Origin of the sequence: Bradyrhizobium sp. SZCCHNR1053, assembly GCF_032381235.1 — a bacterium.
GTDB lineage: Bacteria > Pseudomonadota > Alphaproteobacteria > Rhizobiales > Xanthobacteraceae > Bradyrhizobium.
Window position 1 is genome coordinate 112,494 of the sequence record NZ_JAUHJM010000009.1, and the last position, 112,954, is coordinate 225,447.

The 112,954-nt window shown below is 65.5% G+C and carries 103 protein-coding genes and 1 tRNA gene (2 of these 104 only partly in view); 58 read left to right on the forward strand and 46 right to left on the reverse strand.

Annotation, left to right across the window (positions count from 1 at the left end; genetic code table 11):
* The 3 genes from QX051_RS20855 to QX051_RS20865 form a co-directional block, all read right to left on the reverse strand.
* On the reverse strand, positions 1-293 hold the start of the coding sequence (locus QX051_RS20855; protein WP_315777428.1) for an efflux RND transporter permease subunit. Its footprint begins 2,929 nt before the window's first position; 293 of the gene's 3,222 nt are visible here — the first part of the coding sequence; the start codon lies at positions 291-293; its stop codon lies beyond the left edge, outside the window.
* Positions 290-1,279, reverse strand: coding sequence for an efflux RND transporter periplasmic adaptor subunit (locus tag QX051_RS20860; protein WP_315777429.1), 990 nt, complete (start codon positions 1,277-1,279; stop codon positions 290-292). Before QX051_RS20860 ends, QX051_RS20855 begins: the two co-directional genes overlap by 4 nt.
* A 124-nt stretch (positions 1,280-1,403) precedes the next feature.
* Entirely contained in the window at positions 1,404-1,733 is a 330-nt protein-coding gene (locus tag QX051_RS20865; RefSeq protein ID WP_315739301.1) for a metalloregulator ArsR/SmtB family transcription factor, read from the reverse strand.
* Positions 1,734-1,829: 96 nt separating this feature from the next.
* Between QX051_RS20865 and QX051_RS20870 the strand changes: the two genes are divergently transcribed.
* The 5 genes from QX051_RS20870 to QX051_RS20890 all read left to right on the forward strand — a co-directional run bounded on the left by QX051_RS20870 (position 1,830) and on the right by QX051_RS20890 (position 5,708).
* Entirely contained in the window at positions 1,830-3,116 is a 1,287-nt protein-coding gene (locus tag QX051_RS20870; protein WP_315757833.1) for an FAD/NAD(P)-binding oxidoreductase, read from the forward strand.
* The gene (gene trxC, locus QX051_RS20875) at positions 3,113-3,553 is read left to right on the forward strand and encodes a thioredoxin TrxC (RefSeq protein ID WP_315739304.1); all 441 of its coding nucleotides are present in this window, start codon (positions 3,113-3,115) and stop codon (positions 3,551-3,553) included. Before QX051_RS20870 ends, trxC begins: the two co-directional genes overlap by 4 nt.
* Positions 3,554-3,614: 61 nt before the next feature.
* Complete coding sequence (locus QX051_RS20880; protein ID WP_315739305.1) at positions 3,615-3,818, forward strand: DUF2892 domain-containing protein; 204 nt, start codon at positions 3,615-3,617, stop codon at positions 3,816-3,818.
* 37 nt (positions 3,819-3,855) lie between these two features.
* Positions 3,856-5,301, forward strand: coding sequence for a cytochrome c oxidase accessory protein CcoG (ccoG, locus tag QX051_RS20885; protein WP_315777430.1), 1,446 nt, complete (start codon positions 3,856-3,858; stop codon positions 5,299-5,301).
* A gap of 194 nt (positions 5,302-5,495) precedes the next feature.
* A complete protein-coding gene (locus QX051_RS20890; RefSeq protein ID WP_315739307.1) occupies positions 5,496-5,708 on the forward strand; it encodes a hypothetical protein in 213 nt (70 codons plus the stop codon).
* Positions 5,709-5,780: 72 nt separating this feature from the next.
* Here QX051_RS20890 and QX051_RS20895 read toward each other — a convergent pair whose 3' ends face one another.
* The gene (locus tag QX051_RS20895) at positions 5,781-6,419 is read right to left on the reverse strand and encodes a TetR/AcrR family transcriptional regulator (RefSeq protein WP_315739308.1); all 639 of its coding nucleotides are present in this window, start codon (positions 6,417-6,419) and stop codon (positions 5,781-5,783) included.
* A 262-nt stretch (positions 6,420-6,681) separates the two neighbouring features.
* On the opposite strand from QX051_RS20895, the gene QX051_RS20900 reads away from it, so the two are divergent.
* The 8 genes from QX051_RS20900 to QX051_RS20935 are packed head-to-tail and all read left to right on the forward strand — an operon-like array spanning position 6,682 to position 15,067.
* Complete coding sequence (locus QX051_RS20900; RefSeq protein ID WP_315777509.1) at positions 6,682-7,542, forward strand: xanthine dehydrogenase family protein subunit M; 861 nt, start codon at positions 6,682-6,684, stop codon at positions 7,540-7,542.
* Positions 7,539-8,072: a (2Fe-2S)-binding protein gene (locus tag QX051_RS20905; protein ID WP_315777431.1), complete on the forward strand. Its 534-nt coding sequence runs from the start codon at positions 7,539-7,541 to the stop codon at positions 8,070-8,072. Before QX051_RS20900 ends, QX051_RS20905 begins: the two co-directional genes overlap by 4 nt.
* On the forward strand, positions 8,069-10,444 hold the full coding sequence (locus tag QX051_RS20910; protein ID WP_315777432.1) for a xanthine dehydrogenase family protein molybdopterin-binding subunit: 2,376 nt from the start codon (positions 8,069-8,071) through the stop codon (positions 10,442-10,444). Before QX051_RS20905 ends, QX051_RS20910 begins: the two co-directional genes overlap by 4 nt.
* A gap of 24 nt (positions 10,445-10,468) precedes the next feature.
* Entirely contained in the window at positions 10,469-11,719 is a 1,251-nt protein-coding gene (locus QX051_RS20915) for an ABC transporter substrate-binding protein (RefSeq protein WP_315777433.1), read from the forward strand.
* Positions 11,720-11,729: 10 nt separating this feature from the next.
* A complete protein-coding gene (locus QX051_RS20920; protein ID WP_315777434.1) occupies positions 11,730-12,602 on the forward strand; it encodes a branched-chain amino acid ABC transporter permease in 873 nt (290 codons plus the stop codon).
* Positions 12,602-13,603 carry a branched-chain amino acid ABC transporter permease gene (locus QX051_RS20925; protein WP_315777435.1) on the forward strand — a complete coding sequence of 334 codons (1,002 nt, stop codon included), beginning with the start codon at positions 12,602-12,604 and terminating at the stop codon, positions 13,601-13,603. The genes QX051_RS20920 and QX051_RS20925 overlap by 1 nt, the downstream gene beginning before the upstream one ends.
* Positions 13,600-14,355 carry an ABC transporter ATP-binding protein gene (locus QX051_RS20930; RefSeq protein WP_315777436.1) on the forward strand — a complete coding sequence of 252 codons (756 nt, stop codon included), beginning with the start codon at positions 13,600-13,602 and terminating at the stop codon, positions 14,353-14,355. The genes QX051_RS20925 and QX051_RS20930 overlap by 4 nt, the downstream gene beginning before the upstream one ends.
* Entirely contained in the window at positions 14,348-15,067 is a 720-nt protein-coding gene (locus QX051_RS20935) for an ABC transporter ATP-binding protein (RefSeq protein WP_315777437.1), read from the forward strand. Before QX051_RS20930 ends, QX051_RS20935 begins: the two co-directional genes overlap by 8 nt.
* 20 nt (positions 15,068-15,087) lie before the next feature.
* Here QX051_RS20935 and eutC read toward each other — a convergent pair whose 3' ends face one another.
* Positions 15,088-15,879, reverse strand: coding sequence for an ethanolamine ammonia-lyase subunit EutC (gene eutC, locus QX051_RS20940; RefSeq protein WP_315777438.1), 792 nt, complete (start codon positions 15,877-15,879; stop codon positions 15,088-15,090).
* Positions 15,879-17,264 (reverse strand): ethanolamine ammonia-lyase subunit EutB, encoded by a 1,386-nt coding sequence (locus QX051_RS20945; RefSeq protein WP_315770998.1) that lies wholly within the window; start codon positions 17,262-17,264, stop codon positions 15,879-15,881. The genes eutC and QX051_RS20945 overlap by 1 nt, the downstream gene beginning before the upstream one ends.
* Positions 17,265-17,524: 260 nt before the next feature.
* Between QX051_RS20945 and QX051_RS20950 the strand changes: the two genes are divergently transcribed.
* Together QX051_RS20950 and QX051_RS20955 are read left to right on the forward strand one after the other, a co-directional pair.
* Positions 17,525-17,869 (forward strand): Lin0512 family protein, encoded by a 345-nt coding sequence (locus tag QX051_RS20950; RefSeq protein WP_315757820.1) that lies wholly within the window; start codon positions 17,525-17,527, stop codon positions 17,867-17,869.
* 1,132 nt (positions 17,870-19,001) lie between these two features.
* On the forward strand, positions 19,002-20,006 hold the full coding sequence (locus QX051_RS20955; RefSeq protein ID WP_315777510.1) for a glycerophosphodiester phosphodiesterase family protein: 1,005 nt from the start codon (positions 19,002-19,004) through the stop codon (positions 20,004-20,006).
* 58 nt (positions 20,007-20,064) lie between these two features.
* Here QX051_RS20955 and QX051_RS20960 read toward each other — a convergent pair whose 3' ends face one another.
* Complete coding sequence (locus QX051_RS20960) at positions 20,065-21,405, reverse strand: TROVE domain-containing protein (RefSeq protein ID WP_315777439.1); 1,341 nt, start codon at positions 21,403-21,405, stop codon at positions 20,065-20,067.
* A 176-nt stretch (positions 21,406-21,581) separates the two neighbouring features.
* Positions 21,582-21,656 (reverse strand) — tRNA-OTHER (locus QX051_RS20965).
* A gap of 1,143 nt (positions 21,657-22,799) precedes the next feature.
* Here QX051_RS20965 and QX051_RS20970 point away from each other — a divergent pair.
* Together QX051_RS20970 and QX051_RS20975 are read left to right on the forward strand one after the other, a co-directional pair.
* The gene (locus QX051_RS20970; protein WP_315777440.1) at positions 22,800-23,879 is read left to right on the forward strand and encodes an Acg family FMN-binding oxidoreductase; all 1,080 of its coding nucleotides are present in this window, start codon (positions 22,800-22,802) and stop codon (positions 23,877-23,879) included.
* A 79-nt stretch (positions 23,880-23,958) separates the two neighbouring features.
* Positions 23,959-24,186, forward strand: a complete 228-nt coding sequence (locus QX051_RS20975; RefSeq protein ID WP_315739326.1) for a hypothetical protein — start codon at positions 23,959-23,961, stop codon at positions 24,184-24,186.
* A gap of 2 nt (positions 24,187-24,188) precedes the next feature.
* Here QX051_RS20975 and QX051_RS20980 read toward each other — a convergent pair whose 3' ends face one another.
* Complete coding sequence (locus QX051_RS20980) at positions 24,189-24,566, reverse strand: hypothetical protein (protein WP_315771009.1); 378 nt, start codon at positions 24,564-24,566, stop codon at positions 24,189-24,191.
* A 124-nt stretch (positions 24,567-24,690) separates the two neighbouring features.
* Here QX051_RS20980 and QX051_RS20985 point away from each other — a divergent pair, with 124 nt between their 5' ends.
* Complete coding sequence (locus QX051_RS20985; protein WP_315777441.1) at positions 24,691-25,395, forward strand: glutathione S-transferase family protein; 705 nt, start codon at positions 24,691-24,693, stop codon at positions 25,393-25,395.
* Positions 25,392-26,372, forward strand: coding sequence for an oxygenase MpaB family protein (locus QX051_RS20990; RefSeq protein ID WP_315777442.1), 981 nt, complete (start codon positions 25,392-25,394; stop codon positions 26,370-26,372). Before QX051_RS20985 ends, QX051_RS20990 begins: the two co-directional genes overlap by 4 nt.
* Positions 26,373-26,402: 30 nt before the next feature.
* On the opposite strand, the gene QX051_RS20995 is transcribed toward QX051_RS20990, so the two are convergent.
* Both QX051_RS20995 and QX051_RS21000 read right to left on the reverse strand, forming a co-directional pair.
* The gene (locus tag QX051_RS20995; protein ID WP_315777443.1) at positions 26,403-26,807 is read right to left on the reverse strand and encodes a hypothetical protein; all 405 of its coding nucleotides are present in this window, start codon (positions 26,805-26,807) and stop codon (positions 26,403-26,405) included.
* Complete coding sequence (locus tag QX051_RS21000) at positions 26,804-27,478, reverse strand: hypothetical protein (protein WP_315777444.1); 675 nt, start codon at positions 27,476-27,478, stop codon at positions 26,804-26,806. The genes QX051_RS20995 and QX051_RS21000 overlap by 4 nt, the downstream gene beginning before the upstream one ends.
* A gap of 113 nt (positions 27,479-27,591) precedes the next feature.
* Here QX051_RS21000 and QX051_RS21005 point away from each other — a divergent pair, with 113 nt between their 5' ends.
* On the forward strand, positions 27,592-28,182 hold the full coding sequence (locus QX051_RS21005; RefSeq protein WP_315777445.1) for a histidine phosphatase family protein: 591 nt from the start codon (positions 27,592-27,594) through the stop codon (positions 28,180-28,182).
* Between the two features lie 119 nt (positions 28,183-28,301).
* Complete coding sequence (locus QX051_RS21010; protein ID WP_315739333.1) at positions 28,302-31,601, forward strand: DEAD/DEAH box helicase; 3,300 nt, start codon at positions 28,302-28,304, stop codon at positions 31,599-31,601.
* A gap of 48 nt (positions 31,602-31,649) precedes the next feature.
* Here QX051_RS21010 and QX051_RS21015 read toward each other — a convergent pair whose 3' ends face one another.
* A complete protein-coding gene (locus QX051_RS21015) occupies positions 31,650-31,844 on the reverse strand; it encodes a hypothetical protein (protein ID WP_315712501.1) in 195 nt (64 codons plus the stop codon).
* 219 nt (positions 31,845-32,063) lie between these two features.
* Here QX051_RS21015 and QX051_RS21020 point away from each other — a divergent pair, with 219 nt between their 5' ends.
* The 10 genes from QX051_RS21020 (at position 32,064) to QX051_RS21065 (ending at position 41,812) form a co-directional block, all read left to right on the forward strand.
* Entirely contained in the window at positions 32,064-32,420 is a 357-nt protein-coding gene (locus tag QX051_RS21020) for an ArsC family reductase (protein ID WP_315777446.1), read from the forward strand.
* A 313-nt stretch (positions 32,421-32,733) separates the two neighbouring features.
* The gene (locus QX051_RS21025; protein WP_315739336.1) at positions 32,734-33,489 is read left to right on the forward strand and encodes an ABC transporter ATP-binding protein; all 756 of its coding nucleotides are present in this window, start codon (positions 32,734-32,736) and stop codon (positions 33,487-33,489) included.
* Positions 33,482-34,228: an ABC transporter ATP-binding protein gene (locus QX051_RS21030; protein ID WP_315739337.1), complete on the forward strand. Its 747-nt coding sequence runs from the start codon at positions 33,482-33,484 to the stop codon at positions 34,226-34,228. Before QX051_RS21025 ends, QX051_RS21030 begins: the two co-directional genes overlap by 8 nt.
* Before the next feature lie 92 nt (positions 34,229-34,320).
* On the forward strand, positions 34,321-35,544 hold the full coding sequence (locus QX051_RS21035; RefSeq protein ID WP_315777447.1) for an ABC transporter substrate-binding protein: 1,224 nt from the start codon (positions 34,321-34,323) through the stop codon (positions 35,542-35,544).
* A gap of 77 nt (positions 35,545-35,621) precedes the next feature.
* Positions 35,622-36,485, forward strand: a complete 864-nt coding sequence (locus QX051_RS21040; protein WP_315739340.1) for a branched-chain amino acid ABC transporter permease — start codon at positions 35,622-35,624, stop codon at positions 36,483-36,485.
* A gap of 1 nt (position 36,486) precedes the next feature.
* Positions 36,487-37,455 carry a branched-chain amino acid ABC transporter permease gene (locus QX051_RS21045; protein ID WP_315739341.1) on the forward strand — a complete coding sequence of 323 codons (969 nt, stop codon included), beginning with the start codon at positions 36,487-36,489 and terminating at the stop codon, positions 37,453-37,455.
* A 143-nt stretch (positions 37,456-37,598) separates the two neighbouring features.
* The gene (locus QX051_RS21050; protein WP_315739342.1) at positions 37,599-38,243 is read left to right on the forward strand and encodes a DUF47 domain-containing protein; all 645 of its coding nucleotides are present in this window, start codon (positions 37,599-37,601) and stop codon (positions 38,241-38,243) included.
* 14 nt (positions 38,244-38,257) lie between these two features.
* Complete coding sequence (locus QX051_RS21055; RefSeq protein ID WP_315739343.1) at positions 38,258-39,265, forward strand: anion permease; 1,008 nt, start codon at positions 38,258-38,260, stop codon at positions 39,263-39,265.
* Between the two features lie 141 nt (positions 39,266-39,406).
* Positions 39,407-41,026, forward strand: a complete 1,620-nt coding sequence (locus QX051_RS21060; protein WP_315777448.1) for a peptide chain release factor 3 — start codon at positions 39,407-39,409, stop codon at positions 41,024-41,026.
* Positions 41,027-41,278: 252 nt separating this feature from the next.
* Positions 41,279-41,812 carry a GDSL-type esterase/lipase family protein gene (locus QX051_RS21065; RefSeq protein ID WP_315777449.1) on the forward strand — a complete coding sequence of 178 codons (534 nt, stop codon included), beginning with the start codon at positions 41,279-41,281 and terminating at the stop codon, positions 41,810-41,812.
* Between the two features lie 42 nt (positions 41,813-41,854).
* On the opposite strand, the gene QX051_RS21070 is transcribed toward QX051_RS21065, so the two are convergent.
* The 3 genes from QX051_RS21070 to QX051_RS21080 all read right to left on the reverse strand — a co-directional run bounded on the left by QX051_RS21070 (position 41,855) and on the right by QX051_RS21080 (position 43,936).
* On the reverse strand, positions 41,855-42,262 hold the full coding sequence (locus QX051_RS21070) for a helix-turn-helix transcriptional regulator (RefSeq protein WP_315777450.1): 408 nt from the start codon (positions 42,260-42,262) through the stop codon (positions 41,855-41,857).
* Positions 42,259-43,125 carry a S1C family serine protease gene (locus QX051_RS21075; protein WP_315777451.1) on the reverse strand — a complete coding sequence of 289 codons (867 nt, stop codon included), beginning with the start codon at positions 43,123-43,125 and terminating at the stop codon, positions 42,259-42,261. The genes QX051_RS21070 and QX051_RS21075 overlap by 4 nt, the downstream gene beginning before the upstream one ends.
* Positions 43,126-43,207: 82 nt before the next feature.
* Positions 43,208-43,936 (reverse strand): aspartate/glutamate racemase family protein, encoded by a 729-nt coding sequence (locus QX051_RS21080; protein ID WP_315777452.1) that lies wholly within the window; start codon positions 43,934-43,936, stop codon positions 43,208-43,210.
* 163 nt (positions 43,937-44,099) lie between these two features.
* On the opposite strand from QX051_RS21080, the gene QX051_RS21085 reads away from it, so the two are divergent.
* The 9 genes from QX051_RS21085 to QX051_RS21125 all read left to right on the forward strand — a co-directional run bounded on the left by QX051_RS21085 (position 44,100) and on the right by QX051_RS21125 (position 53,673).
* The gene (locus QX051_RS21085; protein WP_315739352.1) at positions 44,100-44,696 is read left to right on the forward strand and encodes a hypothetical protein; all 597 of its coding nucleotides are present in this window, start codon (positions 44,100-44,102) and stop codon (positions 44,694-44,696) included.
* A 301-nt stretch (positions 44,697-44,997) separates the two neighbouring features.
* Complete coding sequence (locus QX051_RS21090) at positions 44,998-45,585, forward strand: NnrU family protein (RefSeq protein WP_315777453.1); 588 nt, start codon at positions 44,998-45,000, stop codon at positions 45,583-45,585.
* A 2-nt stretch (positions 45,586-45,587) separates the two neighbouring features.
* Positions 45,588-46,412: a 3-methyl-2-oxobutanoate hydroxymethyltransferase gene (gene panB, locus QX051_RS21095; RefSeq protein ID WP_315777454.1), complete on the forward strand. Its 825-nt coding sequence runs from the start codon at positions 45,588-45,590 to the stop codon at positions 46,410-46,412.
* 167 nt (positions 46,413-46,579) lie between these two features.
* A complete protein-coding gene (locus QX051_RS21100) occupies positions 46,580-48,172 on the forward strand; it encodes a class I adenylate-forming enzyme family protein (RefSeq protein WP_315777455.1) in 1,593 nt (530 codons plus the stop codon).
* 177 nt (positions 48,173-48,349) lie between these two features.
* Positions 48,350-49,003, forward strand: a complete 654-nt coding sequence (locus QX051_RS21105; protein ID WP_315777456.1) for a tetratricopeptide repeat protein — start codon at positions 48,350-48,352, stop codon at positions 49,001-49,003.
* Between the two features lie 46 nt (positions 49,004-49,049).
* Complete coding sequence (locus QX051_RS21110) at positions 49,050-49,580, forward strand: hypothetical protein (RefSeq protein WP_315777457.1); 531 nt, start codon at positions 49,050-49,052, stop codon at positions 49,578-49,580.
* Positions 49,581-49,662: 82 nt separating this feature from the next.
* The gene (der, locus tag QX051_RS21115; protein WP_315739359.1) at positions 49,663-51,033 is read left to right on the forward strand and encodes a ribosome biogenesis GTPase Der; all 1,371 of its coding nucleotides are present in this window, start codon (positions 49,663-49,665) and stop codon (positions 51,031-51,033) included.
* Between the two features lie 29 nt (positions 51,034-51,062).
* Positions 51,063-52,316, forward strand: a complete 1,254-nt coding sequence (locus QX051_RS21120) for a TCR/Tet family MFS transporter (protein ID WP_315777458.1) — start codon at positions 51,063-51,065, stop codon at positions 52,314-52,316.
* A gap of 136 nt (positions 52,317-52,452) precedes the next feature.
* The gene (locus tag QX051_RS21125) at positions 52,453-53,673 is read left to right on the forward strand and encodes a PLP-dependent aminotransferase family protein (RefSeq protein ID WP_315777459.1); all 1,221 of its coding nucleotides are present in this window, start codon (positions 52,453-52,455) and stop codon (positions 53,671-53,673) included.
* A gap of 99 nt (positions 53,674-53,772) precedes the next feature.
* Here the strand turns inward: QX051_RS21125 and QX051_RS21130 are convergent, their stop codons facing one another.
* The 3 genes from QX051_RS21130 to QX051_RS21140 all read right to left on the reverse strand — a co-directional run bounded on the left by QX051_RS21130 (position 53,773) and on the right by QX051_RS21140 (position 57,023).
* On the reverse strand, positions 53,773-54,999 hold the full coding sequence (locus tag QX051_RS21130; RefSeq protein ID WP_315777460.1) for an ABC transporter substrate-binding protein: 1,227 nt from the start codon (positions 54,997-54,999) through the stop codon (positions 53,773-53,775).
* A 144-nt stretch (positions 55,000-55,143) separates the two neighbouring features.
* The gene (locus QX051_RS21135) at positions 55,144-56,283 is read right to left on the reverse strand and encodes a hypothetical protein (RefSeq protein WP_315777461.1); all 1,140 of its coding nucleotides are present in this window, start codon (positions 56,281-56,283) and stop codon (positions 55,144-55,146) included.
* Between the two features lie 101 nt (positions 56,284-56,384).
* Entirely contained in the window at positions 56,385-57,023 is a 639-nt protein-coding gene (locus tag QX051_RS21140) for a TetR/AcrR family transcriptional regulator (protein ID WP_315739365.1), read from the reverse strand.
* Between the two features lie 161 nt (positions 57,024-57,184).
* On the opposite strand from QX051_RS21140, the gene QX051_RS21145 reads away from it, so the two are divergent.
* From QX051_RS21145 to QX051_RS21155, 3 genes are read left to right on the forward strand one after another with little or no spacing between them, the layout of a single operon-like run.
* The gene (locus QX051_RS21145) at positions 57,185-58,102 is read left to right on the forward strand and encodes a DUF3313 family protein (protein ID WP_315813217.1); all 918 of its coding nucleotides are present in this window, start codon (positions 57,185-57,187) and stop codon (positions 58,100-58,102) included.
* Positions 58,099-59,340: a patatin-like phospholipase family protein gene (locus QX051_RS21150; RefSeq protein ID WP_315777463.1), complete on the forward strand. Its 1,242-nt coding sequence runs from the start codon at positions 58,099-58,101 to the stop codon at positions 59,338-59,340. The genes QX051_RS21145 and QX051_RS21150 overlap by 4 nt, the downstream gene beginning before the upstream one ends.
* A 35-nt stretch (positions 59,341-59,375) precedes the next feature.
* A complete protein-coding gene (locus QX051_RS21155) occupies positions 59,376-59,693 on the forward strand; it encodes a hypothetical protein (protein ID WP_315739368.1) in 318 nt (105 codons plus the stop codon).
* Between the two features lie 61 nt (positions 59,694-59,754).
* Here the strand turns inward: QX051_RS21155 and QX051_RS21160 are convergent, their stop codons facing one another.
* The 5 genes from QX051_RS21160 to QX051_RS21180 form a co-directional block, all read right to left on the reverse strand.
* On the reverse strand, positions 59,755-60,498 hold the full coding sequence (locus QX051_RS21160) for an SDR family NAD(P)-dependent oxidoreductase (RefSeq protein ID WP_315777464.1): 744 nt from the start codon (positions 60,496-60,498) through the stop codon (positions 59,755-59,757).
* Positions 60,499-60,781: 283 nt separating this feature from the next.
* Positions 60,782-62,278, reverse strand: a complete 1,497-nt coding sequence (gene purF, locus QX051_RS21165; RefSeq protein WP_315739370.1) for an amidophosphoribosyltransferase — start codon at positions 62,276-62,278, stop codon at positions 60,782-60,784.
* Positions 62,279-62,337: 59 nt separating this feature from the next.
* On the reverse strand, positions 62,338-62,964 hold the full coding sequence (locus tag QX051_RS21170) for a CvpA family protein (RefSeq protein WP_315739453.1): 627 nt from the start codon (positions 62,962-62,964) through the stop codon (positions 62,338-62,340).
* A 173-nt stretch (positions 62,965-63,137) separates the two neighbouring features.
* Positions 63,138-64,628 carry a DNA repair protein RadA gene (radA, locus tag QX051_RS21175; RefSeq protein ID WP_315777465.1) on the reverse strand — a complete coding sequence of 497 codons (1,491 nt, stop codon included), beginning with the start codon at positions 64,626-64,628 and terminating at the stop codon, positions 63,138-63,140.
* A gap of 19 nt (positions 64,629-64,647) precedes the next feature.
* Positions 64,648-65,373, reverse strand: a complete 726-nt coding sequence (locus tag QX051_RS21180; RefSeq protein ID WP_315777466.1) for a sulfite exporter TauE/SafE family protein — start codon at positions 65,371-65,373, stop codon at positions 64,648-64,650.
* Positions 65,374-65,625: 252 nt separating this feature from the next.
* Between QX051_RS21180 and QX051_RS21185 the strand changes: the two genes are divergently transcribed.
* Positions 65,626-65,928, forward strand: a complete 303-nt coding sequence (locus QX051_RS21185; protein ID WP_315777467.1) for a hypothetical protein — start codon at positions 65,626-65,628, stop codon at positions 65,926-65,928.
* A 286-nt stretch (positions 65,929-66,214) separates the two neighbouring features.
* The gene (locus QX051_RS21190) at positions 66,215-66,997 is read left to right on the forward strand and encodes an LssY C-terminal domain-containing protein (protein WP_409998118.1); all 783 of its coding nucleotides are present in this window, start codon (positions 66,215-66,217) and stop codon (positions 66,995-66,997) included.
* Here the strand turns inward: QX051_RS21190 and QX051_RS21195 are convergent.
* The 5 genes from QX051_RS21195 to QX051_RS21215 all read right to left on the reverse strand — a co-directional run bounded on the left by QX051_RS21195 (position 66,994) and on the right by QX051_RS21215 (position 74,485).
* Positions 66,994-68,499 carry an MFS transporter gene (locus QX051_RS21195; RefSeq protein ID WP_315777469.1) on the reverse strand — a complete coding sequence of 502 codons (1,506 nt, stop codon included), beginning with the start codon at positions 68,497-68,499 and terminating at the stop codon, positions 66,994-66,996. The genes QX051_RS21190 and QX051_RS21195 overlap by 4 nt on opposite strands.
* Before the next feature lie 72 nt (positions 68,500-68,571).
* The gene (locus QX051_RS21200) at positions 68,572-70,380 is read right to left on the reverse strand and encodes an amidohydrolase (protein WP_315777470.1); all 1,809 of its coding nucleotides are present in this window, start codon (positions 70,378-70,380) and stop codon (positions 68,572-68,574) included.
* A 317-nt stretch (positions 70,381-70,697) separates the two neighbouring features.
* Positions 70,698-71,051 carry a hypothetical protein gene (locus tag QX051_RS21205; protein WP_315777471.1) on the reverse strand — a complete coding sequence of 118 codons (354 nt, stop codon included), beginning with the start codon at positions 71,049-71,051 and terminating at the stop codon, positions 70,698-70,700.
* Positions 71,052-71,124: 73 nt separating this feature from the next.
* Positions 71,125-72,621, reverse strand: coding sequence for an amidase (locus QX051_RS21210; RefSeq protein ID WP_315777472.1), 1,497 nt, complete (start codon positions 72,619-72,621; stop codon positions 71,125-71,127).
* Positions 72,622-72,700: 79 nt separating this feature from the next.
* Positions 72,701-74,485 (reverse strand): amidohydrolase, encoded by a 1,785-nt coding sequence (locus tag QX051_RS21215; protein WP_315777473.1) that lies wholly within the window; start codon positions 74,483-74,485, stop codon positions 72,701-72,703.
* A gap of 349 nt (positions 74,486-74,834) precedes the next feature.
* Between QX051_RS21215 and QX051_RS21220 the strand changes: the two genes are divergently transcribed.
* Complete coding sequence (locus QX051_RS21220; protein ID WP_315739380.1) at positions 74,835-75,128, forward strand: GlsB/YeaQ/YmgE family stress response membrane protein; 294 nt, start codon at positions 74,835-74,837, stop codon at positions 75,126-75,128.
* 245 nt (positions 75,129-75,373) lie between these two features.
* Here the strand turns inward: QX051_RS21220 and xth are convergent, their stop codons facing one another.
* A complete protein-coding gene (xth, locus tag QX051_RS21225; protein WP_315777474.1) occupies positions 75,374-76,144 on the reverse strand; it encodes an exodeoxyribonuclease III in 771 nt (256 codons plus the stop codon).
* A 29-nt stretch (positions 76,145-76,173) separates the two neighbouring features.
* On the opposite strand from xth, the gene QX051_RS21230 reads away from it, so the two are divergent.
* Entirely contained in the window at positions 76,174-76,407 is a 234-nt protein-coding gene (locus QX051_RS21230; protein ID WP_315777475.1) for a cysteine rich repeat-containing protein, read from the forward strand.
* 79 nt (positions 76,408-76,486) lie between these two features.
* On the opposite strand, the gene QX051_RS21235 is transcribed toward QX051_RS21230, so the two are convergent.
* Positions 76,487-77,314 (reverse strand): helix-turn-helix transcriptional regulator, encoded by an 828-nt coding sequence (locus tag QX051_RS21235; protein ID WP_315777476.1) that lies wholly within the window; start codon positions 77,312-77,314, stop codon positions 76,487-76,489.
* 91 nt (positions 77,315-77,405) lie between these two features.
* Between QX051_RS21235 and QX051_RS21240 the strand changes: the two genes are divergently transcribed.
* Entirely contained in the window at positions 77,406-78,296 is an 891-nt protein-coding gene (locus QX051_RS21240) for an SDR family oxidoreductase (protein ID WP_315777477.1), read from the forward strand.
* 336 nt (positions 78,297-78,632) lie between these two features.
* Here QX051_RS21240 and QX051_RS21245 read toward each other — a convergent pair whose 3' ends face one another.
* The 4 genes from QX051_RS21245 to QX051_RS21260 all read right to left on the reverse strand — a co-directional run bounded on the left by QX051_RS21245 (position 78,633) and on the right by QX051_RS21260 (position 88,172).
* Positions 78,633-82,502 carry a hypothetical protein gene (locus QX051_RS21245; RefSeq protein ID WP_315777478.1) on the reverse strand — a complete coding sequence of 1,290 codons (3,870 nt, stop codon included), beginning with the start codon at positions 82,500-82,502 and terminating at the stop codon, positions 78,633-78,635.
* A 1,030-nt stretch (positions 82,503-83,532) separates the two neighbouring features.
* Positions 83,533-84,726 (reverse strand): alanine racemase, encoded by a 1,194-nt coding sequence (alr, locus tag QX051_RS21250; RefSeq protein WP_315777479.1) that lies wholly within the window; start codon positions 84,724-84,726, stop codon positions 83,533-83,535.
* A 45-nt stretch (positions 84,727-84,771) separates the two neighbouring features.
* A complete protein-coding gene (locus QX051_RS21255) occupies positions 84,772-86,280 on the reverse strand; it encodes a replicative DNA helicase (protein WP_315755750.1) in 1,509 nt (502 codons plus the stop codon).
* A 641-nt stretch (positions 86,281-86,921) separates the two neighbouring features.
* Positions 86,922-88,172, reverse strand: coding sequence for a cyclopropane-fatty-acyl-phospholipid synthase family protein (locus QX051_RS21260; protein ID WP_315777480.1), 1,251 nt, complete (start codon positions 88,170-88,172; stop codon positions 86,922-86,924).
* Between the two features lie 422 nt (positions 88,173-88,594).
* On the opposite strand from QX051_RS21260, the gene QX051_RS21265 reads away from it, so the two are divergent.
* A complete protein-coding gene (locus tag QX051_RS21265; protein ID WP_315777481.1) occupies positions 88,595-89,380 on the forward strand; it encodes a hypothetical protein in 786 nt (261 codons plus the stop codon).
* Positions 89,381-89,449: 69 nt separating this feature from the next.
* On the opposite strand, the gene rplI is transcribed toward QX051_RS21265, so the two are convergent.
* The 4 genes from rplI to rpsF all read right to left on the reverse strand — a co-directional run bounded on the left by rplI (position 89,450) and on the right by rpsF (position 91,885).
* Positions 89,450-90,043 (reverse strand): 50S ribosomal protein L9, encoded by a 594-nt coding sequence (gene rplI / locus QX051_RS21270; protein ID WP_315739393.1) that lies wholly within the window; start codon positions 90,041-90,043, stop codon positions 89,450-89,452.
* A gap of 49 nt (positions 90,044-90,092) precedes the next feature.
* Complete coding sequence (locus QX051_RS21275; RefSeq protein ID WP_315739394.1) at positions 90,093-91,043, reverse strand: hypothetical protein; 951 nt, start codon at positions 91,041-91,043, stop codon at positions 90,093-90,095.
* A 132-nt stretch (positions 91,044-91,175) separates the two neighbouring features.
* A complete protein-coding gene (rpsR, locus tag QX051_RS21280; RefSeq protein WP_008963441.1) occupies positions 91,176-91,415 on the reverse strand; it encodes a 30S ribosomal protein S18 in 240 nt (79 codons plus the stop codon).
* Positions 91,416-91,420: 5 nt separating this feature from the next.
* Complete coding sequence (gene rpsF, locus QX051_RS21285; RefSeq protein WP_315739396.1) at positions 91,421-91,885, reverse strand: 30S ribosomal protein S6; 465 nt, start codon at positions 91,883-91,885, stop codon at positions 91,421-91,423.
* 371 nt (positions 91,886-92,256) lie between these two features.
* Between rpsF and fabD the strand changes: the two genes are divergently transcribed.
* The 7 genes from fabD (at position 92,257) to gmk (ending at position 99,383) form a co-directional block, all read left to right on the forward strand.
* Positions 92,257-93,216 (forward strand): ACP S-malonyltransferase, encoded by a 960-nt coding sequence (fabD, locus tag QX051_RS21290; protein WP_315777482.1) that lies wholly within the window; start codon positions 92,257-92,259, stop codon positions 93,214-93,216.
* A gap of 33 nt (positions 93,217-93,249) precedes the next feature.
* Positions 93,250-93,987, forward strand: coding sequence for a 3-oxoacyl-[acyl-carrier-protein] reductase (gene fabG / locus QX051_RS21295; protein WP_315739398.1), 738 nt, complete (start codon positions 93,250-93,252; stop codon positions 93,985-93,987).
* A gap of 436 nt (positions 93,988-94,423) precedes the next feature.
* Positions 94,424-94,663 carry an acyl carrier protein gene (locus QX051_RS21300; protein WP_006610957.1) on the forward strand — a complete coding sequence of 80 codons (240 nt, stop codon included), beginning with the start codon at positions 94,424-94,426 and terminating at the stop codon, positions 94,661-94,663.
* A 220-nt stretch (positions 94,664-94,883) separates the two neighbouring features.
* A complete protein-coding gene (gene fabF / locus QX051_RS21305; RefSeq protein WP_315739400.1) occupies positions 94,884-96,149 on the forward strand; it encodes a beta-ketoacyl-ACP synthase II in 1,266 nt (421 codons plus the stop codon).
* Positions 96,150-96,427: 278 nt separating this feature from the next.
* Positions 96,428-97,708, forward strand: a complete 1,281-nt coding sequence (gene mltG / locus QX051_RS21310; protein WP_315777483.1) for an endolytic transglycosylase MltG — start codon at positions 96,428-96,430, stop codon at positions 97,706-97,708.
* Positions 97,709-97,832: 124 nt separating this feature from the next.
* Positions 97,833-98,720, forward strand: coding sequence for a YicC/YloC family endoribonuclease (locus tag QX051_RS21315; RefSeq protein WP_315777484.1), 888 nt, complete (start codon positions 97,833-97,835; stop codon positions 98,718-98,720).
* A 3-nt stretch (positions 98,721-98,723) separates the two neighbouring features.
* Positions 98,724-99,383, forward strand: coding sequence for a guanylate kinase (gmk, locus tag QX051_RS21320; RefSeq protein WP_315739402.1), 660 nt, complete (start codon positions 98,724-98,726; stop codon positions 99,381-99,383).
* 8 nt (positions 99,384-99,391) lie between these two features.
* Here the strand turns inward: gmk and QX051_RS21325 are convergent, their stop codons facing one another.
* From QX051_RS21325 to lptF, 8 genes are all read right to left on the reverse strand, one after another.
* Positions 99,392-101,710 (reverse strand): hypothetical protein, encoded by a 2,319-nt coding sequence (locus tag QX051_RS21325; protein WP_315777485.1) that lies wholly within the window; start codon positions 101,708-101,710, stop codon positions 99,392-99,394.
* Between the two features lie 321 nt (positions 101,711-102,031).
* Positions 102,032-103,090, reverse strand: coding sequence for an alcohol dehydrogenase (locus QX051_RS21330; RefSeq protein ID WP_315777486.1), 1,059 nt, complete (start codon positions 103,088-103,090; stop codon positions 102,032-102,034).
* Positions 103,091-103,117: 27 nt separating this feature from the next.
* Positions 103,118-103,978, reverse strand: a complete 861-nt coding sequence (rsmA, locus tag QX051_RS21335; RefSeq protein WP_315777487.1) for a 16S rRNA (adenine(1518)-N(6)/adenine(1519)-N(6))-dimethyltransferase RsmA — start codon at positions 103,976-103,978, stop codon at positions 103,118-103,120.
* Positions 103,975-104,976, reverse strand: a complete 1,002-nt coding sequence (gene pdxA / locus QX051_RS21340; RefSeq protein ID WP_315777488.1) for a 4-hydroxythreonine-4-phosphate dehydrogenase PdxA — start codon at positions 104,974-104,976, stop codon at positions 103,975-103,977. The genes rsmA and pdxA overlap by 4 nt, the downstream gene beginning before the upstream one ends.
* Positions 104,976-105,914 carry a SurA N-terminal domain-containing protein gene (locus QX051_RS21345; protein ID WP_315777489.1) on the reverse strand — a complete coding sequence of 313 codons (939 nt, stop codon included), beginning with the start codon at positions 105,912-105,914 and terminating at the stop codon, positions 104,976-104,978. Before QX051_RS21345 ends, pdxA begins: the two co-directional genes overlap by 1 nt.
* A 104-nt stretch (positions 105,915-106,018) precedes the next feature.
* Complete coding sequence (locus QX051_RS21350) at positions 106,019-108,529, reverse strand: LPS-assembly protein LptD (RefSeq protein WP_315777490.1); 2,511 nt, start codon at positions 108,527-108,529, stop codon at positions 106,019-106,021.
* Positions 108,529-109,626 carry an LPS export ABC transporter permease LptG gene (lptG, locus tag QX051_RS21355; RefSeq protein WP_315739410.1) on the reverse strand — a complete coding sequence of 366 codons (1,098 nt, stop codon included), beginning with the start codon at positions 109,624-109,626 and terminating at the stop codon, positions 108,529-108,531. The genes QX051_RS21350 and lptG overlap by 1 nt, the downstream gene beginning before the upstream one ends.
* Positions 109,623-110,792, reverse strand: a complete 1,170-nt coding sequence (gene lptF, locus QX051_RS21360) for an LPS export ABC transporter permease LptF (RefSeq protein WP_315749956.1) — start codon at positions 110,790-110,792, stop codon at positions 109,623-109,625. The genes lptG and lptF overlap by 4 nt, the downstream gene beginning before the upstream one ends.
* Positions 110,793-111,131: 339 nt before the next feature.
* Between lptF and QX051_RS21365 the strand changes: the two genes are divergently transcribed.
* A complete protein-coding gene (locus tag QX051_RS21365) occupies positions 111,132-112,667 on the forward strand; it encodes a leucyl aminopeptidase (RefSeq protein WP_315777491.1) in 1,536 nt (511 codons plus the stop codon).
* 9 nt (positions 112,668-112,676) lie between these two features.
* Positions 112,677-112,954 carry the 5' portion of a DNA polymerase III subunit chi gene (locus QX051_RS21370; protein ID WP_315739413.1) on the forward strand. The gene runs 175 nt beyond the window's last position, so 278 of the gene's 453 nt are visible here — the first part of the coding sequence; its start codon is at positions 112,677-112,679; its stop codon lies beyond the right edge, outside the window.

Here is a 112,954-nt window from a genome sequence, read left to right on the forward strand (position 1 = left end):
GCGGTGACCATGACACGGTCGTCCTCGGTCTGGCTGTAGACGTGCTCGACGCCATCGATCGCCTTGACGATGGTCTCCAGCGGCTTGGTCACGAGCTCGACGCCGTCGGGCGCACGCAGGCCGTCGGCGTTGACCCGGATGTCGACCATCGGCACGCTGATCTGCGGCTCTTCCTCGCGCGGGATCACGACGACGGCGATGAGGCCGACCACGAGCGCCGCGAGCAGAAACAGCGGCGTCAGCGGCGAGGCGATGGTCGCCTGGGTAAGCTTGCCTGAGAGTCCGAGTTTCACGGCTGCACCAACTGGTCGCCGGCGCGCAGGCCGGACAGGATTTCAAGTCCATCGGGGAGATCGGCGCTCGGCAGAGCGCGGCCGCGCTGCACCGGAACGCTCACCTTCTGCGTCCCTTGCTGCAACTGGACATAATCGATGCCGAACCGTGTTGTGACGTAGCGCTGCGGGATCACGTAGGCATCGCGTTGGCCGCCGGAGATCCAGACCCGGAGCCGGTCGCCGACGAAATACTGGCCGAGACCGGAGACGATCGCGTCGGCCACGACACGGCCTTCCTCGATCTGCGGATAGACCAGGTCGATCACCCCCCATTTGTCGGCGCTGTCGCCGAACTCGGCACCGTCGACCCGGACCTTGTCGCCGGCCTTGAGAAAGAGAGCGTGGCGCTCGGGCACGCGCAGTCGCAGCTTGAAGTTCTGCTGCGCCACCGTGACCACGGGATCGCCGGGCAGAACCACAGATCCGACGGCAACCAGCTTCTTCAACACGCGGCCGTCATCGGGAGCCAGCACTTGGCCTTCGCTCATCTGCTGGTTGACCACGGCACGCTCGGCGGTCTTGGCCCGCAGCCCGTTTTCGGCGACGTTGAGCGCCGTGCGCGTCTCGTCGAGCTTGATGCGGGGCAGGGTGCCGCGCTCGACGAGGCCCTCGGTGCGCGTGAAGTCGATCTGCGCCTGGTTGGCTTGCGCCTGCAGCGCTTCGATCTGGGCGTCGAGCGATTTGATCTGCAGGGCCAGCTTTTCATCGCCGATCAAGGCGATGGGCTGGCCGCGCTTGACCGGGTCGCCTTCGCGCACCGAAAGCTGCACGATGGTGCCGCCGATGCGGCCGCGGGCAGGGACCACGCTGATGCTCTCCACCGTCGCGAACACCGCCTTCTCGTCGGCGACCTGCCGTGGCGCCACCGTCAGCGTCTCCGCAAGGGCCGGCGCCGCCTGCCACGCCATCGCGGCGACCAAGCTCAGGACCGATAATCTGCGCATCAGCCTATTCCTGTCTCTTCTATTGACCTAAATCGGGTAAAGCGAAACATCCGTGGGCGGTACAGACATCCCACCGGGATACGGGTTCCCACTTGATGCTAGTCAAGTCGGCGGGATCGCGCCGTCATAGTCTCGGCGCAGGTTTCGGCGGCCGCGTTGCGCAATAGACCTGATAGAGGGTCTTCAGGACCTCGCGAGCCGGCTCGCTGGTGATCGAATAGTAGATCGTCTGCCCCTCGCGCCGCGCGGTGACCAGGCCGTCCTTGCGCAGCAGTGCGAGGTGCTGCGAGACGGTCGAGTCACGCAGGCCGAGGAATGCAGCAAGCTCGCCGACAGACCGTTCGTTGTCGACCAGCTGGCAGATGATCAGGAGCCGGTGCCGGTTCGACAGTGCCTTCAAGAGGTCACTGGCCTGGTCGGCCGCCGCTTCCATGATGTCAGCATTAAATTTCATAGTTGCGTATATACAGATATTCGAATATATAGTCAAGGCCAGCTCGTGAGGTCGCGGCTGGCGAAACAATAACGAAGCAAGGCGATGGAGGACCCAATGGCGGATGTTGTCGTGATCGGAGCGGGGCTGAGCGGCTCCCTGATGGCTTATGAATTGTTGCCCCAGCTGAGAAAGGAGGATCGCGTGACCGTCATCTCGCAGGGGTCCTCCTATCATTTCGTGCCGTCCAACCCGTGGGTCGCCGTCGGTTGGCGCAAGCGCGACGAGATCGAGATCGATCTGGTCGACGTCATGCAGCGCAAGGGCATCCGGCTGTTGACGCAGGGCGCCAAGAGGGTGCACGCCGCCGAGAACCAGGTCGAGCTCACGGACGGCGCCATGGTGGCCTACGACTATCTCGTCGTCGCGACCGGTCCCGAACTCGCCTTCGATGAGATTCCAGGGCTCGGACCGGATGGACATACGCAGTCCGTGTGCCATGTCGACCACGCCGCCCATGCCAAGGCGGCATTCGACAGGCTGGCCGAGAAGCCTGGCCCGGTGATCGTCGGCGCGGTGCAGGGCGCATCCTGCTTCGGACCGGCCTACGAATTCCTGTTCATCCTGGAGACCGAGCTGCGCCGCCGCAAGCTGCGCGACCAGGTGCCGATGACCTTCGTGACATCCGAACCCTATATCGGTCATCTCGGCCTCGACGGTGTCGGTGACACCAAGGGCTTGCTGGAGAGCGAGATGCGCGAGAAGCACATCAAGTGGATCACCAGCGCGCGCGTCACCAAGGTCGAGGACGGCCGCATGTTCGTGGAGGAGATCGCCGACGACGGCTCCGTCCGCAAGACGCATGAGCTGCCGTTCGCCTATTCGATGATGCTGCCGGCATTCCGCGGCGTCGGCGCCGTCAGAGGCATCGACAAGCTGACCAATCCGCGCGGCTTCGTCGTCGTCGACAAGCATCAGCGCAATCCGACCTTCCCCAACGTGTTTGCCATCGGCGTCTGCGTTGCGATCCCGCCGATCGGGCCGACGCCGGTGCCGGTCGGGGTGCCCAAGACGGGTTTCATGATCGAATCGATGGTGACGGCGACGGCCTTGAACATCGGAGCGCTGCTGCGCGGCCAGGAGCCAAAAGCCGAGCCGACCTGGAACGCGATCTGTCTTGCCGATTTCGGCGATTCCGGCGTGGCCTTCCTGGCTCAGCCGCAGATCCCGCCGCGCAACGTCAACTGGTCGTCGAAGGGGGAGTGGGTGCACTACGCCAAGGTCGCCTTCGAGAAGTACTTCCTGCGCAAGATGAGGCGCGGGACGCCCGAGCCGTTCTACGAGAAGTTCCTGCTCGACCGGCTCAACATCGCCAAGATCAAGGAAGTCAGGACCGGGACATGAGCAACGGCTTGCAGATCGTGTGCGGCCATTGCGGGCAGATCAACCGTCTGCCCGCGGACCGGGCGCCGGCGCAGGGGAAATGCGGCAAGTGTCATACGCCGCTGTTCAGCGGCCACCCGATCGAGGTCGACCAGCCCGCGTTCGAGCGTCATGTCGCGCATAGCAGTTTGCCGCTGCTCGTCGACGTCTGGGCGCCGTGGTGCGGCCCATGCCGTGCGATGGCGCCAATGTTCGCACGTGCGGCCCAGGAGCTGGAGCCGCGTGTGCAACTCCTTAAGCTGAACTCGGACGAGGCGCCGGAAGTTTCGGCACGGCTCGGCATCTCCGGAATTCCGACCATGCTGCTGCTGCAGCAGGGTCGGGAGCTGGCGCGGATTTCGGGTGCGATGGACTCGCAACGAATCGTCGCCTGGACACTGTCCGGCCTGCGGCAATAGCCGTACGGCCGGACCGGCACTTGCTTGATTACGCTCAAATGCAACCATGAGGGAGTATGTCATGAACGTCGACAAAGCAGTTCTCACCTTCGCAGGGATCGTCGTCCTGCTCAGTCTGGCCCTGGGCTGGTACGTCAGTCCCTATTGGTTCTTGCTGGCGGCCTTTGCTGGCGTGAACATGATCCAGGCCTCGTTCACGGGCTTCTGTCCGGCAGCGATCGTCTTCAAGAAGCTGGGGCTCAAGAGCGGCAACGCGTTCTCCTGAATCGGTCGGAAGGACGGCAAGATGAAGCGAGGATATCATGGCTGACTCGGACGAAACCTACATCGTCGGGCCGCTCTACAAGGCGCGCGAAAAGGTCTATCCGGCGGCCGTGCACGGCCGCTTCCGGCGCATCAAGTGGACGATCCTGTGCATCACGCTCGGCATCTACTACCTGCTGCCCTTCGTCCGCTGGGATCGCGGTCCCGGCATGCCGAACCAGGCGGTGCTGGTCGACTTCCCGCATCGCCGGTTCTACTTCTTCTTCATCGAGTTGTGGCCGCAGGAGGTCTACTACTTCACGGGGCTGTTGATCATCGCGGCGGTCGCCCTGTTCCTGATGAATGCAGTGGCCGGCCGGCTGTGGTGCGGCTACCTCTGTCCGCAGACGGTATGGACCGACCTGTTCTACGCCGTCGAGCGCTGGGTGGAGGGCGATCGCCGTGAGCGCATCCTCAGCGACAAGCGCGGCTGGACCTTCACCCATATTCGCCAGGCCGCGCTCAAGCACTTCCTCTGGATCATGATCGGCTGGTGGACCGGCGGCGCCTGGGTGCTGTATTTCGACGATGCGCCGACGCTGGTGAAGGATCTGGCCACCTTCCAGGCGCCGTTCATCGCCTATCTCTGGATCGGCATCCTGACGGCGACGACCTACGTGTTCGCCGGCCACGCCCGCGAGCAGGTCTGCATCTACATGTGCCCGTGGCCGCGCATCCAGGCCGCGCTGACCGACGAATGGGCGCTCAACGTCACCTACAAGGGCGACCGCGGCGAGCCGCGCATGTCGGTCAAGAAGGCGGAAGCCGCACGGCTGCAGGGCGCACCCGCCGGCGACTGCATCGACTGCCACCAATGCGTCAACGTCTGCCCGACCGGCGTCGACATCCGCCACGGCATCCAGCTCGGCTGCATCCAGTGCAGCCTATGCATCGACGCCTGCGACAGCGTGATGACCCAGATCGGCCGTCCGACCGGCCTGATTGGTTACGACACCGACATCAACGTGCAGCGCCGCAAGGAAGGCAAGCCCGAGATCTACCGGATCATCCGGCCGCGCACGGTCATCTATGCGAGCTTCATCGCGATCGTCGGCGGGATCATGCTGTACTCGCTGGCGACGCGCGGCACGATGGGCATCAACGTGCTGCATGAACGTAACCCGCTGTTCGTGCAGTTGTCGGATGGCGGCGTCCGTAACGACTACACAGTCCGTCTGCTCAACAAGCGCGGCGCGCGCGACTTCGTGCTGGACGTCGTGGGGCTTCCGAACGCCAAGGTGACGGTGGCCGGCGAGACGCGCGAGCAGGACGGTCGCATGGTGATCGATGTCGGCCAGGACCAGACCCGCGAGATCCGCATGTCGATCGAGGCCAAGGGAGCCGACCTTCCCTCCGCGCCGGTGGACATCGAGATCAAGATCACGGATCCGGCGACTGGTACTTCGGTCGGCAAGCGAGATCACTTCGTTCCGGGGACACGATAGAGCAGTGTCGTTCGATCGCCGATTGTAAGGCGTTGGCGATTCTGTTGGCTTATCGGGATTGATCGAGGGAGGAGCGGTCGCTCCTCCCTCGATTGCTGAGTCCGGTTGTTCCAAATCAATGCCTGCTCGAAGTCGCAGGCAGAGCATTCTCGCGTCAAGGGATCGAAAGCTTTCCTACTGGCGGAGAAAGACAGATGTTCAAGGTCGCAATTCTCATCTGGGTGATGCTGGGCACCGTGCTTGCAGGCAGTGCGGTTACGGCATTGTTGACGGTGCAGGGGCTGGTTGCGAGCCCGATGAAGGACCTGCCGTTGGCGGCGTTGGTCGGATTCGTCGTCGCCATGCCGCTATCCTATCTCGTCGCCGCGAAGATCAGCCGCAATGGTGGGCGTAGCCGAACGGCGTGAGGGCCGCAGCCGGCAGGCATGTGCAGTATCCTCGGAGAGCCTGCTCAAGATCGCCGCCGACGACGGGCCGGATCATCGTGCTGTTCCGGCCTGATCGTCGTGCACGAGCCGCGGGAGCGCCAGTCTGGCGCCGTCCATGAAGAGGTCGATCGCATCACGCACGGTTTGCTCGAGGTCGGATGGAACGGGTGTCTCGTAGATGAACTTTCGGATCGCGAGATAGAAGATGCGTCCGTGCAGTCCCCAGAACATCTCCGTCTCGCGGCTGCCGAGAGGGCAGGTGGCGGCGTCTGGGAGCTGCAATTCATGCCGCAGCTCGATCGCGGCAGGCTCGATGATCTCGCGTCGGACGAGGTCGAGATAGCGACCGGTGATGCCGAACGACTTCATGCCCGAGAACACGAAGATCCGCACCCAATTATATTCGAACACGCGCGCCACATAGTCGAGATAGAAGCCGGTTAGCCGTGCCTTCAGCGGATGGCTGCGATCGCGGATCAGCGGGCCCCAATCCTGCGACCAGCGGCTCAGATAGACCTCCTGATAGACGCGCTCGATGAGGGCTTCCTTGCTGGGGAAGTGCCGGTAGATCACCGAATGCGCGATACCCATGCGCTTCGCGAGTTCCCGCGTCTGGCCTTCGAAGCCGCGCTCGGCGAAAAAGCGGATGGCTTCATCCACGATCACGCGCTCGCGGTCGGCGGCGCGCATGTTGCGGCGCCTCGCGCGAGGGCGGCCGTCGGTTCTCCGCTGGCCTCCACCAACGCGGCCGTTTGTCTCAGCGTTCGCTGTCTTCGAGGTCTTAGCCATGGTCTCATCGATTGCGGCGACAGCCTGCTTGATACCCGAAAGCAGATTTGTGACCAATCGTTCGTTTCTGGTTGACCGCGCTGCCGCCGCGTGCAACTCTTTTAAGACCAGATGGTCACAAATCTGGGACTCCGGGCTGGCGAGCCCTGGCGGCGAGGAACGGATGAAAGCGAGGGCTTTCAGCTATTTTCGTGCACACACGATCGGCGAGGCGCTCGAAGCTCATGCGGGCGCCGGCGACGATGCACGCTTCATTGCCGGTGGCCAGAGTCTGGTTCCGGCGCTGGCGTTGCGTCTTCAGGCGCCGCGTATTCTGATCGATATCAATCACATTGCAGAGCTGCGCGGCGTCACGCGGGACGGCGAGTGGTTGCGGATCGGCGCCTTGACCCGGCACTGCGAGATGCTGACCGATCCGCTGATCGCCGAGTTTGCGCCGCTGTTGCGCGCCGCAGCGCCGTTTGTTGCGCACCCTGCCATCCGCAATCGCGGGACCTTTGGCGGCAGTGTCGCGCTGGCCGACCCGGCTTCCGAATTTCCGGCGATGGTGCTGGCGCTCGACGCCGAGATCGAGATTGCCGGTGCGTCCGGCCGGCGCCGCGTCAAAGCCGATGACTTCTTCACCGACCTTTTTGAGACGGCGATCGCGTCAGGCGAGCTCCTCGTCGCAGTTCATGTTCCTCTCTTCAAAGCCGGCCAGCGCATTGTGTTCGATGAGCTGGCCCGCCGGCGCGGCGACTATGCATTGGTCGGTTGCGGCCTGCTCGCGACCTGTCAGAGCGATCTGATCGAGCGCATCCGCATTGCGTTCTTCTCGGTCGGCAATGTCCCGACCCGTGCTAGACATGCGGAGGAAGCGCTGACGGGCGGCCGGATCGATGCCGGACGGATTGCGGCTGCCCAGGCTGCGCTTGATGACGATCTCGCGCCTGCTGACAGCGACGATGTTCCGGCGGCGATGCGCCTGCATCTCGCACGCGTTCTGCTCGGCCGGCTGCTGGGACGGATCGGAGATGCCGCATGAGCGCGCTGGTCGACATCGAGGCCGACGAGCAGGTCCGCATTCGCCTCATCGTCAACGGCCGCAAGGTGGCTTGTGACGTCGCGCCTCGCGACACGCTGGTGGATTGTCTTCGCCAGCAGCTCGAATTGACCGGCACGCATGCCGGTTGCGAAATGGGCGCCTGCGGCGCCTGTCTGGTTCAGCTCGACGGCGCAGCTGTGCATGGCTGCCTGATGTTTGCCGTGCAGGCCGATGGCGCGCGGATCGATACGATCGAGGGGCTCTCGGAGAGCGGCGTGATCGCCGACCTGCAGGCCGAGTTTCATCGGCGCAATGCGCTGCAATGCGGGTTCTGCACGCCGGGCATGCTGATCACCGCTCATGAGCTGCTGACCCGTGCTGCACGGCCGAGTCGCGAGACCATCCGCGACGCGCTTTCGGGGAATTTTTGCCGCTGCACCGGATATGAAGCGATCGTCGACGCCATCGCCGCGGTGGCTGCGGCGCGGTCGGCAACGGCATCGCAGGACGCGGAGGGCTCGTCGCGATGAGCGCGCCGCTGACCTCGCTGGACCGTCCGAATTCCTATATCGGCCGCTCCGTGCCGCGACCGAATGCGAAGCGGCTGCTCGCCGGACGCGGGCGCTACGTGACCGACATTCGCCTGCCTCGCATGCTGTACGCAGCCTTCCTGCGCAGCCCGTATGCTCATGCACGGATCATCCGCATCGAGGTCGATGCAGCGCGGGCGCTTTCGGGCGTGCATCTGGTCGCGACCGGCGCCGATCTGGCGAAGATCTGCACGCCGTGGACCGGGACGCTTGATCATTTCAAGGGCATGACGTCCGAGCCGCAGCTGCCGCTGCCGGTGGATCGCGTCGTCTGGGCCGGGCAGGCCGTGATTGCCGTCGTCGCCGAGAGCAGGGCGATTGCGGAGGATGCGCTGGAGCTGATCTCGGTCGACTACGAGGAGCTGCCGGCGGTGGTCGATCTCGACGCCGCGCGCCGGCCGGGGATGCCGCTGGTCAATCCGGTTGCGGCGTCCAACATCTGTTTCCGCACGCAGCTCGACAGCGGCAGCGTCGATGAGGCCTTCGCGTCGGCCGCGCATGTGATCGAGGAAGAATTCAGCTTCGGCCGTCATACCCCGGTCACGCTGGAGCCGCGGGCCATCGTCGCGGATTATGATCCCGAGAGCGGCGCGCTGACGGTGCACCACGCCACGCAGACGCCCTACCAGTTCCAGGATCTGTACGCTCGCCACTACGGCATCCCGGAAGCCAGCGTGCGCGTGATCGCGCCCGATATCGGCGGCTCGTTCGGCATGAAGCTGCACGTCTACCACGAGGACATGGCGGTTGTCGGGTTGTCGATCCTGCTCGGGCGCCCGGTCAAATACGTCGCCGATCGCATCGAGTCCTTCGTGTCGGATATTCATGCCCGCGATCACCATGTCCGCGCGCGCATGGCCGTCGACGCCGACGGCCAGATCCTTGCCATGGACGTCCACGATGCCACGGCGATCGGCGCGTTCTCGACCTATCCGCGCACCAGCGTCGTCGAAGGCAATCAGGTCATCCGCCTGATCGGTGCGCCGTATGACTTCAAGTCCTATCGTGCCGCGCTCGAGGTCGTGTTCCAGAACAAGGTGCAGACCAGCCAGTACCGCGCGGTCGGACATCCCATCGCCTGCGCGGTTACCGAGCGCATGGTGGATCTCGCCGCAAGCCGCGTCGGGATCGACCCGTTTTCCATGCGCGCCAGGAATGTGATCGCCGACAATGCCTATCCGACGGCCTCGCCGAGCGGCTACAGGTTCGAGGCGCTGTCGCACGAGGTCTGCCTGCGGCGGCTGCGCGAGATCATGGACTACGACGCGCTGCGCGCCGAGCAGACCGAGCTGCATCGGCGCGGCATCTATCGCGGCATCGGCATTGCGACCTTCGTCGAGATCACCAACCCGAGCCCTGCGTTCTACGGCGTCGGCGGCGCGCGCATCTCCTCGCAGGATGGCGCGACCGTCAGCCTGACGCCGTCGGGCGAGGTGCGCTGCGCGATCTCCGTGACCGAGCAGGGACAGGGCACCGAGGCGATCATCAGCCAGATCGTCGCCGACCAGCTCGGCCTCGCCCAGGAGCACGTCAAGATCATCACCGGCGATACCGAGGTCACGCCGCATGGTGGTGCGACCTGGGCCTGCCGCGGCGCGGGCATCGGTGGCGAGACGGCACTGCAGGCCGCGCGAAAGCTCAAGGCGAACATTCTGGAGATTGCCGCGCTGGTGCTGCAGGAGCAGCCCGCCGCGCTCGACGTCGTCGACGGCCAGATCGTCAGTGTCGCGACGGGGCAGACGCGTCTGCCGGTCGCCGAGATCGCGCGCATCGCCTATTTCCGGTCCGACACCTTGCCACCGGGCACTCAGGCGCAACTGACGGTCAGCCATCATTTCGCGCCGCAGGGCTATCCCTTTGCTTTCACCAACGGCATTCAGGGCAGCTACCTTGAAGTCGATGTCGAAACCGGCTTCATCAGGCTGCTGAAGCACTATGTCGTCGAGGATTGCGGCCGGATCATCAACCCGATGCTGGTCGACGAGCAGTTGCGCGGTGGTGTCGTGCAGGGTCTTGGCGCTGCGCTGTTCGAGGAGTGCCGTTACGGTGAGACCGGCCAGTTGCTCAACGGGTCGATGGCCGACTATCTGGTGCCGATGGCGTTGGAGATGCCAGACATTACCATCGATCACGTCGAGACGCCGACGGCGGACACCATTCTCGGCGCAAAGGGCTGCGGCGAGGCCGGCACCGCGGCCGCGTCGGCCTGTGTGCTGAATGCGGTCAATGATGCGCTGATGCCCTTCGGCGCCTCCATCAACACCATTCCCATCACGCCTGCGCGCGTGCTCAAGGCGCTCAACCGGTTCTAAGAAATACGAATGAGGGAGGAGATCATGCCAAACTACGAGACGAGGCCGCGACGCACAGGAATATCCCGCCGTACGGCGCTGATGGGGATGTCGGCAGGTGTCGCCACGCTCGCGATGCCGCGCCTGGGACGCGCCGCCGATGACACCATCCGCATCGGCTTTCCGACGCCGCTGACCGGCCCGTTCGCGGCCGAGGCCCGCGACCAAGTCAAATGCGCCGAGCTTGCGGTCAAGCTGGTCAACGACAAGGGCGGGATCGCCGGCCGCAAGGTCGAGCTCCTGGTGCGTGACGACAAGCTCAATGCGGGCGAAGCGGCGACGCGGACGCTCGAGCTGATCGAGAAGGACAAGGTCCACGCCATCGTCGGGGCGCTCTCCAGCGCTGTCCAGCTCGCCGTCAACGAGGTGACGCGGGCGCGCGGCGTGATCTACGTCTCGATCAGCCAGTCCGACACCATCAACGAAGCCAAGGATTTCAGCAAATACACCTTCCACGAGGCCCTGAACCCGCACATGACCACAGCGGCCGTGGCCCGCCAGACCATCAAGAAGGGCATGAAGGTCGCCCATCTCGTGGCCGACTATGCCTATGGCCATGAGATGCTGCGCGGCTTCAAGCGGGCGCAGACCGCGATCGGTGCCGAGAGCGTCGGCGAGATCCTGCATCCGTTCGGTGCGGCCGACTATTCGACCTTCATGCCGCGGCTGATGTCGCTGCGGCCGGACGTGCTGTGCATCAGCAATTTCGGCCGCGACCAGGCCAACGCGATCAAGCAGGCGGTCGATTTCGGCATCAAGCAGCAGATGAAGATCGTGGTGCCGGTGATCCTGCACAACCAGCGCCTCGCCGTCGGTCCCGACGTGTTCGAGGGCGTCGTCGGCGGCGCCAACTATTATTGGGGTCTCGAGACACAGAACAAGACCGCGGCCGAGTTCAACAAGGCGTTCCGGGCCGCCAATGGCGGTGCGATCCCGACCGACTACGGCGCCTATGGCTACTCCGGCGTCGGCTCGCTGTTGCAGGCGATGCAGGCAGCCGGCGGCACCGAGACCGATAAGGTCGTCGCGGCGCTGGAGGGACTGCAATACGATCTGACCAAGGGCCCGCAGCATTACCGCAAATGCGACCACCAGTCGGTGCAGTCGGTGCTGGTGCTGGAATCCAAGAAGAAGTCGGCGATGGCGAACGAGAACGACCTGTTCGCGATCGTGGCCAGCGATCCAGGGGCGGACGAGATGCTGCGAAGCTGCAGCGAACTCGGCCACCCGACCTGATCCTGATCGCATGGACCTCTCGCTGATCATCATGCAGCTGTTTTCCGGCATCGCCCTTGGGGCGGTGCTGGTGATCACTGCGCTCGGCCTCACCATCGTGTTCGGCATGCTCGGCGTGGTCAATTTCGCCCATGGGGCGCTGTTCATGATCGGGGCCTATGCCGGTCTGTATCTGGCGTCGCTGACCGGCAGCTTCTGGTGGGGCTTGTTGCTCGCGCCAATTCTGGTCGGCGCGTTCGGCATGCTGATCGAATTCGTCCTGGTCCGACGTCTGTATGGCCGCTCGATCGATGATCCATTGCTGCTCACCTTCGGCCTCAGCTACATCCTGGTCGAGGGCGTGCGCATCGTGTTCGGCAGCGACGGCATTCCGTTTCCAACGCCGTCCCAATTGATCGGCGTCGTCGATCTCGGCGTCGGCTTCTTTCCCAAATATCGTCTGTTCGTGATCGCGCTGGTCGCCGTCGTGCTGTTGGCGCTCTGGCTGATCCTGGAGAAGACCCGGGTCGGCCTGATCGTCCGTGCCGGCGCCCGTGATCCCCTGATCATGCGGGTGCTCGGGGTCGACATCAGCAAGGTGTGGTTCGCGATCTTCGGCCTCGGCGTCGGGCTTGCCGCGCTCGGCGGGGTGCTGGCGGGACCCATGCGCAGCGTCAATCCCGAGATGGGAACGCTGGTGCTGGCGGAAGCCTTTGTCGTCACCGTGATCGGCGGCCTCGGCTCGATCGTGGGTGCCGTGGTCGCGGGGCTGATGGTGGGGATCTGCATCAGCATGGTCGCGCTGTTCGCGCCCGAGATGGCGACGATCGTGATGTTCGCGCTCATGGCCGCGGTCCTGCTGATCCGGCCGCAGGGCCTGTTCGGCCTCAGGGGGAGAGCGTGATGACGGTGCAGTCGACCGGCGAGGCACCGCCGCTCCATCAGGCGCAGCGCCTCTTCGCTTTCCTCGCGGATCACCGCGTGCTGGTATCGCTGGTCGCGCTGGCGCTGCTGCCCTGGCTGCTGCCGTCGAAGGCGCTCGCCGTGAACGTCCTGATCTATGGCGTCGTGGTGATGGGCTACAATCTCCTGTTCGGCTACACCGGTCTGCTGTCGTTCGGTCACGCCGCATTCTTCGGCACCGGCGCGTATCTGACCGGCATCGCTATCGATCGCTGGGGCCTGCCGTGGTTTGCCGCGGTGCCGGTGGCGATCGCGGCGAGCACGGCGCTTGCCGCATTGATCGGAACCATCTCGACGCGAACCCGCGGCATCTATTTCTCCATGGTCACGCTCGCGCTGGCGCAACTTGTCTACTACGTGGCATTGCAGGCCTCCTCCTTCACGGGCGGCGAGAACGGACTGCGCGGCTTCACGGTCGACCACATCGGTCTGTTCGGTGCGCAGATCAACTTCCTCGATCCCGTGAACAAATATTACGTGCTGATGGTGCTCGCGGCGATCGCGATCTGGGTTCAGTCGCGCATCCTCAACTCGCCATTCGGCGCGGTCATCGAGGCGATCAGGGAGAATGAGCAGCGCGCGCGGGCCTGCGGCTACGACGTCGAGCGCTGCAAGCTGATCGTGTTCATGCTGTCGGGCGCGATCTCCGCCGTCGGCGGCTGCATGTCTGCGCTGCATCTGTCGATCGTGCCGCTCGACATCCTGCACTACCAGACCTCCGGCATGATCGTGATGATGGTGCTGCTCGGTGGCGCCCGCAGCTTTTTCGGGCCGTTCGTCGGCGCCGCGGTCTTCCTGATCCTGGAGGACGTCGTGTCATTGTGGACGCCGCACTGGCAGATCGTGGTCGGCGCCATCTTTGTCGTGTTCGTGCTGTTCCTGCCCAAGGGCATCTGGGGCACGTTCCTGGACGCGCTGCCGATCGAGAGGGAGCGGCGATGAGCACCGAGCTGTTGCGCGCGGACGGGATCGGCCGTCGCTTCGGCGGCTTCGTCGCGCTCGAAGGCATCTCCGTCGCGTTCGCGGCCGGCGAGCTGACCTCGATCATCGGCCCGAACGGGGCCGGCAAGAGCACCTTCTTCAACATTCTCTCGGGCTCGCTGTCGCCGAGCAGCGGCACCTTGCGCTTCAAGGGCCGCGAGCTGAACGGCCTGCCACAGCATCGCTTCGTACATCAGGGCATCTCGCGGTCGTACCAGATCACCAACATCTTTCCCGACCTGTCGGTCCACGAGAATGTCCGGGTCGCCGCCCAGGCGATGCGGGTGAGCTACGATATCTGGCGCAAGCGCGCGGATCTTGCCGAGCTCGGCGAACGCGCTGATGCGGCGCTCTCTGCCGTCGGCCTGATCGGCAGGCGCGGCGAGCTCGCGAAGTATCTGGCCCACGGCCAGCAGCGCGCGCTGGAGATCGCGATCGCGCTGGTCTCCGAGCCGGAGCTGCTGCTGCTGGACGAGCCGACCGCGGGCATGGGGCCGGAAGAGACCAAGGAGATGGTCGCGCTGCTGGAGCGGCTGGCGGAGAAGCGCACGGTGCTGCTGGTCGAGCACAAGATGAAGATGGTGCTGGGCCTGAGCCAGCGAGTGCTGGTGCTGCATCACGGCCGGCTGCTTGCCGATGGCAAGCCTGAGGACATCCGATCCAACCCCGACGTGCGCCGGGTCTATCTGGGACAGAGTGAAGGCTATGGCTGAGACCGCGTTGCTCGAGCTCGACGGCGTTCAGGCCTGGTATGGCGCCAGCCACGTCCTGCACGGCATCTCGCTGCGCGTGAACGAGGGCGAGGTGGTCGCGCTGGTCGGCCGCAACGGCGCCGGCAAGACCACGACATTGCGCACCGTCATGGGGCTGATGCCCCGGGCCGCGGGGCGCGTGCGCTTCGCGGGGCAGGATCTGGAGCCGTTGCCAGCGCATCGCCGCTTCCATCTCGGCCTGGCCTATGTGCCGGAGGAGCGCCGCATCGTGCCGGGGCTTTCGGTGCGCGAGAACCTGCGGCTCGGGCTCGTCGCGGCCAAGGCCGACATCGAGGAGCGCGCGGCGTTCGCCGAGATCGCGGAGACCTTTCCGCGATTGAACGAGCGGCTGGACCAGGAAGGCGTCACGCTGTCGGGCGGCGAGCAGCAGATGCTGGCGATCGCCCGCGCCTTGATCGCGCAGCCGCGGATGGTGCTGCTCGACGAGCCCTCCGAAGGCATCATGCCGGTGCTGGTCGAGGAGATGGGCGTGCTGTTCCGGCGGCTGCGCGACCAGGGCAAGACGCTGCTGTTGGTGGAGCAGAACGTCGAATGGGCGCTGCGGCTCGCCGATCGCGCCGTCATCATCGACCAGGGCGAGGTCGTGCACGAGAGCAGCGCCGCGGCGCTGCTGGCCGACAAGGATATCCAGGACCGCTATTGCGCGGTGTGATGTTTCGGACTGCGCCGGCATCATGACGCGCCATCTCCATCCGGCGCCGGCAGCTGCGGCAGCCGGGCGAGGCTGACGCCGGCGGCCTGGTGACGGAACATGCGTTCGAGCAGCTCGGCGGCTTGTCTCGCCGCATCCGCCGGCGCGAGCCCGCTTTGGCGGACATTGGAGATGCAGTTGCGCTCGGAATCGACGCGGCCGCGGCGTGGCATCCAGGTCAGATAGAGGCCGAGCGAGTCGGCGGCGCTTAGACCCGGGCGCTCGCCGATCAGGATGATCGAGGCTGACGCGTCGAACAGCTCGCCAACATGATCGGCGAGCGCGACGCGGCCCTGCGAAGCAACGATCACCGGCGACAGCCGCCGGCCGGCTGCAGCCAGGCGCGGCATCAGCGCATCGAGCACGGGCAGGGCGTTGACCTGCACCGCGCGGCTGCTCAGGCCATCGGCGACCACCAGCACGATGTCGGCCGGCGCGCGCGGCTCCGACAGCAGCGCTTCCGACGCGGGCGAGAGCAGGCGGCCTGCGTCGGGGCGCTGCAGATAGGTCGCGCGATCGGCGGCGCGGCTGTGCACGGCAAGCGCCGGCCAGCCATGCGCGGTGACCTCGGCCGCAAAGCGCTCGGCATCGAATGGCTTCAGCACGGCATCGCGAGCTTCGGCGTGGGCAGCCTGGAAGGCGAGATGTGCCGACGTCGGCAGGCCAGGACCGCAGCGTCCCAACGCGATCCGTGCCTCGGTGTAGCGTGACAGCCAGCGCCAATCGTCCGATGACGAAGTTGCCGGCGAGTTGCTCTCGTCGGAGCCGCTCATCACTTGGCCTCCAGCAGCGGCAGCGCCGGCATCAGCCGCGCCGGCTCGAAGCGCAGCTCGCCTTTGGCATCGCTGAGGCCGGTGGCCGCGAGCCAGGCCTCGAACTCCGGCGCCGCGCGCTTGCCGAGCACCTTGCGCACATAGAGCGCGTCATGGAACGAGGTGCTCTGATAGTTCAGCATGATGTCGTCGGCGCCGGGCACGCCCATGATGTAGGTGCAGCCGGCGACGCCCAGCAGCGTCAGCAGTGCATCCATGTCGTCCTGGTCGGCTTCGGCGTGGTTGGTGTAGCAGACGTCGCAGCCCATCGGCAGTCCGAGCAGCTTGCCGCAGAAATGGTCCTCAAGCCCAGCGCGCATGATCTGCTTCCCGTCGTAGAGATATTCCGGACCGATGAAGCCGACCACGGTGTTCACGAGCAGCGGCCGATAGCGCCGCGCGACCGCGTAGCAGCGAGCTTCCAAGGTCTGCTGGTCGACGCCGCAATGGCCGCCGGAGGAGAGCTCGCTGCCCTGTCCGGTCTCGAAATACATCACGTTGCCACCGACGGGACAGCGCTGCAGGCCTTCGGCCGCGGCGAGCGCCTCGTCGAGCAGCGACAGCGTGATGCCGAAGCCGCGATTGGCCTCCTCGCTGCCGGCCAGCGACTGGAACACGAGATCGACCGGCGCGCGGCGCTCGATCGCCTTCAGCGCGGTCGTAACATGGGCCAGCACGCAGGACTGGATCGGTGCATGCGAGGCAAGCCGCAAGGTCTCGATCAAGTCGAGCAGCCGTACCATCGTGTCGACGTCGTCGCTTGCCGGGTTGATGCCGATCGTTGCATCGCCGACCCCGTACATTAGCCCGTCGAGGATCGAGGCCGCGACGCCCTTGAGATCGTCGAGCGGGTGGTTGGGCTGCAGCCGCGTCGACATCCGGCCCGGCAGGCCGATGGTGCAGCGGAAGCGCGTCACGACCTCGCATTTCGCCGCGACCGTCACCAGGTCCTGCAGCCGCATGATCTTGCAGACCGCAGCAACCATCTCCGGCGTCAGCCCCGGCGATACGCCGCTGAGCGCATCTGCGTCGGCCGCATCCGACAGCAGCCATTCGCGGAAAGCGCCGACCGTCAGGCTCGCGACGGGAGCGAACGCCTTGCCATCATGCTGGTCGACGATCAGCCGCGTGACCTCGTCGCTCTCGTAGGGAATGACGGCTTCGTTGAGGAAATGGCGCAGCGGCAGCTCGGCGAGCGCCATCCGTGCCGCGACGCGTTCGGCGGCATCCTGCGCGGCGAGGCCTGCCAGGACGTCGCCCGAGCGCAACGGCGTTGCCTTCGCAAGCAAGGTTCTGAGGTCGTCGAACCGATAGCGCGTGCCGCCCAGCGTGTGTGAAAAACCCATTGGTGCTCTCCTCAGCGGCTGCCGCGATCAGTCTCGGCGGCCCGGTTGATCACAGCGGATCGTCGGGACGGGAGAGCGGAAGAGGACGTCATATCGAGGACCTTTCTCAGCACCGCGCAGAGCGACATCATGCACGATATGTGTCCGCATCCGATGACCATTTTGCCGCGCGTCGCCGTCGATTTCGTGCGGGTTGCGTCGGCGGCGGCGTCGGCTAAGGTCGCGCGCCAAGCGACAACGCAACCCGAGAGGAACCTGACATGACGCGGATCCGCTGCATCACCGAGATGGGCATGGGCGTCGACGTCCATGGCCGCGACGCCACCAAGGCCGCCAGGCGCGCGGTGTCGGACGCGATCCGCCATTCCAGCCTCGGCTTCTTCCGCATGGTCGGCAAGACGCCGCAGGACATGCTCGTCGACGTCACCATCGGCGTTCCCAATCCTGAGGCTGTCGACACCGCCGCGGTCGCCAAGGAACTGCCCTATGGCACGGTGACCGTGACCGCCGTCAAAGGCGGGCTGGAGATTCCGGCCGAGGCCGGCAGCGACGCCATCATCATCGCCAACGCCGCGGTGCTGGTTCATCTCGACGACGGCAAGTGATGCTCTCGCGCATGTATCATGCGCGGGGCGCATCTGATGTGAATGTCAAACAGCATGTCGTCGCGGTCCCGCGGCGCGCGCCCGGGTGATGATCGAACGGTGTCCCTCTTTGAAGAGAGGGCGCAGGGAAGACCGGGTATCCGCTGATACCCGCGGCCCCCGTGCGTGAAGAAGTGCACGGGGCAGGAACCACAGGCTCAGCCGGACGATCCCGGCCTTCCCTGCGCAACGGTTTTCCGGCTTATACGTGCTCTCCCCGGGGACCGGGCTTTGTTGCCCCCGTCGCCGGCCGATCATCATCTCGGCCGGCTTGACCTCAGCATCGGGAGGCCAGGACCACACGATTTCGCCGGCGCAACCTGCCGTTCGTCCGCACGGCAAGGCCATGCTGCGGCAGAACTGCGCCCATCGCATCACCGCCTCCACGTTCGTGACGATCGCGAAGCGCCCCTCTTGGTGAGGCGGGACAGGCGCAGTGTTTCATAGATTCCGAAAAAGCGAAAGGGAAATCTGGCCTGCGTTTGACTGACACCGGCGAACGCATTGAGAGCGTTGCCGGAAAAAATCTCCGGCGTGAGTCCGCGAGAGGCTGATCCGATGTCGCGGCTGCGACTCGCCGCGCGAATCCACGCCCTTTGAGTCGCCCGACGGGCAAGTTCCGTTGCTCGGGAGATCGTTCCGGGCATGGCGACACGACAGTTGCGTCCGTCCTTCGAACGCCATTGAACGGCCCGTGCGCGCAGGGTCAGCTCGAAATGAGTTCGCCGGATCGCGCCGGTCCAACTCGTCAGGGCAGGCGGATCTCGGTTTTGCCATCGGGCCCGATGAGCGTCAGAACACTGGACGCGCCCTCGCCATTGGCGAGATATTGATAGCTGTCGAGGGCATTTGCGTGGGGAATGCCGAGGAGTCCGGCAAGCTCCGACAATCGGTCTTCGGCGAACATGAATGGCTTGGCGGCGGACGACGCAACGACGCCTGCAGCAGCCAGCCGAAGTTCGGCGACGACCGTTCTGATGCAGGCTCGCGATCGGCGTGCCGGATGCAAGAATGCGTGATCCCCGCGGGAGAGCTTTTGCACCCACGAGGGTTGGACGCAATTCGGCTCGAATCGTCACGGAATTGGCGGGGTATGAGCAGATTCTGGAAATGCGCCGGCGTGACGGCATTGCTGTGCGTCGGCTTCATGTTCGTCAACAACACCAGCTTGCTGGTGTCGAAGACTGCTGGACAGGCGATTGTTCTGGCTCATCGCGGTGTGTCACAGCAGTTCGATCGCACCGGCCTGACGAGCGAAACCTGCACCGCGGCGCGGATGCTGCCGCCGACGCATGAGTATCTCGAGAACACCATCGCCTCGATGCGCGCCAGCTTTCTGGCCGGCGCCGATATCGTGGAATTCGACGTGCACCCAACCACCGATGGCCAGTTCGCGGTGTTCCATGACTGGACGCTCGACTGTCGCACCGATGGCAAGGGCGTCATGCGCGCGCATGCGATGACGGCGTTGCGGCAGCTCGACATCGGTTATGGCTACACTGCCGATGGCGGCCGCACCTTTCCATTCCGCGGCAAGGGCGTCGGCCTGATGCCGTCGCTGGACGAGGTGCTTGCGGCCTTTCCGGACAAGTCTTTCCTGATCAACGTCAAGAGCAATGATCCGGCGGAAGGCCGGCTGCTTGCCGCGGCACTTGCACCGATCGACGCTGCGCAACGCGGGCGGCTGATGGTGTATGGTGGCGATGCGCCGATCGCGGCGCTCAGGGCGGCGCAGCCGGAGCTGAAGGTGATGTCGCGCGGCATGCTGAAGAGCTGCCTGCTGCGATATATCGGATATGGCTGGACGGGGCTGGTGCCGTCCGCATGCCGGAACATGATGGTGCTGGTCCCGGTCAATGTCGCGCCGTGGCTCTGGGGCTGGCCAGACCGTTTCCTCGAGCGCATGGCACAAGGAGGAAGCAGCGTCTTCGTGGTCGGTGCCTATCATGGCGAGACATTCTCCACCGGACTGGATTCGCCGGACGACATCGCCCGGTTGCCCAAGAACTTCGCTGGGGGCGTGATGACGGACGAGATCGAAACGGTGGCGCCGCTCCTGAAGCGCGCTCCGCAAGGAGATCAATCGAGCCGGCCGTAACCGCGCAGCATGGGAAGGAGACCCGGGCGCGTCTGTGACGCGTCCGGGTCCGTTGTCGTCAGTGCAGGGTGGCGCCTCGCAGCGTCTCCTCCTGCGCCGCGATCCAGGCGATCACGGCCTCGGAGAAGCCGTCGACCCGCGTCCAGGGTCCGTAACCGACCCCGTGCTGGTACGACGCCACGTTGACCATGGTCCCGCGCGCCTTGGGCGACGGCACCGCATCGTGGCTCTGCTCGTCGGTGAAGACGATCAGGCGGTCTCCCTTGCGGTCGATCTCGCCGACCGCACGGCCGAGATAGGTCCCGGAATGCGGCTGCGACCCGAGGATCGCATCGCGCAGCGCAAAGCCACGGCGCGGCGGCACCTTCACGACCTTGTCGCTGAACGTGAAGATTTCCACCTCGTCGCAGACCTCGCGGGCGAGGATCGCGAGCCCGCACGCAGCCTCCGCGCGCGTCATCTCTGACTGCGCGGACAGCTTCGCGAACATCGATCCCGAGACGTCGATCAGGAGCCGCGTGCGACCTGGAAGCCGCGCGTAGCCCTTGATCGCGCCCAGCATCGCCTGCTCGAGCTCGGGCTCGAAGTCCGGCGCATGCCGCGCCGCCGTGATGAACCGATACGGCAGGATCCTGTCCGTCCGCATCGTCTCGATCGCGGCCGCGATGGTTGCCCGCGGCACCCCGACCTCTCGCATCAGGCGCAGGTTGCGCAACAGCGCCAGCGCTCCGAGCCGCTTCTCGGCGAGCAGCCGCTCGAAGCTCGCGCGCTTGTCCGCACCCTTCGACAGCGCGACCTCCCAGGTGTCGGGCGACGGCAGCTCGCTTGCGGCGAGCTGCTTCCACACCGCCTCCTGGGCGGCATCCCTGGGCTTGGCGTGCACCAGGAACAGGACGTCGCGGAGCCGCACCGGTCCTTCGCGGTCATACTTCGCGAGCTGATAGGCGTCGAACTTCGTGAACGCCTTCGCCAGCCCCTTCTTGACCTGCGCCGACACCGGCTGCCGCCTGCGCTGCTGCTGCGGACCGAGCGAGTCCGCCCAGTAGATCGCGAGCAGCTCGGTCATCTCGTCCGGCCGCTGGATGATGCGCGCCAGCGTCTCGGCCACCAGCGCACGGTGCTCCGGCAGCCGCGCCATCTCGCGGGCGACGAGCAGCGGCGCGTGCCGCAGCTTCATCTCCTCGCGCGCGCGGATCGCGAGCTGCGCCACGCTGCGCGGCGCGACCTGCGGCACCAGCGCCTTGATGCGCTCGGCGACCGACACGCCGTCCTCGTAGAACTGGTCCTCCCACAGCAGGCAGCTCAGCAGCGTACGCTGCAGCGCCTGCTCGGGCGCGAGCTGCCGGGACGGCGCACCCTCATGGGTGAAGGCGCGCAGGAACTTGTTGAGCCTGACCATGATGGCCTCCTCTCTGGGTTGATGATGGATGAAATGGCCGGGGCACCGGCCGTCACGCGTGATCTCGTGTCGGAGACCATACGCGACAGGGGACCACGCGCCGGGAACGGGCGAATGCCGAGCTCCGCTCCACTGGCGTGGGGCGGATAGTGCTCTGCCGCTGAGCTACCGGCGCATGGAACGCCGGATGGGAGTCGAACCCACGACCTCTCGATTAGCAATCGAAGTATCAGCACTCTTCACCACGGCGCGTGGAAGAAGGTGGCGCAGCAGACCTCTGCGCCGCAACGATCTGGCCGCCTGTTCGAAGACGATCAGTTGAGATGGATCACGAGCCGGGAACAGGCGACGGCTGAGACCCGGTCGCTGATGGACCGGACAGCGCTCTGACCTCTGAGCTACCGGCATGGCGCCGGGCGGGAGTCGAACCCGCGACCTCTGGCGTGGCAGGCGAAGTAACAGTCGTCTTCACCACGGCTCGTGGATGCGTTCGGCGGGGAATAGGCGATGCTGTTGCTGCCCCAATGGGGCGCTCGGTTTCAACGAAGTAACAGACATCTTCACCACCGCCTTGCCCGCCCGGCGGTCGCCGAGTGGCGTTGATGGCATGCTGGGGAACAGGCGGTCTCGGCGATCAATGACGCCAACGCAGGTCATCCGAAAGAAGAACAACCGAAACCCGCGACTCGACGGCCCTCGCATGGCCGCCTCCACGGTACGTGACGCCATAGGCGGGATTCGAACCCGCATCACCAATGGTACGAAGGAGCCGACACCTTCACCACCAGCAGCTCCCGGCCGCGAACGACCGGGAATTCAAATAGCTTGTCTGCGGCGCGCGTTGTCGCCGCATGTTGCGAGCTCCAAGGAAGCTCGCTCTGCCATCGGTGTCCGGCGTTGCCGCCTCGTTCCCTCCGACAGGCCCCGCGCGCTCGGGCACGCGCATCACCTGCGCGAGCCCCGGGATCCGGGTCTCCCGTTCCGGCTGACAGCCGGGACTTCCGTTGGTTTCGCCGTGCAGGCCGCTCGCGTGAGGGCAACAAAAAACCCTCCGGAGCGGCTGGCTCGGGAGGGTCCGTGTGATGCGGACTGTTGATCTTGCCTCAAGCAAGACCGCTCCCCCGAGCATGGCGTGCGCCATCCACCGGCATGACGCCGTTGGACGTGCGGATGAAGTGTTCGTAGCCGAAGGACATCGTCTCGCTCATGTTTGTCGCGGGCACAGTCGCTCGCGAGGCCGCGGGACATACGCCGCTTTGTTGGGGCTGTCAACGGCGTGTCTTCGAACTTTTTTGCCGGCTGCGGCGGCCTTGATCTGCAACAACGCGCCGATGCGATGACGGCGTATTGTCGTCCTTGGCTCGATTGCAGCGGAAAATGCAGGCGTGTTTGCTATGAACCGGCGGACGGTATTGTTAGGAACGGGGAGCGCGATTGCTGCCGCCTCGCTCGGCGCTGCATCCTGGCGCGCGATCACGGGGACGATGCACGACTATGAGACGTATAGCGCCCGACTGCGCGCGCCGCTGTCGCCCGATATCACTTCGGTGATCCGCTACGCGACGCTTGCAGCCAACAGCCACAACACGCAGCCCTGGCGCTTTCGCGTAGCGCAGGATGCGATCGAGATCATGCCCGATCCGTCACGCCGCACGCCGGTGGTCGATCCGGACGACCATCATCTGTTCGTCAGCCTGGGCTGCGCGGCCGCCAATCTCGCGATCGCCGCGGATGCGAGCGGCCGTCCGGGCGAGCTCAGCAGCGACGGCCGGACGGTGCGGTACAGCTTCACGAACGGCACGGCGCATGACGATGCGCGGCTTGCGGCAATCGTCCGCAGACAGTCGACGCGCGCGGAGTATGACGGACGACCGGTGCCGCCAGGCGATCTCGCCGCGCTGCAGGCCGCGTCAACCATGCCAGGCGTCGATCTCGCGATCATCACGGCTCCCGCCGCGATCGCCGCCATCCGCGATCTCGTCGTCGCCGGCAATGATGCGCAGATGCGCGATGCGGCGTTCATGCGCGAACTGAAGAGCTGGCTGCGGTTCAATCCGCGCAGCGCGATCGAGACCGGCGACGGGCTGTTCGCGGCTGCCAGCGGCAACCCGTCATTGCCGACCGCGCTCGGTGGCCTCGCCTTCGATCGGCTCTTCAATGCAGCATCGGAGAACGACAAATACGCGCGGCAGATTCGCTCATCGGCCGGTGTCGCCGTATTCACCGCCGAGCAGGCCGATGCCTCGCATTGGATCAGGGCCGGGCAGGCGTGCCAGCGCTTCGCGCTCGAAGCGACGCGGCTGGGCCTGAAGCTTGCCTTCATCAACCAGCCGGTCGAAGTGGCCGCGTTGCGGCCAGAGCTGGCGCGCGTGGTCGGAACGACACGGCGGCCGGATCTCGTGCTGCGCTTCGGCTACGGGCCGGCGCTGCCCTTCTCGCCGCGGCGGCCCGTAGCCGATGTGCTGAGTTCATGAGTCGTTCCTGTCAATCTTGACGGATTTGCGACTCGGTGCATTGCTTCGCTGCATGTTCGAGAACACCCGATTTGCACGCATGAGCGACGGGCATTATTGCCTGGTGCGCGACCTTGGCCTGGTCAAGGGCGGCAAGGGCATGCGCCATCATGAGGTGGTGGTCGATTTCAGCTATCGCGGCATGAAGGTGTTTGCCAAGCAGGGCGCGTCGTCGCTGATGCGCCGGGTCGCGGCGAAGCTCGCGCAGCATGACGCCACGTCGAAGCTGCCGGCGCTGCTGCGCGTGCGTCTGCGCGAGCCGCAGTAGCGTCAGCGCTTCCGCCGAAGCTTACCTCTCTGCGGCGTCGCGATCGGTCGTTTCGGGTCGTAGGGGCTGTTCGGATTGACGTCGAGCTCGACGTCGGTGACGCAGTATTGCGGCTGGCGGTGGCTGCGCCCCGAATGCCAGCGCCCCTGGCGCAGCTCGACCTCGCTGATGTCAGCGACATCGAAGCACTTCCATTGGCCGCCCGGCGGCAGGCCGCTGCTCGCGCCGCCCGCGAACTGGAACGCGAGCACGCGCTCGCGGCCGGCGGTGTGGCCGAGGATGATCGGGCAGATCGCGCGGGCGAAGCCGCCATACATGCACAGCACCTGCTGGCGTGTGATCATCGCCTGCATGATCAACTGGTAGGTCGGGCTCGGCATGCTGGCTTTCTGCACGATGCAGCAACATAAGACCGTCGGCCGCATGCGGTTCCGCATAGAACCTTGCAGCGGCGGCTCACGGGCTTAGATTGAGGCCTCAGCGACAAAGCGAGCAAGAGCCACGATGTCCGATCTCTCCAGCTTTCCGATCACCACGCGCTGGCCGGCGCAGCATCCCGACCGCATCCAGCTCTATTCACTGCCGACCCCGAACGGCGTGAAGGTCTCGATCATGCTGGAGGAGACGGGCCTGGCCTACGAGCCGCACACGATCGATTTCGGCAAGGACGACCAGAAGACCCCGGAATTCCTCTCGCTCAATCCGAACGGCAAGATTCCCGCGATCATCGATCCCGACGGTCCCGGCGGCCAGCCGCTCGGGCTGTTCGAATCCGGCGCGATCCTGCAGTACCTTGCCGAGAAGACCGGACAATTCCTGCCGAACGATCCGGCGCGGCGCTGGCAGACGATCCAGTGGGTGCATTTCCAGATGGGCGGCATCGGTCCGATGTTCGGGCAGCTCGGCTTCTTCCACAAATTCGCCGGCCGCGAGTACGAGGACAAGCGGCCGTTGCAGCGCTATGTCGCGGAGAGCAGGCGGCTGCTCGGCGTGCTCGAGGCGCGGCTCGATGGCCGGCAGTGGATCATGGACGCCGACTACACCATCGCCGACATCGCGACGCTCGGCTGGGTGCGCAACCTGATCGGCTTCTACGGCGCGCGCGAGCTCACAGCCTTCGATGAGCTCGCGCATGTTCCGGCCTGGCTCGAGCGCGGGCTGGCGCGGCCGGCGGTACAGCGCGGGCTGGAGATCCCGCAGCGGCCGTGATCGTCAGCGAGGCCGATTTCGAACGTTGCATGGCCGAGCTGCTGTCCGCGCCGGCCACGCCGGGCGATGCCGTGCTGCCGTCCGACAGCGTGATGTGGCGCGTGCATCGCGAGGCCGCGCTGTTTCTCGGCGCAGGCCGCGCGCTGTTGTTGCAGCTCGCCCATCCCTGGGTGGCGGCGGGCGTTGCCGAGCAGTCGAAGGTGTTCGCCGATCCGCTCGGCCGTTTCCACCGCACCTTCGGCATCGTCTACACCATGGTGTTCGGCACGCGCGCGCAGGCGGTTGCCGTGGCGCGGCGGTTGTATCGGCGTCACGCCGCGGTCGACGGCGTCATGCCTGAGAAAGTCGGACCCTTCGCCGCTGGCTCGCACTATCGCGCCAACGACGTCGACGCGCTGCGCTGGGTCCATGCCACCCTGGTCGAGACTGCGATGATGTCCTACGGCCTGTTGTGTCCGCCGCTCGGCGATGACGAGCGCGAGCAATATTGGCGTGAGGCGATGCGCTTCGCCGGTCTGTTCGGGATTCCGCATGAGGTGCTGCCGCCGGACTGGGGGGCTTTCAAGGCCTATGCGGCCGACATGATGGAATCGGAGACGCTGACGGTCAGCACGGCCGCGCGCGACATCGCGCAGCGCATCTTCTCGGGCGAGGCGACCTGGATCGCACCGCCGCGCTGGTTCACGGCGCTGACGGCCGAGATGCTGCCGGAGCGGCTGCGGCTCGCCTTCGCGCTGCCCTATGGCGAGCGCGAACGCCGCAGCGCCGCGCGAGCTCGAGTCTGGTTGCCGCGCGCCTATGCGGTGCTGCCGGAGAGATTGCGCACCGTCGGCCCTTATCAGGAGGCGATGGCGCGCATCGAGGGGACGACGTGTCCGCCGTTTACGCGGCTGCTCAACCGCGTCTGGATCGGACAGCCCAGCATGGGCAGCCCGTTCGAGCAGCGTGCAGAACGTGCGCGGAGCGGGACGGTCTGAGGCCGGCGCGCTTGCGGCGCAGACGACGGATCACGGCCGTGGAACGAGCTTGAGCGTGACGCCGCGAACCTCCTGCGGCGTCGGCGCGCGGCTGCCACCGGGTTGGCTGATGCTGAGACGGATCGACAGCCGTCCACTCTTGATCGCCTCCTTCGGCACCGGAAGCGCGTAGGTGCCGGCCTCCGCACCAGTGCGAAGGCCGAATGGCGAGATGGTCCGGAGCGGCATCCCGGACGCCGTCGTCACCGTCACCTCCTGGCCTCGCCCCAGTGCGCCCAGGCTGATCTCGACGACTGGAGCGTCGCTCGCATCCAATGGCCGCGGCAGGACCAGATCGATGGCTCTGAACGGCTCCGCCGCCAAGGACGAGGCCGGCCGCAGCACGGCACATAGCAGCACGGCGCAGGCCCGCAGCGCGGCGCGCCTCCCGTTCATGGGCGCAGCGGTCCGACCGAGAGCGCTTTCAGCGTCGGCGCAGTGCCGACGCCGCCCGAGGGCACGACGCGGATGCTCAGGGGCTGGTTGGGCGCGGCCCGCAGGGCGGAGAAGGCCTCCCGCTTGGTCGGCAGCGGCACCGCGAAGGTCGCATCCATGGTCATGGCCATGCCCGGCATCATCGACCCGAAGAAGGCGATGGTGCCTGCATAATACGGGCTGTCAGCCGTGACCTTGGTGACGTTGGCGGGTGCGTTGACCAGGACGTCGAATTCGCGCACGGTCGAATAGCCGCTCGGGCGGGGCAGCGTGATCTGCGCCATCAGCGGCTGCGGCCGCGCTGCCGCCAGATGCGCTTCGAGCGCATCGCCGGGGATCCTCACCGTGCCCACATTGGCCTTGACCGAGCCCTGCTGCGGCTTGGCCTGCGGCGCCGAGGCGACCGCGGGCGGATTGACGATGTCCTCGCCGAAGCCCGGCGCATAGTCGTAGTCGAAGCGATCGGTCGAGATGTAGTCGCCGGCCTTGCTGGGGCCGACATAGCCGCCCTTGCCGTCGGCATAGAACAGGAAGGGCTCGTCGGAGAACGTCTTCAGGTCGGCGCCCTGCGGCAGGTAGGGAAGCTTGAGCCGCTGCTGCTTGCGCGTCCAGACATCCCAGAGCCGGTCCAATGCTCATCTGAAATGAATCCTGGTTGGAAAGATCTCATGATGCGGTCCCACGATTGCAATCTCAAGTGGCAATTCCGTTTGGCGGCCGTATGATGCCACCTGAGAGGTTGCCGATGAACGCGCTGACGCTGCTGATCATCCGTCATGCCGAGAAGCCTGACGGCGACGCGACAGGTCCGGGCCTGACCCACGAGGGCAAGCCGGATTCGAAGTCGCTGGTCATCTTCGGCTGGGAGCGGGCAGGGGCCTGGACGGCGCTGTTCGGCAGCGGCTTGGGCGGCGCGTCCTATCCGACGCCGCAGGCGATCTACGCCGCCGATCCCGACAGCAGCAAGGACGGCTCCGACCCGAGCCGCCGGCCCTATGAGACGGTACTCGAATTGGCTGCGCGCGTCGGTCTCGCCAAGCCGGATACGTCGTTCGCGAAGGGAGAGGAGGCTGGGCTGGTCGAAGCCTTGCTGGCGCTGTCCGGCACCGCGCTGGTGGCGTGGGAGCACAAGGCAATCATCTCCGATATCCTGCCGCGTCTGCCGGTGAGCAACGCCGGGCAATTGCCGCCCCATTGGTCGGGCAAGCGGTTCGACGTCGTGCTGCGCTTCGATCGCGCCGCCGGCGAGGCAGATTTCAAGTTCACGGAATTGTACCCCTGCCTGATGCTAGGCGATTCCAACAAGCCGCTGCAGAGCGACCCGAAGGACGAGTGAGCCACTGAGCGCCTCGCCGGAGATATCCCCAGGCTAGAAGGGGCGGCGCGATGCTGCCGCCCGGATCATGGTACATCGATCCGTGGGACGCGCGATCGCGTGCGTCAGGTCTCCATGCAATGCCGCTTCCTTTCAAAAAGCCCCAGGCCATCCGCTCCTTCTTCAGCCATGCTGCCTTTCAGAAGGCGGAGCACCTGCAGCTTCGCGGAGGCGTTCTCGATCTCGAGATCAGCGAGGACGGCCGGGAGCTGGCGGCGTCGGTGCAGGGATCGCAATCCTGGCCGTACGAGGTCGAGATCGAGCTGGCCCGGGATAAGCACGGTCGTTTGGATGTCTCCGGGAGATGTACCTGCCCGATGCAGCACAACTGCAAGCACGTCGCGGCGGTGCTGCTGGAAGCGATCGAGCCGTCCCTCGAGGACGACGTGGACCTGAGGACACCGGCAAAGACGGCGAGGAAGGCGAGCCCGCTGGTGCTGCCGCCGGAGATCGCCGCCTGGCTGGACAAGATCGGCACGGTCAGCCGTGGCGACACCTATCCTCCCGAGGTGAGGCAGAGGTTGATCTATGGCGTGCAGCCCCATTCCGAGTCCGGAGGCGCTGCCTATCCGGTCGTCCGGCTGTGGTCGGTCCGGCTGCGCAAGGACGACAGCTTCGCCGACGTGTTCTCGAAAGTCGATCAAGTGCGGGGAGGCGCCGGGCGGGCGCCGGCATTCTACCGCGACAGCGATATCGACATCACAGCGCGGCTCGGACATCAAGTCTTTCTCGACGGAGCGTCGGCCTTCCGGATCGGCTCTGCCGCGCTGCTGAAGCGCATCGTCGAGACCGGGCGGGCGTATTGGCGCGATCATGCCGGGCCGCTGCTGCGCTGGGGCGACAAGCGCGATGGCCGCATCGAATGGCAGCCGGTCGGCCTGAAAGGCATCGGCGCAAGGCTCGTGGTCGACGGCGTGCTTGCTCTGCATGCCGAGCCGCCTGTCTATGCCGAGGAGACACGCGGCATCGTCGGGGAGGTCGATCCGGGGATCGAGCCGCGAACGGCGTACCAATTGCTGAGTGCGCCAACGCTGCCGAAGGCGCTGATCGGCGAGGTCTCCCGACATCTCAGCCAGCGGCTGCCCTCGCTGGATAGCGCCCTTCTGCCGTCGCGGCCGACCGAGGTCGTCGAGATCGAGGCCAAGCCGACGCCCATCCTGCATCTGCGCCGCGGACCCTATCCGGGCTATGGCTTTCGCGGCGTCCACACCAGCGGGCTTCCACTCGGCGTGGTCCGCGCGGGCTTCCGTTACGGTCCGATCGAGATCGAGCCCGACAGCGGTGGCAACGAGGTGGAGGCGTTCCAAGACGGCCGGGTGCATCTCGTCACCCGCGCCAAGGCGGACGAACGAAAGTCGTCCAAACGGCTGAGCGAGCTCGGCCTGGTTCCACTCAGAAAGGTCCAGACCTACAGCTTCGGCGGTCACGCGGACGATCTGACCTTCGAGGACGAAGGCCGCTGGCTGCAATTCGTGCATCTCGAGCTCGATGCGTTGCGCGAGCAGGGGTTCGAGATCCGCATCGATGACGACTTTCCGTACCGGCTGGCGGAGTCCTCCGGTCTCGTCGACATGGAGATCGAGGGCTCCGGAATCGACTGGTTCGAGTTTGGCTTCAAGATCGACATCGATGGCCGGCCGCATGACTTGGCCGAGCTGCTGGCGCGGCTGCTCGCGCAGCCCGGCATTCTCGATGCGCTGTCCGAAGCCGATGCCGAAGCCAAGCACATGTATGTGCCGCTGCCCGACGGACGGCACCTGGCGCTGGCGGCCGGCCGCTTCCTGCCGGTTCTGCTGGCGCTGCAGACGATGCGGCTGAGCGGCGGCGGCTTGGATGCGTCGGGCAAGCTCAAGCTGTCTCGTGCGCAGCTCGTGCCGCTGCTGGCGCACGATCCGGGCGCATTCAAGGGCCCCGATGATCTGCGCCGGCTCGCGGATCTGGTGCGGCAGCATCGGCCGGATGAATTGAAGCTGCCGGCCGGCTTCACCGCCACGTTGCGCCCCTATCAGCGGCAGGGCGTCGCCTGGCTCGATCTCCTGCGGCAGGCCAACCTCGGCGGCGTGCTGGCCGATGACATGGGCCTCGGCAAGACCGTCCAGGTGCTGGCCCTGCTCGCGCTCGAGAAGGCGCGCGGCGCGCTGGCGAGGCCCGTGCTCATCGTCGCGCCGACCAGCCTGATGACGAACTGGTTCAACGAGGCAAGCAAGTTCGTTCCTGACCTGAAGGTCCTGGTGTTCCACGGCGCCGCTCGCAAGGAGCTGATCGCGCAGATTTCGGAGCACGACGTCGTGCTCACCACCTATCCGCTGATCGCGCGCGACCATGAGCTCATCCTGGGACGGGACTGGCACATGGCCATTCTCGACGAGGCGCAGACCATCAAGAATCCCAATGCCGCCACGACGCGCTGGCTCAATGCGATCAAGGCCAGCCACCGCTTCTGCCTGACGGGCACTCCGATGGAGAACCATCTCGGCGAGCTCTGGTCGATCATGAGCTTCGTCAACCCCGGCTATCTCGGCGACAAGACCGCGTTCACGCGCAACTGGCGCACGCCCATCGAGAAAGAAGGCAATGCGATGCGGGCGGCGGCGCTGACCCGCCGCGTCAAGCCGTTCCTGCTGCGGCGGACCAAGGAGGAGGTTGCGTCCGAGCTGCCGGCCAAGGTCGACATCGTGGAGACCGTCGCGATCGACGGCAAGCAGCGCGATCTCTATGATTCGATCCGCGCGGCGATGGCGAAGAAGGTGCGCAAAGCCCTTGACGAACGTGGTCTCGCGCGCAGCCACATCGTCGTGCTCGAAGCGCTGCTGCGGCTGCGCCAGGTCTGCTGCGACCCGCGGCTGGTGAAGCTCGACGACAAGGTCGAGCGCCCCTCGGCCAAGTTGGACCGGCTGATTGAGATGGTCGAGGAACTGCTCAGCGAGGGGCGCAAGATCATCATCTTCTCGCAGTTCACCTCGATGCTCTCCCTGATCGAGGAGCGTTTCGAGGCGGCTGACATCGCCTACGAGCTGCTCACGGGCGACACCCGCGATCGCAAGCGGCCGATCGAGGCGTTTCAGAGGGGAGACAGCCCGGTGTTCCTGATCAGCCTGAAGGCCGGCGGAGTCGGCCTCAACCTGACGGCAGCCGATACCGTCATCATCTACGATCCCTGGTGGAATCCTGCCGTCGAGGCGCAGGCGATCGACCGGGCGCATCGCATCGGCCAGGACAAGAAGGTCTTCGTCTATCGCCTGGTGACGGCCGGGACGATCGAGGAGAAGATCGGTGAGCTCAAGCTGCGCAAGCAGGCGCTGGCTGATTCACTGTTCGATCGCGAGGGCAATATCGGCAAGGCGCTGACGGAGGAGGATATCGCTGCTCTGCTGTCTTGATGTCGGGTGGAGATGCGTGGCGGCCAGCATCCGTCAACTTGAGTGCGGTCAAGCCAGCGCGATACGCTCGCGCGTCTCCTCGACCCAGGCATGGGCGGCGAACCATTCATGGTAGATGCGGCAGTGCGGGCAGTAGGCACGCGAGAAGAACACGGGCATGCGCTGAAAGCGCGCGGCGTCCATTTCCATCCCTGTCTCGATGCTGCGGCCGGTCTGCGGACAACGTACCATGATCTTGCCCATTCGCGGTCTCCTGTTCGTGGGCCAGATACGCCGGGGATGCGAAGAAAATGTAATGCTCAGCCGACAGTTTCGTGGCAAAGGTCGGAGTGAATTCCGACCGCGGAACGAGTGGCGTCCGCCGCATCAAAAGCGGGTGAATCGCACGGCAAAATGCACGGCCGATTGTCGCAACGTGGGACATCCGCCGCGGTCGGACACGATTGTTTGAGGACGCGTGGCATGAGCATCACGATCTACGGAATCAAGAACTGCGACACGATGAAGAAGGCGCGCGCCTGGCTCGACGATCACGGCGTCGCTTACCAATTCCACGACTACAAGACCGCCGGAATCGACAAGGCTAAACTCAAGGCATGGAGCGACGAGCTCGGCTGGGAGGTGCTGCTCAATCGCGCCGGCACGACGTTCAAGAAATTGCCCGACGCGGACAAGGACGGACTCACCGAGAGCAAGGCGATCGCGCTCATGCTGGCGCAGCCTTCGATGATCAAACGCCCGGTGCTCGATCTCGGCGGCCGCCGCGTGGTGGGCTTCAAGCCGGATCTCTATGCAAAGGACGTGAAGGCCGCGAAGTAGTTGGAGACGATCATCGCTGCGCCGTCTCGCGGGCCGCGCCCGCCGCCTTTGCAGTGCGCGCGTGCAGGAAAATGCCGAAGGTATGATTTTCTATGTCAGCGGGAAATCGCAGCTGATTTCAACGCAAGGTGCGTCGGTCGCCTTGCGACGTCGTTGCCCAGCTTTCCGCCTTGCCTAACTCCCTCGATTGACGGCATATTCCGGCGCGAAGCGGTCGCGGGTGGCGGCGAGGAATCGTCCAGTCGTCCGGCAGAGCCGCCGTACAGGAAGAAGCGAGGGCCAGGCGCTGAAGGCGCCGGCTTGGGGGGAATCTTTGGCTGACGAGTTCATTCTCGAGACCCACGGATTGACGAAGGAATTCGCGGGATTTTTTGCCGTTCGCGATGTTTCGCTCAAGATCCGCCGGGGCACCATTCATGCGCTGATTGGCCCGAACGGGGCCGGCAAGACGACGTGCTTCAACCTTCTGACCAAGTTCCTGCGGCCGTCGGCCGGCAAGATTCTCTATAAGGGTCAGGATATTACGGCGACGGCGCCGGCCGACGTGGCGCGTCTTGGCCTGGTCCGCTCGTTCCAGATCTCGGCGGTGTTTCCGCATATGACGGCGCTGGAGAACGTCCGCGTCGCCCTGCAGCGCCAGCATGGCTCGTCGTTCGACTTCTGGCGCTCCAAGAGCGTTCTGAACCGCTTCAACAATCGGGCGCTGGAGCTTCTCAACGACGTGGGCTTGAGCGAATTCGCCAACATTCCGGCGGTCGAGATGCCGTATGGGCGCAAGCGTGCGTTGGAGATCGCGACCACGCTGGCGCTCGATCCGGAGATGATGCTGCTGGACGAGCCGATGGCCGGCATGGGCCACGAGGACATCGACAAGATCGCCGCGCTGATCAAGCGCATCTCCGCCAAATACACGATCCTGATGGTCGAGCATAATCTCAGCGTCGTCGCCAACCTCTCCGACACCATCACCGTGCTGACGCGCGGCCAGGTGCTGACGGAAGGGCCGTATTCGGAGCTCGCCAAGGACGAGCGCGTCAAGGAAGCCTATCTGGGGGCCGGACATGCCTGAGGTGATGACGGCCAAGACGCCCACCGCTGGCGCTGTGACCAGCACCATTCTCGACGTCAAGAATCTCGAGAGCTGGTACGGCGAATCCCACATTCTCCACGGCATGAACTTCAACGTGAATGCCGGCGAGGTCGTCACCCTGCTCGGGCGCAACGGTGCCGGCAAGACCACGACCCTGAAGTCGATCATGGGAATCATCGGCAAGCGCACCGGCTCGGTCCAGTTCAACGGGCGCGAGCTGATCCGCATGACCTCCGACAAGATCGCGCGGCTCGGCATCGCGCTGTGTCCGGAGGAGCGCGGCATCTTCGCCAGCCTGGACGTGCGCGAGAACCTGCTGCTGCCGCCGGTGGTGCGGCCGGGCGGGCTCATGCTCGACCAGATCTTCGAGCTGTTCCCGAACCTGAAGGAGCGGCTGAAGAGCCAGGGCACCAAGCTGTCGGGCGGCGAGCAGCAGATGCTGGCGATCGCGCGCATTCTGCGCACCGGCGCCAGCTTCCTGATGCTGGACGAGCCGACCGAGGGTCTCGCGCCAGTCATCATCCAGCAGATCGGCCACACCATCGCGCGGCTGAAGAAGGAAGGCTTCACGATCCTCCTGGTCGAGCAGAACTTCCGTTTCGCCTCGACTGTCGCCGACCGCTACTACGTGGTCGAGCACGGCAAGGTCATCGACGGTTTCGCCAATGCCGATCTGTCGGCCAACATGGATAAGCTGCATACTTATCTCGGCGTCTGACCGGCGCCGGCGACGTTGACTTGGCGGTTTCCTCCCGCGGTCTTCTCTATGGTTTTCTTGGCAGTCTTCTTGGAAAGTTCTGGAAGTTGGAAATGAAGAGCAAATTCATCGCGTCATTGCTGCTGGGAACGGCGCTCACTCTCGCCGCTGGCAGCGTCGCTTCGGCCGGCGACAAGACCGTCAAGATCGGCGCGCTGTCCGATCAGTCGGGTCTTTATGCCGATCTCGGCGGTCCCGGCTCGACGCTCGCGGCGCAGATGGCGATCGAGGATTCCGGCCTCGCCGCCAAGGGTTGGAAGATCGACGTGATCTCCGGCGATCACCAGAACAAGCCGGATATCGGCACCGCGATCGCGCGGCAGTGGTTCGATGTCGAGAAGGTCGACGTCATCGTCGACGTGCCGAATTCCGGCGTCGCGCTGGCCGTCAACAACGTCGTCAAGGAGAAGAACGGCGTCTACATCAACTCGGGCGCTGCGACCTCGGATCTCACCAATGCGCAGTGCTCGCCGAACACGGTGCACTGGACCTACGACACCTACATGCTGGCGCACACCACCGGCCAGGCGCTGGTCAAGGCGGGCGGCTCGACCTGGTTCTTCCTGACGGCCGACTACGCCTTCGGCGCCGCGCTGGAACGCGATACCACGGCGGTCGTCACCGCCAATGGCGGCAAGGTGATCGGCGGCGTCAAGCATCCGCTCAACACCTCCGACTTCTCGTCCTTCCTGCTGCAGGCCCAGTCGTCGAACGCCAAGGTCATCGGCCTCGCCAATGCCGGCGGCGATACCACCAATACGATCAAGCAGGCGGCCGAGTTCGGCATCAATAAGGGCGGCCAGAAGCTTGCCGCGCTGTTGCTGTTCCTGACCGACGTCAAGTCGATCGGGCTCGACATCGCGCAGGGCCTCAACTTCACCGAGACTTTCTACTGGGACATGAACGACCAGACCCGCGCCTTCTCCGAGCGGTTCGCCAAGCGGATGAAGAACGGCGCGCCGCCGACCATGGTCCAGGCCGGCGTCTATGCCGGTCTCGCGCATTACTTCAAGGCGCTGGACGCGCTGGGCGAGAACCCGCACGACGGCACCAAGATCGTCGACAAGATGAAGTCGATCCCGACCGAGGATACGCTGTTCGGCAAGGGCGAGATCCAGCCCAACGGCCGCACCATCCACACCGCCTATCTGTTCGAGGTCAAGAAGCCCTCGGAGTCCAAGGGCCCGTGGGATCTCTACAAGCTGGTCGGCTCGGTACCGGGCGACCAGGCCTTCACGCCGCTCGACAAGAGCGCGTGCGCCTTGTTTAAGAAATGAACCGCTGTGGCTCCGGCGGCTGACGTCGCCGGGGCCGCCATCTTCTGGGAAACGCCGAGAGAAAACAGAACAAGACGATGCAGGCCCTCTACGCACAGCTCCTGGTCGGACTGATCAACGGCTCGTTCTACGCGCTGCTCAGTCTCGGGCTTGCCGTCATCTTCGGCATGCTCAACATCATCAATTTCGCCCATGGCGCGCTCTACATGATGGGCGCGTTCTGCGCCTATTTCCTGCTCAACCTCGGCGGCATCAATTACTGGTGGGCGCTGCTGCTGGCGCCGATCATCGTCGGCGTCTTCGGCATGATCCTCGAGCGCACCATGCTGCAATGGATCGCCGGGCTCGACCATCTCTACGGACTGCTTCTGACGTTCGGACTGGCGCTGATCATCCAGGGCGTGTTCCAGAACTTCTTCGGCTCGTCCGGCCTGCCTTATGCGATCCCGGATCAGCTCCGTGGCGGCATGAATCTCGGCTTCATGTATCTGCCGGTCTATCGCGGCTGGGTCGTCATATTCTCCCTGGTCGTCTGTCTGGCGACCTGGTTCCTGATCGAGCGGACCCGGCTCGGCGCCTACCTGCGCGCCGCCACCGAGAATCCGACATTGGTGCGGGCGTTCGGCATCAACGTGCCGCGCATGATCACGCTGACCTACGGCCTCGGCGTCGGGCTCGCGGCCCTCGCCGGCGTGCTGTCGGCGCCGATCAACCAGGTGCGGCCCCTGATGGGCGAGCACATCATCATCGTGGTGTTCGCGGTGGTCGTGATCGGCGGCATGGGCTCGATCATGGGCTCGATCATCACCGGCTTCCTGCTCGGTGTGATCGAGGGACTGACCAAATATTTCTATCCCGAGGCTTCCAACACCGTGGTCTTCGTTCTGATGGTCCTGGTGCTGCTGGTGAAGCCGACGGGTCTGACCGGACGGGCGGCCTGACATGACATCCATCACCGACACGACCCTGCCGATCACCCCGCGCGCGATGCGCGACGAGATGATCGTGTTCGTCATCATGGCGGCGCTGCTGGCGATCGTACCGTGGACCGGGCTGTACCCGTTCTTCGTCATGCAGGCGCTGTGCTTCGCGCTGCTCGCCTGCGCCTTCAACCTCCTGATCGGCTATGGCGGCCTGCTGTCGTTCGGCCACGCGATGTTCCTGGGAACGGCCGGCTACTGCAGTGCCCACGCGCTGAAGGTGTGGGGGCTGCCGCCCGAGCTCGGCATCCTCACAGGCGTCGCCGGATCGTTCGTCCTGTCGGTGATCACCGGCTACATCTCGATCCGCCGCCAGGGCATCTATTTCGCGATGATCACGCTGGCGCTGTCGCAGCTGCTGTACTTCATCTATCTGCAGGCGCCGTTCACCCATGGCGAGGACGGCATCCAGGGCATTCCCCAGGGGCGGATGTTCGGCATCCTCGACCTGTCCAGGCCGACGGTGCTCTATTACGTCGTGCTGGTCGGCTTCCTCGCCGGTTTCCTGCTGATCTTCCGCACCATCAACTCGCCGTTCGGCGAAGTGCTGAAATCGATCCGTGAGAACGAGCAGCGGGCGATCTCGCTGGGTTACAAGACCGACCATTACAAGCTGCTCGCCTTCATTCTATCCGGGACGCTGGCCGGCTTGGCTGGCGCGTTGAAGGTGTTCGTCGCCCAGAACGCCTCGCTGACCGACGTCGAGGTGGCGATGTCGGGGCAGATCGTGCTCATGACCCTGGTCGGAGGGCTCGGCACCGTGTTCGGCCCCGTCGTCGGCGCGTTCGTGATCGTCGGCATGCAGCAATATCTGTCCGGCTTCGGCCAGTGGGTGACGGTGATCCAGGGCGTGATCTTCGTCGCCTGCGTGCTCACCTTCCGCCGCGGCGTGGTCGGCGAAATCGCCCATCTGTTCAAACGGTCCCTTTAAGCCGTTGATCTGAAAAGAGATCGTCGAAAGGGCAGAAAGCGGTGGATGAACCGGCCACCGCTTCTGCTGGTGCGCGATCCGGAGTATGACAGTTCTGTGACGGGCCGGCCCTGGCCCGTTTCGGAATGGATGGATCTCGTCCCATGCTGCACTGGTTTCGCGCCGTCCTCCCGCGGGAGGAGCGGTTTTTCGATTTGTTCGCCCGCCACAACAAGGTGGTGATTCAGGGCGCCCATGCGCTGCAGGACATGCTGCAGGGCGGTGACGACATCCTCGCCCACTGCCAGCGCGTCAGCCAGTTCGAGAACGAGGCCGACAACATCACCCGCGAAGTGCTGACCGCGGTCCGCCGCACCTTCATCACCCCGTTCGACCGCGGCGACATCAAGAACCTGATCACCTCGATGGACGATGCCATCGACCAGATGCAGCAGACCGCCAAGGCCGTGGTGCTGTTCGAGGTCAAAGAGTTCGAGCCGACCATGCGCGAGATGGGCACCTTGCTGGTCGATTGCGCCAATCTGATCGGCCGCGCGCTGCCGTTGCTGCAGGCGATCGGCCAGAACGTGCCGATGATCACCGCGATCACCGAGGAGATGACCAAGCTCGAGGGTCGGGTCGACGACCTCCACGACATCGGGCTGAAGGAGCTGTTCCTCAAGCACCGCAAGGCCAATACCATGGACTTCATTGTCGGCGCCGAGATCTACGACCATCTGGAGAAGGTCGCCGACCGCTTCGACGACGTCGCCAACGAGATCAATTCGATCATGATCGAACAGGTCTAGGGTAGGGCCGCGCCGTGGACGCTCAACTCGGCCTTCCGATCCTGGTCGGCCTGATCGCCGTCGCGCTCGCCTTCGATTTCCTGAACGGCCTGCATGACGCCGCCAACTCGATCGCGACCATCGTTTCGACCCGCGTGCTCCGGCCGCAATATGCGGTGTTCTGGGCCGCATTCTTTAATTTCGTCGCGTTCGCGGTGTTCGGCCTCCACGTCGCGCAGACCATCGGTACAGGGATCATCGATCCCGCCATCGTCGACGCCCAGGTGATCTTCGCCGCCCTGGTCGGTGCCATCGTCTGGAACCTCGTCACCTGGGCGGCCGGCATTCCCTCGTCGAGCTCGCACGCTTTGATTGGCGGGCTGGTTGGGGCAGGGGTCGCCAAGGCCGGCATCTCGGCCGCCGTCTGGAGCGGCCTGTCGAAGACCGTGCTCGCGATCGTGCTGTCGCCGCTGGTCGGGCTGGTGCTGGCGATGGTCCTGGTCGCGATCGTGTCCTGGGCCTCGGTGCGCTCGACGCCGTTCGCGGTCGACCGCGCCTTCCGCATCCTGCAATTCGCCTCGGCCTCGCTGTATTCGCTCGGCCATGGCGGCAACGACGCGCAGAAGACGATGGGCATCATCGCCGTGCTGCTGTATTCGCAGGGCCATCTCGGCAACGAGTTCACGGTGCCGTTCTGGGTCGTGCTGTCGTGCCAGGCGGCGATGGCGCTGGGCACCCTGATGGGCGGCTGGCGCATCGTCCGCACCATGGGCCTGCGCATCACCAAGCTGAACCCGATGCAGGGTTTCTGCGCCGAGACCGGCGGCGCGATCACGCTGTTCCTGGCGACCTTCCTCGGCGTGCCCGTCTCGACCACCCACACCATCACCGGAGCCATCGTCGGCGTCGGCGCCGCCCGCCGCGCCTCCGCGGTGCGCTGGAACGTGGCCGGATCGATCGTCTATGCCTGGGTCTTCACGATTCCGGCCTCGGCGATCGTCGCGGCGCTGACGTTCTGGCTGGTGTCGGTGCTCCGGCACTGATCCGGATCGGCCCGGCCGGGCTCAACTCGCCGGTTGGAGTTGCGGTGCAAAACGCCTATATGGAGGGCGCGCGGCGGCCGAGATCCCGCGCCTTTCCCGTAAATCGCCCGCTCTCTGGCCTGAAACGACGCTTGCCGCCTCATGTCCGATACCGCCGTCACGACCGAACAGCCTGTCCGCACCGCCTTGTCCGACGAGGTGGCGCGCCGGCGCACCTTTGCCATCATCTCGCATCCGGACGCCGGCAAGACCACCTTGACCGAGAAGCTGCTGCTGTTCGGCGGCGCCATCAACCTCGCCGGCCAGGTCAAGGCCAAGGGCGAGCGCCGCAACACCCGCTCGGACTGGATGAAGATCGAGCGCGAGCGCGGCATCTCCGTCGTCACCTCGGTCATGACCTTCGAGTTCGAGGGGCTGGTCTTCAACCTGCTGGACACGCCGGGCCACGAGGACTTTTCCGAGGACACCTACCGCACGCTGACCGCGGTCGACTCCGCGGTGATGGTGATCGACGCCGCCAAGGGCATCGAGGCGCGCACGCGAAAACTGTTCGAGGTCTGCCGCCTGCGCGACATCCCGATCATCACCTTCATCAACAAGATGGACCGCGAGAGCCGCGACACCTTCGATCTGCTGGACGAGATCGAGAAGACGCTGGCGCTCGACACCACGCCGATGACCTGGCCCGTGGGCCGCGGCCGCGACTTCATCGGCACCTATGACATCCGCGACGGCGGCGTGCGCCTGCTCGAAGGCGGCGGTGCCAAGACCGGCGCCGCGCAGCAGATCGCGATTTCGGAGCTCGGCAAGTTCAACGCCAATCTCGACATGAGCCAGATCACCGACGAGCTCGAGCTGGTCAAGGAAGCTTGCAAGCCGTTCGACCTGGAGGCATTCCGCGAGGGCCATCTGACCCCGGTCTATTTCGGCAGCGCCTTGCGCAATTTCGGCGTCGGCGACCTGCTGGAAGGCCTCGGCCGTTACGCGCCGTCGCCGCGCGCGCAGGAGTCCAACTTGCGCAAGGTCGACGCCGCCGAGCCGCGCATGAGCGCCTTCGTGTTCAAGATCCAGGCGAACATGGACCCCAACCACCGCGACCGCATCGCGTTTGCGCGGCTGTGCTCGGGCAAGCTCAATCGCGGCATGAAGGCGAAGCTGGTGCGCACGGGCAAGACCATGCCGCTGTCGAGTCCGCAATTCTTCTTCGCCCAGGACCGCTCGGTCGCGGACGAAGCCTTTGCGGGCGACGTCGTCGGCATTCCCAACCACGGCTCGCTTCGCATCGGCGACACGCTGACCGAGGGCGAGGACCTCACCTTCGTCGGCGTGCCGAGCTTCGCCCCGGAAATCGTCCGCCGCGTCCGTCTCACCGATGCGATGAAGGCCAAGAAGCTCAAGGAAGCCTTGCAGCAGATGTCGGAGGAGGGCGTCGTGCAGGTGTTCCGCCCGCGCGACGGCGCGCCGGCGCTGGTCGGCGTGGTCGGCCCGCTGCAGCTCGACGTGCTCAAGGCGCGGCTCGATGCCGAGTATTCGCTGCCCGTCGAATTCGAGATCTCCGAGTTCTCGCTGGCACGCTGGATCTCCTGCGACGACAAGAAGAAGCTGGAGGCGTTCATCGCGTCCAACAATTCCGGCGTCGCCGACGACGTCGACGGCGATCCGGTGTTCCTGGCCAAGAACGAGTTCTATCTCGGCTACACCAAGGAGCGCGCCGAAGGCATCGTGTTCTCCAACGTCAAGGACGTGAAGAAGAGGGCGTAGCCGCCCGACACTCTCTCGTCATTCCGGGGCATCGCGCAGCGATGAGTCCGCAATCCATTTCGCCTCTTGTTCCGCCGCCCGATGGAATCTCGGCTCGCCCTGCGGGCGCCCCGGAATCGCGACGCGAAAGACATGCGCTTCCTCACAGTGAGCCTCGCTCCTGCCGTGGGATGATACCCGCAACGCCGCGCACTTTTCGTCAGGTCATCGGCGCGCTAGTCTTCCTCTCATAAACAGGCGAGGGAGAAGGAAATGCCGGCGGGATCGATTGGCCGTCTTGTGCGGCGGCAGATGATTGCACTGTTCGCTGTGTGTGGACTTGCGTCGGCGACGATCGCAACGGCTGATGCGGCCGAGGTCGTCGCGCTCGGCGCCAGCAACACCTACGGCAAGGGCGTCAATCGCGGCGAGGACTTTCCGGCCCAGCTCGAGGCCATGCTCCACAGCAAGGGCGTTCGGGTGAGCGTCGCCAACGCCGGCATCAACGGTGATACCACCGCCGGGATGCTGTCCCGCTTCGACAGCGCGGTCGATGGATCAACCCGCGTGCTGGTGCTGCAGCCCGGCGGCAACGACGCCCGCAAAGGTGCCGGCGACCAGCGCGCCAGCGGCATCAGCGCCATCATGGCCAAGGCCGCGCAGCGCCGCATCAAGGTCGTGATGGTCGAGAACGGCATGTTCCGTGGCCTGCCGCATCAGGTCGACGGTGTGCATCTGACCCCCGAGGGCTATCGCATGCTGGCCGCATCGCTGCTGCCGCGCGTGATGAGCGGCTTGCGGAAGTAGCTCGCCGCGAGGTCGCGAAGCGCGCCGCGCCGGCCTGCGGTCTCACAGCTCGATGATCCCCCGCCTTGCCGCATGCGCGACCGCATCGGTGCGGCCGGTGGCGTCGAGCTTGTCGAGCAGCGAGCCGACGTGGAATTTGGCGGTGTGCACGGAGATGCCGAGGCTGCGCGCGATCTCCTTGTTGGAGCAGCCCTCGGCCATCAGCACCAGCACGTCGCGCTCGCGCGCGGTGAGCTGAAAATCATCGATCGCCTGGCCGTCGATCCTGTCGTCGCCGCTGCGAGCCTCATCACTGCCACGCAACGGCGCGACGGCGACGTCGGCGCTCTCGCCGGGCGCGACCAGCGTCAGGCCCGTGACATCGCCGAGCAGCGCCGCCAGCCGGTCGGCCAGCGCGGCATCCTCGACCGCGATCGCGATCCTGATCGGCGCGCGCGCCTCCTCGCTCACGCCGGCCTCTCGCCGATGGTCAGGGCGAACTGCACCGGCTCGCCGGCACGCAGCGCTGCGACCTCGACGACGGCGCCGACGCTGTCCGGACCGAGTTCGCGCATCATCGCGCGCATGCCCCTGAACGGCTCCTTGTTGAGCGCGGTGATGACGTCACCCTGGCGCAGGCCGGCGGCCGCGGCCGGGCCGCTCTTGTCGAGGCTCATGATCATCGCGCCGATGCCGTCATCGAGCCGGACCGGCTGCAGGCCGGCGCCGAGATAGCCGCGAGCGATGCGACCATGCGTCTCGAGCTTCGCGGCGACCCGTTCGATCGTGGCCGCGGGTATCACGAGCGTCCGGCGCGGGCCGCGCACGGCCATGCCGATCGCGTGGCCCGCAGCGTCGAGCACGAGGCCGCCTTCGGAACTGTGCCGCAGCCTGGTATCGAGCTCGATGCGCGCATCGATGTCGCCGCCGCGCAGGCTGCGCCACGGACCGGCGGATTTCGACACCATCGCGAGCGCGGCCGTTGGCGTGCCGTGCTCGGCAGCGGCGATGACCGCGAGCGAGCCGAGCGCGGGCATCTCGCCGGAGAGTTGGGCCGGTCCCGCAGCGCCGCCATCGAAGCGGAGCAGGGCGATGTCGGTGGTGTGGTCGCGGCCCGCCACCGTGGCCGGCCTTTGCGTGCCATCGGCAAAGACGAGCACGATTTCGCCTTCGTCCGCCAGCGCCTCGTCGGCGGTGACGACAAGGCCCGGCTTCCAGACGAAGCCCGTGGCGCGGCTGCGGTGCGAGGAGACGGTGAGGATCACAGGCGCGGCTTGCGCGACGGCGGTCGTCAATGCCGACGATAGCGAGGCGAGGGCGGACGGATCGGACATGGGACGCTCCAGAATGGGTCTGGTCCCAATTTGGCGTCTCCGACGCGGTTTCGAAACTACCCGATCAGGTAGTCGACCGGCTTCAGAGCGTCGTCCGTGCCTTCGGCAGCGGAAAGGCGAGATCGCCGTGCTTGGAGGTCTTCAGCCCCAGCCCGACCAGCGCCTCGGCAAAGCGCACCGCGGCGGCGACGCCGTCGATCACGGGAATGCCGAGCTCGGTGGAGAGGTCGTGCGCGAGATCGGCCATGCCGGCGCAGCCGAGCACGATGGCGCCGATACCGTCCTCGCGCAGCGCCGCCCGGCATTCGCCGAGCAGCGTGCCGCGGACATTGGCCTCGGGCTTGTCGAGGTCGAGCACGGCAACGTCGACCGCGCGCACCCTGCGGCAATGCTGCTCCATGCCGTAATTGCGCACGAGGTGCTCGGCGATCACCTTGGTGCGCGACAGCGTGGTCACGATGCTGAAATGGGTGGCGACGAAGCTCGCCGCATGCATCGCCGCTTCAGCGATGCCGAGCACCGGCACAGCCGATAATTCGCGCGCGGCAAGCAGGCCGGGATCACCGAAGCAGGCGATTACATGGGCGTGGCAACCTTCTGCGTCTCCGGCCTCGACCTCCTTGAGCATGCCGACCGCGGCAATCGCCTCGTCGTAATGGCCTTCGATCGAGGCGGCGCCGAACCGCGCGGTGCGGCCGACGATCCGCGTCGACGGGCTTGCGCTGGCCTGGGCCGCTTTGGCGATCAATTCGGTCATCGTCACCGTCATGTTCGGGTTGATGACGTTGATCACGGTCTCGCTGTGGCTCATCGTCGCGTCCGTTTGTTGTCGCATCCTGCCGTGTTCTAGCCGAGTTCCGCTGTTACGGTCGAGGGCCGTTCGCGATGCGGGAACGCGCAGACGTGAACGGGATTGAGCTTGCGAGTTCTGCGATCGGGATCCAACTTGGATTTCATCCCACTCCGAGAGTCCCATGCTCCGTGTCGTCGTGCTCCTCCTGCTGATGGTGGCCGCTCCGGCCGCCGCCGACGCGCGCCGCCAGCAGATCAATCCGGTGCCGTTCGCGCACACGCCGTGCAGCGTGCTCGACGAGCAGCCGTGCACGCCGTCGTTCTGCAGCGTCTTCGGGCCGTGGCCCTGTATTCCCGAGATGAACTATCCCTATGGTCAGAACCTGCAACTCACGATCGAGAGCCGGCCCGCCAAGGATCAGGAAGCCAAATATCAGAAGCCGGATCACGATCTCGACACGATCGGCGATCTGTTCGCAGCGCTGCGCGCGTGCTGGACGCCGCCGCCGGAGGACAGCGCCCGCGCGGGGATGCAGATGACGGTGCGCTTCAGCTTCAAGCGGACCGGCGAGATGATCTCACCGCCGCGCGTGACCTTCGTGACCTCAGGCGCGCCGGCCGACACGCGCGCGACCTATCTGAAGGCGATCAATGCCTCGCTCGACGGCTGCCTGCCGCTGAAGTTCACAAAAGGCCTCGGCGGCGCGCTGGCGGGGCGGCCGATCGCGATCCGCTATGTCGACAACCGGGATTTGAAGAACACGTCGGAGCGGCAATAGCGCCCCGCCGCGCCGTCTCGCACGGCGCGAACCCCACCCACCGATCATTCGGGACGGACGCAACGCGTGCGAACCTCAGCTGGGCGATTACGCAGCGGGGAATCTCGATATGGTTGCGAAGAACGCAAACCAATCTCGGGGTTCCGGGTTCGACGCTGACGCGTCGCCCCGGAATGACGATGTGTGATGGCGAATCGGCAGCGTGCGGCTTGCAGACGGTCTCCGCGCCACGTTGCGAGGCCGCCCCCGGAAATGATACCGATGCCCACGTACAGGTCATGTGCATGCGAAGGGGGACGCCGTGGGACTTCTGGTGATGGTGGTGGGGCTGGTGCTGTTTCTCGGCGCCCATGTGTTCACGACCCGGCGCGGGGCGCGCGCGCAGGTCATCGCGCGGATGGGTGAGAGCACCTACAAGCTCGTCTACACCGTCGTGGCGCTCGCCGGCCTCGCCCTGATTGTCTGGGGCTTTGCCGAGTACCGCCATGGCGGCGGCTGGATCCAGGTGTGGACGCCGCCGAAGGCGCTCAAGCACATCAATCTCGCCCTGATGCTGCCGGCGGTGATCATGATCGTCGCCGCCTATATCCGCGGCCGCATCTACACCGTGCTGAAGCACCCGATGCTGGCGGGCGTGAAGCTGTGGGCGTTCGGCCACCTGCTCAGCAATGGCGACCTCGGCGGCATCATCCTGTTCGGCTCGATCCTGGCCTGGGCCGTGTTCGACCGCATCTCCCTGAAGCGCCGCGCTGATGCCGGCGGACCGCCGATTCCGGTCGGCGGCATCGGCAACGACGTCATCGCGGTGGTGGTCGGCATCGTCGTCTATGCCGCGCTGGCCTTCGCGTTCCATCCTGTCGTGCTCGGCATTCCTGTCATCGGAGGTTAGCGATGTCGGTGCAGTCGACCGTCCGCCGCAAGACGGCTCCCGAGATCCGCGCCCGCAAGGGCGGCGAGCCGATCGTGATGCTGACGTCCTACCACGCCCATACCGCGGCGCTGGTGGATCGCCATTGCGATGTGATCCTGGTCGGCGATTCCCTCGGGAATGTGATGCACGGTTTCGAGACCACCGTGCCGGTGACCCTGGAGATGATGATTCTGCAGGGCAGCGCCGTGATGCGCGGCTCGCGCCAGGCGCTGGTGGTGGTCGACATGCCGTTCGGCTCCTACGAGGCGTCGAAGGAGCAGGCGTTTCATGCGGCGGTGCGGATCCTGAAGGAGACGCAATGCGGCGCGGTCAAGCTCGAGGGCGGGGCGCGGATGGCCGAGACGGTGGCCTTCCTCAGCGAGCGCGGCATTCCGGTGATGGGCCATATCGGCCTGACGCCGCAATCGATCAATACGCTCGGCTCGTTCCGTGCCCAGGGCCGCGATGAGGCGGATTGGGCTGCGATCGAGAACGACGCTGCGGCGATCGCACAAGCCGGCGCGTTCTCGGTGGTGATCGAGGCCGTGGCCGAGCCGCTGGCGCGCAAGATCACGCAGCAGATCGCGATCCCCACCATCGGCATCGGCGCCAGCGTCGCCTGCGACGGCCAGGTGCTGGTTTTGGAGGACATGCTCGGCCTGTCGCCGCGGGCGCCGAAATTCGTCCGCCGCTACGGCAATCTCGGTCCGGCGATCGACGAGGCGATCGAACGCTACGCGGCCGACGTGCGTACCCGTGCGTTTCCGGCGGCGGAACATGTCTACGGAATGAGGTCAAAGACCTGATGGGCGCCTCTCGCTTGGTCGTCCCGTTGGCGCCGTGGTGCGCGCGGCGTCACGGGATGAATCTCCGGCGCTGGCGGAGATAGCCAAGCGCGTCATCCCTTGGTTATGTTTCAGGCTGGTCCGCATCGCGGCGAACAACGACAAGAAGCCAAGCTCGGGGAAACTCCATGGACTGGTCGACCTATGTAACGCCGCCGATGCGGCGCGAAGCCCGTTTCGGCGATCGCGTGGTTCCGTTGTTCACGGAGCGGCCCGCGAACATCTGGGCCATGGTCGAAGAAGCGGTGGAGCGCAACGGCGACGGCGAGGCGCTGGTCTGCGGGGCCGTGCGGCTGTCGTGGCACGAGGTCGGCGAGACCGCCGCGCGGATCGCCGGCGGGCTGCAGGCGAGGGGATTGCAGAAGGGCGACCGGCTCGCGGTGCTGCTCGGCAATCGCATGGAATTCGTGCTCACGCTTTTTGCTGCGGCCAAGCTCGGGCTGATCACGGTGCTGCTGTCGACCCGGCAGCAGACCCCGGAAATCGCCTATGTGCTGAACGATTGCGGCGCCCGGCTGCTGCTGCACGAGGCGGCGTTGGCGGACCGGTTGCCGGCCGCCACCGAGACGCCAGAGTTGGCGGCTCGCATTGCCGTCGACGACTATCCGCAACGCTCCGGCTTCGCGGCGCTGGCCGATCATGCCGCGCATGAGGCTCGGGTCGAGGTGACCGAAGAGGACACTGCGATGATCCTCTACACCTCCGGCACCACTGGCCGGCCGAAAGGCGCGATGCTCGCCCATTGCAACATCGTGCACTCCTCGATGATCTACGAGGCGTGCCTGGGGCTGACGCCCGCCGACCGCTCGATCGCCGCCGTGCCGCTCGGCCATGTCACCGGCGTCGTCGCCAACATCACCAGCATGGCACGCTGCGCCGGCACCTTGATCATCATGCCGGAGTTCAAGGCCGGCGAGTATCTGAAGCTCGCGGCGCGCGAGCGCGTGACCTACACGGTCATGGTCCCGGCGATGTACAATCTCTGCCTGCTGCAGCGCGACTTCGACAGTCATGATCTGTCGTCGTGGCGGATCGGCGGCTTCGGCGGCGCGCCGATGCCGGTCGCGACCATCGAGAAGCTCGCAGCCAAGATCCCCGGCCTGCGGCTGGTCAACGCCTATGGCTCGACCGAGACTACCTCGCCGGCGACCCTGATGCCGTCTGATCTCACCGCCCGTCAGATTGACAGCGTCGGGCTACCGTGTCCGGGCGCCAGCATCCTGGTGATGGACGGGCAGGGGCGGGAGCTGCCGCGCGGCGAGATCGGCGAGATCTGGATCGGCGGCGGCCAGGTCATCAAGGGCTATTGGAACCGGCCCGAGGCCACTGCCGAGAGCTTTACCGCCGGCTATTGGCACTCCGGCGACCTCGGCTCGATCGATGCCGACAATTTCGTCCGGGTGTTCGACCGGCAGAAGGACATGATCAACCGCGGCGGGTTGAAGATCTACTCGGCCGAGGTCGAATCGGTGCTGGCGAGCCACCCGGCGGTGGTCGAGAGCGCGATCATCGCCCGGCCATGTCCGGTGCTCGGCGAGCGGGTGCACGCGGTGGTCGTGACCCGCGAGCCGATGAGCGCCGAAGCGCTGCGCAGCTGGTGCGCCGAGCGGGTCTCGGATTACAAGGTCCCGGAAACCCTGACCGTGACCGCGGACCCTTTGCCGCGCAACGCCAACGGCAAGGTGATGAAACGGCAGTTGCGCGAAGCCTTGACGGCGTGATAGCCGCGTTCGGACCTTGTGGCAGAACCGGGGAGTAACGCCTTGATTCGGCTGGACTCGCCTTGCCACCGCCATGCCGATGCGGTATCGGCGCCGGCGCGCGGGCAACGGGCCGCTCGCGCGGCACTTCAAACCCATGCGCGCGCGCTCGCAGCGAACCTGACGGGATGTCCTTAGGTGTCTGAATTCATTGATGAAGTAGACGAGGAGGTCCGTCGGGAACAGCTCAAGAAGCTGTGGGACCGCTACTCGATCTTGATCATCGCCATTGCCGTGCTGATCATCGCCGGCGTCGGCGGCTGGCGCGGCTACCAGTATCTCGAGGGTCAGAAGGCGGCCGAAGCCGGCTCGGCCTTCAACAAGGCCCTCGAACTCTCCGAGCAGAACAAGCATGCCGAGGCGGAGAAGGCCTTTGCGGATGTCGCGGCCACGGCCCCATCGGGATACCGCATGCTGGCCCGCTTCCACCAGGCCGCCGAGGCCGCGATGCGCGACAAGGCGGCTGCCGTGAAGCTCTATGACGAACTCGCCGCCGACCGCAGCATCGGGGCCGAGCAGCAGTCGATGGCGCGGCTGCGCGCGGCCGGCCTGCTGGCCGATACGGCGCCTTACGCCGACCTCAAGCAGCGCCTCGAAGGCGAAACTGCGCCCGGCGCGTCGTTCCGCCACGCCGCCCGCGAATTGCTGGCGCTGTCGGCGTGGAAGGCCAATGATGCCGCGGCGGCCCGCCAATGGCTCGACATGATTGCGCTGGATGGTGAGACCCCGCCGGGCCTGCGCTCGCGCGCTGAAGCGCTGCAGGCGCTGTTGCCTGCAGTCGCCAAGAGCTGATCGCGGACCTCGCGACGGCGAAACCGAGTTGATTGGAACGACGATCATGCGCCGCGCCCAACGTGCCATTGCCCTGACGGTCCTCATTGCGCTTTCCGGCGTGCTGGGCGGCTGCGCGAGTGGGGGAAGTTTCGACCCCTCGGACATGCTCGACTTCCTGGACACCAAGAAGAAGCTGCCGGGCGACCGCAAGCCGGTGTTCCCGGAGGGCGTGCCGGGTCTCGAGCAGGGCGTGCCGAAGGAACTCTACAAGGGTGCCCAGCAGCAGCCGATGACCGACCCGGGCGCTCAGGCGGCTACGCCGCCGGCGCCTCCGGTGGAGGAGCCCAAGGGTAGAAAGGGCCGGCGGCAGGCGGCCGTGAACAACCCGACGACGGCCGATCCGCAGGATGGCGAGGCTGCCGCGGTCGAGGAGGGCGCTGCCGCCGTTCCGCCGGCACCGAAGCCCAAGAAGATCGTGCGCCGCCGCACCACGGCACCACCGCCGGATGATGCTGCCCCGGCGCAGCAGCCGGCGGCTCAGCGATCCAGCGGCGGCTTCCCGGCGCCGATGCCGAGCGGCTCCTTCAGCCGGTAATCTCACCTGCGAATCGGCGGATCGCCCGTTCGGTTTTGCGGCCGAATGCGCTAAAGCTGCGCGCTCACGCGCACGGATCATCATGCCCTTCACCATCGCCATCATCGGCCGGCCCAACGTCGGCAAGTCGACCCTGTTCAACCGTCTGGTCGGGCAGAAGCTGGCGCTCGTCGACGACATGCCGGGCGTCACGCGCGACCGCCGCGAGGGCGAAGCTAAGCTGTTCGATCTCAACTTCACGATCATCGACACCGCCGGCCTCGACGAGGGGCCGAAGGGCTCGCTGACCGCGCGCATGCAGGAGCAGACGGAGACCGCGATCGCGCTCGCCGACGCGCTGTTCTTCGTGATCGATGCCCGCATCGGCCTGACGCCCGCCGACCGCGCCTTCGCCGATTTCGCCCGCCGCGCCGACAAGCCGGTGCTGTTGCTCGCCAACAAGAGCGAGGGCAAGCATGGCGAGCTCGGCGCCATGGAGTCGTATGCGTTGGGACTTGGCGATCCCATCCAGATCTCGGCCGAGCACGGCGAGGGCATGGGCGAGCTCTATGACGCCGTCAGCAAGCTCGTGCCGCCCACGGACGATGAGGAGGACGAGCACGAGGAGACCGACGAGGAGCGCGCCAACAGGCCGATCCGGGTCGCGATCGTCGGCCGTCCCAACGCCGGCAAGTCGACCCTGATCAACCATCTGCTCGGCGAGGAGCGGCTGCTCACGAGTCCCGAGGCCGGTACGACGCGCGATTCGATCGCGGTCGAAATCGAGTGGAAGGGCCGCGGCTTCCGCATCTTCGACACCGCAGGTCTGCGCCGGCGCTCGCGCATCGAGGAGAAGCTGGAGAAGCTGTCGGTGGCCGATGCGCTGCGCGCGGTGCGCTTCGCCGAGGTGGTCGTGCTGATGATGGATGCGCAGAACCGCTTCGAGGAGCAGGATCTGCGCATCGCCGATCTGATCGAGCGCGAGGGGCGTGCGCTGGTCATCGCCGTCAACAAATGGGACCTGATGGACGGCAACCCCGGCCAGATCTCGATGCTGCGCCGCGATGCCGACCACTGGCTGCCGCAGGTCGCGGGCGCGCCGATCGTGGCGGTGTCGGGCCTGATGGGCGAGGGCATCGACCGGCTGATGCAGGCGATCGTCGAAGCCTACGCGATCTGGAACCGGCGCGTGCCGACCGCGGCGCTGAACCGCTGGTTCGAGCAGGCGATCGCCGACAACCCGCCGCCGGCGGTGTCGGGCCGCCGGCTCAAGCTGAACTACATCACCCAGACCAAGGCGCGGCCGCCGAGTTTCGTGCTGTTCTGCTCGCGGGCCGACGCGATCCCGCAATCGTACCTGCGCTATCTCACCAACTCGATGCGCGAGACCTTCGAGCTGCCGGGCACACCGGTGCGCATCACCCTGCGCGAGAAAGCCAACCCGTTCGCGCACAAGCGCAAGCGGCCGAACTGATCAGTTGCGTCAGCGGAAGCGGTCCGGCCATGGAAGCAAGCCCGCCGAGCGTCGCGACAGAAGATGCGCCGGCCCCACGCCGCGGCGCCGTCGCCTTCATCTTCGTCACCATCCTGCTCGACATGCTCGCGCTCGGGCTGATCATGCCGATCCTGCCGAAGCTGATCGAGAGCTTCGTGGGCAACGACACTGCGCAGGCGGCGCGCATCTTCGGCCTGTTCGGCACCGCCTGGGCGCTGATGCAGTTCGTGTTCTCGCCGGTGCTCGGCAGCCTGTCCGACCGCTTCGGCCGGCGGCCGGTGATCCTGCTGTCGAACTTCGGCTTGGCCGCGGACTACGTGCTGATGGCGCTGGCGCCGTCGCTCGCGTGGCTGTTCGTGGGGCGCCTGATCTCCGGAGTCACCTCGGCCAGCATCTCGACGGCTTTCGCCTACATCTCCGACCTGACGCCGCCCGACCGGCGTGCGGCGATCTTCGGGCGCATCGGCGCGGCGTTCGGCGCGGGATTCGTGCTGGGCCCCGCCACCGGCGGCCTGCTCGGCGACATCGACCCGCGGCTGCCGTTCTGGGCTGCAGCCGCGCTCAGCTTCGCCAACGCACTGTACGGACTGCTGGTGCTGCCGGAATCGCTGCCGTCAAAGCGGCGCAGTCCGTTCCAATGGCGAGCCGCGAGCCCGCTCGGCGCGCTGCAATTGCTGCGCTCGGATCGCATCCTCGGCGGACTGTCGGTCGTCAACTTCATCACCCAGCTCGCTCATGTCGTGCTGCCGTCGACCTTCGTGCTCTACGCGACCTATCGCTATGGCTGGGATACGCGCACGGTCGGGCTGACGCTGGCGATGGTCGGCATCTGCGCCATGGTGGTGCAGGGCGGGGCGGTGGGGCTGATCGTCCGCCTGCTCGGCGAGCGCGGCGCGCTGATGCTCGGCCTGTCCGCGGGGGCGGTGGGCTTCCTAATCTTCGGCCTTGCGCCGACCGGGCCGTTGAGCTGGCTCGGCATTCCCGTGATGGCGCTGTGGGGCGTCTCCGGCGCGGCCATGCAGGCTTTGATGACCCGCCTCGTCCCACCGGACAGACAGGGCCAGCTACAGGGAGCGACGTCGAGCGTGCAGAGCGTGGCCCAACTCGCAGGTCCCTTCCTGTTCACGCTGACCTTTGCCTATTTCATCGGAGCGGCCGCGCCGGCGCATCTACCCGGCGCGCCGTTCCTGCTGGCGTCGGCGTTGCTGATCGTCGCTCTCCTGATTGCGGTGCGGACGCTGTCCTCGGCAAAGAGCAGCTAGAGTAGCGCGCCGGCCTGAAGGTTCTCATCCCCTGACCCCACCGATGCAGCTCTCGCGCTCTCGCGGGACGGGGATTGCACACGCTTCAAAATAGGTCAATAATACTGACATAAATAGCCGAACCACGGGAGGAATATTGGTGAGCTGGAAGCCCGTCTACGCGCGCCGCGCGGATCGCATGAAGGCATCGGAGATCCGCGAGCTGCTCAAGGTGCTGGAGCGGCCCGGCATGATTTCGTTCGCCGGCGGCATCCCCGATCCCGCGCTGTTTCCTGTAGCAGCGGCGGCGCAGGTCTATGCCGATGCGCTGGCGTCGCCCGACGTGGCTTCCGCTGCTCTGCAATATGCCGTCAGCGAGGGCTACGGTCCGCTTCGCCAGTGGATCGCCGAGTACATGACCGCGCAGGGCATAGCGGCCTCGCCAGACAACATCCTCGTCACCGCGGGATCGCAACAGGCGCTCGATTTTCTCGGCAAGCTGCTGCTCACGCCCGGCGATACGGCGCTCGTCACCGTTCCCACCTATCTTGGCGCGCTGCAGGCCTTTTCGGCCTACGAGCCGCGTTACGATTCGATCGGTCCACGCGCTGCGAACCGCACCCCGGCCTCCTACGCGGACGAAGCCGCGAAAGAAGCTGCGGGGGCGCGCGTGAAGTTCGTCTATGTCGTGCCGGACTTTGCCAATCCGACCGGTGAGACGCTGTCGCGTTCGGCGCGTGCCGATGTCCTGGATCTCGCCGGCGAGCTGGACGTGCCGGTGTTGGAGGACAGCGCCTATTCTGCCTTGCGTTTCGACGGCGACGAGATGCAGTCGCTGCAGTCGTTGGACGTCCGTCGCCGCGGCTCGCTCGATGCTTCCCGCGTCATCCATCTCGGAACGTTCTCGAAGACGGTCGCGCCAGGCCTGCGCATCGGCTGGGTTTGTGCATCGCGCGCCATCATCAGCCGTCTCGTCCTCGTCAAGCAGGCGAGCGACCTCAACGTGTCAGCGATCAATCAGATCGTGATGCACAGGCTCGTGAAAGACGGAGGGCATGCCGGGCTGATCGCACGGGCGCGCGCGCATTATCGGCTCAAGCGCGATGCGATGCTGAGGGCACTCGAGGCACAGATGCCGTCAGAAGCGAGGTGGACGCGCCCCGACGGCGGGTTCTTCGTCTGGCTCACCCTGCCGGACGGCGTGTCCGGTGCCGCCTTGCTCGACCGGGCCGTGAATCAGGCCCAGGTGGCGTTCGTTCCCGGGGCTGCCTTCTTCCACGACGGCAGCGGCACCAACACGATCCGCCTGTCCTATTCGCTGCCCGAGGAAGCCGTGATCGAGGAAGGCATCGGCCGCCTCGCGAGTCTGCTGCGCTGACGATGACGTGATTCTGCGCAGCGAATGTCGCATCGTCTGCGCAGCGGCACTGGCGGGACGCGATGCTAATCCACCGCATCCCGCATCGGAGCTATCGGATTACTTCTTCACCAGCGGGCACTCGCTGGCCTCGAGCGGCTTGGCGGCATCCTCGGGCGCGATCTTGGCGATCAGCTTGTAGTAATCCCACGGATATTTGGACTCTTCGGGCTTCTTGACCTCGAACAGATAGGCCGGGATCAGGCGGCGGCCGTCGGCGCGCAGCGGGCCCTTGCCGAACAGCGGATCGTCGGTCGGAATCTCCTTCATCTTGGCCACGACCTTGGCGCCGTCATGCGGATTGCCGCCGAGTGCCTCGAGCGTCTTCAGGTAGTGCAGCGCGCCGGCGTAGACGCCGGCCACCGTCATCGACGGCATCGTGCCCTTCGGTGACAGCTTCTGGAAGCGGTTGGACCAGGCGCGGGTCTGCTCGTTCAGGTCCCAGTAGAACGACTCGGTGAAGGTCAGGCCCTGCGCGACCTTGAGCCCGAGCGCATGCACGTCGTTGACGAACAACAACAGCGCGGCGAGCTTCTGACCGCCCTGGACGATGCCGAATTCGGAAGCCTGCTTGATCGAGTTGGTGGTGTCGCCGCCGGCGTTGGCAAGGCCGATGACCTTGGCCTTCGACGATTGCGCCTGCAGCAGGAAGGACGAGAAGTCCGCGGTGTTGAGCGGATGCTTGACCGAGCCGAGCACCTTGCCGCCACTGCTGGTCACGACTGCGGAGGTGTCGCGCTCCAGCGCATGGCCGAAGGCGTAGTCCGCGGTGAGGAAGAACCAGGTGTCGCCGCCGGCCTTGGTCAGCGCCTTGCCGGTGCCGTTGGCGAGCATGTAGGTGTCGTAGGTGAAGGAGATCGTGTTGGCGTTGCAGGCCTTGCCGGTGAGGTCGGCAGTGGCCGCGCCGGAGTTCAGGAGGATCGAGTTCTTCTCCTTGACCAGATTGGAGACGGCCAGCGCCACGCCGGAGTTCGGCGTGTCCATGATCACGTCGACCTTCTGGGTGTCGATCCACTGCCGGCCGATGTTGACGCCGACGTCGGGCTTGTTCTGGTGGTCGCCGCTGATGACCTCGATGGTCCAGCCCTTGGCCTTAAGGCCTGAATCCTCGACCGCCATGTTGACGGCTGCGACCGAGTTGGGCCCGCCGATGTCGGCATACAGGCTGGACATGTCGTTGAGCACGCCGATCTTGACGACCTTGTCGTCGGCGAAGGCGGAGCCGGCAAAGCTGAGCGTGGTGGCAGCAAGCAACGCGGCCATCCGCCGCGTATGAGACGTCGTCATCGAAGTCCTCCCTGGTGTCGTGTCACGGCGGGGCTTCTTGGGCGCCCTTTGCCGTCGGTCTCCCTGGATAGCCGGTCTTGTGAGTTGCGGCAATGCGCCAAAAGGCGCGAGACGCGCGCAAGGTTTGTGCGTTTCGCTTGAGCGTTAACGCAGGGCGTCCGAGGTCAGCCGGAATTTCTGGATGCGCTTACCGGTGTCGACCTCGGCGGTATAAACGTTGCCCTGCCGGTCGACAGCCATCGCGTGCACCCAATGGAATTGGCCGGCATTGCGGCCATTGTGGCCGAAGCTGCCAACCACGCTGCCGTCATCCCGCCTGATGATGCGGATCTCGTTGTTCTCGCCATCGGCAGACAGCAGGTAGGTCTGCTTCGGATCCGGCCAGATCGCGATGTCCCACACCGCGCCATTGCCGAGCGTGTTCTTTTCGAAGAACCATTCGGTCACGAATGTCCCGTCCTTCCTGAACACCTGGATGCGGTCGTTGATGCGGTCGCAGACATAGACGAGACCATCGTCGGCGATCTTCACGCAGTGCACGGGATTGCCGAACTGCTGGGCGACCGGTGCCTTGGGATCATACGGTGGCTGCTTGGCATCATCAGGGACATGGCCGTAGGCTCCCCAATGCCGCTTGTAGGCGAGGGTGGTGGCATCGAACACGATGACGCGGCGGTTGCCGTAGCCGTCGGCGACGTAGATCTCGTTCGCCTCCTTGTCGATCGCTGTCTCCGCGGGCTTGCCGAGCTGGGTGGTGTCGTTGGAGCCCTTGCTCGGCGCCATCGTTCCGATCTGAGCGACGAACTTGCCATCGAGCGTGAACTTCAGGATGGCGTTGTCATTGTCGGCATTGCCGCCGATCCAGACGAAGCCGCGTTCGTCGACCTCGATGCCATGCTCGCGGCCGACCCATTCATAGCCCGGGCCCGGGCCGCCCCAGGCGCGCAAGAGATTGCCGTCGGTATCGAATTCGAGCACCGGGGGCGCCGGCATGCAGCATTTCGATCGCGGCGGATTGAGCGTGGCGCCTTTCTCGTCGTCGGTCAGCGAGCGCGGCCGGTGAATGACCCAGATGTGGCCCTGGTGATCAACCGTGATGCCGCCGACCTGGCCGAGGATCCAGTTGTTGGGGAGCTGCTTCGGCCAGGACGGCTCGACCGCGAACGCGGGCACCTCCGCTGCGGCGCTGGTGCCGCGAGAGAAGAGGACGTTGCCGGCCGCAACGGCGAACAGCAGAATGACCAGGGCAGGCCTTGTCGCGCGTCCGCGTCGTGCTCGCGTCATGCCGTCCTCCCCGATATGTGCTGCGGTCATCCGCTTATGAGCGCAGTCAATCGCGGGCATGGCGGGGTGTCAATCGCGCGGGGGCACGCCGATCGGCAGGCTCAGACGGGCGCCTGCTCCACAGCTTCCTTTTTCGGCGGCGTCGGCAACGTGGGCGGCCGCAGAAAGCGCGTCAGCATGAGCCGCAGATGCTCACTGCTCTGCTTGATATCGACCGCCGGATTGCGGATCGGCAGCGCACGTGCGCCGTCGACGATCACGAACAGGATGTTCGCGGTCGCCTCCGGATCGAGGCGGGGATCGACCTCGCCGCGGCCCTGTGCCTTGGTGAGGAAGTCGACCAGCAGCGCCCGCATCGCGCGCGCATGCGCGTGGACGATGGCGGCAAAGTCGGCATTGCGACAGGCCTCGGCCAAGGCCTCGGCGCTGAGGACCTGGGCCTGCGGCTGGTGAATGCTGGCGCTCTCGAGCTCTTGCACCAGGGCGTCGATCACGTCGGGCGAGGCCAGGATTGCCTGGAGGCGCGATGCAGCGTGGCTCAGATTCTGCTCGACCAGCGCCTGGATCATCGCCTCCTTGCTGGGAAAGTAATGATAGAGGTGGCCCGGGCTGATCTTCGCCGCAGCGCAGATGTCGGTGGTGCTGGCGCCGTGGAATCCGTTCCTGACGAAGCACGACAGGGCGGCCTGGAGAATCCCCTGGCGCTTCTGCTCGTGCTTGACCGGATCGACCTTTCTCATCGCGCGTCCCGTCGGGCCAACTCTCGCCACATTCGTCGTTTCCGCCAACTGCTTGTAATATAAAATAATATTTCTCGCCGCTCTAATCTAGAGAATTTGATCTAGTTTAGTTGGACAAGCGCTGCTGCTTGTGAGACTTAATTAGAGTGAGCTATCTGTCAATGGGTCTCCCCGCTACGATGCGTCTCGCTCCGCTGAAGTCGACGGCCCTGATTTCCCTGGCGCTGGCAACGGCCGGCTGCGCCACTGCTCCGCTCGAGCGGGCCGGCTCGCTCAAGAATTACGATCGCCTCGCCGATGCCAACGGCCTGGTGACGCGCGCGCAGATCAAGGCCAACAAGAAGGAGCTGCTCGAGGCCAAGACGATCCGGATCGAGCCGACCGCGTTTCCGCCGCGTCCCGACATCGCCCTCGACGAGAACGAGCGCAAGCTGGTGGCCAACGTCATCAGCCGCGAAATGTGCCTGCGTCTCAGCGAGCGATTCCAGATCGTCGGACCCCGCGAGGAGGCGGATCTGACGGTCAAGGCGACCGTCACCCATGCCACGGCGACCAACGCGACCGCATCGGCAGCCTCGCAGGCGGCGTCCATCGCCAAGAGCGTCGCGCTGCCGGGCGTTCCCGTGCCGGTGCCCCGGCTGCCGGTCGGGCTCGGCACGCTGTCCGTCGAGGCCGAGGCGCGCGACTTTGCCGGCTTCCAGAAGGCCGCGATGGTGTGGGCGCGCGGCGCCAACTCGGTCTCCAATGCGCGGATGGCCAATGACGGCGACGCCTACGACCTCGCTTCCGAGTTCGGCGCCGACTTCGCCAAGTTGGTGTCGACCGGCGAGTCGCCGTTCTCAGGCGTCCCGTCGCTGGCCTCGCTGCCTTCGGTGTCGAGCGTGCCGGCCAAGCTGGGTGGCGCTCCCAAATATGCCGCATGTGAGCAGTACGGACGCTTCCCCGGCCTGAAGGGCTTTGTCGGTGCCGGCCTGGGCCTGCCGCCGGGCTGGACTGACAAGGGCGCCGACGAGGCCAGGCCCGACGCGCGGCAGCCGTCGCCGGAGATCGCAAGCGTGGAGCAGCAAGCGTCGCGATGAAGTCTGCCGCCTCGTTCCGCGCGCTTGTCCCGCGTATCCTGCTCGCGTTCGCCGCGTCGCTGTTGCTGGCGGCCTGCGCAGCCATCATGCCGCGCAACGCGCTGCCGGAAGCGGCTGCCGTCAGCGCCGACCCGGTCGGCTTCCGCAACGTCCGCTACTGGGGTGATGAGCCGGCGCCGCGCTTTGCCGAGGCCGCGATGTCGCGCGCGTCGGCCGAAATCCCGATCTCGCGTCCGCTGAATTTCCTCGCGATCTCCGGTGGTGCCGAGAACGGTGCGTTCGGCGCCGGGCTTCTGGCCGGCTGGGGCGAGGCCGGGAACCGGCCGTCGTTCGACATGGTGACGGGCGTCAGCTCCGGCGCGCTGATCGCGCCGTTCGTCTTCCTGGGGCGCGAGCACGACGACAAGCTGCGCGAGATCTTCACCGCCTACGAGCGCAAGGACATTTTCACGGTCAACGTTCCCGGCCTGCTCCAGGGCTCGGCGCTGGCCGACAACACGCCGCTGTCGCGGCTGATCGAGAAATATGTCGATCGCGAGTTTCTCCGCGACGTCGCGCGCGAGAGCAGTAAGGGCCGGGTGCTGCTGGTCGGCACCACCAATCTCGATGCGCAGCGTCCGGTGCTGTGGGACATGGGCCGCATCGCAGCAGCCGATACGCCAGAGGCGATCGCCCTGTTCCGTCAGGTGCTGCTGGCCTCCGCGACCGTGCCGGGCGCCTTCGCCCCGGTTCGCATCAAGGTGCGGATCGGCGACAAGGACTACGACGAGCTGCATGTCGACGGCGGTGTCACCCGGCAGGTGTTCATCGGTCCCTCGGTGCTGCGCCTCGTCTCCGGCCGCGGCCCGCGCAGGAGCGTGAGCGGCGCACATCTCTACGTCATCCGTAACGCCCGCATCGATCCGCAATGGGACAGCGTCGGCGCCGACGTGCTCTCGGTGACGCAGCGCTCGCTGTCGACCCTGATCAAGAACCAGGGCATCGGCGACATCTACCGCATCTACTCGGTGGCGAAGTTCAACGGCATCGACTTCAACCTCGCCAGCGTGCCGGCCGATTTCCAGGTCAAGGCCGACGGCCCGTTCGATCGCACCTACATGACCGCGCTGTTCGATCGCGGCCACGACATGGGCCAGCGCGGCTATCCCTGGGTGAAGAGCCTGCCGGGGCTGCAGTCCAACGAGCACGGCATCACGGCGCAGGGGGCCACGCGCACGATGGCGGCGGCCGCCCGATGAACTTCCGCCGGGCCTGCTTGCGATTGACGTGGCACGTGACCTTGCGTTCAGCGCTGGGGAGCGCGGCGCTGTTGACGTCCGTGCTGCTCGGCGGCTGCGCGACCTCGGGCACGACGCCATCGTCCGACACGGCGCAGTACGGCAATACGTACAACTATCTCCCGGTGAACGACGTGCCGCATGACGACCAGCGCCCGGTGCTGACGCCGGAGCAGCAGGAGAAGCTGCGCAAGGAGCTGACGGCAGTGCGCGATCGCCAGGCGCCGGCTGCGGCGAAGGCGTCTGCGGACAAGGCTGCGGCGGCCAAGCCTTCCGCGGCGAACTCGGCTGCCGCCAATCCGACCGCAAGATAACAACGAGATTCCGGACTCAAGGCCTGCGGCCTTGCCCCGGAATGACGGTGGTTGCGCAGGGCTACGCCGGCGGCTGGAAGCTCTTCAGGGTGCGCGTCTTGTACTCGTAGAGCTTGCCGGTCTCGGTCCACGACGGCAGGCACATCGGCACGATGAACTCGGCGACCTGCTCCGGCGTTTCGAGCGTCATCGGATCTTCGCCGGGGAACACCGTGGCGCGCATGCGGGTCCGGATCGGGCCCGGGCTGAACAGGTTCACGCGCAGCGGCGTCCGCTCGGTCTCATGCGCCCACACCCGTGCCAGCGTCTCCAGCGCGGCCTTGGTGACGGCGTAGGGGCCGAGATAGGCCTGGGCCTTGTGGGCGGCGCCTGACGTGAGAAACACCGCGCGGCCGGCGTCGGAGGCCTTCAGCAGCGGCTCCATGCAGCGGATCAGCTGGAAGTTGGCGGAGAGGTTGACGGCGACGACGTCGTTCCAGGGCTTGAGGTCGATATGGCCGAGCGGCGACGACGGGCCGGGCACGGCGGCATTGCCGACGAGAATGTCGAGCTTGCCGTGGCGCTCGTGCAGCGCGGCGCCGAGCCGAGCGATGCCGTCGCTATCGGTCATGCTGAGCGGCACCAAGGTGGCACCGTTGCCGGTCTCTTTCCGGATCTCGTCGTCGAGCTCCTCCAGCCCGCCCTGGGTGCGGGCAACGGCGACGACATGCGCACCGGCGCGGGCGAGCGCGCGGGCGGTCGCATGGCCGATGCCGCGCGAGGCGCCGGTGACGAGAGCGATACGGGAGGCGAGGGGAAGGGTCATGGTCGCAAATCTCTGACGTCGTCGTCCCGGCGAAAGCCGGGACCCATACTCCGCGGCGGTTATGAGGGAGTTGGCTGTCTGTGGCTAGTCCTGCCCGCCAATGACGGCTGGCGATGATGGGTCCCGGTTTTGGCCGGGACGACAGCTCACGACGCATCGTCATTCCGGGGCGAGGCCGCAGGCCTCGAACCCGGAATCTGGAGATGATACGGGGATCAGCAAGCTCGGGATTCCGGGTTCGATGCTGCGCATCGCCCCGGAATGACTGCGTGTGGAAAGAACCTCAGCTCGCCTCGGCCAACAGCGACAGCTGATGCTGGGTCGACTCGACCATCGCCTGGTCCGTGAGGTGGGTGGGATAGCTGCCGGTGAAGCAGTGGTCGGAGTATTTCGGTGCGGCCGGATCACGGGCCGGCTCGCCCATGGCGCGGTACATGCCGTCGATCGACAGGAACGCCAGCGAATCCGCGCCGATCAGCTCGCGCATCTCCTCGAGCGAATGCGTCGCCGCCAAGAGGCCGCCACGGTCCGGCAGGTCGATGCCGTAATAGTCGGGGTAGAGGATCGGCGGCGAGGCGAGGCGGAAATGCACCTCCGTGGCGCCGGCGTCGCGCATCATGCGCACGATCTTGCGCGAAGTGGTGCCGCGCACCAGCGAGTCGTCGATCAGGATGATGCGCTTGCCCTCGATCGCGGCGCGGTTGGCCGAGTGCTTCATGCGCACGCCGGATTCGCGGATCGCCTGGGTCGGCTGGATGAAGGTGCGGCCGACATAGTGATTGCGGATGATGCCGAGCTCGAACGGCACGCCGGAATGCTGGCTGTAGCCGATCGCCGCCGGCACGCCGGAGTCCGGCACCGGCACCACGACGTCGACGTCGGGATGGCTCTCGCGCGCGAGCTGCGCGCCGAACGCCTTGCGCACCTCGTAGACCGAGCGGCCGCCGACCACGGAATCGGGCCGCGCGAAATAGATGTATTCGAACACGCACGGACGCGCCGGCTTCGGCGGGAACGGCTTGTGGCTGTGCGCGCCGGTCTCGTCGAAGATCACGACCTCGCCCGGCTCGATGTCGCGGATGTAGCGCGCGCCGATCATGTCGAGCGCGCAGGTCTCCGACGCCAGGATCGGGCAGCCTTCGAGCTCGCCATAGACCAGCGGGCGGATGCCGAGGGGATCGCGGGCGCCGATTAGCTTCTTGTTGGTCATGCAGACCAGCGAGTAGGCGCCTTCGAGCGCGCGTAGCGCCTCGATGAAGCGATCGATGAAGTTGGTGCGGCGGGAATGCGCGACGAGATGCAGGATCACCTCGGTGTCGGTGGTCGACTGCATGATGGCGCCGGCGCGCACCAGCTCGCGGCGCAGGGTGAGGCCGTTGGTGAGGTTGCCGTTGTGGCCGACCGCGAAGCCGCCGGCATTGAGCTCGGCGAACAGCGGCTGCACGTTGCGCAGGATGGTCGCGCCGGTCGTGGCGTAGCGGACGTGGCCGATCGCGGCATTGCCGGGCAGGCGCTCGATCACCTCGCGGCGGGAGAAGGTGTCGCCGACGAGACCCAGGCGGCGCTCGCTGTGGAAGCGCGCGCCATCGTAGGAGACGATGCCGGCTGCCTCCTGGCCGCGATGCTGGAGCGCATGCAGGCCGAGCGCGGTGATCGCGGCGGCGTCATTGTGCCCATAAATGCCGAACACGCCGCACTCTTCGCGCAGCGTGTCTCCGTCAAGGTCTGGGTCTCTGAGGTAGGCTTGAGGTCCGAAGTCCAGATCCGCGTGGGAGTCCATTTGGGCTTCGCCGGAAGAATCGTGGTGCTGGTCCATCGCGCCTCTCTTCTGGGCTAGGCTCACTTGGCCGCGGGTTTCTCGATCAGCTTCTTCAAGCTGTCGCGGGCAGGCTTGCTGTACCCATCGCCGCCCACTCCGGGCGACTCGGTGTCAGTCTGGTCGTCGTCCGGCTTGTTCTTCTTGAATTTCTTTAAAATGGTGTTCTCGGGATCATCAGGCAAGAGCGACATCAGCCAATCCCCGGTTCCCTGCAGGACCACGCGGGACTTGGCCCCGGTGACCCAGTCCGGACGCTGCTTGTCCGGCACCAGCCAGCTGAAGAACAGGAAGGCGACGACCACGATCAGGAGGCCACGGCCCAGTCCGAACAGGAATCCCAGGGTGCGGTCGAGCGCGCCGATGCGCGAATCGAGGATCATGTCGGAGATCTTGACCGTGATCACCGAGACGATGAGCAGGGTGCCCACGAAAGTACCGGCAACGACCACGACGCTGGCGACGGTATCGTTGTTGAAATAGGTCTTGGCGGTCGGCAGCAGCTTCGAGAATGAATAAAGCGTGACCAGGGCCGCCGCGCCCCACGCGGCGATCGACAGGATCTCGCGCATGAAGCCGCGGACCATCGCGAGCAGCCCCGACACCAGCATCACGCCGAGCAGGATGAGATCGAGGATCGTTATCGGCATCGGCTGCTCAGGTCCGCTTGTCAGGTCCAAGGTTCGCTTCGAATTGACGGAGGACCGCCCCTCCAGGCGGAGGAGAGCAGGGTTCCCCGGCAAGTCCGGACGCTGCACCATCCCGCGTGGGCGCCCGGTTGCGGCGTTGTATAGCGGCGAGTCACGCGAACGTCACGGTCCGGCTAGCCGTCCTGGCGGCGGAATCTCGCTGGTGTGGCATTTTTTTCGGCATGGCTGGGGCCACGGCGGCCCTGCTCACCCTCGTCCCGGCTGCCGTCGTGGCGGGCGCGGGGCGTGCCTCGCGCGGCGATGTCGGCGACCAGGCTGGTCAATCCGCCGACGGTATTGAGGCTGAGCCCGGCATCGCCGCCGGCCTCGCCGCGGGCGCGCTCCGGCAGCACGACGCGGCCGAAGCCGAGCTTGGCGGCCTCCTTCAGCCGCGCCGAGGTCTGCGCCACCGGGCGGACCGCGCCCGACAGCGAAATCTCGCCGAAATAGACCGCATCGGGCGGCAGCGGCGCGTTGACCAGCGAGGAGACCAGAGCTGCGGCCGCGGCGAGATCCGCCGCCGGCTCGTTGATGCGCAGGCCGCCGGCGACGTTGAGATAGACGTCGTGGCCCGACAGCTTGACGCCGCAATGCGCCTCCAGCACGGCCAGCACCATTGACAGCCGGCTCGGATCCCAGCCAACGACGGCGCGGCGCGGCGTGCCGAGCGAGGTCGGCGCCACCAGGGCCTGGATTTCGACCAGCACGGGGCGGGTGCCCTCGATCCCGGCAAAGACCGCCGTGCCGGGGCTGCCGAGATCGCGCTCGGACAGAAACAGCTCGGAGGGGTTGGTGACCTCGCGCAGACCCAATCCGGTCATTTCGAACACGCCGATCTCGTCGGTCGGGCCGAACCGGTTCTTGACGGCGCGCAGGATGCGGAACTGCTGCGAGCCCTCGCCCTCGAACGACAGCACCGCGTCCACCATGTGCTCGACGACGCGGGGGCCGGCGATCTGGCCGTCCTTGGTGACGTGGCCGACCAGGATGATGGCGGCGCCGGATTTCTTGGCGAAGCGAATGAGCTTCTGCGCCGAGGCGCGCACCTGGGTAACCGTGCCCGGCGCCGATTCGACGGTGTCGGTCCACATCGTCTGGATCGAATCGATCACGATCAGTCGCGGCACGCCGCCTTCCGACAGGGTCGCGATGATGTCCTCGACCGAGGTCTCAGCCGCCAGTTGTACCGGCGCATCCGCAAGCCCGAGGCGCTCGGCGCGCAGCCGCACCTGGGCGACAGCTTCCTCGCCGGAAATGTAGACCGCGCGATGGCCGGCGCGCGCCAGCATCGAGGTCGCCTGGGTCAGAAGCGTCGATTTGCCGATGCCGGGATCGCCGCCGACCAGCAGCACCGAGCCGCGCACGAAGCCGCCGCCGGTGACGCGGTCGAGCTCGGTCATGCCCGACGACAGCCGCGGCGCGTCGATGCTCTTGCCGGTGAGCGATTCCAGCTGGAACGTGCGGCCCTTGCGCTTGGAGCGCAGCGACACCGGCGCGGAGGTCGCGCCCGTCGTGTCTTCCTCCGCCAGCGTGTTCCACTCGCCGCAGGCCTCGCATTTGCCCTGCCAGCGCGAATAGGCCGCGCCGCAGTTCTGGCAGACGAAGGAGAGCGTGGTCTTGGCCATGAGGTGAGAATCGGTGCCGTCAGGAGTGGGTGGCGTTCCATAACATACTTAGGCCCGCGGCCAGCATGATGCCATCCATCACCACGCGGAACACATCGGGCTTCATGTGCAGCACGAAGCGTTTGGCGACGAAGGCGCCAGCCATCAGCGAGCCGCCGGCGATCAGGCCCTTGAGCAGAATGTCCGGCGTCAACGCGCCGAAGCGCTGGAAGGTGATGGATTTCGAGACATAGAGCCCGAGCGAGCTCGCAGCCTCGGTGGCGAGGAAGGCGCCCTTCGACAGCCCATAGAACAGGAACAGCGGCACGCTGAGCGGCCCGGTCGAGACCACGATGCCGGTCAGAAATCCGATCACCGCACCGCCGAGCGCGAGGTGCCAGAGGTTGGCCTTGAGGTCGTGCCGCGTCAGCCAATGCCGTACCGGCACCATCGCCATCAGGAACAGGCCGATCGTGATATCGACCGCCTGCGACGGCAGGATCAGCAAGGTGCGCGCGCCGAGTGCGGCGGCCGGAATGCCGGTGACCGAATAGGCTGCGCAGGCGCGCCAGTCGACCTCGCGCCACCATGCCAGGATGCGCGACAGGTTGGCCATGACGGCGGCCACCGCCATGATCGGCACGGCCTCCTTCGGGCCGTACTCGTACGCCAGCACCGGCATCAGCATGATCGACGAGCCGGTGCCGACGATGCCGGACAAGGTGCCGGCAACGAGGCCTATCGCGAGCACGAACAGGAAGCCCAAGATTGTCGCCTCCAGCAGACGAGCTCTATCCCCACGTCATAGCGAGCGGAGCGGCGGAGCGAAGCCATCCAGACTGTCTCCACGGAGGGATTCTGGATTGTTTCGCTCCGCGCGCAAATGACGGGGAGAAGCTGCGCCGTGTGGTTAATCGGCGGTTCGTGTCGACTCGAAATCGTCGATGATTGTGCGTCCGCATCATTAAAAGTTGAAGCGTATTCCTCGCACGTCCGCTGATGTTCTCGGACGATGACGATGAGCAAAACCCCGATGTCTTTGCAGATGCGGCCGTCCCTGACGGCAACCGCCGATGCGGAGTTCCCCTGGTTCACGGCCGCGATGCTGGCCATGGAAGCCGGCGAGGTCATCCGGCTCCGGCTGGAAAAGATCGCGCGCGGCGAAGCCGATGCGGGCGAGGAGGCGGAGCTGATGGTCAGCGAAAAGATCGCTGCAGCCCTGGAGGCGACGGCGAAGCTGATGGCCGGCGCGAGCCCGGCCGCGGTCGTCGATCTCTATCGGGATTATGTCGCGGCCAACGCCGAGCGGCTGTCGGCGTAAGCACGCGCAGTCCGGCTGTCTTTGGGCTGGCTCGGGGCTGCGTGCCGCCGCAGACGAATGTCGAGCAACCCAGGGCGGACAACCTCGTCATAGCGCCGGCGACCGGGCCGCCTCGTGCCTTCACGTGCGGTGTTGCCAACGAAGAGAAGATCGGACACCCTACCGAAAACGCGATTGCTGATCACCTCGTTTTCACCGGACCGATCCAGTGCGACTGCTCTTACGCCTCATGCAACGCGTGCTGGTCGCCGGGCTCGGGATCTTCACGGTCTGGCTGATCGTGTTCGTGGTGTTCGAGACGGCGGACCGCAGGCTGCCCTGGATTGCCGCCGTCGGCGTCAGCTACGCAATCGCGGCCTATGTCGTTCTGCCACGCGTGATCCGATTGAGTCTCAGGATCCTTCAGAGTCGGAGGGTGCCCAGCTACACGATCACCGGCGATGGATTGCCCGGTGACCCCGTCAATCTCGCCCTGATCGGCACGCTTCGACAGCTCCGCGCGAGCTTTGCTGCGATCGGTTGGTGCGAGGCGGACCGATTGGGGCTGGCAAGCTCGTGCGCCATGGTCCGCGCCTTCGTCCTCGCCAGGCCGTACCCCACTGCTCCTTTCAGCACCCTCTATCTGTTCGGTCGCGGCCAGGATATCGGCTTTCAGAAAGCCATCGGCAATAGTCCGCGAAAGCGTCATCACGTCCGGTTCTGGGCCGTTGACCTCGCCCACGCCGAGAAGAGCTGGAACGCTGGCGATTTCTGGTTAACGACCGACACGCCTGCGGCCGATGAGTCCGTCCTCTGGGTCGGTGCCGGCACGAAGGATACGGGCCTGTCGCTCACCCGACTGACCTTTCAGATCACGCACGCCACCGATCCGGATGCGAATGCGGAGCGGGACTACATCATGGCCGAATTGATCAGAACACGATCGATCGAGACCGTCGAGCTCTATAAGGCCGGCCGGAGTCTGCCCGAGCGGGTCAATCACTACGTATCGGACGGCGACATCGCGTTGGCGAGCGTGGTGATCGCCGCCAATGCCGACGCGCATGAGGGGTCTTCGTCGCCGGCCTAGTGGACTTGCTGACGAGCCGCGTTCGAGGTCGTTCGCTCTGCTCGGGGCCGGACCAGGAAGGCGGTGCAGAGCAGGACGACCATCGCAACGCAGACGACAGTCAGGAACGCCTGATCGAAGGCGCGATGAGCGTGCGAGGTGACGAGGGCAGCGAGCTCGGTCGGCAGCCGCTCGGCGGCGATCAGCGCCTCGTCGATGCTGTCGCGCGCAACGGCGGGAATGCCGAGGCCGTCGGGCAGAACCATGAACGCCGTATAGACTCCGGATAGAATGCTTCCGAAAATGCTGATGCCGATTGTGCCGCCGAGCTCGAACGACACCTCCTCGATCGACGCGGCCATGCCTTCGCGGCCTTCAGGTGCGTGATTCATCACAGCGTTGGAGGCGGCGGCGATGGATGCTCCTAGCCCTAGACCATTGACCGCGATGCAGATCAGTTGCAGCGCCAGGCTGGCGTTGTAGCAGAGCAGGTAGCCGGCCGCGCCGATGCCTGCGATCAACAGCGCGCCGGACATCGTGGTGGCGGCTCGGACGCGACGGAGCATCAGGCTCGCGAGCGGCCCGCCGATGAAGGCACCGAGCGGGGCCGGAAGGATGTACAATGCCGCCTGCAGCGGCGAATAGCCGAGGACGAGTTGCAGGCGCTGGCTGATCGCGAGCTCCGTCCCCGCAATGGCGAGTGAAGCCACGATCGCGGTGATCACGCTGAGCGTGAACTCGACGTTTCGGAACAGGGTGAAGTCGAGCAAAGGATTCTCGAGACGCAATTGACGGCGTACGAACACCGTCAACATGATGACCGTCGCGACAGCCGTGCCGGCAAGGACGACATAGGAAGACTGGCGACTGCCGAGCTCCTCGACGACGTAGGCGAAGCCGATCAGCCCGGCCATCACCTGCACTGAACCGAGGAGGTCCCAGTCGCGCTCAGCACGATCGGCCGGTGCAGGAATCAGCAGCAGGCCGGCGATCAGCGCCAGCACGACGAGCGGCACGTTGATCAGAAAGACCGAGCCCCACCAGAAATATTCCAGCAGGACACCGCCGACCAAGGGGCCGACGGCCGCCCCGCTGGACGCAACGGCTCCCCAGATCGCGATGGCGAGCGCCCGTTCGTGATCATCGGAGAAGGTGATGCGAATGATCGACAGCGTCGCCGGCATCATCAGCGCGGCGCCGATCGCGAGCAGGACGCGTCCGCCGATCAGGGCCATGGCGGTCGGCGAATAGGCGGCCACGACCGAGGCCAGTCCGAAGACGATGAGGCCGGCTACGAACGTCCTCTTGTGCCCGACGCGATCGCCGAGCGAGCCGAAGCCGGGAAGCAGGCCGGCGACGACGAGCCCGTAGGCCATGACGATCCACAATTTCTCCGAGGCCGTTGCAGCCAGCTCATGGGTCAGGCTCGGCAGCGCCGTATAGAGCACCGTCATGTCGATCACGACGAGCGCCAGCGCGCTGGAGACGGTCAGGAGGATGAGCCAGCGATTACGTTTCGACATCGGCGCGCTCGCCTGCGCAACCCGTTGTTCATTCGGCGCGTTCGTCGTCTCGAGCACGTTCACCGCTCCCGCTCAGATTCCACTACGATGCGTGATCCGGCCGTTCATCATCGTCAGCTGAATATTGACCTTGCCGATGTCGTGCGGCCCGACATCGAACAGATTGTTCTCGAGCACGATCAGATCGGCCAGCTTGCCGACCTTGATGGAGCCGATCTTGTCCTCCATGCGAAGCTGGTAGGCTCCGTTGATGGTGTAGCCTCGGATGAGGTCCGGCAGGCCCAGGCGTTCGGTCGCGGGCGGATGGACCAGGCCGTCGGGCTTGCCCGGCTCCTGACGCGTATGGCCGGCCTGCAACGCCTCGAGTGGCTTGACGACGACCTTCGAGCCGGTCGCCAGCGCATCCATGCCGAACGACACCGTGACGCCTTCGTCGATGAACGTCTTGAAGGTGTACATGCGGCTCCAGCGCTCGTCGCCGTAGATCTCGCGGACGCGACGCTGGCTGGCATCCGGCACGCCCCATTGGATCTGCGTATTCGCGATCACGCCGAGCTTTCTGAAGCGCGCAATGTCCGATGGCGCGGTGAGGAACGCGTGGCAGATGGTATGACGGCGGTTGCCAGGGCCGTTCTTGCCAAAGGCGGCTTCGTATCCATCCAGGCTCATGCGGACGGCGGCATCGCCGACGGCGTGAAGGTGCGTATCGATTCCCTCGGCATGCGCCTGGCGCAGGATGCGGTTCAACACCGGCGACGGGAACAATGTTTCGCCGCGCCAATCCGGACTTCCGGCATAGGGATCCAGCAGATAGGCCGTGCGGCTCAACTCGGTGCCATCGACGATGAGCTTCAGCACGTCCGCCTTGACGAGCGGTGTGCGATAACGTTTTCGATAGGCCCGGATAATCGGCAGCGGATCGACGCTGGGATCATTGTGATACAGGCTGCCGATCACGCGCTGCAACAGCTTGCCGCGCTTCTCGAGCTCGACCAGCATGTCGAAACCGTGATGCTGCTCGGTCGGCCAGGCGCTGAAGCCGGCATCGAAGAAGGTGGTGATGCCGGCGGCTGCCAGCCTGGGCTGCCATTCCTCGATCGCGGCGGCGGTCGACTTCAGGCCGAATGGTTCGATGCCGTGCTTTTCCAGCGCCTTGAGCACCGCGAACAGCGCAGGCACTTCCGAAATGAACCCGGTCGGCACGCCATTGGGATCCTTTTCGTACCAGGAGGAGCCGGGCACGACGTCGCGCGGGGTATCCTTCGTAATGCCGGCCATCTCCAGCAGCTTGGAATTGACCCAGTAGGCGTGCAGATCGCAACTGACGAGCAGGACCGGCCGATCAGGGAAGATCTCGTCCAGCGGCTCCTTGCGCGGACCCGAGGCGGGAAACGCGCCAGCGATCCAGCCGAAGCCCAGAATGAACTTTTCGTCGGAGTGCGTCTTCGCGTAGTCGCGCAGGATCGCGTAGATGCGCTCGGGATCTTCCTCGTTGACCCAGGCGCCGCGGGCGAAGGCCAGCGTGCAAAGATGCCAATGCGCCTCGACGAAGCCCGGCATCAGCATGCGCCCCTTGAGGTCGATGACGTCAGCCCCGTGTCCGGCAAACTTCATCGCGCCTGCGTCGTCGCCGACGTAGACGATCGTGTCTCCCTTGACGACGACGGCCTGGGCCCAGGGCAGGGAGTCGTCCACCGTGTAGACGCGCCCGCCGCGAAAGATGGTCGTGCTGCTGGAGGCGGCCCAGGCCGGAGCCGAGGCAGCGACGAATGCCGCGGCCGCAGCCGAGGTCGCGACCATCTGGCGACGGGTCAGTCCGCCGCGCTCCGACTTCGATGCCGCAAACAGCGAACCGATGGCTGAGCCGCATGCAATGCACATTGTCCTGCTCCGAAGTCCTGCTCCGAAAATTCCGCGCTCCGGGTGAGCTGCACGATTGCCGAGTCAGACGCTGAAACTACTTCACTCAGCACCCGCCAAGATTGACAACGATCAAGTCAATCTCGGCGGCGTCGAGCGCCAGCACGCATACTGAAGTCTTCGTTTCCTGTTGATGGATAAACTTCAAATCGAATGCTTTCAGACAGAGAAAAGGAGGACCGCCGCAACGACTCATCGTCTATGCGTCGCCCGAGCGCGAGGGTGTCATTCATGCCGTGGAGGTCATCGATCCCACCGATGCCTGGTCCCGAGCACCGTCACTTCGGGAACAGGAAAGCCAGGTTGGCGCGAAACTGCCACCGCGATGCCAGGTCCGGCCTCAGCACATTGTAGTAGACACCGATCTCGGCGTTGACCGGCTGCTTGTCGACCATGAAGAGCTTGCCTATTCCCGCGCCGACCGGAACGTCAGCCGTCTGCCGGTACGCACCCGTGTTCGGCATGGCGATATTCTCCAGCCCGTCGCTGATCGTATCCGCGATCGGGTTTTGCGCCGCCTTGGCGAGATCTTCGAGCGATGGCGTCCTCTGCTGTGCCGAGGCGCCGGCGCCTGGGTACAGCGCTGAGATCAGGAACAGGAGAACCGCTCGTCGAAAAATTCTCGGAGTCATGGCCGACCTCACTGTCGAAGCGCTGCTCTCGCATCCGTTGTCTCGCATCTGCACCGTTCCGGCCGCTATGGAGTCAGGCGAAGGTCGGAAATTGCCCGCCGGCGAACAGTGACGGCCGCAGGCGAGACCAGTTCGACGCGAACTGGAACGTGTCGAGATCGGTGTAGGTCTGGCCGATCACCTGCATGCCCGAGGGCATGCGGTCCTCGACCACGCCGAGCGGGACATCGACGACCGGATAGCGGTTGAGCAGATTCCAGTGCCACGTCAGCGCCAAGCCCAGACCGGTGCCCACCCACGGGTCGACCTTGTTTTCCTTGCTCTTGAACATGTCGGCCCTGACCAGAGGCGTTGCCATGGTCGGCATGAGCAGAATGCGGTAGCCCTTGCCGAACACGCGCTGCTGCACCTGGCGGTGCAGCCGCTGCAGCAGCTCTTCGGCTTCTTCGGCCTGGCGCGGTCCGACCGCGCCGACCTGGTCGAGCATTTCGGTCATGTAGGGCGAGAGCTGATCGCGATGCGCATTCGAGATCTCGATCGCAGTGCCGATGGACGTCGACATCAGCCCACGGATGAAGACCATCTTGTGGGCCTTCGTGAAGCCGCAGTCGACCTCGTCCACAGTGCACCCCGCGGCGCGCAGCGCCTCGATTCCTCTCAGCATCGCAGCCTTCACGGACGGTATGACGTCCGCAATGCCGGCGCCCCAATCCACGGCGATGCGCCACCCGGAAAGGCGCGGATAACGGGTGGGATAGTCGAGGCGAGGGCGCATCGCGGCCATCACCCGCTCGGACGGACCGACGATCGCGTTCTGGAGGCGGACGAGGTCGTCGAAGCGCCGCGCCATCGGGCCCGAGGTCGAGAACGGGATTTCCCCACCAGCCACGCGTCCGAACGGCGGCCTGAAGCCATAGAGACCACATTGTGAGGCGGGAATTCGGATCGAGCCGCCCATGTCCGAGCCCATGGCGAGCGTCGTGAAGCCTGCGGCCAGCGCCGCGCCCGATCCCGCCGACGACCCGCCCGGAGAGTATTCGAGATTCCACGGATTGCGTGTCGTGCCCCAGGCGCGGGTGGACGCGCCGAGGAAGAGGTAGAATTCCGGCACGGTCGTCTGGAATGGCATGACGGCGCCGGCGGCCTCGAGCGAGTCGGTGATGGCCGAGTTTTCCGTTGCGGGCGGCGAGTCCTTGAAGAGGAGCGAGCCCTGTGTGATCCGCCAGCCCGGTCTGGAGAATTCGTCCTTGATGGCCACCGTGATCCCTTCGAGCGGCCTTGCGGTGCCACGCCGATAGCGGTCCTCGGACAGCTTGGCCTCCTTGAGCGCCTGATCGAAATGCTCGTAGGTGATGCAGTTGACCTTCGTGTTGTAGGCTTCGATCCGCTTGATCTGCGCCTTCAAGAGATCGACCGGCGACGCCTTGCGGGCCCGGAACATGGCGATGAGATCGGCGACCGACGCATAGCAGAGCGGATCGGCGGACTCGGCGCGCGCGGCCGGCAAATCGAGTCCGGACGCGACCAACGCCGCTCCCGCGCCTTTGATGAGCGTTCTTCTGTCAATCATATACGCCTCCGTATTTCCGGGAATCGGTCTGAGTTTGTCGATGTGGCCCTGAAGGTGACGGTCCGAGACGTCGCTGGATTCAGCTTCGCTGTTCATGCCTGACCTGACCGTTCATGACGGTCATCAGCACCTTTGTGTTGTGGATGTCGTGCGGGGCGACTTCGAACAGGTTTCTTTCAAGCACGATCAGATCGGCGAGCTTGCCGACCTCGATCGAACCGACCTTCTGGTCGAGCCCGAGCTGATAGGCCGGGCCCATGGTGGCGGCGCGGATCGCCTCTTCGAGGCTGATCCGCTCGTCGAGCGGCACCAAGGCCGGCTGATCCGGCTTGTTCAACTCCCGCCGCGTGGTCGCGATCTCGATCGCATCCAGCGGCTTGTAGGTGCTGTAATAGCCGGCGGCCGGCCAATCGGTGCCGAGCGAGATGTTGGCGCCATGACGCAGGATCGAGCCGGTGCGAAACGCCTGCTCGGCGCGCGCGCCGACGCGCGGCCGCATCACGCCCTGCCAATAGGCATCCGCCACCGACCATTGGGCGGAGAACTGCGCGGTGACGCCGAGCTTGGCGAAGCGCGGCAGATCGTCAGGCGAAACAAATATGAGATGCGCCAGCGTGTGCCGGCGATCGCGCGGCGGATTGACCTTGATCGCGGCTTCGAACGCGTCCAGCGACAGGCGGTTGGCGCGATCACCGTAGGAATGGATGTGAATATTGAGGCCCGCCCTGTCGGCGCGGCGGATGATGTCCTTGAACTGATCCGGCGGGACCAGCGTCTCGCCGCTCGTGCTCGGATCGTCGCTATAGGGGGCCAGCAATGCGGCGGTCCGTTGGGCTTCGCCGCCGTCGATGTTGAGCTTGAGAACGGGGGCCTGCACCAGTTCGGAATTGAAGCGTCGACGCAGGGCCTTCGCGATCGGCACGGGGTCGATCGCCGGATTGTTGTGGTAGGTCGATCCGACCACACGGAACGGCAGTTTCCCTTTGCGCTCCAGGTCCTGATAGAGCTTGTAGCCGGTCTCCTCGGGGAGAACGAGCAGTCCGGCATCGAACACGCTGGTGATGCCGGCCGCCGACGCCTTCGGCAGCCACTGTGCGAGCGAGTCCGCAATATAGCCGGGCGTGAACGGCGAGACCGCGTTGAGGACCGGAAACATCGCCGGTGGCTCGACCAGATAGCCGGTCGGCTCTCCCGAGGCCGGGTCCCGCTCGAAGTAGCTGTAGCCGGGCAACGGATCCTTGGTCGCCTTGGTCACCTTGGCAATCGCCAGCGTCTTGGAATTGACCCAGGCTGAATGGCCATCGATCCCGACGAGAAAGACCGGCGTGTCCGGCCAGATCTGATCGAGATCCTCCTTGCGCGGGCCGGTCGGCGGAAAGGCGTTATAGCGCCAGCCGAAGCCGCGGACGATGCCGGCCTGGCCCAGCTTGGCGCGATAGGCCTTCAGGGCGTCGAGCATCTCCTCCCTTGTGTCGTATTGAAGATCGACACCCCGAGTCACGACAGCGCCCGCTATCGGATGGATGTGTCCTTCCACGAAACCGGGCAGCAGCATCCTGCCGGCGAGATCGACGACGCGGGTCTTTGGGCCGATGAAGGACCGGACGCCCGCGTCATCGCCGACATAGACGATGTGTTGTTGCTTGACGGCGACCGCGCGGGCCCATTCCCGGCCGCCGTTCACGGTGTAGACCGGGCCGTTGCGAAACACGATGTCGGCCTTGCCGCCGATGGTCCGCGCCTCGGCGTTCGCCGGAGCGGACACCGAGGCGACGCCGGCCGCAGCGAACGCCGCGCCTGTCTGCAGGAGCTGGCGTCGTGACGGCTCGGCCTCGTTGACGGAGTCAAAATCAAGCTTGAGCAAACCACGGAATCTTGCCCAGTTGCATGCGATGCACATGCATTCACCTTTGCACGCTCTGCGGGAAACCGCATTCTTCCCGATTCCGAGGATTGTATGAACTCGGGGGAACTACGTAGCCCTTTGCGTGCGAAGCGTTCGCATGAACTGCGCGTGTTCGAGACGATTAGATTCGAATGACTGTCATTTCGGTGGACGCCGGCCTGAGCATCGACCAGTTTGCGATTGGGTCACGAACTCATCCGAGCTGCAGAGTTCAGTTGATGGCAGCGAAATCGATGTAACCTGCAAGTGCACGATTCTGGCCGTAATGCTCCAACCGAGGGGTGACGGCAGACCGACGGAGTGAAGAATGTTCACACTGGTACATGCAGGGACTTGGCTCGTCGTTGGCTTGATTGGTGGCGGCCTTGCCGGAATCCTGGTGAAGCGCCGCCGAGCAGGTTTCGGGCTTTTGACCAACATCGGATTGGGATGCGTCGGCGCCCTCATTGGTGGTGTCCTGTTCAACCTGTTTGGGCTGTTTCCAGGCATGGGCAGCATCGTCATTTCGCTGCGCGACGTCGTCGCGGCGTTCGTCGGCTCGCTTGTCCTGCTGGCGGCAATCTGGTTGTGGGGCGCGGCCCGCGAACGGAGTCCGCGCTGACCGCAGGCGGTCGACAGCCGGAGTGACGCGCGGTCTCCGCCCGCCAGTCGCGCGGGCGGATGCCGAAGCCCATGAGCTGTGCTTCTCCGATCCGGCGCGGCTCGCGCACGCGATCATGGATGCGGGACGGGCCTGACGGCGCGCGGCGTAACGCTCCCAGTCGACGTCACATTCACCGGGGCGCGATCGGCCAGAGTGATCTCCGATGAACGCAGCTCGGCGGGGTACCCTTCTCGACCTTCGGACTATTTCAGCACGATCCAGGCCGGCGCGTGATCGCTGGCGCCGTCCTCGCCGCGGATGAAGCGGTCGACGCCGGCCTTGCTAAGGCGCGGCGCGAGTTGCGGGCTCAGCAGCAGGTGGTCGAGCCGCAGGCCGGCGTCGCGCGGCCAGCGGTTGCGCTTGTAGTCCCAGAAGGTGAACATCGGCGCGTCCGGATGCAGCGTGCGGATCGCATCGCACCAGCCTTGATCGACCAGCGCCTTGTAGGCGGCGCGGCTCTTCGGCTGGACCAGCGCATCCTTGTCCCATGACTTCGTCGGGTAGATGTCGAGCGTATCAGGCGCGACATTGTAGTCGCCGGCGAGCACGACCGGCAGGTCGTCCTTGATGAAATCAGCCGCGTGCTTGTGCAGCCGCTTGAACCAGGCGAGCTTGTGGTCGAATTTCGGCCCCGGCTGCGGATTGCCGTTCGGCAGATACAGGCAGCCGATGACGATGCCGCGCACCGCGGCCTCGATGTAGCGCGCCTCCTTGTCCTTCGGATCGCCGGGCAGGGCGGTGCGCGTCAGCACCGGCTCTGCCTTGCGCGCGAGAATCGCGACCCCGTTCCAGGTCTTCTGCCCCTGCCACACCGCGCTGTAGCCGGCCTTGGCGATCTCATCGACGGGGAAATCGGCCTGGATGCATTTCAGCTCCTGCAGGCAGACGACGTCGGGCCTGGCCGCGCCCAGCCAGCGCAGCAGGTTGGGGAGACGCCGCCGGACATTGTTGATGTTGAAGGTCGCGATCTTCATGATGCCCGTTGCATTGAGGGGAAGGCCCGATGTCCAAGCTCGCAATCGCCATTTTGTTCACGCTGATGCTGAGCCTTGCGGATGCGGCCCGCGCGCAGCTGCTGCCGACCGACGAGCAGCGCGCCACCTGTCAGGCCGACTACGCAAGGTTCTGCAGCGATGTGCTTCCCGGCGGCGGCCGCATCATCGCCTGCCTGACGCGCAACTATGCTCAGCTCGCCGACGCCTGCAAGAAGGTGCTCGACGCCGCGAAGAAGGGCTAGCCGCGGGGACGTCGCGCTTCCGCGCATCCCCCGGCCGACGCTGGCGAGCGAGGCGCGCGAGCCGAGTGCGGTTGTGTGGCTATTTCGGTCGTGACGTCACGAGCGCGCGGATCTTGTCCGCATCCGCCGGCGTCGCGGGATTGTAGATCACCATGGTGAGGTCGGGCCGGCCATCGACGGCGAAGCCCGAAAATTCCAGCGAGAGCGATCCGGCGATGGGATGCTGCAGGACCTTCACGCCATCGCCATGCCGTCCCTGCACGTCGTTGTCGCGCCACATCGCCGCAAATTCCGGGCTCGTCGCGCAGAGCTCATCGACCAGCGACTGGACATTGCGGGCCGCACCGGCGCGCGCCACGTCGGCGCGGAAGGACGCGACCACATAGCGCGCCACGGCCTGCCAGTTGGGCTGTGCGGCGCGGACACGGCTGTCGTGGAACATCATGCGCAGAACATTGCGCTTGCCCTCCGGCAGGGTGCTGTAGTCTGTGAGAACAACCGTAGCCGCCCTGTTCCAGGCGGCGATGTCCCATGTCGCCGTGCGAACGAAGGCCGGACTGTATTCCAGCGTGTCGAGCACGCGTTGGAGACGGGGTGAGATGCCGTCGATCGCGTGATAGCGGGCTTCGGGTGGCCGGCCGAGACCGAGCAGGAACAGATGCTCGCGCTCGGCGTCGGTCAGCATCATGGCGCGAGCGATGCGGTCAAGCACGTCGGCGGATGGGGCGCCGCCGCGCCCTTGCTCGAGCCAGGTGTACCAGGTGGCGCTCACATTGGCGCGCTGCGCCACCTCTTCGCGCCGAAGCCCCGGCGTTCGCCGCCGCTGCAGCGGCAGGCCGAAGGCGGTCGGATCGAGCCTGGCGCGGCGATCCCTGAGATAGGTCCCGAGAGGGTTAGCGTCCGTCATCCTGTTAGCGATTATACCCGTATAAAGTCACGACTTTACCCGCATGAGCAGCCTAGCAATATCCCGGCGGTCTGAACAGGGAGTGTGTCTCATGCGCGTATTCGTCACCGGCGCCGCCGGATTCATCGGCTCCGAAACCACCAGGGAGCTGATCGCCGCCGGGCATCAGGTCATCGGCCTCGCGCGCTCCGCCGAGAACGTCCGCACGCTCGAGCAACTGGGCGCGCAGGTTCATCGCGGCTCGCTGCAGGACCTCGACAGCCTGAAGCGCGGCGCGAGGGATGCCGACGGCGTGATCCATCTCGCCTTCATCCACGACTTCGCGAAATTCGCGGAGAACGGCGCCATCGACAAGGCCGCCATCGAAGCCATGGGCGATGTGCTGGTGGGCACGAACAAGCCGTTCATCGTCACCTCCGGAACGGGGCTCGTTGCGGCCAACGTGGTGGTCACCGAAGACATGCGGCGCGAGTCGTCAGCGCATGTCCCGCGCGTGTCCGAGCAGGCCGGCCTGGCCTATGCATCGCGCGGTGTGCGCGCGATGGCGATCCGCCTGCCGCAGGTGCACGGCGCCCCCGGAAAGGCCGGGCTGATCTCTTATCTCGTCGAGCTCGCACGTCAGAAGGGCCGCGCCGCCTATGTCGGCGAAGGCACCGAGCGTTGGGCCGCGGCGCACCGATCGGATGTCGCCCGCATCTACCGGCTGGCCCTGGAGAAGGGCGTGGCAGACGCGATCTACCACGCCGTCGGCGAGGAGGGCGTCCCCATGCGCGAGGTCATCGAGGTGATCGGTCGCGCGCTGAACGTGCCGGTCGTTTCGATCAGTAAGGAGGAGGCGGGCGATTATTACGGACCGCTGGCGATGTTCGCGGGCCTGGACATGCCGGCCTCCAGCATCCTGACACAGCAGCGCCTGGGCTGGACGCCCGAGGGCATCGGCCTGATCGCCGACATCGGCCAATCGGGTTACTTCAAGCCGTGAGCGCCGGCCACGACTGTCGGTGCGCGTTCGCGCTCCGCCACGATCTGTGCGGCTGCCGGCTGTTGGCCGTTAAGAGGTTCTCTGCCAATCGGAGATTGAAAAGCCCGGCCCCCGACGTTGAGTCGTGTAGTCGTCGCGTCACGGACGTCCCAGAGTGGACAACGATGCTCTTGCCCGACAAGCCAGGAAGAGACAGCGATCCAGGCGCGTTCATCGCCAGGCGACGTCGAGCCTGGCGGCCTCGGCCAATAACCCGGCTGCGATCTGGTGCTGGAGCGGGCGGAGTTCGCTCCAGCACGGATGACGCCCGGCTGAAAGCCGCAAGGGAGCTTTGGCTCAGTTGGCAAGCCACTTACTTGAGAATTCGAGCGCGAGCTTATACCTGCTGACTGCACCTTCGTCTTCACAGGGCACAGCAATGGGGTCTCGCGCTACTTCAAATTCGCGGTCCGCCACATATCCGACGGTGAAACACTTCTGCTCATGCTCACCGAGTCCCCTGTTCTTCATCTTGAATGTGAGCGCGACAAATCCGGCCTCAAGAATGCGGTTCTTCCATTTCACGGTTCCGTAGTCGCGCAACTCACTTGCGACGTCCTCCAATTCCCACTTGCCCGCGATCCTTTCCCGATACCACGTTGCCAGTGCGGGCCACCAGTGCCTCACATAGGTCTTGTCATCGCGTTCGCTGCCCTGTGCTGCGAATTCCTTGACATGATCCGTGATGAGCTCTTGCAGTCCTCGTGCTAACGCTCCGCTCTCCTTCTGAAGCCTTTCCTGGCGGTCGCGCTTTTCGGCGTCAGACTGTCTACTCTGGAGTTCTTCACGGTACTGGTCGTCCTTTTTCTTCTGCTCCAACTGTCGCTTTTCGCGCAATGATCTGGCTTCGGCTTCTGCGACGTTTTTCGCCTCGGCCTCGACGTCGGCGGGCGTCAACCAGATCGGCAGAACGTGATAGTTGAGCTTGTCCCGCTGCAAGCCCGCAATCAACTCTCGCAGATCCTTGGATGCGCCGTAGATCGCTCCACACTGACCGCGCTTCGCCGATACAAAGGCGCTCTCGATCGACGTGGAGATCACCTTTGGGGAGGACCCTAGCTCAACCTGCAGTCGATCGGATGCGCGTTCGATGAGACTCTCATGAGCTTTCTCCCGATCAGCGACCGTTTGACATACGACCGATGTTCCGTTCGCAATGGAGACAAGACCGAAGCCGTCGATCGCCTTTCTTTGCAGATCGTTCTCCAATTGCAGGCTCTTGATGCTGTCTGCGTTCCTCGCGTTCTGCAACTCGCGCTCGCTGACACTGCCAAGCAGCGCGAAAGCACCCCTGTCCACTGCCTTTAGAACGGCGCTGGCGACCTTGGCCGGGAGAGTCGCAAAGAGGCCCCGGTTGACCGCGACCAGATCGTAGCGCCCCAGGCTATCCGCCTCACATGGGGAAGCTGAGACGCCGACGGTACGGGCACCTTTTTCGACAACCTTACCCTTCAGCTCCGACATGCCGAAGGCGTCCAGGTTGTTCTCGTGAAGGAAGCACAATGTTGCGCTACCTCGATCGAACACAAGGTCGCCTCGCATGTTTCGCACGACGCCCGCTTGGCCGCTTTCGTTCACGAGGATCAACGTTTCATCGAGAGGTCCCTCGACGAGAAGCCGGTTTCGGCCGGTTGCCGCTGGGATGGAGCTCCGGCTCTGAATTGGATGTTTGGTGCGATAGTCGCGGTATTCCTGTTCGAGGTGCAGTCGCCCCAACTCTTGCTCGGAATCTGAAATAGTCTGCTTGAGGGCGTCCGTCTCCGGCCTGACGAGTGCTTCCGAAAGGCGGCCCTTCAGCTTGATGAGATCCTGCGCGTTATCCGACGTGATATTTCGTTTTGCGTAGCTCTCAACAAAGTCCGCCATGGTTCGCGTCGTATCCGAAAGTTGATCCAGTTCCGCCCTCGCAGCTTCCTCGCGTGCCTCGTCCCTAGACGTTCGAAAAGGCTTGAACTCCGGAATTTCGTCGAGGCGGCGTTGCAAGGTGGAAAACGCGTCCGAAGTTTTGACTGGATCCCTGGTGCTGAGCGCTCCTTTCAATGCCGCGACGAGCGGCCCGACTTCAAGAGGCACGAGACTGGCATTCTTTTTCGCGAACTCGGATAGATCGCTCAGCAGACTTTCAGCGCTGACCTGCAGAGCTTTTGCGGTCTCCTCTCTTTGCTTCTGTCGGATCTCGTCTGCCTTTTGGTCGAGCACGTCGATGCCGGCCTTGATTTGGCGTGCGCAGCTTTCGGCGCCGTCTTTGGTGGCGCGGATCGCCTCCAACCGCACCATAGCCTTGGCGATGTCGGCGCCTCGCTGCTGAGCCCGTACAGATGCGTCGTCACGCTCCGAAGTCTTTTGATTCAGTTCCTGCTCAGCGGCCGCCAACGTGGACCGCAGCTTCGCCAGTTCCCGAGTGATTTCCTTTTGCCGCGCTTTGGACGGCCCCGTCTTGAGCTCGCCCTCGCGCTCGGAAATCTTTCCGGATAGGGCATTCAGCCGGGCTTGGCTTTCGCTGACGGAATCACTGAGCCTTTGGACGTCATTCACAATCTTCCTGCGTTCGTCAGGCGGCCCTGTGAGAACCGACTGTTGTCTATCGGCTGCCTCGACGTCTCGGGTCAGCCGGTCGGTTTTGAGCAGTTGGGCGTCCAGTTTGGCACGATAGGTTTGGGTGCTCGAAGAGATGGCCGAGATAGCCATTTCCAGCGTCGTTGCAGACGAGGCGGCTGCGCTCGCGGCGATGTAAACTGGTCGTTCGTTCGGGGCGCCAAAACAGGACTCGGCGTCATCTTTTGATGATGTCGGGTCCGCCATCAGTCTTGCCACGCCGTCTTTGGCGACCTGATTTGTCGGATCTATCAGCAGGGCGTACTGATAGTCTCTGAGTGCGTCTTCGGTGTTCGCACCGGAGGCCTCGAGTGCCTTTGCTCGGCTGAGGCGAGACCAAATGAAGTTTGTCTTCAGCGCGATCGCCTTGTTCAAGGCCGAGAGAGCGCCAACAGAGTCATTGAGGCCCAGATATGCCGCGCCAAGATTGGCGTAAGCGTAAGAGTATTTCGGATTGAGATCGATGGCAGTCTTGCAGTCGGACAGCGCGGGTTGAAAAGCCTGCTTTTGGTTGTAGGCGGAACAGCGGCCATCGAAGGCGTCCGCAAGGCGGACCCGGTCGGGACCTTTTGCGTCGATCACCCTGGTGCAGCCTGCGAGGCGCGTCTCGGTGTCGGAAGACTGGCAATCCTTCCATGGATCGGGCGTAGGCGACGGGTCAGCATTGGCCTGTGGACTTTTGGTCGATGGCGCGGACAGAGTGGACGCATCGATTGCAAAGAAGCGGAGCCGTCCACGCCCATTGGCATCATGGCTTTCTGCCCAGACAAAGCCGGGTCCGCCGGCGACCCTATATATTGGAAGATCTTGACGTATGGATTCCTGGTAGTTGCCGGCGAAATCCACGAGCATGCCACCGGGACTGCGTCCCGAAGCAACCGTCGCAATGGCGGTAGCATCCAGCGGCTCAAGAATGACATTGCCCCAATAGGCGATGACGCCGCTCACTCCAGCGGTATGCTGAGGCCTGGGAAGGATCCGCGGTTGCTCGCCGTAGGTCCGCGACAACCGCTCGATGTCGCTGCTGACCTCTCCGGGGTCAAAGAAGGCAGGATCCAGAGAGCGATTAAGGTAGTAAACTCGTCCGTTTTCGGTGTGCAACATACTGTACGACGAGAGATACTCTCCTCGCGAGGCGCGCTCGGTTCGCTGCTTTTGGCACCACGTGAAACCAGAAAACTGGTCGCTCGGCCGACACTGGTATTCTTTATAGAAAGCCGAGTCATACGAAATGGTGCTCCCCAACGGGATCTTGTCAACCCTGTACTTTGATGGAAGTCCCGCGGACGGTGCTGATTGCGTCGGGTCCGGGTTGACCCGACCTGGCTCTGGTGCCGGCTGCCAGCGGGTGTTTGCTTGTCGCAGATCACTTTGAGAGCGGCAGGTCGTCAATACGTCGTAGAGTCTCGTGTCGGATGGAGATACGCCGTTGTTTGCTAGCACCTGGACGCTAATGCCGCGCTGACGGAGGGTCTCATCTACGCATGTCAGGGTGGTTGGTGGAAGTTTCCTCCACTCTGCCTGAGTCGCTTGGGCGATCGCCGACTGCATAATCGCGCCAAACATATTCATGAAGTCTCGGGAGCCTTGGGCGAAGGACGAACTTCCAACGAGTCCGCATCCAAAGGTCAGCAAGGAGCCAATCGTCCAAGCGCGTAAAAGCCGGCGCATTGTTTACACCTAAATAAAAGCGATCTTCAGACAAAACAGAAAACTGCCGCCTGCCTTAGTATGCGTCAATATCAAGACTCGGGTAGTCTAGGTAAGACCTTAGCATGGGTGCGCTGCAAGAAAATGTGGGCATTGTTGTTCGACGCCGGAGATACCTGCTCAATGCGTCAGCGGAACTTCCGACCGCTAATCTCCGTGCTCCGGTACGCCAGATTTCCCTGCAATTTCAACGCGACTCGCCCTGTCCAGTCCTTTCGCAGAAAATATTTCTCTTTCGTTTTTACAGAAATCGTGCTTCTCTGTCGCCGTCCCGCCTCGGCACGAGGGGCGTATCGCGATCGTCACGGCACGCGGGGTGGGATGCGGTGGGCGCTTTGGGTCGCAGCATGGCTGATGCTGTGCGGACGAACGGCTTAAGGCGCACGTCGAAAACGTATGGTCCTGGCATCCCGACGCTGATGCTACGCCGGTGGTGATGATGATCCGCCGGTCACGGGGGCAAGACAGCCCGGTCCCCGGGGAGAGTACGTCATAAGACGTAAAGCCATCGCGCAGGGAATGCCGGTTGACCGGCTGGACCTGTGGTGACTGCCGCCTGCTTTTTTCTGCAGGCGGGCCATGGGTTGCGGCCAGCACCCGGCATTCCCTGCGCCCTCGTTCTGCAAGAGGGTGACATCGAGATGCAAGCCTCGGGCGTTTCATGCCGCGAGAACGACAGCGCATGTCAAAGCATCGTCATCGCGAGCGTCGCGCCGATCCCGTAGCCCGGATGAGCGCAGCGATATCCGTGTTCGCCGATACGGCGCATGGGACCTCGGATGTCGCTGCGCTCATCCGGGCTACGGCAGCGCGATTTGTCGTAACCGCGTGGCGATATCTATCCACGGTGTTGCAGCGGTCGTGCGCACCACAATCAGGGAGCGCGGCGCGATCAGCCCTCGGCGATTGTCGCCGCGCCGCCCTTGTAGATGCGATGATAGCGCCGGCCGAGATTGGTCAGGACTTCGTAGCCGATGGTGCCGAAATGATGCGCGAGCTCGTCGACCGTGATGCCCTCGCCGAGCAGCGTGGCGAAGTGGCCGCGGCGGGCGGCCTTCGGCGGCAGGTCGGTGACATCCACCGCGATCAGGTCCATCGAGATGCGCCCTGCGATCGGGCAGCGTTGGCCGGCGATGATGACGTCGGCGCCGCGGGTGCCGTCGTTGGAGCTCGCCGCGCGGAAATAGCCGTCGGCATAGCCGGCGGAGAGGATCGCGATCTTTGTCGGGCGGCGCGCCGTCCAGGTGCCGCCATAGCCGACCGTGTCGCCACGGGCGAGGTCGCGCAACTGCACGATGCGCGCCTTGATCTCGGCCACCGGCTGCATCGGATTGTCGGCCTCCGGCGTCGGATTGACGCCGTAGAGCGCAGCACCGGGACGCACCATGTCGAACTGGAACGAGGCGCCGAGGAAGATGCCGGAGGAGGCGGCAAGCGCGGCGGGCACGCCGGTGAAGACGCTGGCGACCTCGCGGAACGTCGCGAGCTGGCGCGCGTTCGACGGGCTGTTGATCTGCTCGGCGGAGGCCAGATGGCTCATGACCAGCGTGATGCCGTGGTCGCCGCTCTGGATGCGCGGGATCATGCCCTGCGCATCGATCGGGGTGAGGCCGAGCCGGTTCATGCCGGTGTCGACATGGACGGCGGCGCCGCCCTTCCAGCCGGTGCGGCGGCAGAAGATGTCCCATTCGGCGAGCTCGTTGAGCTCGCCGATGACCGGGCGGCAGTTGATCGCGGCGTAGTCGTCGCCGGTGTTCTGGAAGAAGCCGTCGAGCACGTAGAGCGCGGCCGTGTCGGGCAGGGCCGCGCGGGCGACCTTGGCCTCGGCGAGCGTCGCGACGAAGAAGGTCTTGCAGCCGGCGGCCGCGAGCGTGCGCGCCACCTGCGGGATGCCGCAGCCATAGGCGTCGGCCTTGATCACGCCGGCGCATTCGGCCGGCACCGCGGTCTTTTCCAGCTTGCGCCAATTGGCGGCGAGCGCGTCGAGATCGATCGTCAGCACGCCGGTGGCGCTGGCGGGCACCTGGACCTCCTCAGGACCGGGGGCGGGCTGATCAGCGGCGGGTTTCAGATCGGGAACGCTCATGTCGCGCTTTTACGCGGTGCAGCGTCCCGGTTCAACAGCACACGGTCAATAGTCGTGATGCTGCGGCGGCAGGCCGTCATGGGCGAGGTCGCCGAAGCGCGTGACCGAGGCGTCGAAGTGCAGCTCGACCGTGCCGGTCGGACCGTGGCGCTGCTTGCCGATGATGACTTCGGCCTTGCCGAGCGCCAGATCCATTTCCATCTGCCACTTCTGGTGCTCCTCGGTGCCGGGGCGCGGCTCCTTGGCGGCGAGGTAGTACTCGCCGCGATACACGAACAGCACGACGTCGGCGTCCTGCTCGATCGAGCCGGATTCACGCAGGTCCGACAGCTGCGGCCGCTTGTCCTCGCGGTTCTCGACCTGGCGCGACAGCTGCGACAGCGCGATGATCGGAACGCTGAGCTCCTTGGCCAGCGCCTTCAGGCTGGTGGTGATCTCGGTGATTTCCTGGACGCGGTTGTCGTTGCCACGCTTGCCCGAGCCCGACAGCAGCTGGATGTAGTCGATCACCAGGAGGTCGAGGCCCTTCTGGCGCTTCAGGCGGCGGGCGCGCGCCATCACCTGCGCGATCGAGATGCCGCCGGTTTCGTCGACATAGAACGGCAGCGACTGCAGCTCGATCGAACATTCGCGCAGCTTCTCGAAATCGGCCTCGGTGATGCCGCCGCGGCGGATGTGGCTCGACGGAATGCCGCTGCGCTCGGCGATGATACGGGTGGCGAGCTGCTCGCCGCTCATTTCGCACGAGAAGAACCCGACCACGCCGCCCTGGGCGGCCCGATAGGTGCCGTCGGGCTGCAATTCGGGCACATAGGCCTGGGCGACGTTGTAGGCGATGTTGGTGGCGAGCGAGGTCTTGCCCATGCCCGGACGGCCGGCGAGGATGATCAAGTCGGAGTGCTGCAGGCCGCCCATCTTGGCGTCGAGATCGCGCAGGCCCGTCGAGATGCCGGACAGCTTGCCGTCGCGCTGGAACGCCTTGGCGGCCATGTCGAGCGCGGTCGTCAGCGCCTGGGAGAATTTCTGGAACCCGCCGTCGTAGCGTCCGGACTCCGCGAGCTCGTACAGCCGGCGCTCGGCGTCCTCGATCTGGTTGCGCGGCGCGAAGTCGACCGGCGCGTCGTAGGCGACGTTGACCATGTCCTCGCCGATGCCGATCAGGTCGCGGCGCAACGACAGGTCGTAGATGGTGCGGCCATAGTCCTGGGCGTTGATGATCGTGGTCGCTTCGGCCGCGAGCCGTGCCAGATATTGCCCGACGGTCATGCCGCCGATGTCGACGTCGGCGGGCAGGAACGTCTTCAAGGTCACGGGCGTCGCGACCTTGCCCATCCGGATCAGGCTGGACGCGGTCTCGAACACGGTTTGGTGCAGCGGCTCGAAGAAATGCTTCGGCTCGAGGAAGTCGGACACGCGATAGAACGCGTCGTTGTTGACCAGGATCGCGCCGAGCAGACCCTGTTCCGCCTCGATGTTGTGAGGAGCGCTGCGATAGGCCGGCGTTGCTGCGTCAGCCGGCGCCAGCTTGTGAACGTTCGAATCGGTGAGTGCCATGACCGCGTGTTTAGCAGCTTTGAAGGGGAGGGGATAAAGCGCCAGTCGCGCGCGAAGCGGAAGCGAAAGCTGAGCGCTATTCACCGTCCGGTAAATCTGGTGGATGAATCCGGACTCGCCAGATGTCGCGCTTGACGGAACCGGCGGGACTCAACGCCGCGCAGGCGGGAGCGACGCGCCGCTGCAATCAGGGAACGCGATCGTTCGACAGTTCTGCGATATGGGAACGGGAGCCGGCACGCCCATGCGCGCCACGGCCGCCAGCGGATCCGAGCGGGACGTCAGACCAGCAGCAGATAGAGGAGGGCGAGGAGGGAGGCACCCACGCCGGCGGCAATCAGCGCGTAGTCGGTGCTGAAGTCGGTCTGCGGTTCCAACATGGCTCTGGTGGGGCTCTGGGACATGCGGGGACACTACGGCCAGGCTTTCCCGGGGTCTGTGAGCCAGTTCACAGACCGCACGATTTGTTTGAAAATTTGAGTCGGATGGGCGTGATCTCGCGCGCGAGACGCAACCTGTCCACCGCGCGTCTCAAAATTGAACGCGAGCCCGGCGCGGCGCTGCCGAGCGAATGCGGGCGTCCGTCTCTGCAAGACCATCGCGCTGATGCCGCCCTCCGCTGTCGTCCCGGGCCGCGCGCGCTACTCCCCCGCCATCCGCAGCGCCGGACGGCTGCCGCGCTCGCGCGCCCGCAGCCGCGTCTCCTCACGGGGAATGTAGTCGCGCGTCATCGGCACGACGCCCTGGCGCTTCGTCAGCTGGATCTGGACATTCATCAGGTTCTGCTTGCGGAACGCCATCTCCGATATCGCCAGGTAGAACTCCCACATTCGCGCGAAGCGCTCGTCATAGAGCTGCACGGCCTCGTCGCGCCGGGCCATGAAGCGTTCGCGCCACGCCTTCAGGGTCTCCGCGTAGTGCAGCCGCAGGATCTCGATGTCGCAGACGAGCAGCCCGGCGCGCTCGATCGCCGGCAGCACCTCCGAGAGGGCTGGGATGTAACCGCCGGGGAAGATGTATTTGGCGATCCATGGATTGGTCGCATCCGGCCCCCCGGAGCGTCCGATCGAATGCAGCAGCATGACGCCGTCGTCCGCGAGCAGCTCGGCGCAGCGGCGAAAGAAGGTGTCGTAGAAGGCGACCCCGACATGCTCGAACATGCCGACCGAGACGATGCGGTCGAAGGTGCCGGGCACGTCGCGATAATCCTGCAGCAGGAAGCGGGCGGAGGCGGAGAGGTTACGTTCGGCCGCGCGGGCCTCGGCAACCTGCAACTGCTCGGCCGACAAGGTCACGCCGGTCACGTCGGCATCACACATCTCAGCCAGGTAGAGTCCAAGCCCGCCCCAGCCGCAGCCGATGTCGAGGATGCGATGGCGGCGGCCGATCAGCAGCTTGGCCGCCAGATGACGTTTCTTGGCGAGCTGGGCCTCGTCCAGCGTCGCGTCCGGCGTCTCGAAATAGGCGCAGGAATATTGCCGGTCGGCATCGAGGAACAGCGAATACAGCCGGCCGTCGAGATCGTAATGATGGGCGACGTTGCGGCGCGCGCGTCCCCTGACGTTGAGCTGGCGCAGATGGCGGGCCAGGTAGCGCAGCCACCATTGCGGTTTTGCCCAGTCGGGCACCACGGCCGGCTGGCTCATCACGATCGACAACAGATCCGCGATCGATCCCCGTTCGACCACGAACGAGCCGTCCATATAGATCTCGCCGAGCGCGAGCTCGGGATTGGCCAGAAGCCGGCGCTCGGCTTCGTGGGTCAGAAATCGTGCCGCCACGGGAACACCGGTTCCATCCCCGCAGCTGAACGTCGTGCCGCTGGCGGTCGTAAAGCTGATCGACCCACGGCAGATGAAGCTACTCAACAGACTTCGCAGCAAACGGTCCATCCACACCACCCAACGAGCCATCCCGTGAGTTGTTGACTTTCCCGGCCGTCGCACTCGACGCATCGAGAACCGATTGGTTCCCTATCATCACCTTGTTATGTTACTCAGCGGGCACAAGCCGACGCCACTGCCATGAACACAAAGCCGATATTCCGTCATGTCATTGATCGATGGACATCTCAGCGCAGGAACATCTGTGCGCTTTCATTCGCTCCGCAATCCGTTAAAAAGGCCGCGGCCGCCGGCCTTTTGGCCGGTGTCCGGCATCTGACCGCCGGACGAGGTCCGAAGGAATCGCCATCGAGGGCGTGGAGCGACCGCAACGTCCGCTGTCACGTTCGGCTGATAGCGAGAGGAAACACGGCAGCGGATGTCGCGCGGGGGCGGCGCCGTGTGGGCGAAACCATAGCTGGAGAATGAGAATGGTGGGCCGAGCGCTCAATTTGGCGACGGTGGTGGCGGTGTTCTGCATGGGCTTTGCGGGGGCCGCCGTTGCGCAGGAAAATCTCGATGCGGGCAAGAGTCCTGCGCAGATCTACAACGGGACCTGCGTGGTCTGCCACAAGTCGCCGCGCGGCCTGGTCAAGAACACTTCGGCCGGCTCGCTGCCCGGGTTTCTGCGCCAGCATTATACGACGAGCCCCGAGATGGCCGGCGTGCTCGCCAACTACCTGATTGCGAACGGCGCTGCGGATGCGCGCTACACGGGCCATTCGGCCAAGGACGGCAAGGAGACGCGGTCCGAGCGCCGCGCCCGGTCGGCCGCCACCGAGCCGTCGGAGGCGAAGCCAGCCGCCGCGGATGCTGCTGCCAGCCCAGGCGAGCCGCGCCGCCGTTCGGGTCATCACTCCAAGCGCTCCGCGCCGGCCGAGGCGAAGCCCGACGCGGCAGCGGATCCAACCGCTGCGCCGGCCGACGGCGAGGGCAGCGCGCCCGCGAAGAAGGGTAGGCTCGGCAAGCGCAAGAAGCCGGCCCAGGAGGGCTCGGCTGCGGAGGAGACGCGCGGCGAGCCGACCGGTGCGACCCGGCCGTCGCCGTCGCGAGAGGACAGCGCCGCCGGCTCCGAGCCGCCGCGGGTCGAGCCGGCGAGATCGAGCGACGCCGCCCCGGCGCTGCGGGCCGATCCGGTCCCACCGGTGACGCCGGCGCCGGCCACGGCCCAGTCGGTGCCGTCGGATCCCTCGGTTCCGTCCTCGCCCTCGCGGTGAGACGACAATGAAAAGATGAAAAAGCCCGGCTCGTTGAGCCGGGCTTTTCCGCAAATGGGCTGAGTGCGCTTACTGCTGCGCGGGCTCGCCGGCAGCGCCCTCGTCCTGGGCCTCCGGATCGAAGAACTCGCCGGCGGCGGCAATCGCTTCGGCGGCGGCGTCGCGGTCCTCCTGGCGGGTCGAGATGTCCTCGCCGCGCTTGATGCGCTCGGCCTCGTCGGCGCTGCGGGCGACCGTCACGGTCACCGAGGTCTCGACCTCCGGGTGGATCGCGATGGTGATCGTCTGCTTGCCGATCGTCTTGATCGGGGCGTCGAGCCAGACCTGCGGCCGGCTGACGGTGATGCCGTCGGCGGCCAGCGCGGCGACGATGTCACGCACCGAGACCGAGCCGAACAGCTGGCCGGATTCTGAGGCTTGGCGGATGATGACGATGTCGCGGCCGTCGATCTTCTCGGCGACCTTGGCCGCCTCGCCCTTGGCCTTGATGTTGTTGGCCTCGAGATCGGCCTTCATGCCCTCGTACTTGGCCTTGTTCTCGGCCGTCGCCCGCAGCGCCTTCTTGCGCTTCAGCAGGAAGTTGCGGGCGAACCCGTCCTTGACCTTCACGATCTCGCCCATCTGGCCGAGCTTGGCGACACGTTCCAGCAGAATGACTTCCATCGATGTTCTCCTTGTGATGTTCGGAAGCGGTTGGTGTGAGGTTGAACCTTTACGGCACCGGCAAAGGCGGCGGCTGCCGCGGGCCGAAACGGTGGCGGAGGTCGAAGGCGGCGTCGGCGAGGCCGAGGACGATCATCGCCAGCATGGGGATCGGCCAGATGAAGGTCAGCATCAGCGCGTAGGCGAGGCCGAGCCAGAGCGGCCGGGTGCGCAGTGGCAAGGTCAGCGTATGCAGGACCGCGAAGCCGGTCAGCGCATAGGCGGTCAGCAGCGCTGCGGCGGCGATCCGCGCCAACATGCCGATCAGTCCGCCTGGGAAGCAGAAGGCGATGATCGCAAACAGCGCCGGAAGCGTCATCAGCGGCAGCTTGGTGTCACGCAGGCGAGGCCATGGGCGCATCAGCCGGCCGGAGATCGCCGTGATCTTTGCGGCTGCCAGAACGTTGAGCGACAGGATCGTGGTCATGATCACCGCGGCCATGGGCGGCGCCATGAAGACCAAGAGCTCGATCAGCCGGGGAATGTCGACCGCGTCGGTCGACGTGACGGTATTGCCGAGCACGCGCGACAGCAGCCGCCTGAGACCCTGATTGGTGGCCGTCATGTCGGTGCCGAAGGAGAACGCGGCGATCAGCGCCGCGATCACCGCGATCCACAGCAGGATATGGCCGGGCGGATACCATTCGATGCCATCCTGGCCGGACGGGCTGGTCGTCGGACGGCCGAGCAGGACGAGGTGGCCGAGCCACCAGGCCGGCAGCGTCACGGAGACGGCAAAGGCGAGAGCGCGATCGAAGCCGAAGATGGCCAGCACGCAAGCGGTTGCCACGAGACCGCCGATGACAGCGCAAGGCCGGCCCCAGGCGATCGCGGCGACCAGCAGCGGCACGGGCGCGAGCAGCGCAAGCACGAGCGCCGTCATCACGCCCGACCCGGTCGAGGCGAACATGACCGCGGAGGCAGCGCCTGCCGCGAGCGCGATGAGAAGCGTTCCGATCATCAGCTGTCCCGCTCCCTTCGAGCGGTTAGAGGCGTGATGGCCCCAACCATCGGCGACCGGACGACCCGGAAGCCTTATGAGAATTCAACGAGAGGAGCCGGCGGCGCGGGGCCGCCGGTCCGAGGTCCGCAATCAGCGGATGACGTAGGGCAGCAGGCCGAGGAAGCGGGCGCGCTTGATGGCGCGCGCGAGCTCGCGCTGCTTCTTTGCCGAGACGGCCGTAATGCGGCTCGGCACGATCTTGCCGCGCTCGGACACGTAGCGCATCAGCAGCTTGGAGTCCTTGTAGTCGATCTTCGGCGCGTTCGGCCCGGAGAACGGGCAGGTCTTGCGGCGGCGGAAGAACGGGCGACGTGCGGGGGCTTCAGCCATTGATCTTACTCCTCGTCCGCAGTTTCTTCGTCACGGGGACGGCGCGGGGGACCGCGATCACCACGGTCGCCACGATCACCGCGGAAACCGCCGCCATCGCGCTCACCACGGAAGCCGCCGCCACGGTCGTCGCGCTCACGGTCGCGATCGGCCTTGCGCATCATCGCCGACGGACCTTCCTCGAGCTCGTCGACGCGGACGCTCAGGTAACGAATCACGTCCTCGCTGATCCGCTCCTGACGCTCGATCTCGGCGATCGCCGCCGAAGGCGCGTCGATGTTGAGCAGCACGAAGTGCGCCTTGCGGTTCTTGTTCATGCGGTAGGTGAGGGAGCGAACGCCCCAATTCTCGGTCTTGGTGATCTTGCCGCCGAGACCTTCGACGATGCCGGTCATCTGGGCCGTCAGTTCTTCCACCTGCTGGGTGCTCGCGTCCTGACGCGCGAGAAAAACATGCTCATAAAGAGGCATGGCTGTCCTTTCCATGTTGCGCAGATCCCGGCGTCAAGCCCTTCGAGCCCTTGTGGAAAGGACTCGCAGACGTCAGCTCAGAAGGCGGGAACACGGGACGACGGGCCGACTGGCCCTGCCCCACCAAAGTCGCCTGGACATCCTGGAGGAGATACATCCCCAGGATCGAGCAAGGTTAATTTGCTGGGACCGTCCGTTCAGCTCCCGGCTCGGGATCCACGGATGGCGGGCCTTATACCGATTTTCGGCGCCAAGGCAAGGGAAAGTGGTCGAATTGCGCCCGTCACGCGCTTGACATCCCAGCCTTTGCCAGTGTCTTTCCGGCCAAAGCTACTCAATTCCAGGGATTTTGGAACGTTCAGGGGGCGGCCATGACGGCAGCATTCACTTTTCCGGGGCAGGGGTCCCAGGCCGTCGGCATGGGCAAGGCGCTCGCGGACGCCTTCCCGGTCGCCCGCTCCGTGTTCGAGGAGGTCGACGCCGCCCTCGGCGAGAAGCTGACCGCCCTCATCTGGGAAGGCCCGGCCGAAACCCTGCAATTGACCGAGAACGCCCAGCCCGCCCTGATGGCGGTTTCGATGGCAACCTTGCGGGTGCTGGAGGCCGAGGCGGGGTTCTCGGTCGGGCGTGATGCGGCCTTCGTCGCCGGCCACTCCCTCGGCGAATATTCGGCACTCGCGGCTGCCGGCAGCCTGACCATCGCCGACACCGCCCGCCTGCTGCGGACGCGCGGTCTCGCCATGCAGAAGGCCGTTCCGGTGGGCGTCGGCGCCATGGCCGCGCTGCTCGGGATGGATTACGAAGCCGCCGTGGCTGTCGCCGACGAGGCGGCCCAGGGCGAGGTCTGCCAGGCCGCCAACGACAATGGCGGAGGGCAGGTGGTGGTGTCCGGCAACAAGGCCGCCGTCGACCGCGCGGTCGAGATCGCGCGCGGCAAGGGCGCCAAGCGCGCCATGCTGCTGCCGGTCTCCGCGCCGTTCCATTGCAAGCTCATGCAGCCGGCGGCGGACGTCATGGCGGAGGCGCTGTCCAGGGTCACCATCAAGGCGCCGGCCGCGCCGCTGGTCTCGAACGTGCTCGCGGCGCCGATCAGTGATCCCGACGAGATTCGCCGTCGCCTGGTCGAGCAGGTCACGGGTACGGTGCGCTGGCGCGAATCGATCGCCTATATGGCGAGCCAGGGCGTGACGCGGTTTTTCGAAATCGGCGCCGGCAAGGTGCTGAGCGGCCTGGTCAAGCGGATCGCGGACGGTGCGGTCGGTGTCGCCGTCGGCGGACCGGCGGACATTGCGGCCGCCAAGGATGCCTTGGCGGCGGCCAAAACGTCGTAAGGGGCTGCGTGCAGCGGCATTGAGGAGAGTTTGATGTTCGATCTGAGTGGCAGGACCGCGCTGGTCACCGGCGCGACCGGCGGCATCGGCAATGCGATCGCCAAGGCATTGCATGCCCAGGGAGCGACCGTGGCCGTTTCCGGCACCCGGCGCGAGGTGCTCGAGACCCTCGCGGGCGAGCTGGGCAGCCGCGTGCACGTGCTGCCCTGCAATCTGTCGGATACGGCCGAGGTCGAGGCGCTGGTACCGGCCGCCGAACAGGCCATGGGGCAGGTCGACATTCTCGTCGCCAACGCCGGCATCACCCGCGACAACCTGTTCGTGCAGCTGCGCGACGAGGATTGGGACGAAGTGATCAAGGTCAACCTGACCGCGACATTCCGCCTCTCGCGTGCCGCCACCAAGCTGATGATGCGCAAGCGCTTCGGCCGCATCATCGCGATCACCTCGATCGTCGGCGTCACCGGCAATCCGGGGCAGGGCAATTACACGGCGTCCAAGGCCGGCATCATCGGCATGATCAAGACGCTCGGTGCCGAATATGCCAAGCGCGGCGTGACCGCCAACTGCATCGCCCCGGGCTTCATCAAGACACCGATGACCGACGCGTTGAACGAGAAGCAGCGCGAGTCGATCCTCGCCAAGGTGCCGGCGGCGCGGTTGGGCACGCCCGAGGACATTGCTGCAGCTGCGGTGTACCTCGCCTCAAACGAGGCGGCCTATGTCACGGGCCAGACCATCCACGTCAATGGCGGCATGGCCATGATCTAGGCTCTGCCGCGGCTCGGAATGCGGCGAAAAGACGTCGCGACCACCATACCGGGCCGTGTGGTCAATGATTCGCGTGTATGGTAACCGGGCGGCTGATGGGGGCACGAAGAACGCCATTGCAGGATTTCCAAACCCTGTATATTGGCGGGGCGAGCTACCATCGTTCGCCGGGCCTCCGTCGACTGGTGCTGCTGATCCGGGTTTCTGTTTGAGCGCTCTGGATCGGAGGCGTACCGGCCTCATGGAGAGTGTGGATTGGAGTTTGTGAGTGGCCCCGTTTCCGAAGTTTTCGGACCGCAAGTCGTCCGCCAAATTTCGGTAAAGGGGCGCTGCGGGGCAAATCTGGTTTTGCGCGATCGCGAAGGAAGTTTAGCGGCCGGGGTGATGCGGATCATCCGGGGGTCGGGTCTTAAAGGAACAAGCACGAGGTTGAACGATGAGTGAGATTGGCGAGCGGGTTAAGAAGATCGTGGTCGAACACCTTGGTGTCGAGCCCGAGAAAGTGGTCGACAACGCGAGCTTCATTGACGACCTCGGTGCTGACAGCCTCGACACGGTCGAGCTCGTCATGGCCTTCGAGGAAGAGTTCGGTTGCGAGATTCCGGACGACGCCGCGGAGACGATCCTGACTGTCGGCGACGCCACCAAGTTCCTCGAGAAGAACGCCAAGAGCTGACGCTCTAGCGAAGTTGCGCGAAACCGGCCGATCCGTCTTGTGCGGTCGACCGGTTTCTTGCTGTTGGCGGCGTCGCGATGAGCCGTCATCTGGCGGCCGGCGACGGACGATTCGGACGCGCTGCCTGGCCAGAACGTGTTACTCGAACAATTGACCCGAGGTGCGGCGACGGCAGTCAGCCGATCCACAAGCGCTCAAGGTCGGGTCTGGAGAAACGAACATGAGGCGGGTTGTCGTCACTGGCCTTGGCATGGTTTCGCCGCTTGGCTGTGGTGTGGAAACGACCTGGCAGCGCATCCTTCAGGGCAAGAGCGGTGCGCGCTTGATCGAGTCGTTCGATGTCTCCGATCTTCCCGCCAAGGTGGCCTGTCAGGTGCCGCGCGGCGATGGCTCCGACGGCACCTTCAATGCCGACCAGTGGATGGAGCCGAAGGACCAGCGCAAGGTCGACGATTTCATCATTTTCGCGATGGCTGCGGCGCGTCAGGCGCTCGATGACGCCAACTGGCATCCGGCAACGGAAGAGGACCGCTGCGCCACCGGCACGTTGATCGGGTCCGGCATCGGTGGCCTCTCGGGCATTGCCGACACTGCGATCCTCCTGAAGGAGCGCGGTCCGCGCAAAGTGTCGCCCTTCTTCATTCCCGGACGTCTGATCAACCTCGCCTCGGGCTATGTCTCGATCGAGCACGGGCTCAAGGGCCCCAATCATTCGGTGGTCACCGCCTGCTCGACCGGCGCGCATGCGATCGGCGACGCCAGCCGCCTGATCGCGCTCGGCGATGCCGATGTCATGGTCGCCGGCGGCACCGAATCGCCGATTTGCCGAATCGGCATGGCCGGGTTCTGCGCGGCGCGCACGCTGTCGACCGGATTCAACGAGACGCCCGAGCGGGCATCGCGCCCTTACGACAAGGACCGCGACGGCTTCGTGATGGGCGAGGGCGCCGGTGTGGTCGTGCTCGAGGAGTATGAGCACGCCAAGGCACGCGGCGCGCGGATCTACGCCGAAGTCTCCGGCTACGGACTGTCCGGAGATGCCTATCACATCACCTCGCCATCTCCGGACGGCGACGGCGGCTTTCGCAGCATGAGTGCCGCCTTGAAGCGTGCCGGCATCACGGCAGCCGATCTCGACTACATCAACGCCCACGGCACCTCGACGCAGGTCGGCGACGAGATCGAGCTCGGCGCCGTCGAGCGTCTGCTCGGCAATTCCGCGTCGAAGATCTCGATGTCCTCGACCAAATCGTCGATCGGTCATCTCCTGGGAGCTGCGGGCGCCGTCGAAGCGATCTTCAGCATTCTCGCGATTCGGGATAACATCGCTCCGCCGACGATCAATCTGGAGAACCCGTCGGTGGAGACCGCGATCGACCTCGTGCCGCATGCGCCTCGCAAACGCGAGATCAACGTGGCGCTGTCAAACTCGTTTGGTTTCGGCGGCACCAACGCGTCGGTGGTTTTGCGGCGCGTGGCGAACTAGTGCGGAAGGACGGATGCCGCTCGGGCCGATTGTCGCTTGGTCACGTGGATATCCGACTGCAGCCACACTAGAACCCAAGACTTCGCGTGTCCTTCGCAGGTCGGCCTTCGGCGCCGATGCGGTAAGTGGATGCGCATGGCGGTGAGGCCCGGCGAAAACACCTTTTCGCCGTATTCGATGACGACATGACGAATCGTTAAATTGGGCGTGGACTTCAGGTCGCTTGCGTTGGGGAGCGCACGGCCACGACGAGAGCGACAGGACTGAAGGTTGCATCGATGAGTGAACGGCCGCCCATCTCACCCCGCAGCCCGCGCGCAGCGCTGGAGCCGGAACGCGTGCCGCCGCCGCCGCGCCGCTCCGACCGCGCCCGCAATCCGTTCGTGGTGGTCGGCAATGCGATCATCACCTTGCTCATCCTGGCCATGCTCGGCGTGGGCGCGGCCTACTATTATGGACGGCAGATCCTCGAAGCGGCAGGACCGCTGCAGGAGGACAAGATCGTCAATATCCCGCAGCGCGCGGGTAAACGCGATATTGCCGACGTACTCGCGCGTGAAGGCGTGATCGACGTCAATCCGTGGATCTTCATTGGTGGGGTCTATGCCCTGAAGGCCAGTTCCGACCTCAAGCCGGGCGAGTATGCGTTCCAGAAGAATGCGTCGTTGCGCGACGTGATCGGCGTCATCGTCGAAGGCAAGGTCGTGCAGCATTCGGTGACCGTGCCCGAGGGCCTGACGTCAGAGCAGATCGTGGCCCGCCTGTCCGAAAACGAGATCTTCACCGGCAGCGTCCGCGAGATTCCGCGCGAAGGCACGTTGTTGCCGGAGACCTACAAGTTCCCGCGCGGCACCAGCCGCGACCAGGTCGTGCAGCGCATGCAGCAGGCGCAGAAGCGGGTGTTGGCCGAGATCTGGGAACGGCGTAGTCCGGATCTGCCGGTCAGGACGCCGGAGCAGCTGGTGACGCTGGCTTCGATCGTCGAAAAGGAGACCGGCAAGCCCGACGAGCGCAGCCGGGTGGCCGCCGTATTCGTCAACCGGCTGAAGCAGAGGATCAAGCTGCAGTCCGATCCGACCATCATCTATGGTCTGGTTGGCGGCAAGGGCACGCTGGGCCGTCCGATCAAGCGCAGCGAGATCACCCAGCCGTCGCCCTACAACACTTATGTGATCGAGGGCCTGCCGCCGGGACCGATCTCCAACCCCGGCCGCGCCTCGCTGGAAGCGACGGCCAATCCGGCGCGCACGCGCGATCTCTATTTCGTCGCCGACGGCACCGGCGGCCATGCGTTCACTGAAACCTACGACCTGCACCAGAAGAACGTCGCCAAGCTCAGGGCGATGGAGCGGCAGACCCAGAACGACACGGTCGAGCCCGACGAGGCGCCGCCTGCCGTCGCGGGCGGCGCGGCCGATCCGGCGGCCCCACGGGCTCCCGCAGCGGCAAAGAAGCCGCCGGCCAACCGCGCCACCGGCGGAGTTGCACCGGGGGCCGCACCTGGCAATGGCGCCCGTCAGGGGGCGGCGCAGCCGAGCCCGCCGGTCGTTCAGCAATAATTTCCCACGCATGTCGGCCGCGCAGAACCGGGCTTAACATTTGCCCAAAAGGCCGTAAGGTTCGCGCACTTTTGGCGGGGGCTGAGTCTGTCCTCGTTCCCAATGTGCCGGAGACATGTACGAAATGGCGCTGTCGAGCATGACCGGCTTTGCCCGTAGCCACGGAGCAAGCGGTCCCTACTCGTTCGAGTGGGAGTTGAAGTCGGTCAACGCCAAGGGATTGGACATCCGGGTGCGGTTGCCGCAGGGCTGGGACGAGGTCGAGGCCTTCGCCAAGAAGCGCGCAACGGAAGTCCTGTCGCGCGGCACCGTCTATGCGAATCTCACCGTCAAGCGCACCGAGACCGGGTCGACGGTGCGAATCAACGAGGACGTGCTGGCTGCGGTGGTGAAGATGGCGAGCTCGCTTGCGGGCCGGATCGACGCGGTCGCACCGAGCATCGATGGACTGTTGTCGATCAAGGGCGTGATCGAGGTGGCGGAGCCGGAGAGTGACGAGGCCGAGGACAAGGCCGCCAAGGAGGCGGCGATCGCGGCGTTCGAGACCGCGCTGAAGCATCTCGTCGAGATGCGCCGGCGCGAGGGCGGCACACTCGGACAAATCCTCAATCAGCGCGTCGACGAGATCGAGGCGCTGGCGAAAAAGGCGGAGGCATCGCCGGGCCGCAAGCCCGAGGCGATCAAGGCGCGGCTGGCCGAGCAGGTGGCAGCCCTGCTCGAGACCTCCGATCGTTTCGATCCCGATCGCCTGGCGCAGGAGGCGCTGCTGATCGCGGCCAAGGCCGACGTGCGGGAGGAGCTCGACCGCATTGCCTCGCACATCGCGCAGGCGCGCGAGATGCTCGGCAAGGGCGGGCCTGTCGGCCGCCGGCTCGACTTCCTCGCCCAGGAATTCCATCGCGAGGTCAACACCACCTGCTCGAAGTCGAACGATATCGAGCTGACGAACATCGGCCTCGAGATGAAGACCGTGGTCGAGCAGTTCCGCGAACAGGTTCAGAATCTGGAGTGATCCATGGCGGCTCACGACGGAAGCTTCGATGGGGTCGAGCGGCGCGGCCTGATGTTCGTGCTGTCATCGCCTTCGGGGGCAGGCAAGACGACGCTGTCGCGCCTGCTGATCGAGCGCATGCCGGGCTTGCGGATGTCGGTATCGGCGACGACGCGTCCGATGCGCCCCGGTGAGATCGACGGCCGCGACTATCACTTCGTCGACCGGGCGCGCTTCGAGGACATGGCCAAGCGCAACGAGCTGCTCGAATGGGCCACCGTGTTCGACAACCGCTATGGCACGCCACGCGCGCCGGTCGAAGCGGCGCTCTCCGGCGGCCAGGATGTGCTGTTCGACATCGACTGGCAGGGCACGCAGCAACTGCGCGAGAAGGCGCGGCAGGACGTCGTCAGCGTGTTCATCCTGCCGCCGTCCGCCGCCGATCTCGAGAAGCGGCTGCATACGCGTGCGCAGGACTCCGATGAGGTCATACGCGGGCGCATGAGCCGCGCCAGTCACGAGATGAGCCATTGGGCGGAGTACGACTACATCGTCATCAACCGCAACGTCGACGATGCGTTTGCCGAGGTGCAGTCGATCCTCAAGGCAGAGCGCCTGAAGCGCGAGCGCCGGACCGGATTGACGACCTTCGTCCGCGAGTTGCAGCGCCAGCTCGAAAGCTGAGGCGCCTGTCACGCCCGTCGGCCGAGGCGCGCCAGGATGTCCTGGATGCCGTCGAGCGACTCATCCTGCTGAATGTTGCGCGGCCGCGGCCGCAGCGCCGGCGGCCGCGGAATGAAGTCGAGCGGCGGGGTCGCCGGGTCCTCGAACGGCGTCGGCACGAACAGGGGGCGCTGCTGCTGCGCCCGCTGCGCCTGCGGTCTGTCGATGGGGAGCGCGGCGGGGATCGACGACCGCGATTCCAGGAGACTCATCAGTCGGGCCGCGGGATCATCATGCATGTGCGCGACGTTCTGCTGAGCCTCGACGGAGAACTCCTCGTGCTCCTCCTGCTGCGGCTCTGCCTCCAGCTCGTCTTCGGGCAATGAAAAGCGCGACTGCAGAAGGTTGATCAGCGCCGCCGCGGGATCGTCGAACTCATCGTCTTCGGCGGCAGGGGCCTCCGACATCATCGCGGGTCCGGCCACGGCGATGTCATCGTCAGGCTGAGGGGCCGGTTGTCGTGCCGCGTGCGCGCGAAGCGTCTCGATCAGTGCGGCCGCTGGATCGGCTGGTGCTGTCGACGGCGCGCGCGTGGGTTGATCGGGCATCGCGGGAACGGGCTGAGCGGCCGGCTGGCCGCCACGCAGACGATCCGTCAGATGTTGCGACGCCGGCGTGGTCTGGGGGGCCGCGTCCTCACGCGCTGGCGGAGCCGTCTCAGCGAGGACCGCTGCAGCCGGAGCATCGCCAGCCTCGCCGGGTTGCGTGGTACGCCGCTTGGCCGCGCGCGATACCAGCAACGCGGCAATCACCTTGGCGGCGTCGATCGGGGCGCCGGCAGAGGGGGACGCGGCTTCGCTGCTGCGGGCCTTGCGCAGCGCCGACACGATTTCGCTGACGTCGACAGGGGCGGGTGGGGCGGCGCTCGTGCCAGCCTGCGTCGGTGGCGGTGCGGGTGGCGGCATCGGTGCGGCCGCCTGGACGCGGATGGGATTCGCAGGTTCAACTCGCTGCGCGGCCGGCCAGGGCTCGGCGGGTGCGGTCGGCGCCGCATAGGTCGGCGAGCGTTGCGAGGCGGCTGCGGCAGCGGCGCTCGCCTGGGCTGCTGCAATCTTGGTGGCAGCGGCCTGCGCCGCGGCCATCTGGGCAGCCGTCAGTTGTGCTTGCGCCGGAGCAGCAGGCGATGGAGCAATTGCGGCAGCCGGCGATGGCTGCACGTTGGCCGCAGCCGCCTGTGCCCCGGAAGGCTCAGCCCGGCGCACCGCTGCGCGATCCACCAGCTCATCGACCGCCTGCCACACTGCGTCGGTGGACTGCGACCGTTGCATCTCCGCAGCCGCGTCCCGGTCGCGTCGGCGAGCGGCCACGGCCGGGTGATCCTGATGCTGGGGAGACGGCGCCGGTCGCTGTGCACGGGGGTCGATCTGGTCCGTTGAAGCGGACAGCCGCGCGCTGGCGAGGTCGAGCGCCGAAGCCGGCTGAGAGCCGCGGCTGCCGCCTGGATGGGATGGTGCCGCCGGCATGCTGCCGCGGTTCGCACGCATCCCGCCCTGCGGCGCCTTGGACCGTGGCTTCATGCGACCACGGCGCATCCGTACTGCGTCCGCGTGCCAGCTGCCGTTGCGCCGTTGCCGCCGTCCCATCCGGCTGAGCCGATAGAGCGCGCTCGCCAGCAGTCCTGAAATCGCGAGTGCGCCGATCACCACGAGCATGAGCACGTGGATGGGCGCTTCGGGCTTGCTCGGCTTGGGTGCGATGATCGGCCCGTCGGCAGCCGGCGCCGCATTCGCGTCCGGCTCCACATTGCCGTCGTCGGCCATCGCCGGCGGCGGCGCATCGGCTGCAATCGGGTCAGCCTGTTGCGGCGGGGCAGAGGGCCAGGGCGAGCTATCGAGGCTGCGCGGCAGGCTGGCGTCCGACGCCGTCAGCGTCGTCCGTGTGGCGAGGGTCTGCGGCTTCGGCGTGCCTCGCACGGCGAGATCGGTACGCAGCCGCGGCTGCGGCGCTTCTGCGAGGGCATCGCTGGTGCGAACGACCGGGCCATCGGTGCGTCTTGGCGTCAGTTTGGGTGGAGCGGGCTGTGCGAAGTCCCAGGGAGCCGGCTGCTGCGTCGCCCGTATCGGTGCCGCGGCGTCACGGGGGTTGCCGTTGGCGTCTTTCAGATACCAGCAACGCCGATTGGTGCCACGATCGAAACGATAGTACCAGCGTTGCGCGTCGGACTTCTCTCCCGTCGGCTCGGTCAGACATTCCTCCGCCGCGAAGACGACGCGCGGCAGCACGAGCACGACGGTGCCAGCGATTCCGGCAGCAATGGCAAATGCAACTCCTGCCGTTCGGCTTGCCATTGAAGACTCCGGATACGCTTACGCAACGGCGCGTTCTCGGAGACAAGTTGGGTGGCAATGAGCCGCAATTCCGGATTAATTCTGTCTCGATCCTTTCGTGTCCGAGTGCGGCTTTTTTCCCACAAGAGGGTTTGCATCGCGCCGCGATTTTGGCCGCGCTATCGCGCCAAATCGGTCACATCGGTGAAGATGGACCTGGTTTTTCACCCTCAAGGATCAAGGGCGTCACACCGACAACCTCTGCGTTTGTGGACAAATGATTGGCAGCAGCGGCAGCGGTGCAGCACCGCCGCCGCGTCCGATGTCGCAACAGGCGACGGATCAGTTCGTCAGCACCACACGTCCGACCACATGGCCGGCGCGCAGCGCATCGATCCACTTCTGTACGTCAGCCATCGGCTCCTCGCGCATCGGCGGCGGCTTGATCTTGCCGGCGCGCGCGAGCGCCATCAACTCGTGCGCCTCGGTCAGCGTGCCGACCATGAAGCCCTCGATGGTCATGCGCTTGTACACCCATTGAACCATCGGCAGGGTGAACTGGCCGCCCATCAGTCCGGAGACGACGATCTTGCCGCCGCGTGCGACGACGGACACCGCAAAGGCCATCGACTTCTCGTTGCCGGCGAAATCGACGACCTCGTCGAAGCCGCCCTCGGTCTCCTTGAGGATGCGCTTGACGACATCCGGCTCAGCGGGATCGTAGGCCATCGTGGCGCCATTCTTCAGCGCGGTCTCGCGCGCGGCCGCCGAGAGGTCGGCCACCGAGATCGGTTGCTTGAACATCGCCTGCGCGAACGACAGGCCCATCATGCCGACGCCGCCGAGTCCGATCAGCAGCAGATTGCGCTGGCGCGGCCGATCCACGAGGCGCTTGAGCGCGCCATAGGCCGTTACGCCGGAGCACATCAGCGTCGCGGCCTGGTTGACCGGCAGCGGATCGTATTCCAGCAGATATTTCGCATCCGGCACCAGCACGTGGGTGGCGAAGCCGCCGTCGATCGAGACGCCGAGGAAGCGCTGCTTGGCGCACAAATTCTCGTCGCCATTGGCGCAATCGCGGCATTGGCCGCAGCCGATCCACGGAAACACTGCGCGGCGCGCGCCGATCAGCTCCTTCGGCACATCGGGTCCGACCTCGTCGACGACGCCGGCGATCTCATGCCCGAGCGTGAAGGGCAGGGTCATGCCGCGTGTGGTGTCGAGTCGCTTGCCATTGCCGAGATCGGCATAGCCGTCCTGGATATGCAGGTCGGAGTGGCACAGGCCGCAGCGCTCGATGCGAACCAGAACTTCCCGGCCTTGCGGCTTCGGCGTCTCGACGATCGTCTCGCACAGCGGTGCATCGAACTTGACGAGCGACTGACGGCGCATCAACGCCATGATGAAACTCCCTGAAATGCTTGTTGATTAAGACTTGTTCTCGTTGCGACTATTGGTCAATTCGCGGGCCATGGCAACAAAGCCGGAAACCGGAATGGTCTCGGCGCGGCGGGTGGGATCGACGCCTGCGGCGGCCGCGAGCCGCACGGGATCCGCCGGCAGCGACTTCAGGCTCTGCCGCAGCATCTTGCGGCGCTGGCCGAAGGCGGCGGCCGCGACCTGCTCGAGCGCGCGGCGGTCGCATGGTTCGGGCGAAGGGCGCGGCACCAGCCGCACCACCGACGAGGTGACCTTCGGCGGCGGCACGAAGGCCGACGGCGAGATGTCGAACAGGATCTTGGTCTCGCAGCGCCAGTTGGCGAGCACGCCGAGCCGGCCATAGGCGTCCTCGTTCTCGCGCGCGACGATGCGCTCGGCGACCTCGCGCTGAAACATCAGCACCATCATGTCGTACCAGGGCGGCCACGGCTCTACGGAAAGCCAGCCGATCAAGAGATGCGTGGCGATGTTGTAGGGCAGGTTGGCAACGATCTTCGCCTTGGTGCTGCCGAGATAGGGCCGGACGTCGAAGGTGCGGGCGTCGGTGCAGACGATTTCGAGCCGGCCGGGGTAACGGTCGGCGATCGCCTGCAGCGCCGGGATCGCGCGCTCGTCGTGCTCGACCGCGATCACGTGGCGGGCGCCGAGCGCGAGCAGCGCCCGCGTCAGGCCTCCCGGGCCGGGGCCGATCTCCACCACGGTGGCGTCCTCCAGGGGACCTGCGGCCCGCGCGATGCGGGCGGTGAGATTGAGATCGAGCAGGAAGTTCTGACCGAGCGCCTTGCGCGCCGACAGCTGATGTTCGCGAATGACCTCGCGCAGCGGCGGGAGGTCGTCGATCGCGCTCATGACGACTGGCTGGCCATGCGCGCCGCGAGCTCGAGCGCCGCGATCAGGCTCGCCGGATTGGCGGTGCCCTTGCCGGCAATGTCGAAGGCCGTGCCGTGGTCGGGCGAGGTGCGGATGAAGGGCAGGCCGAGCGTCACGTTGACGCCCTCGTCGAACGCCAGAGTCTTGATCGGGATCAGTGCCTGATCGTGGTACATGCAGATGGCGCAGTCATAGGTCTTGCGCGCAGCTTCATGAAACATCGTGTCTGCCGGCAGCGGTCCCTTCACGTCGAGCCCGGCGTTGCGCAACGTCGCGATCGCCGGCGCGATGATCGTGTCCTCCTCGCCGCCGAGCGTGCCGTCCTCGCCCGCATGCGGATTGAGTCCCGACATGGCGATGCGGGGCCGCGCCACGCCGAAATAGCGACGCAGGCTCGCCGCGACGATTCGCGTCGTCGACGTGATCAGCGGGCTCGTCAGCTGTTCGATCGCATCGCGCAACGCGACGTGGATCGTCACCGGCACCACGGCGAGAACAGGCGACCACAGCATCATGACCGGCTGTGGCGTGGCTCCACCATCGGCGGCGAGCTCGGCGAGAAATTCGGTATGGCCGGGATGCGAGAAGCCGGCGCGGTAGAGGACGGCCTTGGCGATCGGGTTGGTCACGACGGCGCTGGCGCGTCCGGCCCTCACGTCGGCCACGGCCTCCCGGATCGAGCCGATGGCCGCCTCGGCACTCGTCATGTCCGGGCGGCCCGGCAGGGCCGTCACGGCGTGCCCGGTGGAGACCACGGGCAGCGCGGTCGCAAACGCCTGCGCCGCTTGTTCGGGACGAACCTCGTCCACAGTGACGGGGAGGTCGAGCAGCTTGGCGCGCTGAGCCAGGAAGGCCGGATCACCGCGCACGTAGAAGGCGGGGAGTCCGAGCTCGGTGCGGCGCAGCCACGCTTGCAGGGTGATGTCGGGGCCGATGCCTGCCGGTTCCCCCAGGGTCAGCGCGAGCGGCTTCGTCATCAGCGATATTCGATCATCGCCGCCTTGCGGACTTCCTGCAGATAGGCCTTGGAGGTGGCCTCGTATTTCTTGGTGTACATCTGCTCCTTGATCTCGCGCTTCTTCGGCGTGTCGATCGTGGTCGGAGTCCGCGAGCAGAGCGCCACCATCTGAATGCCCTGCCGTGTCGCTTCCGGCGGAGTCAGGTGGCCGATCGGCGTGTCATCGAGCAGCTTGCGCAGATTCGGCGGAATGTCGGCGGACGTCTTGACGACGATCTCCTTGATGACCGCATTCGCCGTCGTCTTGAAGATGTTGTTGGCTTCGGCGCAGGTCTGCACCCGTGAGCGCAGCGCCTCCGCCTCCTTGTGACGTGCCTCCATCAAGCCCTGGTTCGAGGAGTTCGACACGATCAACACGATCGGCTGCATCTTGTACTCGAACGCTTGGCCCTGCTGATCGCCGTCGCCGCCGGCGGCGGCGACAGCCGCGGCGACGTCCTTGTCGGAGACGAGCAGCCGCTCCTTGTAGCGGCCGCGCACCAGGCTGCTCCAGACGATCTCGGCCTTGATGCGGGCCTTCAGCGTCTCCGGCCGCACGCCCTGGCTCTCCAGCGATTTGGTCAACTGTTCCGGGTTGAGCCGCATGCGAGAGCCCATGCCGGCAAACGACTGGTCGACGTCGGAGGCAGTCGGCTCGACGCCGTACTTCTTGCCCTCCTTGATCTTCACCTTGTCGTCGATCAGCTCGTTGATGATCTCCTGGCGGGACTGATGCTTGCGAGTGCTCAGGAAGTTCAGCTTGGTGCGCTGCTCGATGTCATAGTCCGTGATGGGATCGCCATTGACCATGACGACGATGCTCTGGGCGCGAGCCGACATCGTTCCGATGCCGCAGACGAGTGCGGCAAGAGTGCAGATGGCCAGGGCCCGAAGGCGAGGAGAGAACGCGATCGTCATGACCAAGCTTCGCTGTCGCTATTGATCCAACTGGAAACCGCGCCACGGCTCCCGACGAGGGACTTTCGAACCCCACGGAGCGGCCCGTCGGAGACTGGCGCGCGCTACTGAAGGCCCCCAGCCCCGGTTCCCGTGGACGAGGAATTGGCCAGCGTCCGGAGTCCGATCTGGAGCATATAGGCATGGCTCAGAACGGGAGGAGTGGTGCCTGCCGTATAATTATACGACGTTACATAGTTGGCAGCCAGCACGAAACAATCATCCACATAGCCGGCGCCGATCACATACTGGTTGATCTTGTTGGCTGCCAGATCCCAGCGCGCTGCACCCGTGACGACCCAGTTCGGCGCCACCTTGACCGAGCCGCTGCCGAGGATGCCCTCACGCCGGTCGAGATAGCCGAGCGCCGGATCGGCGGCATAGTTGCCGTAGGTCAGGGCCACCGACCAGCGGTCGAAATTCGCCTTGGCTTCCGCCTCGAAGCGCTGGATGTTCAGGGTCTGCTGGTCGAACCGGCTGCGCATGCTGAACGTGTAGGTGCGGTTCGGCGAGTAATCGACACGCGCCACGTAGTCCGAGACGTTCTTGTCCAGGCCGGAGCCGATGGCGGTGTTGTTGGCATCCTGCACCGCGAACGAGTTCATCCCGAACAAATGGTAGGACTGGCCGAACAGCACGTTGATGGTGCCGCCGCGGTCGAACTGCGTCGTCGCCTGGACGCCGACATTGGCGCGGCCGCCGCCCTCGACGCGGCCGTAGCCGGAGAACTTGTCGACGCTGAACAGGTTGCTGGCGTCGAACACCATGCTCTGGGCGTCCTCGTTCGGCAGCCGGCCGGCATAGGTCTCGTTCGGACGGATGATCACTTGCGCGATCGGCTCGATCGTCGTGGTGCCCCACGGCTGAACGTTGATGAACGGATAGCGATATTCCAGGCCGACCGTCGGCATCAGCCGCAGTGCCTGGGTGTCGCCGGTCTGCAGGAAGTTGCCCACGCCCGGCTGGTTCGAGACGTTGGCGTTGATCGCATCCGCGCGCAGGATCGCGAACGGCGTCCAGATCTGGCCATAGGGATCCGTGAACGACCGCCGCCACTCCGCCTGCGCAGTCAGGCGGGTGTAGGTGCCGGGCGTGGCGCGCAGCAGGCACTGGTTGGGCAGGCGCGCCCGCGGATCGGCGGATACCGTCGTACACAGTCCGGCGGTGTTGGCCGTGGTCGTGATCGGGTCGAACACCGCCGTCTGGCGGCTCAGATTGACGAAGTTGGTCTTGTAGCTGAACTCGCCGCCGAACACGGGGTAGTTCAGCACGTTCGAGTAATCCAGCACCGGATAGACCACCGGCACGGTCTGCTGGTTGCCTGAGAAGCTCAGATAGTGGATCGCCCGGACGTCGAAGAAGCTGCGGCTGCCGACGCCGGTCAAATACAGCTGCGAGATCGCTTCGGTCGGGAGGCTCATGAACGAGTTGAACGGGTCGCGGTACTGCGCCAGCCGGTAATCCGACAGGAACATGTAGTCGGACAGCAGGATGCCGTCCCAGCCCCAGACCCACTTGTCGTTGAGCGCGAACTGGCCCTTGGTGTCGACGCCGCCGCGGAATTGGCGGTTGCCGGGCTGGCCGGCGAAGGCTTGGGGGTCGAGCTGGTCGATGCCGTACAGGCGCACCTGGTAGCTGCCATTGCTGAGGCGCTGGCGAAATTCGGTCTGCAGCAGCACGCCCTGCTTGGAGGTGATGCGCGGCGTGAAGGTCGCGTCGTAATCCGGCGCGATCGCCCAGTAATAGGGGATGTCGACGCCGAAGCCGTAGCCGCCGGTCTGGGTGATGCCGGGCATCAGGAAGCCGCTCTTGCGCTTCACGGTCGGATCGGGCGTCGAGAAGTAGGGGATGTAGGCCAGGGGAACGCCGAAGAACTCGAGCTGGGCGTTCTCGAAATACAGCATCTTCTCGGTCTGGTCGTGGATGATGCGCGCACCCTTGACCTGCCACAGCGGCGGCTTCTTCGGATCGTCCTTGCAAGGCGCGCAGGCGGTGTACACGCCGTTCTCGAAGACGGTGTAATTGCCCTTCGAGCGGTCGGCGCGGGTCGCCGCCATCCGCGTCTGGTCCTCGGTCTCGACGCGCAGCGAATCGACGAAGCCGTCGCGATAATCGTCGGACAGATCGAGGCTGTTGGCGTAGGTGATCTTGCCGTCGGCGTCGGTCATGCGGATGTTGCCTTCCGCATGCAGACGCTTGGTCTTCTGGTCGTAGATCACCCGGTCGGCCTCGACCGAGGTGCCGTTGTAGAACAGCTGCACGTTGCCGACCGCCGACACGCGCGAGTTGTTGTAGTCGTAATCGACCTCGGTCGCCTGCACCAGCATCTGGTTGTCGTTGGCGACGCGCGGCGGCGGCGCCTTGGGCGGGCGCGGATTGTAGGTGAAGCCCTGCGCGGCGGCAGGACTCGGCGCCACGACCCCGGTCGCAGCCGCAACCATCAGGCCGAGCCCGCAGGCCAAAACGAATCCAAGCACGCCAGACCCGGCGCGACGCACGCGCACGCAACCGCGGCGCGCAACGGCATGCTGCCGAAGCGCGGCGAGCGCTGTCTGACGGACGGCAACGAACGACACTAGCCGTCCTCCTGGTAGAGCAAAGCCATGAAACCGGTGAGGCCGCCGACGAACACCGGCAACCACGCCGCAGCGATCGGATTCATCAACTCAGCCTTGCTCAAATCTTCAGTTACTTTCGACAGAACGTAGAGCAGAAACCCGGCGCCCACGCCACTCAAAACCATTTTCTGTACGCCACCCATTCGGAAGAACCTGAGCGACACGGACGCAGCGAGCATGACCATCGCAGCCAGCAAAAACGGCTGCGCGATCAGCTTATGATACTGCAGTCGGTACCCCGCGGTCGCGAAGCCTGAGCTCTCCGACGAACGGATGTATGTCGGCAGTTGCCAAAACGACACAGTTTCGGGGGTGGAGAAGCTGTTTCGGACCTGCGCCGGCGTCAGGCTGGTCGGAAGAATGAACGTCGGTTCGTCGACAGGGGGCGCATCGAGGGAGAATCGGCGCACCGAGCGGAAGACCCACCGGCCTTCTTCGAGGGTCGCCTCGCGGGCTTCGATTCGCTCCTTGAAGTGCTTGTCCGTATCAAAACGGAACAGGGTCAGTCCGGTCAGGCGGACGCCCTGCTGCTCGCTGCGGGCGGCATTGATGATCACGGAGCCGTCCGGGTTGATCTGGTTGAGCCAGAAGCCGGCCGCATCCTGCACGCCGCCGCCGGGGGCCGCGCCGAACAGCTCGGCCTCCATGCGCTTGGAGAGCTCGCGCAGATTGGCCGACATCGGGTTGTAGAGGGTCGTGGCCATCAGCCCGAGCACGATGGCGCTTGCCAGCGCCGGCGCGATGAACTGCCAGGCGGAGACCCCGGCTGCGCGTGCCACCACGAGTTCGAGCCGGCGCGACAGTGCGAGATAGCAGGTCATGGCGCCGATCAGGACGCAGAACGGCATCATCTTCTCGAGCAATTGCGGCACCCGGAACAGCGACGTCTCCGCCACCATCAGCGCCGAGGCGGAGGCGAGCCCGGAGGTCTTGCGCACCATCTCGATGTAGTCGACGAGCACGAGCAGGATGAAGATGCTCGCGAACACGCCGACCGCCGAGACCAGGAAGCGGCCGGCGAAATAGCGCCCGAGCGTGTTGGTGACCATGCTCATGCGGTGGCCGGCCTTCCGAACAGCCGCGCGATCCGCGCGTTCGAGCGGTTGATGGCTTCCATCAGCCGCGCCGGCGGCTCGACCACCACGCCGCCGATGATGATCCAGATGCTGAGGCCGAGCACGCCGAACAGCATGAGGTACTGCACCAGGGCCGCCATCGGCGTCTTCACCGTCATGACCGAGCAGGCGAAGCCCGCCATGCGGACGCCGAACACGGCGAGGATGGCGCTGCCGAACGAGAAGTTGCGGCTCTGGCGTGTCGTCCGCGGCGCGCCCAGGAATGCGAAGGTGAGGGCCGCGAAGGCGAACGGATAGATCGGCGCCAGGAAGCGGTCGTGCAATTCCTGGCGGAATTGTCCCGGGATCTGCTTGTAGATCGGATCGTTCTCGGCGGGGGCCATCAGCTCCCAGAGATAGCGCTCGCGGATGCCGAGCGTGACGTCGCGGCCCTGATTCGAAAACTTCGACATGTCGAAGGCGTAGCGGGCGAACGCGACCATCGCCGGCTCGCGCTTGCCGAGCTCGAAGCGTTCCAGATTGCCGTCCTCGAGCACCAGGAACGAGCCGTCGGCATTCTTCACGACGGTGCCCTTCTCGGCGATGATCGTGATTCGCTCCTTGGGGTCGCGGCGGTCGTCGATCAGGATGCCGGACAGCTCGCCGCCGGGTTGGCGCTCGCGGATCCGGATGGTCAGGTTCTGGTCGAGCTGCGCGAACCGCCCGGGCTGCAGGATGTTGGCGAGCACGTCGGCGGTGATCTCGGCATCCCACTGCTTGATCCGGCGCAGGCCGTCGGGGGCGAAGAAGGCGGCGATCACCGTCACCAGCACGGCCACCGCGCAGGTGGCATAGGCGAACGGCACGAACAGCCGGATCGGCGACATGCCGGCCGCGTTCATGACGATGATCTCCGAATCGGTCGCGAGTTTGTTCAGCGTGTGCGAGACCGCGATCATCAGCGCAATCGGCGCGATGACGCCGAGCAGGGAGGGAATCACGAGCCCGGTGATGCCAAGGAAGGTCAGGATCGTCTGGCCCTGGCTGGTCATCAGGTCGATGCCGCGCAGCGCCTGCGTAATCCAGATCACGCCGGTGAGGCTGACCAGGACCAACGCGAACGACGCCAGCGTCGTGCGAAAGATGTACCTGTCGATGGACCCCATCGTCTGCGCTCGATCCCCAATCAGCAGTCCCGGAACGAGCGCTGCAGCCCCCCTTAAAACGGGTCCCCCAAGGCCGCTGTCGCCGTGACGTTCCAAGAGCAGTGAATATCATTACCATCTCGTTGATCCGTCGACAAAATGGCTGTGGCGTGGCGCCCCGAAAATACGGTCAAAATTTCATGATTGTGACTGGCCCGCCACGCGGCGCTTGGCAGCCGCGGCCCGGGCAGGTCATACTGCTGCCAAGTTGGGTTCCGAACTGCCGCCATCCGCGTCTGGTCCTTGAGGTTTTCGGCCGGACGTGGCGGCTCATCACGTCGAAATTTGGAGGATTGCTTGATGTCCGACGCCGTCAAGGTCGGCTTCGTCCCGCTGTCGACCGCCCCGCGCGGCATCGTGGTGGCGTTCTGCGATGACACCCTGCGACTCGGAGTCGCGACCGAGAAGGCCCTTGGGGGAGCCTCGGACCTGATCAAGCGCGCGGCCGGGGCAGCCCGGTTCAAGGGCAAGGATGGCGCGGTGCTGGACCTGCTGGCTCCTGAGGGAATCAAGATTCAGCGCTTGATCGTCATTGGCACTGGCAAGGGTTCAGACCTCAAGGACAAGGATTTTCTTAAATACGGCGGTACTTTAGCCGGAAAATTGAACTCCGGAACTGAAGCGGTGGCGGTGCTGGCCGAGTTGCCTTCGGGACCGCTGTTGCCGGATCAGGTCAGCTCGCTGGCCACCGGGATCCGGCTGCGGGCCTATCGGTTCGATCGCTACAAGACCAAGAAGAAGGACGAAGAGGGCGCCGTCAGCGCCAATGTCTCGATCGCCGTGGCGGATGCCGCGGCGGCCAAGAAGGCGTTCGCGCCGCGGTCCCACGTCACCGACGGGGTGATACTGGCGCGCGATCTCGTCAACGAGCCGCCGAACGTGCTCTATCCTGAGGAGTTCGCCAAGCGCGCCGCCGCCTTGCGCAAGCTCGGCGTCACCGTCGAGATCCTCGACGTGCCTGCGATGAAGAAGCTCGGCATGGGCGCGCTGCTCGGCGTCGGCCAGGGCTCGGCACGGCCGAGCCGCACCGTCGTGATGCACTATAATGGCGGCAAGCGCGGCGAGCAGCCGGTCGCCTTCATCGGCAAGGGCGTGTGCTTCGACACCGGCGGCATCTCGATCAAGCCGGCCGGCTCGATGGAGGACATGAAGGGCGACATGGGCGGTGCGGCCTGCGTGGTCGGCCTGATGCATGCACTCGCCGCACGCAAGGCCAAGGCCAACGTGATCGGTGCCATCGGCCTGGTCGAGAACATGCCGGACGGCAATGCCCAGCGTCCGGGCGACATCGTCACCTCGATGTCCGGCCAGACCATCGAGATCATCAATACCGATGCCGAGGGCCGGCTCGTGCTCGCCGACGTGCTGTGGTACGTCGCGACCAAGTTCAAGCCGAAGTTCATGATCGACCTGGCAACCTTGACCGGCGCGATCATGGTCGCGCTCGGCACCGATCATGCCGGCCTCTTCACCAACAATGATGATCTCGCCGACAAGCTGTTCAAGGCGGGGCAGGAGACGGGTGAGAAGGTCTGGCGCATGCCGCTCGGCCACGAATACGACAAGCTGATCGATTCGCAGTTCGCGGACATGAAGAATACCGGTGGACGCCATGGCGGCTCGATCACTGCTGCGCAATTCCTGCAGCGCTTCGTCAACGACACGCCGTGGGCGCATCTCGACATCGCCGGCACCGCGATGGGCGCGCCGAAATCGGAGATCAACCAGAGCTGGGGATCGGGCTATGGCGTCCGGCTGCTCGACCGGCTGGTGTGGGATTCCTACGAATCCAAATCCGACGCCAAAGCTGAAGCCAAGTCCGGCGCCAAGGCGTGACGCGGGACGATGACAGAAGTCCTGTTCTACCATCTGCAGAACATGACCATTGAAGGCGTGCTGCCGCCGCTGCTCGAGAAGTCGCTCGAGCGCGGTTGGCGCGTCGTGGTGCAGTCGACATCGGAGGAGCGCGCGGATGCGCTCGATGCGCATCTGTGGACCTATCGCGACGATTCGTTTCTGCCGCATGCCACCTGGCGGGTGGCCGATGTGGCCGACCAGCCGATCGTGCTCGCGGTGGAAGAGAGCAATCCCAACGGCGCAAACGTCCGTTTCCTGGTGGACAA

Excerpts from the sequence above, each read along its gene's own strand:
- QX051_RS20860 (WP_315777429.1), bottom strand. The coding sequence starts at position 1,279 with ATGCGCAGATTATCGGTCCTGAGCTTGGTCGCCGCGATGGCGTGGCAG.
- QX051_RS20865 (WP_315739301.1), bottom strand. The coding sequence starts at position 1,733 with ATGAAATTTAATGCTGACATCATGGAAGCGGCGGCCGACCAGGCCAGT.
- QX051_RS20870 (WP_315757833.1), top strand. The coding sequence starts at position 1,830 with ATGGCGGATGTTGTCGTGATCGGAGCGGGGCTGAGCGGCTCCCTGATG.
- trxC (WP_315739304.1), top strand. The coding sequence starts at position 3,113 with ATGAGCAACGGCTTGCAGATCGTGTGCGGCCATTGCGGGCAGATCAAC.
- QX051_RS20880 (WP_315739305.1), top strand. The coding sequence starts at position 3,615 with ATGAACGTCGACAAAGCAGTTCTCACCTTCGCAGGGATCGTCGTCCTG.
- ccoG (WP_315777430.1), top strand. The coding sequence starts at position 3,856 with ATGGCTGACTCGGACGAAACCTACATCGTCGGGCCGCTCTACAAGGCG.
- QX051_RS20890 (WP_315739307.1), top strand. The coding sequence starts at position 5,496 with ATGTTCAAGGTCGCAATTCTCATCTGGGTGATGCTGGGCACCGTGCTT.
- QX051_RS20895 (WP_315739308.1), bottom strand. The coding sequence starts at position 6,419 with ATGCGCGCCGCCGACCGCGAGCGCGTGATCGTGGATGAAGCCATCCGC.
- QX051_RS20900 (WP_315777509.1), top strand. The coding sequence starts at position 6,682 with ATGAAAGCGAGGGCTTTCAGCTATTTTCGTGCACACACGATCGGCGAG.
- QX051_RS20905 (WP_315777431.1), top strand. The coding sequence starts at position 7,539 with ATGAGCGCGCTGGTCGACATCGAGGCCGACGAGCAGGTCCGCATTCGC.
- QX051_RS20910 (WP_315777432.1), top strand. The coding sequence starts at position 8,069 with ATGAGCGCGCCGCTGACCTCGCTGGACCGTCCGAATTCCTATATCGGC.
- QX051_RS20915 (WP_315777433.1), top strand. The coding sequence starts at position 10,469 with ATGCCAAACTACGAGACGAGGCCGCGACGCACAGGAATATCCCGCCGT.
- QX051_RS20920 (WP_315777434.1), top strand. The coding sequence starts at position 11,730 with ATGGACCTCTCGCTGATCATCATGCAGCTGTTTTCCGGCATCGCCCTT.
- QX051_RS20925 (WP_315777435.1), top strand. The coding sequence starts at position 12,602 with ATGACGGTGCAGTCGACCGGCGAGGCACCGCCGCTCCATCAGGCGCAG.
- QX051_RS20930 (WP_315777436.1), top strand. The coding sequence starts at position 13,600 with ATGAGCACCGAGCTGTTGCGCGCGGACGGGATCGGCCGTCGCTTCGGC.
- QX051_RS20935 (WP_315777437.1), top strand. The coding sequence starts at position 14,348 with ATGGCTGAGACCGCGTTGCTCGAGCTCGACGGCGTTCAGGCCTGGTAT.
- eutC (WP_315777438.1), bottom strand. The coding sequence starts at position 15,879 with ATGAGCGGCTCCGACGAGAGCAACTCGCCGGCAACTTCGTCATCGGAC.
- QX051_RS20945 (WP_315770998.1), bottom strand. The coding sequence starts at position 17,264 with ATGGGTTTTTCACACACGCTGGGCGGCACGCGCTATCGGTTCGACGAC.
- QX051_RS20950 (WP_315757820.1), top strand. The coding sequence starts at position 17,525 with ATGACGCGGATCCGCTGCATCACCGAGATGGGCATGGGCGTCGACGTC.
- QX051_RS20955 (WP_315777510.1), top strand. The coding sequence starts at position 19,002 with ATGAGCAGATTCTGGAAATGCGCCGGCGTGACGGCATTGCTGTGCGTC.
- QX051_RS20960 (WP_315777439.1), bottom strand. The coding sequence starts at position 21,405 with ATGGTCAGGCTCAACAAGTTCCTGCGCGCCTTCACCCATGAGGGTGCG.
- QX051_RS20970 (WP_315777440.1), top strand. The coding sequence starts at position 22,800 with ATGAACCGGCGGACGGTATTGTTAGGAACGGGGAGCGCGATTGCTGCC.
- QX051_RS20975 (WP_315739326.1), top strand. The coding sequence starts at position 23,959 with ATGAGCGACGGGCATTATTGCCTGGTGCGCGACCTTGGCCTGGTCAAG.
- QX051_RS20980 (WP_315771009.1), bottom strand. The coding sequence starts at position 24,566 with ATGCCGAGCCCGACCTACCAGTTGATCATGCAGGCGATGATCACACGC.
- QX051_RS20985 (WP_315777441.1), top strand. The coding sequence starts at position 24,691 with ATGTCCGATCTCTCCAGCTTTCCGATCACCACGCGCTGGCCGGCGCAG.
- QX051_RS20995 (WP_315777443.1), bottom strand. The coding sequence starts at position 26,807 with ATGAACGGGAGGCGCGCCGCGCTGCGGGCCTGCGCCGTGCTGCTATGT.
- QX051_RS21005 (WP_315777445.1), top strand. The coding sequence starts at position 27,592 with ATGAACGCGCTGACGCTGCTGATCATCCGTCATGCCGAGAAGCCTGAC.
- QX051_RS21010 (WP_315739333.1), top strand. The coding sequence starts at position 28,302 with ATGCCGCTTCCTTTCAAAAAGCCCCAGGCCATCCGCTCCTTCTTCAGC.
- QX051_RS21015 (WP_315712501.1), bottom strand. The coding sequence starts at position 31,844 with ATGGGCAAGATCATGGTACGTTGTCCGCAGACCGGCCGCAGCATCGAG.
- QX051_RS21020 (WP_315777446.1), top strand. The coding sequence starts at position 32,064 with ATGAGCATCACGATCTACGGAATCAAGAACTGCGACACGATGAAGAAG.
- QX051_RS21030 (WP_315739337.1), top strand. The coding sequence starts at position 33,482 with ATGCCTGAGGTGATGACGGCCAAGACGCCCACCGCTGGCGCTGTGACC.
- QX051_RS21035 (WP_315777447.1), top strand. The coding sequence starts at position 34,321 with ATGAAGAGCAAATTCATCGCGTCATTGCTGCTGGGAACGGCGCTCACT.
- QX051_RS21040 (WP_315739340.1), top strand. The coding sequence starts at position 35,622 with ATGCAGGCCCTCTACGCACAGCTCCTGGTCGGACTGATCAACGGCTCG.
- QX051_RS21045 (WP_315739341.1), top strand. The coding sequence starts at position 36,487 with ATGACATCCATCACCGACACGACCCTGCCGATCACCCCGCGCGCGATG.
- QX051_RS21050 (WP_315739342.1), top strand. The coding sequence starts at position 37,599 with ATGCTGCACTGGTTTCGCGCCGTCCTCCCGCGGGAGGAGCGGTTTTTC.
- QX051_RS21060 (WP_315777448.1), top strand. The coding sequence starts at position 39,407 with ATGTCCGATACCGCCGTCACGACCGAACAGCCTGTCCGCACCGCCTTG.
- QX051_RS21065 (WP_315777449.1), top strand. The coding sequence starts at position 41,279 with ATGCCGGCGGGATCGATTGGCCGTCTTGTGCGGCGGCAGATGATTGCA.
- QX051_RS21075 (WP_315777451.1), bottom strand. The coding sequence starts at position 43,125 with ATGTCCGATCCGTCCGCCCTCGCCTCGCTATCGTCGGCATTGACGACC.
- QX051_RS21080 (WP_315777452.1), bottom strand. The coding sequence starts at position 43,936 with ATGAGCCACAGCGAGACCGTGATCAACGTCATCAACCCGAACATGACG.
- QX051_RS21085 (WP_315739352.1), top strand. The coding sequence starts at position 44,100 with ATGCTCCGTGTCGTCGTGCTCCTCCTGCTGATGGTGGCCGCTCCGGCC.
- panB (WP_315777454.1), top strand. The coding sequence starts at position 45,588 with ATGTCGGTGCAGTCGACCGTCCGCCGCAAGACGGCTCCCGAGATCCGC.
- QX051_RS21100 (WP_315777455.1), top strand. The coding sequence starts at position 46,580 with ATGGACTGGTCGACCTATGTAACGCCGCCGATGCGGCGCGAAGCCCGT.
- QX051_RS21110 (WP_315777457.1), top strand. The coding sequence starts at position 49,050 with ATGCGCCGCGCCCAACGTGCCATTGCCCTGACGGTCCTCATTGCGCTT.
- der (WP_315739359.1), top strand. The coding sequence starts at position 49,663 with ATGCCCTTCACCATCGCCATCATCGGCCGGCCCAACGTCGGCAAGTCG.
- QX051_RS21120 (WP_315777458.1), top strand. The coding sequence starts at position 51,063 with ATGGAAGCAAGCCCGCCGAGCGTCGCGACAGAAGATGCGCCGGCCCCA.
- QX051_RS21130 (WP_315777460.1), bottom strand. The coding sequence starts at position 54,999 with ATGACGACGTCTCATACGCGGCGGATGGCCGCGTTGCTTGCTGCCACC.
- QX051_RS21135 (WP_315777461.1), bottom strand. The coding sequence starts at position 56,283 with ATGACGCGAGCACGACGCGGACGCGCGACAAGGCCTGCCCTGGTCATT.
- QX051_RS21140 (WP_315739365.1), bottom strand. The coding sequence starts at position 57,023 with ATGAGAAAGGTCGATCCGGTCAAGCACGAGCAGAAGCGCCAGGGGATT.
- QX051_RS21145 (WP_315813217.1), top strand. The coding sequence starts at position 57,185 with ATGGGTCTCCCCGCTACGATGCGTCTCGCTCCGCTGAAGTCGACGGCC.
- QX051_RS21150 (WP_315777463.1), top strand. The coding sequence starts at position 58,099 with ATGAAGTCTGCCGCCTCGTTCCGCGCGCTTGTCCCGCGTATCCTGCTC.
- QX051_RS21160 (WP_315777464.1), bottom strand. The coding sequence starts at position 60,498 with ATGACCCTTCCCCTCGCCTCCCGTATCGCTCTCGTCACCGGCGCCTCG.
- purF (WP_315739370.1), bottom strand. The coding sequence starts at position 62,278 with ATGGACTCCCACGCGGATCTGGACTTCGGACCTCAAGCCTACCTCAGA.
- QX051_RS21170 (WP_315739453.1), bottom strand. The coding sequence starts at position 62,964 with ATGCCGATAACGATCCTCGATCTCATCCTGCTCGGCGTGATGCTGGTG.
- radA (WP_315777465.1), bottom strand. The coding sequence starts at position 64,628 with ATGGCCAAGACCACGCTCTCCTTCGTCTGCCAGAACTGCGGCGCGGCC.
- QX051_RS21185 (WP_315777467.1), top strand. The coding sequence starts at position 65,626 with ATGAGCAAAACCCCGATGTCTTTGCAGATGCGGCCGTCCCTGACGGCA.
- QX051_RS21195 (WP_315777469.1), bottom strand. The coding sequence starts at position 68,499 with ATGTCGAAACGTAATCGCTGGCTCATCCTCCTGACCGTCTCCAGCGCG.
- QX051_RS21200 (WP_315777470.1), bottom strand. The coding sequence starts at position 70,380 with ATGTGCATTGCATGCGGCTCAGCCATCGGTTCGCTGTTTGCGGCATCG.
- QX051_RS21205 (WP_315777471.1), bottom strand. The coding sequence starts at position 71,051 with ATGACTCCGAGAATTTTTCGACGAGCGGTTCTCCTGTTCCTGATCTCA.
- QX051_RS21210 (WP_315777472.1), bottom strand. The coding sequence starts at position 72,621 with ATGATTGACAGAAGAACGCTCATCAAAGGCGCGGGAGCGGCGTTGGTC.
- QX051_RS21220 (WP_315739380.1), top strand. The coding sequence starts at position 74,835 with ATGTTCACACTGGTACATGCAGGGACTTGGCTCGTCGTTGGCTTGATT.
- xth (WP_315777474.1), bottom strand. The coding sequence starts at position 76,144 with ATGAAGATCGCGACCTTCAACATCAACAATGTCCGGCGGCGTCTCCCC.
- QX051_RS21230 (WP_315777475.1), top strand. The coding sequence starts at position 76,174 with ATGTCCAAGCTCGCAATCGCCATTTTGTTCACGCTGATGCTGAGCCTT.
- QX051_RS21235 (WP_315777476.1), bottom strand. The coding sequence starts at position 77,314 with ATGACGGACGCTAACCCTCTCGGGACCTATCTCAGGGATCGCCGCGCC.
- QX051_RS21240 (WP_315777477.1), top strand. The coding sequence starts at position 77,406 with ATGCGCGTATTCGTCACCGGCGCCGCCGGATTCATCGGCTCCGAAACC.
- QX051_RS21245 (WP_315777478.1), bottom strand. The coding sequence starts at position 82,502 with ATGAATATGTTTGGCGCGATTATGCAGTCGGCGATCGCCCAAGCGACT.
- alr (WP_315777479.1), bottom strand. The coding sequence starts at position 84,726 with ATGAGCGTTCCCGATCTGAAACCCGCCGCTGATCAGCCCGCCCCCGGT.
- QX051_RS21255 (WP_315755750.1), bottom strand. The coding sequence starts at position 86,280 with ATGGCACTCACCGATTCGAACGTTCACAAGCTGGCGCCGGCTGACGCA.
- QX051_RS21260 (WP_315777480.1), bottom strand. The coding sequence starts at position 88,172 with ATGGACCGTTTGCTGCGAAGTCTGTTGAGTAGCTTCATCTGCCGTGGG.
- QX051_RS21265 (WP_315777481.1), top strand. The coding sequence starts at position 88,595 with ATGGTGGGCCGAGCGCTCAATTTGGCGACGGTGGTGGCGGTGTTCTGC.
- rplI (WP_315739393.1), bottom strand. The coding sequence starts at position 90,043 with ATGGAAGTCATTCTGCTGGAACGTGTCGCCAAGCTCGGCCAGATGGGC.
- QX051_RS21275 (WP_315739394.1), bottom strand. The coding sequence starts at position 91,043 with ATGATCGGAACGCTTCTCATCGCGCTCGCGGCAGGCGCTGCCTCCGCG.
- rpsR (WP_008963441.1), bottom strand. The coding sequence starts at position 91,415 with ATGGCTGAAGCCCCCGCACGTCGCCCGTTCTTCCGCCGCCGCAAGACC.
- rpsF (WP_315739396.1), bottom strand. The coding sequence starts at position 91,885 with ATGCCTCTTTATGAGCATGTTTTTCTCGCGCGTCAGGACGCGAGCACC.
- fabD (WP_315777482.1), top strand. The coding sequence starts at position 92,257 with ATGACGGCAGCATTCACTTTTCCGGGGCAGGGGTCCCAGGCCGTCGGC.
- fabG (WP_315739398.1), top strand. The coding sequence starts at position 93,250 with ATGTTCGATCTGAGTGGCAGGACCGCGCTGGTCACCGGCGCGACCGGC.
- QX051_RS21300 (WP_006610957.1), top strand. The coding sequence starts at position 94,424 with ATGAGTGAGATTGGCGAGCGGGTTAAGAAGATCGTGGTCGAACACCTT.
- fabF (WP_315739400.1), top strand. The coding sequence starts at position 94,884 with ATGAGGCGGGTTGTCGTCACTGGCCTTGGCATGGTTTCGCCGCTTGGC.
- mltG (WP_315777483.1), top strand. The coding sequence starts at position 96,428 with ATGAGTGAACGGCCGCCCATCTCACCCCGCAGCCCGCGCGCAGCGCTG.
- QX051_RS21315 (WP_315777484.1), top strand. The coding sequence starts at position 97,833 with ATGGCGCTGTCGAGCATGACCGGCTTTGCCCGTAGCCACGGAGCAAGC.
- gmk (WP_315739402.1), top strand. The coding sequence starts at position 98,724 with ATGGCGGCTCACGACGGAAGCTTCGATGGGGTCGAGCGGCGCGGCCTG.
- QX051_RS21325 (WP_315777485.1), bottom strand. The coding sequence starts at position 101,710 with ATGGCAAGCCGAACGGCAGGAGTTGCATTTGCCATTGCTGCCGGAATC.
- QX051_RS21330 (WP_315777486.1), bottom strand. The coding sequence starts at position 103,090 with ATGGCGTTGATGCGCCGTCAGTCGCTCGTCAAGTTCGATGCACCGCTG.
- rsmA (WP_315777487.1), bottom strand. The coding sequence starts at position 103,978 with ATGAGCGCGATCGACGACCTCCCGCCGCTGCGCGAGGTCATTCGCGAA.
- pdxA (WP_315777488.1), bottom strand. The coding sequence starts at position 104,976 with ATGACGAAGCCGCTCGCGCTGACCCTGGGGGAACCGGCAGGCATCGGC.
- QX051_RS21345 (WP_315777489.1), bottom strand. The coding sequence starts at position 105,914 with ATGACGATCGCGTTCTCTCCTCGCCTTCGGGCCCTGGCCATCTGCACT.
- lptG (WP_315739410.1), bottom strand. The coding sequence starts at position 109,626 with ATGAGCATGGTCACCAACACGCTCGGGCGCTATTTCGCCGGCCGCTTC.
- lptF (WP_315749956.1), bottom strand. The coding sequence starts at position 110,792 with ATGGGGTCCATCGACAGGTACATCTTTCGCACGACGCTGGCGTCGTTC.
- QX051_RS21365 (WP_315777491.1), top strand. The coding sequence starts at position 111,132 with ATGTCCGACGCCGTCAAGGTCGGCTTCGTCCCGCTGTCGACCGCCCCG.